A 96,524-nucleotide genomic window follows, 5' to 3' on the forward strand; every position below is an offset into this window, starting at 1 on the left:
GCCCGCACAGCGCGGTGAAGCAGGAAGCCCCCGGAAGGGTCAGACGACCCAGGCCGGAATCCCTGGACTTTAGGCCATGGAGCACGTCAAGTCCGACCGGATGGTCCCGGCTGCGGTCGCGGCGTCCATGAGCGAGGTGAGGGCGTTCATGATCAGCTCGCGACTCTGGGCGTAGGGGTTGACGCCGGAGTCGACGACTGCGCGCAGGGCCTCGGCCATTCCCAGTTTCGCGGTGGCGTAGTCGATGAAGCGCCCCATCCAGGCGCGAAGCGCCTCGTGTGGCGGCATGGCCGCCAGGAGGTCGGGGGCGGCGTCGCACAGCCGGCTCAGTTCGTTGCGGTAGGCGGCCTCGATCAGCGCCTCCCGGGTGGGGAGCGGGGCAGGGCGCTGAGGCGGACTCATCGGCACCCGAGCCGGAACGACTGCGCGGTTTCGAAGTAGCGAGAACACCCTTGATCCATGAGAGGCCGCAGCCCGTTTTCGGTGGCTCGGTCATCCAGTCTGCCCAGATGCCGGGCCTCTTGTGAGCGGAGGGGCTCAGTGCAGCCGTCGCGCACGCAGCACCAGGTCGTCGGTATGGTGCGCGCCGGCGCCGCCGTCGGGTGCCACGCGTGGTCGCTGCTCGTTCACCTCCACCTTCCAGTCATCGGTGAGCAGGGCGGCGACCATCGAGGGCCAGACGTAGTCAGCCGGATCGAAGCCGCTGTCGTGCGCCTGCTGGGTGTCCATCCCCGCGTGGTGTACGAGCAGCAGCACGCCGCCGGGCGCGACGGCCGCGAGCAGCGCTCGCTCGGCTGCGGCGTCGGGGGTGCGCAGCAGGGCTGGATACTGCGCGGAGACCAGGTCGAAGGAGGCTGGCGGGAGCGCCGCTTCCGTCAGCGCGGCGTGTACCCAGCGAACGGCGACGCCTGCGTCCCGCGCGTGCCCGGCCGCCCGCTCCAGCGCCACGCCCGAGACCTCGAGAGCGGTCACGTCCCAGCCGCCGCGCGCGAGCCAGACGGCGTCCGCGCCCTCGCCGCAGCCGACGTCGAGCACCCGCCCGGGCGTGAGCCCGGCGACCTCGGCCACGAGCGCACCGTTGGGCTGGCCGCTCCACAGCTGTTGTCGATCGGCGTATCGGTTGTCCCACTCCGCCCGCACCGCGGGGTCTCCGACGTATCCGTCGCCAGGAAAGGAAGTGTCAGACGCGGGCGATCCCGCTGTGATGTTGTCGGTCACGGGTCCAACGTCACCCATCGTGGCACGGTCACGCCACTCCTGTTGCCGCTCCGGCAAAACGGCGTCCAAGGGGCGAGGAACAGCCGGGCGTAGTCGCACCGGACGTCATCGAAACAGACCGGTCGCGGCATCCTTGACCTGCGCAGTCAATCTTCGATGGCACGAACCGTCGTCAATCAATCTTCGGTGGCAATCGGGCAAGGTTCGCTGTCACAGGTCATCCGCCCCCTGGATTGCTGACCTTCAGCGACAGTTGGCCAGAGGCGGTGGCAAGGCCTCTGGTGGCCGGGCTTCGCTCAAGGTCAGTGCGTCAGGACGAACAGGGCGCGCAGCAGGCCGGTCGCGCGGGCGGGATCGGTGCGGGGCTTGGTGAGGATCCGTCGGTTCGACGAAGCGGCCGCAGCGCCCCGGTCCGCCCCCTTACCGGCCGGCGCGGGGGTTTCGTCGGCGACCCGGCCGAGCTGACCCGGTGAATCCGCGCGGACGTCGCGCGGATGCCGGAGGAACTGGCCGGGCGTCTTCTCCGGGAGCGGGCACGAAGTCCCCCGAGGACGGTCCGTGCAGGTAGCTCAAGGGCAGCACCCCGCTGCCTCTTCCGGGACTTACGGCACCAGGGCGCGAGATCACCGAAGCGAACCGCTTGCGCTCGCCTGTGGTCTCATCGACGCGCTTGTCGTTCACGCGCGGCGCTCGCACCTCGACCGCCCCGGCCGCGGTGGTGACCTTCCTCGGCGTGAGGTAGCCGTTGCGGACGACCAGGCGCCGGCCCGTCTCGTCCCGCTCGTCGGTCAATTGCCTATGTCGGCGCTGACTTCGCCGCCAGCGCGGCGGCGAGCATCCGCCTGGCGCCTTCACGGACGATCTCGTCGATCAGGGAACCTCCGCGTGCTCCCCGAGCTTGCTCCACAGGTCTTGAGCATTGCTCCCCGGGCAGTTGCGGCTCCTCTCGATCACCGGATGAACCCTCGAAAGGTCCAGGTTCCGCCGAGTGACAGAAGAAGTGCGCCCTGGTGGAGCCGCCGCTCGTACCGCCCGGCTGGCCGCGGGGGCCTGCGGCGCACGACTCGCTGTGCCGTTGCGCCGAGGAGCAGGATGCCGGCTCCGTGGACTCCGGGACGTGAGCGAACCGGTGGGGCGGGAGCCGCTCGGTTCCGCCCCACCGGCCACTTGGGAGCCACGGCTGGCTGGGGTTACCGCGTCACTCCCAGGAGTACTGGTTCGTGGACACCAACTGGCCTGGAATCACCTGCCCCTTGGTGCGGAGCTCGGTGTACGCCCAGTACTCGACGTCAGGCGTCAGCGGAGCACCCGGCCGCAGTTTGTACTGCGGTGTCGTGCCGCGCTCCACTGCGGTCGGCAGTTCCAGCGTCGCCGGCGTGTAGTGGCCGTTACGGCTGAGGACGACGTGGCCGAGCCGGTAGTCGGCGACCGGGCTACCGGAGTCCTGTGCGAAGACATACGCCGTGTACGTGCCCGCTTCCGGCATGAAGACCCAGGCCCGCTCGGAGCTGCTCCAGCTGGCGGCGCTCCGGTAGACCAGCTTGTCGCCCTTGTACAGCCAGAGGTCGAGGTTGGTGTCCGGGTCGTCGGTCGCGGTGTCCACGACGATTCCGGCGCTGCCCGCCGGCACCTTGAAGGAGTGCGCCTGTACTCCGAGGGCCTTCCGGTCGAAGACCCCGCCGCTGACCCCGGTCTGCATCGAGTACGACTCCCGCTGCATGGGGGCGTAGCCGGTCGACCGGCCGGAGACCGGGCCGGTGAAGCCCGGCTCGAACATGCCGTAGGTGCCGTCGGCGAGCCGGCCGAACTCTTCCAGGTTGTCGTCGTACTGCCGGGGCGAGATGCCCCACGGGCGCGCGGCGACCGGGATCCGTACCTGGTGGTCGGTGCCGCGCCAGGTGATCGCGCCGGTGACGTAGCGGTCCCACGGTGCGCTGCCGCGCCGCAGCGTGATGGTGACCGTGGCGGTTTCACCCGGTGCCACCGTCACCGTTGCTGGTGCGAGGCTCACCTGCATGCCCTCCAGCCCGCTCGTCGAGGCATGGTACGTCTCGCGCTTGCTGTCGACGTTGGTCAGCTTGCGGGTCAGCACCACCGGCTTGGTGCCGTCGTAATCACGCAGCCCGATCGACGGCAGGTTCAGCTCGCGGCCGTCGGGCTGAGCCGCTTCGCTGAAGGCGGTCAGACTCTTGGCGTCCGGCTCGATGACCAGTCCCGGATCGCCGGCCCGCTTCAGCGACGGCAGCCCGCTGCCCTGGGCCAGCGGGCTGGTGTTGCCCACGGTGCTGGCTGTGGTGTGCAACGCCGAGGCGACCGCGCCGGGCGTCCAGCCGGGATGCTCGGCCCGCAGGATCGCGGCCTCACCGGCTACGTGCGGGGCCGCCATCGAGGTCCCCGAGTACGCGTCGTACTGCCGGCCGAAGTTTCCCGGCGGGGAGACGGCCGCGATGATGTCGCTTCCGGGGGCGACCAGGTCGGGCTTCATCAGCCCGGGGTGCATCTTGTCCGGGCCGGTCGCAGAGTAGTCCGCGATGGTCGGCACACGTGGGGCACCGGAGCCGTGGCTGCTCGAAGTGAGCAGTGCGGTGCCGTCGGCCGGGTGCCTCATCAGGTAGTTGAAGATCTTGCCGGCCTGGTCCCTGGTGTTCAGATAGAGCACCGGGAAGTCGTAGATGCTGTTGACCCGGAAGTTGCCATTGGGGTCGAAGAGGACCATTGCCGCCGCGTGTTTGGCCTTGAGCTCCTCCACCGCGCCGTAGGGGCTGTCCAGGGCGCAGGCGACCACCTTGCCCTTCACCTTCGCCGCGTCCAGACTGCCCGGCTCGCAGTACGCCGACCCCTCCTCCAGTGTGCCGGCCTGCTCGCCGAAGACCAGCGGCAGGGATCGGCCGCCGGGGAGCACGTCCAGCGAGGCGCCGGTGATCGAGGTGCCGTCGCCGAGCCGGACGGTTCCCTCGTTCACGTAGGTCACCGCCGCGCCGACGGTGGTGACCCACGGCTGGGTGTTGCTGACCGCGCTGCTGAAGCCGGAGTTGCCGGCCGCGGCCGTGACGAAGACTCCGGCCAGCGTGGCGTTGAGGAAGGCCTGGCCGATCGGGGTGTTGGGCTCGCTGTCCCCGAACTGCGTCCCGATCGAGTAGTTGAGCACCTGTACGCCGTCGGCGACCGCCGCGTCGATGCCCGCGATGATGTCGGCGTCGTATCCCGAGCCGCCCCAGAGGACCTTGTAGACGGCGATCTGCGCGTCCGGGGCCACACCGGAGATCGAACCGAAGTTCCGCCCCGAGATGGTGACGTTGTCGACGGGCAGGCCGGCCGCGGTGGACGCCGTGTGCGTACCGTGCCCGACCATGTCCCGGGGGGAGAGCACCTCACCCTCGGGCAGCGTGCCACCCGACGCCGCGAGGTAGGTGTCGGCGAAGTACCGGGCGCCGACGATCTTGCCGTTGCAGTGCTGGGCGGCGAAGGTGTAGCCGGTCTGGCAGGTGCCGTGCCAGCCCGCCGGGGCCGTCGATATCCGCTTGGCGAACGACGGGCTCTCCGGCCAGATCCCGGTGTCCAGGACGCCGATCACGGTCCCGGCGCCGGTGCTTCTGCCCGGCTTCCGCGCGGCGGACTTCTGCGCGCCGGCCGCCGGCGAGTCGGTTGCCCGGGCGCCGGTGGTCGACGCCCCAGTCCTCGCTGTTCCGGCGGTGCCCGTCGCGGTGCCGGTCGTCGGCTGCGGCGTGGTGTCACCAAGAGACGCCTGGCTGGTGCCGACCACCTGGGACTTGGTGACCGAGCGGACCCGCTTGTCCGCCTTCAGTTCCTCGACCTGAGCGGCGGTCAGCGTGGCGGAGAATCCGTTGAAGGCCGTGGTGTAGACCTCGTTGACCGTGAGGCCGGCTGCTTTGGCCACGGCCGTCCGCCGGGTGCCGAGGTGCTTCCGGTACGCCTTCGCCGCCCCCGACTGCGATTCCAGCGGCTCGCCCGGCGCCGGGCGGGTCCGGGCCAGCCCTGAGAGCCGGCCCGTGTACGTCGCCACCGGTTCCTCGGCGAGTTGCACAATGTACGGAGTGCGGCCGGAGGGCTTTTGCTTGTGTTTCGCATCGGACTCACCGGTCTGGCGAGGTCTGAACCGGCCGGCGCCCCCGGTCAGGTCGACCCGATCTCCGCCGGGTCGCAGTCCAGAGCTGACACCGTTGCCCACCGAGGTGTCCGGCTCGGCGGCTGCCGCCGTTGCCGTACCCGCGGTGGCGACCGTGCCGCCGCCGGCCAGGACGAAGGCCAGCAGGGGTATGGCCAGCCTCCGTCGCTGGGTTCGTCTGCTCGTAGCCACGAGACTCCTTCCAGTAGCTCCCTCATGGGAGCGATCCCATGAGCGTCGACGCTCTCTCTCGGGATGTGAGAGGGGAGCGCGACCTACCTAACTGGACGTCAGTTAACAAGGTGTTACAGGTTGTTTCAGACGCTCACGTGGCCACAGTGGCTGTACTTCTCCGGGAAGCAGGGGACCCCGTCGAGGACGCTCCGGCCCCTTGCGATCGCACGTACCGGACGCCGCAGGGCCCGACCTTCGGGCGGACAACGCGAATGTGTCCCGTCCTGGTGTTCCATCCCTTCGGCCCCATTTGGTCCCGGGGCCGGAGGCGAGTCGGTGCGGGCGCCGGCGTCTGTCGAACGAATGTGGCCGGCCTGAGGCTGTCCAGCGCAGCCAAGGCGGATCTCCGCCGTCATGGGACGGGGTTCGCCTGCCGTGGTCGAACGATGACGAGGCCGTCGGCGACGAAGTCTTGGAACTCCTAACGAAGTGAAAGCTTCTTCACTCGGCGCCGGCAGATGACGCTGCAGGCCAGGCTGAGGAAGGCCTTGTGGATGTCGTCGTGGATTTCCCAGCGGATGCGTAACCGGCGGAACCAGTGCAGCAGCGCGTAGCTCTGCTCGACCACCCACCGGTGGACGCCCGGACCTGAGCCGTGGTCGGTGCCGCGGCGGGCGATGACGAGGGTGATCCCCAGGGCCCGGACCTGCTTGCGGTACTTGTCGTGGTCGTAGCCGCGGTCGGCGTAGAGCGCGACCGGTCGCTGTCGGGGCCGCCCTCGTCGGCCGCGTACGGGCGGGACGGCCTGGATCAGGGGGACGAGTTGGGTGACGTCGTTGCGGTTTCCGCCGGTCACCGATACCGCCAGCGGGATGCCGTGCCCTTCGGTGATCAGATGGTGCTTGGATCCTGTTCGGGCACGGTCGACCGCACTCGGTCCTGTTTTGGGCCGCCTTTGAGCGCCCTGACGTGCGAGCCGTCGATCACCGCCCTCGACCAGTCCAGCGCGCCTGCGGCGTTCAGTTCAGCCAGGAGCGACTCGTGCAGACGCTGCCACACACCCGCGTCGTTCCAGAGACGCAGGCGCCGCCAGCACGTCATGCCGGAACCGAAGCCCAGCTCCTGCGGCAGGAACTCCCACGGAATGCCGGTGTACAGCACGAACAGGATGCCCGACAGCACCTTCCGGTCGTCCAGGCGCTTACGGCCAGGGTGATCGGCACGGCGCGGCGCCACCGGCAGCAACGGCTGGATCCGCGACCACAACTCGTCCGACACGATCCACGGCGGCTGCTCGCCCCTTCTCATGTGCAGGTCAACAGCCCATCAGGTGGCCACATCCCAAGGACAGAAACGCCATTCTGTTAGGAGTTCTCAGGTGTGAGGCACGCGCCCTGAGTTCGGGCACACGGTCCAGGACGATGCCGAAGTGGTCGCCGTGCGCCGCGAGGACGGTGTCCGCTGGGAACTCTCGTTCCCGTCGGTCCCCGGCGTCCGTGACGATCAGTGGCCGCGGGGCGGATGCCCGAATCGACGATGGACGTTCTTCTCAGCGCCCTGACGGGCCCGGGCAGGGTTTCACGATGCCGTGCAGGAGCAGGTCGATGAGCCGGGTGGCGAGATCGCGCCGTCCCTCGCTCGAGGTCATGAGGCTTATCCCGCCGAGGGCCATGAGCACATCCCGGGCGTCGACTCCGGCGTGGGCCGGGGACTGACCCTCCCCTGCGGCAAGCAGGTGCGCGATGGCATCGGTGAGCAGGGCCCGGGTGTTCATCTTCTCGCCATCGTCGGTCAGCACCACGCGCAGCGCGTCGGCCATGGCTTCCTTGGCGGTCATGAAGTCGATGAAGTGCTCCATCCATGTCCGCAAGGCGTCCACTGGTGGCTGCGTGGCCACCAGGCGCGGGGCCGAATCGCACAGGCGCTGCACTTCGTGCCGGTAGATCGCCTCGATCAGCAGTTCCTTGGAGGGAAACCGGCGGTAGAGCGTGCCGACGCCGACGCCGGCCGCGCGGGCGATGTCCTTGACCGAGGCCCCTGCTCCTTCGCGGGCGAACGCCGCAGCCGCTGCCTCGAGGACCCGGTCCTCGTTGCGCTGCGCGTCGGCGCGCAGGGACCTGGGGCGCCCCACCGCGCTCCCGTTGTTGCCGGTCAAACCACACTCCCATCGTCCCGTACTTGCAAGCGGAACCAGTTCCGCTTAGTGTCGCGAGCGAACCGGAACCGGTTCCGGATGCGAGAGTACGGCGCCACCCTGCCCGCGCGCCACCGGCCGGTGCGCACGCCGCCCCTTCACCGCCTTCCTGGAGCACCTCATGACCGACAACCTGATCACCACCCCCTTCGGGGCCCGGACGACCGCCGCCGAGGTGCTGGCAGGCGTCGACCTCGGGGGCAGGCGAGCCGTCGTCACCGGCGCAGCCTCCGGAATCGGACGCGAAACCGCCCGTGTCCTGGCCGCCGCGGGCGCCGAGGTCACCATAGGCGTCCGCGACCTGGCCGCCGGGGCGCACGTCGCCCAGGAGATCACGCCGGAGAGCGGCCCGGGAAGCGTGCACGCCGCGCTGCTCGACCTCACCGACCTGGCCTCGGTGCGCTCATTCGTGGAGACGTGGCACGGCCCGCTGCACATGCTGGTGCTCAACGCCGGTGTGATGGCCTCACCTCTGGAGCGGACGAAGGAGGGTTGGGAGCTTCAGTTCGCCACCAACCACCTCGGGCACTTCGCCCTCGCCACCGGCCTGCACGACGCCCTGGCAGCCGCCCACGGGGCGCGCGTGGTCGTTGTCAGTTCCGTGGGTCACGTCAATGGCGACGTGCTCTTCGACGACATCAACTTCGAACGGCACCCCTACGACCCTTGGGCGGCCTACAGCCAGTCCAAGACCGCCAACGTCCTGTTCGCCGTCGAGGCCGGCCGCCGCTGGGCGTCCGACCTGATCGCCGTCAACGCCCTCAACCCCGGCCGCATCACCTCCACCCGGCTCGGCCGCCACATCGGGGACGTCTCCAACAGCCCGACCTCCTTCGAGGCCGCCAGCACCGACGTGTCCTGGAAGGACATCCCGCAGGGCGCCGCCACCTCGGTACTGCTCGCCGCCTCCCCCCTGGTCGACGGCGTGACCGGCCGCTACTTCGAGGACTGCAACGAGGCCGGCCCACACCGGCCCGGGATTCGCCGGGGAGTGGCGGCCCACGCCGTGGACCCCGAGCGGGCAGCCCACCTGTGGCAGGTCTCCCTCGAAATGCTCACTGCCGCCGCGTCGACAACCGCCTGACTTCAGAAACGGTCCACGTCCACGACGGCCTGGGCGAAGGCCGTGGGAGCCTCTTGCGGCAGGTTGTGACCGATGCCCGACAGCGTCCGGTGCTCGTACGGGCCGACGAAACGGTCGCGGTAGGAGGCGCCGTTGCCGGGCGCGGTGAACGGGTCGCGTTCGGGATCGAGGGTGATGGTGGGGACGCTGATGGTGGGGCGCGTGGCGAGCTGCTTCTCGTAGCGGTCGTAGCGGCGTTCGCCGTCGGCGAGGCCGAGCCGCCAGCGGTAGTTGTGGATCACGATGGCCGCGTAGTCCGGGTTCTCGAAGGCCCGGGCGGTGCGCTCGAAAGTGGCGTCGTCGAAGTGCCAGGTGGGGGAGACGGTGTCCCAGACCAAGCGGCACAGGTCGTGCCGGTCCGTCTTGTCCTCCATGGCGAGGCGGCCCCGCTCGGTTGCGAAGTAGAACTGGTACCACCAGGTGTGTTCGGCTGCGGGAGCCAGTGGCTTCTTCTGTGCGTCGACGTTGGTGATGAGGTATCCGCTCACCGACACCAGTCCCTTGACGCGTTCGGGCCAGAGGGCGGCGATGATGTCGGCGGTGCGCGAACCCCAGTCGAAGCCGGCGAGAAGGGCGTTCTCGATCTTGAGGGCGTCCATCAGGGCGATGATGTCGAGCGCGATCGCCGACTGCTGGGCGTTGCGGAACGTCCGGGAGGAGAGGAAGCGCGTCGAGCCGTGACCGCGGAGGTAGGGCACGATGACGCGGTAGCCCTGCTCGGCCAGGAGTGGGGCGACGTCGACGTAGCTGTGGATGTCGTAGGGCCAGCCGTGCAGGCAGATCACGGCCGGGCCGTGGGCGGGTCCGGCCTCGGCGTAGCCGACGTCCAGCACGCCGGCCCTGACATGCCTGAGCTTGGCGAAGGAGGTGTGTGTGCCGGGCGTCAGCGCGGGAACGGTCGGCGTCGGTGTGCCGCCGGCCTTGCGTGGGGCGGCGGAGGCGTGCGGGAGGCCCTGGAGGCCGACGAGCGAGAGCGCGGCCGCACCGGTGCCCAGGCCGGCGGTCTTGCTGAACGTACGCCTGCTGATCATGTGAATACTCCGTCGTACGGGTGTGAAGGCAGAGGTGTCTGTCGCAGGAGCCCCCGCCCGGGAACCGTCACCGGTCTGGCTGGTGCGGGGTGTGAGGTGACTGTTCCATGCAAGTCGTCACCAGTCAAGCCGGTGATTCGAACCCGGGCGGTGACAGCCGTGCCGTAGGGCACCTGCGCGGCGTCGCGGGCGAGTTGCGGATGGCCGACGTCCGCTCCCGGGTGGCTCTCTCCCCGGCCGCTCAGGGCTCGGCCGAGGTCGTAGGCGAAGCTCATGCCCATGGGGCCCAGGCCGACGACGCCGACCTGCTGTCCATGGGTTCCCGGCGTGGTGGCACGCATGCCGTGTTTCTGCCTTCATGTCGCATCAGCGATGTCGGGAGCGACAGGAAATCAACGAAATCAATTGACCAGCATGAAGGATCGTCGGGGTGCCTATTGCCTGTACGGGTCGCCTTCCGGAAGCCAGGCGTCAGGGTCGTGAATGCCGAAGTCACCGAGGCCGTCGGTGAGCGCGCCCACGGTGTTCAGCACCGCCGGGCGCGTCTCGCCGCGCCGCCACACCAGGGACCAGGTCCAGTAGACCTTCGGCTCTACCACGGGGCGTGCGACCAGTTCGCGTGGGAGCTGGGTGGTCTGCGCCTTCGGAGAGTTGAGGATCGGCGCGCGCGATCGACGTACGTGGTCGAAGAACGTCGGACCGGTGATGCCGCCGTCGGAAATGTGAGCCGTCCGGGCGCCGGTGTCGCGGGCAAGCTGCTCGGCGTAGGCGTTCCAGGAGGACCAGGCGGTGGCATCGCCGTCCAGCAGGACGACGACGTCACGGGCACGAACCTCGGCCTCGTCATGGCCGACGGAGACCGCGTACAGGCGATCGGCGCCGACAAGCCGGGCGTTGAGACCCAGTTCGTCCAGATCCTCCTGGCGGACCCAGCACACCGCGAGATCCAGGCCGCCATCCGCGACCCGCGCGGCTTGCGTGTGCGAGGGCGCGACCCAGGCATCGACGTGCACGCGCGCCACGGTGGAGGTCCGCGCGGTGAGGTCCGCGGGCAGCCAACTGACGTAGCCGAGGCGGACCGGCTCGGAGCCCGCCATTTTCGCCGCTCGGTTGCGGAGGTCGTCGGCACTGTCCAGCAGGGAGCGGACGTGCGGGAGGAGTGCCGCTCCAGCCGGTGTGAGGGCGACCGAGCGGCGGTCCCGGTCGAACAGACGCACCCCGAGGTCGCGCTCCAGCGCCTTGATCTGTTGGGACAAGGACGGGCCGGCGATCAGGAGCCGGCCGGCGGCCCGCCCGAAGTTCAGCTCCTCGGCGACCGCGAGGAAGTACCGCAACTGGCGCAGTTCCACCTCAGTCATGCTACGCGTGGTGAGAGGCCCGACCTACCAGGTGCGGAGTCCGCGGCTGAGCGGCTGCGACGCTCGCGCCGTGCTCGATCAGCGCACGAGCGAACGCACGCCCCTGAGAACACCGCCGCCCTCGCGGCGGTGACCCAGCGTCCGGAACGACACGATCGACGATCTCCAGACCCCGGGCCACCTCGGCCAGTGCGTCCGCGCGGACCTTGCCCTGCTCGGCGGTGATCAGCGCGGCATGAGTGGACCGGCGTTGTCCGTCTGTCCGGGCGACCGGCTGTCCGGGCGACCGTCTGCGGGCGGCCGGCGAGGCTCGGTCGGCCTGAGGCGCTGTGTCTGACAACGGGGTCATGCCGGGCTCCCGGCGACCGGCCGACTGGTCCGGTTCTTCGAGGGCCTCCCCACTGTGTCAGGCGCTCGATGTGTGCCATGCGGCGCTTACATCAGGACATGATCGACAGTGCTGCCCCGACCCGACCATAGGGTTCGGGGAATGAATGATTCCCCGTGCGCCGGCCCTTCGGCGCCTACGGCAGACAGAACGAGTCGTCCGCTCCTCGGCCCCAGTTGGTTCGCAGCCGTGATGGGCACCGGCATCGTCGCCGATGCTGCGGTCACCCTGCCATGGAGATTCCACGGACTGCTGGCTGCCGCCACGGTGGTCTGGCTGGGGGCTGCGCTCCTGCTGATACTGCTGGCCGTCGGTTACCTCCGACAGCGGGCGCTCCGGTTGCATGCCGGTGATCCGGTGATGGCCCAGTTCTTCGGCGCGGCACCGATGGCGCTGCTCACGGTGGGCGCCGGGGCTCTTCTGCTCGGCCGTCGGCTCATCGGGCCCGAGGCGGCGCTGGACGTGGACTGGGTGCTGTGGTCGCTCGGCACCGTACTCGGTCTTGTCACGGCATGCACGGTGCCTTATCTGATGGTCACACGGCACCGCTTCGGGCCGGACGCCGCGTTCGGAGGCTGGCTGATGCCGGTGGTGCCGCCGATGGTTTCGGCCGCGACGGGTGCACTGCTCGTCCCTCATGCACCGGCGGGGCAGCCACGGCTCGCCCTGCTGCTGGGCTGCTACGCGATGCTCGGGCTCGGCCTGGTCGCCACCCTGCTGGTGCTGGCCATGATCTACGGTCGGCTGGTGCACCACGAGGCACCCGCTGGTACGGCGGTGCCCACGGTGTGGATCGGGGCGGGGGCGTTGGGCCAGTCGGTGACGGCGCTCGGCGCGCTGGCGACTGCGGCGCCGGGCGCCCTGCCCGCGCCCTACGCGCGGGGCACCGCGGTGTTCGCGTTGCTGGGCGGGATTGTGGTGTGGGGCTTCGCCATGCTGTGGGTCGTGCTGGCCACGGGGCTGACGGTACGGACGATCCGGGCCGGGCTGCCTTTCGCGCCCACATGGTGGTCCTTCATCTTCCCGGTGGGTGCCTGCGTGACTGCCACCTGCGCCCTCGCGGCGCGGACCGGTTTGGACATGTTGATCTGGGTCGCCGTGGTGTTCTACGGGCTGCTCGTCATCGCCTGGGTGGTGGTGGCCGGCCACTCCCTGCGCCATGCCGCCAGGCATATGTCGCTCCGGTCCGTGGCCGCGCACGCGCGCCGGCGGGGCGTCGAACCGGAGGGGCCGTTCGACGGGGCGACCGAGCTCCGGGGCACCGTCCGTACCACCGCCGGCGGCCGCCCGATCCCGGAGGCACGTGTCACTCTCATCGATCCGGCGGGCGACGTCGTCGGCGTGACGCTGACCGCCGCGGACGGCTCCTACGCCTTCACCGACCTTGCCGGAGACCGCTACACCGTCGTGGCTGCGGGATATCCGGCTCAGGCCATGCCCCTTTCTCTCGACGGCAGCGGCCAGGGCGTCTTCGATCTGACGCTGGCACACGAGGAGGGCTGAGCAGCAGGCAGCCCCTTTCACGGCGGGCCTGCTCCGCGCGGCGCTCGAGGTGTACGCGCAGCTGAAGGCGGCACTGACCACGTCCCCCGCGGGCGCGCCGGCCCATGAGCGAAGTCGACCGGGCCCGACGGCAGCGCAGTGCCGTCGGGCCCGGTCGACAGATGATCCGGGCAGCTCGTTCGTGCGACGCTAGGGGAGCGCCCGGCCCATGGTGGATGCGTGTCCGCGGCGCCGGCCGGTTCGGTCCCCGCCGACGGCCGGGCGGTCTTGTGGCGATCACATGCGGCCTGTCGTCAGATGCCCGTCCACTCCTTGCGCAACGCTGCCAGGCGGGCCATTTGCTGACCCATGCCGCCTGCTCCGGCCAGCGGCGTCCGGGCGTGCGGCCAGATGGCGCGGACGAGGTCCACGTGTCGTGCCCCGCCGAGCGCCACCACGGGGTCGAGGAACACGATGCCGCGCCGAGTCGCCTGTTCCAGAAGAACCTCGGCGGTTATGGCGTCGGCTGCTCCATGGGGTGTGTCGTACGGCTCGATGACCTCGTCGAGGTCGAGCAGCCCGTGGCGTGCGGAGAGAATGAGCAGCCGCTCGGATTGCAGCGCGTCAGCCGCCTTGCGGCATGCCCGGTGGTAGGAGCCGACGTACATGTCCGCCGCCGGTGCCGGCGCGCTCAGTTTGCGGCTGCCGCACGGGATGACGACGAGTTCTGGTCTGAGACAGTCGAGGTGGTCGTTCGCGGACATGCCTGTCGTCCTGCCTGTTCGTGTGAGACGTGAGCGGTGCTGATGACGTACGCACGCCGTCGGATCGCAACGCGCGGTACCCGGTGTGCGGGCCTCAGCTGGGCAGTGGCAGCATTCCACGCACAATCCGGCCGCTTGATGCGATGTCCTCATGTGCCGCCGTCATGGCACATTCGGTGTCTTTCTCGCCGCCTGCGACGTCATACCGTGGACGGTGCGACGCGGTCGGGCAGTTCCCTTCCTCGGCGGACGCCAGATACCAGCGGCGTCTTGGGCAGGATTCGGCTGATCAGCAGGACCCGCCGCGTCCGTCATTGGTCGTATGCAATGAGGAAAGAAGGCGATCCACATCGTGGAGTCGCAATCCCGCGCCGGACAGCCGGTGCTGAATGGGCTGGAATTCGGCCTCAACGAATGGCTCGTGGACGAACAGTACGAGCGGTACCTGAACGATCCAGGGTCGGTCGACCAGACATGGAGGGACTTCTTCTCCTCCGGGACCCCGGTGTCCGCCCGGCGCGAGCGGAGCGACTCGACGACTGTCGGTGACAGTGCGAACGAGGCGGCGGTCAAGGCGGTCCGCGTTGCTGCGCTCGTCCACGCGTACCGGGTGCGGGGCCATCTTGTGGCCGACACCGACCCGCTCACGACGGAGCCGGTGGTCGCACGCCCGGAGCTCGACATCGCGGCGTTCCAGCTCGGCGACGACGATCTGGACAGGACGTTCGTCGTCGACGGCTTCGCCGGGCAGGCGACCATGAGTCTTCGCGACGTTCTGCAGGTCCTCCGGGAGTCCTACTGCCGGACGGTCGGCACCCAGTACATGCACATACAAAGCTCGGAAGAACGTCACTGGGTCCAGCAGCGGATCGAATCGCCTCACCCCCGGCCGGACCGCGCCGAACAACTGCAGATCCTCTACCGGCTGGGCGCGGCAGAGGCGTTCGAGACGTTCCTGCACACCAAATACGTGGGCCAGAAACGCTATTCGCTTGAAGGCGGCGAGTCCGCGATCGTGCTGCTGGACGCCCTGCTGCGCCGCTCCATCAAGCAGGGGGCGAAGGAAGCCGTCATCGGTATGGCACACCGCGGCCGGCTCAATGTGCTGGCCAACATCGTCGGCAAGTCCTACGCGGAGATCTTCCACGAGTTCGAGGATGCGGCGGACATCCGTTCGGTCCAGGGATCCGGGGATGTGAAGTACCACCTCGGGGCGGAAGGGACCTACCGTGCCGTGGACGGCGGGACCATCGCCGTCTCCGTCGTGGCGAACCCCTCGCATCTGGAGATCGTCGGGCCGGTCGCCCAGGGAGTGGTCCGCGCCAAGCAGGAGCTGGCCACAGGCGGTGGCGAAACCTTCTCCGTCCTGCCCGTCGTCGTCCACGGGGATGCCGCTTTCGCCGGTCAGGGCGTGGTCGGCGAGACGCTGAACATGTCGCAGCTGCCCGGCTACCGCACCGGCGGGACGGTCCACATCGTCGTCAACAACCAACTCGGCTTCACGACCGCACCGGCCCACGGCCGCTCGAGCACATACGCCACCGATGTGGCAAAGACCATCGAGGCCCCGATCTTCCACGTCAACGGAGACGACCCCGAGGCCGTCGTCCGCGTCGCACGGTGGGCCTTCGACTACCGGCAGACGTTCCACAAGGACGTCGTCATCGATCTCATCTGCTACCGGCGCCACGGACACAGCGAGGTCGATGATCCGTCCATCACCCAGCCGGCGCTGTACGACCGCATCCATGCCCGGCCCTCCGTGCGCAAGCTGTACGCCGAGGCGCTGGTCCGCCGAGGAGACATCGACGAACGGCAGGTGGAAGGCGCCCTGCGGGACTACCGGCAGCGCCTCGATCGGGCCTTCGTCGAGACCCAGGCGGTGCCGGTGCCCGACCACTCCACGGAGCGCGCCGTCCCCGTGCACGCCGAGGGTGGCGCGGCCCCTCACCTGAGCACCGCGATCACGGAGGCGACCGCCCGGCAGGTCATCGCGTCCCAGACCGGTTTGCCGCAGGGGTTCACGGTGCACCCGCGCGTTCTGCCGCAGCTGCAGAGACGTACCGCGATGCTGGATGCGGGAACGATCGACTGGGCCACCGCAGAAACTCTCGCCCTCGGCTCCCTGCTGCTGGACGGGATTCCGGTGCGGCTGGCCGGGCAGGACTCCCGCCGCGGCACGTTCGGGCAACGGCACGCCGTGCTCACCGACCGGCGCACCGGCGAGGAATACACGCCGCTGAGCTCCCTCGGCGGGCGAGCCGCGCGGTTCTCACCCTACGACTCGATGCTGTCCGAACTGGCGGCGCTGGCCTTCGAATACGGCTACTCCCTGGCACGGCCCGACGCTCTGGTGCTGTGGGAGGCCCAGTTCGGGGACTTCGCCAACGGTGCCCAGACCGTCGTCGACGAGTACATCGCCTCGTCCGAACAGAAGTGGGGGCAGCGCTCCGGGGTGACGCTGCTGCTGCCGCACGGCCTGGAGGGACAGGGACCGGACCACTCCTCCGGGAGGATCGAGCGGTTCCTCCAGCTGTGTGCGCAGGGGAACATGACCGTCGCGATGCCCTCGCTGCCGGGCAACTACTTCCACCTGCTCAGGCAGCAAGCGCTCGGCGAGCACAGGAGGCCACTGGTGGTGTTCACTCCGAAGTCGATGTTGCGTTCCAAGGCAGCCACCTCCACGCTGACGGAGTTCACCACGGGCGGGTTCCGCGCGGTCGTGCCGGACGAGACGGCCGATGCCGCTCGGGTCGGGCGCGTGCTGGTGTGCTCGGGGAAGATCTTCTACGACCTGGACGCGCACCGGCGAAGCTCCGGTCTGACGGACACCGCGATCCTCCGCGTGGAGCGTCTCCACCCGTTCCCGGAGCAGGAGCTCAGCGCGGAACTCGCCCGTTTCCCGGCCGACGCCGAGGTGCGATGGGTGCAGGAGGAGCCGGAGAACCAAGGAGCCTGGTCCTTTGTGAGGCCGTACGTGCAACGGCCGGCCAACCGTCCTGTCGAATGCGTCAGCCGCCCGCAGGCGTCGGCCCCGGCCGGTGGCTCCGCCCGACGGCATACCGGCGAGCAGAGGAATCTCGTGGCATCCGCTTTCCGCTGACCACGCCGATTGTCACGGAGCGGAAGGCGGGCTCCCGCGGTACAGCACGCGACCCGCTGTTGCGGACCCCCCTCGGCCACATCCGAGGGGGGTCCGCATGTTCGACTTGGTCCGCTCGTTGGGAGCCGGGGCGTCAGTGCCGTGCCACCGCCTGCCCCCGGTGGGTGGAGAGCCGAGGGCTGTCAGACGTCCGGCCGCGGTCGGCACAGCACAGCAGACCATACCGATCCCCACGCGGCCCAGGACGAACAGCGAGAGCCGCGCATGGGCGCACCCGCGTGCCGCGACCACGCTTGGCGGTGCCGCATCGCGGGACGCACTGGCCGCTCAAGGTTCGCCGTGCTCGGCGGTCCATACCGTCGATCAGCGCGACACTGCCTCGGACACCGAATCCGTCCCGCCCACGCCGGTCGTACGGAAACCGGCCCGGAACGCACCCGGCGTGACACCCAAGTGCCGCACAAATGCTCTGCGCAGCGACTCGGGTGAGCCGAACCCTGTACGCCGCGCCACCACGGGCATGGAGTCGTCACCCGTCTCCAGCAGCACCTGGGCAGCCTCCAGCCGGACCTGCTCCACGTACCGGGCCGGAGTTGTGCCCACCTCTTCGTAGAAGAGCCGGGTCACGTGACGGACGCTGACGCCTGCTCTGCGTGCCATGGCCGACAGTGTGTGGTTGCCCCCGGGGTTCTCGGCGACCTCGTCCAGCACCCGGCGAAGCGCCGCCTGGCGGGTGTGCGGGACCTGGGAGCGGACGCTGAACTGCGACTGGCCGCCCGGTCGTTGCATGAAGACGACCATGTCCTTGGCGACCGCTCGGGCAACCTCCGCACCGTAGTGATCTTCGACGAGCGCCAGGGACAGGTCGATGCCCGCACTGACGCCTGCCGAGGTCATCATGCGCCCGTCCCGCACGAAGATCGCGTCCGGTTCGACCCGCACGGAGGGGAAACGCAGGGCCAGTTGCTGTGCGTGCCTCCAGTGTGTTGTGGCACGACGCCCATCCAGTAGTCCGGCCGCGGACAGGAGAAACGCTCCCGTGCACACCGATGCCGTGCAGCGGGCCTTCTCGTGCAGCCGCCGGACGCTGTCCAAGAACGCGTCGTCCTTGACCAGCGTTTCCCATTGCGGACCGCCCGGGATCAGCAGAACATCGCACGGTTCACGTACATCATCGACGGAGAGGTCAGCACTGATGCGGGTCCCAGCGGAGGTGATCACCTCCGCTCCGTCCTCGGACACGGTCCGTACGCGATAGCGCCCGCCGAACTCGTTCGCCGAGGCGAACACCTCGATGGGGCCGGTCACATCGAGCAGCCGTACCCCTGGGAAGACGAACACCGTCACGGTGAGTGTGCCCGTTCCAGGACCGTAGCGGTTCATCACGTGCCTCCGGGTCGCCCGCGTCGCGGACACAGCTTGTTGATCCGGGCCTCGACCCCGTCCGGAGGCCCTGGCCCATGGGCCGACGAGTCCGCGAGAGTTCCGGAGCAGGTGGGAAGGCGATCACAACTGACGCCGGAGCCCGTTCCCCGGACCTTCCGACGCCCATGATGCGCCTGTCGCCGGCACCGGACCACGACCGGAAAACTCCCACCTGGGAGGCAGAACCTCCCAGTCCCTCATCGGCGGCGGCGGAAAGTCGCAGGTCTTCCATGACCTGTTGTCTCCCACTTGGTAGGCAAAATCTCCCACCGCAGGTGCGAGCCCTGCCGCCGGCGCGTGGCTCCGGGAAGCGTTCTGGCATTTTGACGACCGGTCGACTAGTTTCGGCTCCACCGACTCACCATGTCGGTTGTCGTCACTCTCGGTAAAGAAGGTCATCATGAGTATTTCCGGTCAGAAGGTCGCCGTCGTCACCGGTGCGTCGCAGGGCATCGGCGCCGGGCTGGTGGACGCCTACCGCAAGCTCGGCTACTCCGTGGTCGCGACGTCGCGCAGCATCGCCGCCTCACAGGACGCCGACGTCCTCACCGTGCGGGGCGACATAGCCGACCCGGCCACCGCGGAGCGTGTCATCGCCGCGGGACTCGAGCGCTTCGGTCGCATCGACACCCTGGTCAACAACGCGGGCATCTTCGTCGCCAAGCCGTTCACCGAGTACACACAGGAGGACTACGACGCCGTCACCGGCATCAACCTGACCGGGTTCTTCCGCATCACCCAGCTCGCCGTCGAGCAGATGGCCCGTCAGGGAGGCGGGCACGTCGTGCAGATCACCACCAGTCTGGTCGACCACGCCCACTCCGCCGTCCCCTCGGTCCTGGCCTCCCTGACCAAGGGCGGTCTGCAGTCCGCCACCAAGGCGCTGGCCATCGAGTACGCCACCCGCGGCATTCGCAGCAACGCCGTCTCGCTGGGCGTCATCAAGACGCCCATGCACCCGCAGGAGTACCACGAGACCCTTGCGGCGCTGCACCCGGTCGGCCGGATGGGCGAGGTGGGCGACATCGTCGACGCGGTCGTCTACCTCGAGAATGCCCCCTTCGTCACGGGTGAGATCCTGCACGTCGACGGCGGCCAGAGCGCCGGCCACTGAGGCGTCGGCGACCCCGGGCGTCTGCCGGACGCCCGGGGCCGTGGCCGCTCGGGGTGGACGGCGTGCCGTGGGAAGCCGGCTTCTGCACGGTCATCGTCGAAGCCCGTCCTGAACGGGGCAGGCGCTGCTGCCCGCCCCCAATGCCCCCCGCCGGGGGCATCTTCTTCACGACCTGGAGGTTCCATGAGCGGCAAGATCGCTCTGTCGACATGGCCGACACCACTCGAGCCGATGCCCAGGCTGGCGCGGGCACTGGGGCTGGGGGAGGGTGATCTGTGGGTCAAACGGGACGACCTCACGGGCCTGGGAGGCGGGGGCAACAAGGTCCGCAAGCTGGAGTGGACCGTGGGAGGAGCCCTCGCGGAAGGCGCGGACACACTGGTCACCACCGGTGCCGCCCAGAGCAACCACGCCCGTCTTACCGCGGCAGCCGGAGCGCGCCTCGGCTTGGACGTCGTACTCGTCTTTCCCGGAGAGCGCCACGGGCGGATCCGGCAACCTGGTTCTGGACGGCCTGTTCGGAGCGAGGATCTTCTGGGCCGGTGACGGCGAACCCGGCACGCTGGCCCAGGCCGCCGAGGACGTGTGCGAGCAGTTGCGCCGGGAGGGAGCGCGCCCGTATCTGATCCCGTTCGGCGGCTCGAGTTCCCTCGGGGCCCGGGGCTACGTCGACGGCGGCAACGAACTGCTCGTGCAACTCCCTGAGGCGCGGCACGTCGTGGTGGCAGTGGGCTCCGGCGGCACCATGGCGGGACTGATCGGCGCGCTGGGGGAGGAGCGTGTGCTGGGCGTGCACTGCGGGGCGGTGTCCGAGCCCGCCTCTGCTGTGGCCGGCTTCGCGGGTGGTCTCACCGGACGCAGCGTCACCCCGGGAGCGCTCCGCATCCGGACGGATCAGGTGGGCGCAGGATACGGAGTCCTGAACGAGCCTGTCCTCGAGGCCATGCGGACTGCCGCGACCCTGGAGGGCATTGTCCTGGATCCCGTCTACAGCGGACGCGCCATGGCCGGTCTGATCCAGGCGGTACGGGACGGTGACGTCCGACGGGGCGAGCGCACCGTGTTCCTCCACTCCGGCGGACTTCCGGGGCTGTTCGGGCACGCGCAGACCGTGCACCGATGTGTCACCGCCCTGCACGGATTCAAGGCCGTGTGAGTCTCCGTCCCGGCGCGGGGATGGCCCGCCGGGGCACTGCCGACGGCAGTGTGCCGCCCGACATCCCCGGCCGCCGGCGACGCCTCGGCACTTGTGCGGTCGAATCCGTCCTACGGGAAGAGGGCACGACGGGCTGGACGTTCCCGCGACGGCAGTTGCACCGCCACGCCCGGGCGCGGAGTTGGACAGCGTTGTCCTGAAGGCGCCAGCAGCCGGGGCCGGAAAGCCTGCCGCTTGGAGCCTCTCGTCGGCTGCATCACAAGCGATCTGCTTGACGAGTCAACTAAATTTCCATTTACTTGCCTCTGCAAGTAATTTTTTCGGCGGGCAGAGCTGACGTTCGGGCCGCCGCAGACCAGAAAGGGCGTGCCCCATGACCAAGATCGGTATCATCGTCGGCAGCACCAGGCCCGGCCGCAACGCCGAAGCCGTCGCGCGCTGGGTGTACGAGGTCGCAGCCCAGCGCACGGACGCGGAATTCGAGATCGTCGATCTGCTGGACTACAAGCTGCCTGTGCTGGACGAGGCCTACCCGGCGACCATGGGCAACTACAGCCAGCCGCATACCCGGGCCTGGGCGGAGAAGATCGCCTCACTCGACGGCTTCGTCATCGTCACCGGCGAGTACAACCGTTCCGTGCCAGGGGCACTGAAGAACGCCATCGACTTCATCTACGCCGAGTGGAACAACAAGGCTGTGGGCTTCGTCGGCTACGGCTCGGTCGGCGGCGCCCGTGCCGTGGAGCACTTGCGCGGCATCGCGGGCGAGATGCAGATGGCGGACGTCCGCTCCCAGGTGGCCCTCTCCCTGTTCACCGACTTCGAGAACTTCACCACCTTCAAGCCGGCCGACGTCCAGCGTGACACGCTCGTCACCACGCTGGACCAGGTCGTGGCGTGGGCCAAGGCCCTCGCCCCGCTGCGCGCCGCCTGAAAGCCGGCGCCGCTCATGACGTCCCCGGCCCGGTCGCCCGAGTGCGGCCGACGGTAGGGGTCGGTGTCCCTCGGGGCCGGTCCGCGCCTGCGCGCACCGGCCTCGAGGGCCATGTCGCGATGGTGGCGGAGTGCGGCAGCGGGCCGCCGCCGCTCCGCCGATCGACTCTTGTGCACTCGGGTGACGCTCTCACCGGCGTTCAGCCTCTAAGCGCACCTGCCTGTCGGATGTGGCACGGTGTGCGGGAAGCTCCGCCCATGTCGTCAGCGGCGCGGCCTCAGCCTGTCCAGGGACGTGCCCGCCGCCCAGCGCCGCAATCGGCGGCCGTCGACGAGGTGGACGTCCCTGTGCCGGGAGGCCCAGAGCACCTCAGAGCGGCTGAAGCCGCCGAGGCGGACGATGACCCGGCCGGGCCGGTCGACGCCGGGCCGGTCCGTCTCCCCTACGGTCGCGGGCCAGGGCGGCTCTTCGTCGTCGGTCGCGGCGTCGTCGATCGCGACGGGTCTGAAGGTGACGTCGAGTTCGCGGCCGTGGCGGTCCCTGGCATACAGGCGCAGACGCCCCTTCCGCAGGCTCAGATCCGCCACCTGCCAGCCGTCGCGCTCAAGTATGCGCGCGGTGGCTTCGGCCAGCCCGCGGTCATCGAGCCGCGCGAGCTCCTCGGCGGTGTAATGCCCACCGCGTCGGCGGACGAACGCCCGGCGCACGCGCAGGGTCACCACGGTGGCCATGGCCAGCAGGTTGAGGCCGATCACCAGGCCGGTGACCCCGAACGTGCGGCTGAGCCGGTTCAGCAGCAGGACGGTGCCGAGCAGGAGCAGGCCGACGCCGACGAAGGAGGGGAGGACGTCGCGGAGTCCGGGACCGTACCGGCCTTGCGCTCGCAGTTCGGACACGGTCCGCCGACGCCGGGACCGGCGCGATTCCGGCACGGATGGGCGCTGCCTCCGCATCGGCGCCCGCGGTCGCCGCGACCCCGTCATCCGGGCCACCTCCGTCCCCTCCCAGCGGCAATGTGGGGCCTCGTAGGGGCGGCCGGCGGCACGGCTGTGGCACTGGGCTGGGTCATCCGTCGAGCGTGATCGGGCCAGGCCGGACCGCAGTTGGCGGACGGCCGGCGCCACGGCCTCGCGCGCTGTGGCGAACCGGTCGAGGTGTCCGCACCGATGAAGCCCCTGCCCATGCCGCAAGTGCCGTCGCTGTTCGCGGTCTGGCACGGTCCTACGACGGTCAGGTACGGGCGAGTGGTGGCCGAGAAGCGCAGGGCCGGTGCCGTCCGGCGGATCCCACTCATTGAGCGGTTGCCGCAGGTCGTCCTCGGTGGGGCTGTTCCAAGGGCTCATCGCCCCAGACCGACATCGGGGATGGATCGCCATCACCCCCGTGATCCAGATGAAACCGCCTGGTCCAGGGGATGTGCGGCGTGAGCATTTCGTGGATGCAGCGGCGCAGTCCGCTGTTGGAGTCGACCGGTGGGAGCCATGGCACCCGCTGAAGCAGGTCGCTGAGTTGATCGGTACTTGGGTCGGTCAGGAGGGTGCGGAGCTCGTCAGGGACGGGGTCGGCGACCAGGCACAGCCAGGCGAGGCCGGCGCCGATGCGGATCTCGGGTGGGCGGCCGGCATCTGACCACAGGTTCCGGGCCCACGCGTACGCGTGTTCATCCCGGTGCTCGCGGGCGAGTTGAGCGATCGCGAGGATCAGGCTCACCTGGACCACCGGATCGTCTTCCACCGCCAGCCTGCGGTGCAGGGCTGAGGACACGCGTGGAATCTCGCTGGTCACCGCCGCGAGGACGAAGGCGGTCGCGGAACGGACATCGGGGTCGGGGTCGGGGAGAAGAGGGAGCAGGAGGTGCAGGTCGCCTGTGACGGCATCGCGAGCGGCCTGAATCGTCCAGTCCACCGGGCATTCCGTGGCGCCCTCCATCATCGATGGATCCTCGGATACCGCGAGCAGGCCTTCACGTGATCCGTCCCCAAGGTGCTGACATCGTCCGATCTCGGCGACCAGATGCAGGGTTTCCGCGCGGAGCCCGGGGGATCCGATAGCCGTGATCCGGAGCAGGAAGGGCACCGCCAGTGCTCCCACCGCGGTCGTACTGCCCTGATGGTGAAGGTAGTTCCACAGCTGTCGCAGAGCCGCGTCGGCGGCTTCAGCGTCGTCGTAGGTGAGCGTTGCAAGGAGTCCGGGAATCTCCTCGCCAGGGCCATAGAAATGCGGAAACCGCTGCCAAGGGATCTCGTCGTACTTGAACCCGTCCTTGACCTCTCGCGCGATCGCGCTCATGACCGTACGTATGTCGCTGTCGGTGCCTGCCCAGGGCTCCGGCCACCTGGACCAACGGTCATCGTCCATAGCAGGAGTCTAACGACCGGTGATCAACTGTGCGATCCGCTTCTGCCGTACTCCGGCGGCACCCGTCCACGCCGGGAGTTGTCACGCATGCTCTGGGGCACGTCATCCGCTCGCGGCGTCCTCGGCCTCCCAGCGCAGCAGGTCGCCCGGCTGGCACTTGAGTACCTCGCAGAGCGCGGCGAGCGTTGTGAAGCGCACCGCCTTGGCGCGGCCGTTCTTGAGTACCGCCAGGTTGGCGGGCGTGATCCCTACGCGCTCCGCGAGCTCGCCCACGGACATCTTGCGCCGGGCCAGCATCACGTCGATGTCGACGACGATGGGCATCAGATCACCTCGTCCAACTCGGCCTGCATCTGCGCCGCTTCGACGTCGCGTGCGACGGCCTGGGCGAGCAGCATCCGCAGCACGAGCACGATGAGCGCGACCCCCAGGATGGCCACGCCGACCCCGGCCATGATGACGGTGACGCCCGGATCGTCCCGCTGGCCCGGCGCGTTGATGGCTGTGACCGCGAACCACAAGAGGGCGGCCGCCACGATCGCGCCGATCACGCCGTCCACGTATCGGAAGGCGGCGTGGGAGAACACGGTTCCGCGTCGGACCATCGTCACCAGCCGCCATACGCAGACCACGGTGACCTGGGCCGATGCCATGCCCAGGATGGTGATCACGCGCAGCGGGGTCAGCGGGAGCGACCCCTCCTCCTGGTGGGTGGCAAACGCCCACACCATCGATGCCTGTACGAACACGGTGCCGGCCAGCACCACCACGAGCACGGCGCGCAGCGCACGCACTGCCAGCTTTCCCATGAACCCATCCTTCCATCGACTTGCGATGGAAACCTATCGAATTTCGATAGGCGAGGCAACATTGCGCGGCTGAAGGCCACGGTGGGCCGCCGTTGCGGTGGGTGACGCCGGGGGGCGGGGCCGAAGGCTGGATGATCAGGAAAGGCTGAGCCGTCTACTCCGCCCAGGGGGTGAAGCCGGTGTCGAGGACGGCTGCGAGGGATTCACGCAGACGGGCGGCGTCCTCGGCGCCGAAGTTCTCCTCGAACCGAGCCTGTACGTCCCTCCACAGCGGCAGCGCCTCCTTCAAGCGGGCGAGGCCGTCCGGTGTGATCGCGGCGATCCGTGCACGGCGATCGGTCGGCGACGGTTCGACGGTCACCAGTCCCTCCCGCGCCAGCGGCTTGAGGTTCGAGGCCATTGTCGTGCGGTCCATGGCGATCGTGTCGGCGAGGCTGGTGATCGTCATGTCTCCGTGCGCGCTGAGCTGCTGCAGGATGCTGAACTGCGTCGCGCGAAGCCCGACCGAGGCCAGGGTCTTGTCGTAGGTTGCGCCGAGGTACCTGGCCGCTTTGCGCAATGCCAGGTTGTTGCACTGATCGGCGGGGTTCGGCGGCGTGGTGGTCATGGGCTCCTCCGTGGGTGGGCTCCATAATAGGAGTATCTGCTCGTAAGGTCCATGGGGTCCGGCCGTCGCCGACCGGGAGGCGATGTCCTGTTCTTGCCGCCCTGGAATTAGGAGCATACGCTCGTAATGCGGCGCAGGTGTGCGCGTGCTCCCGGCACGGTCCCCGCGCGATTCACTTTCCACCCTCAGAAAGTCTTCTCATGGACACCTCCGTCGGATCCGCCCCCACACATGCAGCGGCCGAGTCCGTCCAAAAACCCCACCTCGCCGTCCACCGCCGGACACCGGTGAAAGCCTGGCTGCAACCGACTCTCATCGCCCTGATCGTCGTGGCGGCCTTCATCACCTGCTACGTCGGCCTGCAGCGCAACCCCCAGCCCCACCACATCCCCATCGCCGTCACCGCTCCCGATCTGCCCGGCGAGATACGCCAGGCCCTCGGCGGCAGTGTCGAGGTTCACGCCGCCGCCGACGTCGACGCCGCGCATCGGGCGTTGGAGCACCGCGACGTCGTGGCCGCGCTCAGCAGTGACGGGCCCGGCCGGCTGAGCCTCGAGCTCGCGGGAGCCAACGGCACATCCACCACATCGGCGGTGAAGACCCTCGTCCGCGCATATGCGCACGGTGCGGGCATGCACGTGGCCACGAAGGACGTCATCCCCCTGGCCCGGTTCGACGCCCGAGGACTGGCCGGCTTCTACATGGCCTTCGGCGTGACCCTGGCCGGTTTCGTGCTCGGCTCGAACGCCCTCGGTCTCAGCGGCCTCCTGCGCCTGCGCCATCGGTTCGTGCTGCTGAGCGGCGCCTCCCTGGCCATCGGCGCGGTCGCCGCGGTGATCGGCGGTCCCGTTCTGGGAGCGGTTCCGGCTCCGGTCGCCCCGCTGATCCTCGCTCTGACCCTGCTGGCGGCCGCGGCCGCCTTCACCACCAAGCTGCTCGGCACCCACTTCGGCCCCGTCGGAATTCCGGTCGCCACCCTCCTGCTGCTCACCGTCGGCAACGCCACCAGCGGTGCCACCATCGGCGCCGACCTGCTGCCGTCCGCGGCCCGAGCCGTCTCGGCACTGCTGCCCCCTGGTGCCGCTGTCCGTGTCATCACCGACTTGAGCTACTTCGACGGCGCGCACGCGGCGCGCCCCGTCGGCACCCTGGCACTGTGGGCCGTCGGTGCCGCACTGCTGCTCGGCCTGCGCGGCCGATCACTGCGGCGGCGCACGACACCCGCCGCCTGACGCGTATCCCAGAACCGCACCCGCTGCCGCTTACCAAGAAGGAGACCGATCGATGGCCGCCAGTCACCCCGTCCTCGTCACCGCCCCGGGCGGCGTGGGCCGCAATGTCCTTGAGAAGCTGCGCTCGCAGAACGTGCCGGTGCGCGTCATGGTCCGTCGCGACGACGACCGTGCGGCACAACTGCGGGCACTCGGTGCGGAGGTCGTCCTCGGTGACCTCACGCGACCCGAAACCGTCGCGGCCGCCCTGCAGGGCAGCCGGAGCATGTACTTCGCCATGCCCGTGTCGCCCGACCACCTCCTCGCGGCGACCGTCGTGGCGAGCGTGGCCCGGGAGTACGGGAAGCTGGACGCCCTCATCGACATGTCGCAGATGACGGTTTCGCAGATGACCGCCACCAGCGTCGGGGAGTCGCACCAGCAGCGGCTGCACTGGCTGGCGGAACAGGTGCTGAACTGGTCCGGCCTGCCGGTCGTCCACATCCGGCCGACGTCATTCCTGGACAATCCGTTGTTCACCACGCTTCCGGCGCAGACGATCCGCAGGAACAACACGATCGTGCTGCCGTTCGGAGCCGGGCGCACCTCGCCGATCGCCGTGGACGACGTCGCCAGAGTGGTCGCGACCGTGCTGCGCGACCCCGCTCCCCACATCGGGCACGTCTACGAGTTGACCGGGCCACGAACGGTCGACATGACGGAGCTGGCCGGCGCCTTCTCCAAGGCACTGGGGCGGCCGATCTCGTACGTGGACGTGCCGCTCGACCAGTGGCGCGAAGATGTGCTGTCCACGATCGGGCTGCCCCCGCACATCGAGCAGCACATCGTCACCATGTGCCGCCTCCACCAGCAGAACCGCTACGACCGGATCTCCGGCGATGTCGAGCGCCTGACCGGTGCCCCCGCCCAGACGATCGAAGAGTTCGTGACGGCACGCAGGGACCTCTACCTGGGCTGACAGGGTCCTCCCCGGTTGTCTAGTGCTGCGTCAGGCAACGTTCGCCCTGTCGACGACCTCCTGTAGGCGTTGGTCGTCGGCGTGGCGGTTTCGCCAGATGATGTAGCGGCGGATCATGCTGCCCTGCTCCTTGTGGGTGATGTGGTCGGTGCCGTCGAGGGTGAAGTAGCGCAGGGCGGTGAACTGGGCTTCGATGCGGTTGAGCCAGGAGCTGTTCGTCGGCGTGTAGGCGATCTCGACGTTGTTCGTGGTGGCCCAGTCGCCGACGCGCTGGCACTTCCTCGTGGTCAGGTGCGGGGAGAAGTTGTCACAGACGATCGCGATGCGGACCTGGGCCGGGTAGAGAGTACGCACGTAGCGGCAGAACTCCAGGAACTGGGTGCGCTTCTTGATCGGCTTGATGTGGCCGTAGAGCTTGTCCCGGGCCAGGTCCAGGGCTGCGAAGAGGTGGCGCACACCGCCGTAGCGGTTGTAGGTGGCCCGCCGCCTGCGGCGCGGTTCCCGGTCGGGGTCCTTGTGCTTGCCCCCGCCGTTGAAAGGAGACGCCTTCCTCGCGGAGCAGGATGCGCAGGCCCTCGTGGCTGATGTCGTCGACCACCCCCTCGGCAACCAGGAAGTCCGCCAGCTTGGTCAGGCTCCAGGTGGAGAACGGCAGGTCGTGCTCGGTCGGCTTCGACTTCGCGATCTTCTTGATCTCGCGCCGCTCGGGCAGCGTGAAGGTCTTCGGCCGGCCGCCCTTGTACTTCGGGTACAGCGAGTCGAAGCCGTCCGTGTTGAATGTTGAAGTTGTGGATCACATCCCTCACCCGGTCTGCGCTGGTGAACGACACCTCGGCGATCTTCGCCACCGGCATGCCCTGCGCGGACAGTAGGACCATCTGGGCCCGCCGTCATGTCACCACTGACCCGGTGCCTCTGCGGATGATCCGCAGCAGGCGTTGTCCCTCGTCATCGTCGATGTGTCGAACCTGAACTCTGTCGGCCACGCCGACCAGTTTCAGTGAACGCGCCGATCGGGATCCGCTTCCCGATCGGCGCGTCGCGGACTGCAGGCGGCGGTATCAGCCGAGGTGCCGGGCGAAGAACCTCAGCGTGCTCTCCAGCTCGAATGCTGGGATCTCCCCGTGCTTGCCGGGGTTGGCGTGCAACGTTTTCTCGGCCGAGGCCAAGGCGTCGAACAGCGTCAAGCTCTGAACCCGCGGCACCCGCTCATCGTCCCACTGCACCAAGAACTCCACTGGGACGGTGATCCGCGCCGCGGCCTCGGCCGACGCCAGCACCCCGCCCAAGCCCAGTACCGCCGCGCGGACCCGCGGTTCGGCAGCGACGAACGGAACACCGAGTCCGCATCCCAGCGAAACCCCCCAGTAACCCACCGGGCCGGCGCCTACGTGCTGGAGTTGCTGAACCGCGTCCAGGACCGCCCGCCATTCCGGCACGGTCTGGCGGGCCACGAGCGCCTGGAACTCGGCGATCAGCGGGGCCAACTCTTCACCGGCTTCCACGCGAGCCTGGTTCTCAGTCGCGATCCGGTCATACTCCGCAACCTTCGGCCGGTCGCCATGGGCGGGAACGTCGACCGCCACGACCGCGAAACCGCATTCGGTCACGAAGCGGCGTGCACGAGCCAGGACGTCAGGGGCCTTCTTGTGCTGACCGCCACCGTGTCCCATCAAGACGAGCGGACGAGTGGCGACGGCACCTTCTGGCGTCCACAACACGCCAGGAATGTCGCCGAGGGTGAAGAGCTGTTCGCGGACGCCGTCGGACGACGTCTCAGATATGAAGCGCATAGCGGTTCATGCCTTTCGGGATGCCTCTGCGGGCGCTCCCTAGGCCATGCGAGGGAGGGAGGCCCGACCTGTCAAAGCGTTGATCGGTCTCACCTCCTCAGTTCGCAGCAGTGCACGGCGGCAGGAACGTATCACGAAGGACTCCACCCTGGCCCGGGCAGGGATGCCGACAGGGCGAACGTTGTCTGATGCGGCACTAGCCGCTCGCGGGACGACCTTTGGGTGAGATCGCCGACGGCGTGGAGCCGGCCGCCTGCGACATCGTTGACCCGGCAGGTGTCGTCCACGGCCGGCCGGCTGCCGGGAGTGAGACCAACGGTCTCCAGACGTCACCGGGGCTCCGAACCGGATGTCGACGCCTGCTTCGCATCTCCTCGACGACCAGCTCGCCGGGGAACGGCTCCGCTCCGGCTTCTCGAGCAGTCCGTTCCCGCGGACCAGGTGGTCACTTGGGAGCCGCGGGCCCGCCAGGCGGTGGCGGTGTGCCGCGCGGTCAATTGGACGGTGTCGCCCGCCGGTGCCCGCACCGCCACCCGTCGGGGTCGTCAAGCGGCCCGTGGCCGCGTAGGAGATCGACCGGGATTGAATGCAGCCGGTCGGCCTGGTCCTCGCCCTTCCAGTACGAGGCCGTCCTGTCGCGGTGCGCGAGGACCGCGTCGATGTCCAGCTGCCAGGCCACCGCGTGGCGCAGCCCGGGCACACGGCGTGCGTCGGCCAGTGCCGGCACCGGCCGCAGCAGTGCCGTGCTCGGGTCGTACGCCTGGAACGAGCAGTGGCCGCCGAACAGTTCGCGTTCGCCGATCGCGGCGTCGAGCCCGGCGGCGCGTGCGCGTTCGGCGACGTTCTCGCCGACCGGTCCGGCTCCGATGACGGTCACGTCGTAGGTGCGGGATCCTCGTTCCCCGCTGCTTCGTTCATGACTGCCCCGGTAACTCAGTGGGGTCGCTGAGGGCACCTTCAGGGCCTGCCGGGCCGTGCGCGCGTCTCGGCCGTGTCTGCCCTGCGACGGGCTTTCCGCGGCAGCGGTCCACACCTGCCGGGCGGACAGGCGGTAGCCAACGTCGCATCTCGGTCGGCGAGTTGGGTCCGTGTGGTTGTGCAACGGGAGCGGACGGCTCCCGCGGGCAGCCAGGGGGCTGATCGTCATGCCGGCGGGCGATGGCGATCAGCCCCCTGGGCGACTGGCGAGGGTCAGCGGCCGGGGGCCCGCTGCGTGACCTCCTGGAGCACCCAGCCGTTGCCGTCCGGGTCGCTGAACGTGGCGTAGGAGCCGTAGGAGGCGCGCTCGGGATGCGGTCCGTCCACCCGATGCTGGCCTTCGACGTGATGGGTGACCTCTCCTGCGTGGTGGCCGTGGTGGAAGAGGCCTCCGGTGTCGTGGAAGACCTCGCTCACCTCGATGCCACGGCCGGTGAGTTCCGCGCGGGCCTCCTCGATGTCGGCGACGACGAGGTACAGGCCCTGGACCGAGCCAGGCGCGGCGGAGGTGAGCCCCGTGCCGAAGATGATCGAGGCCTCGGAGCCGGGCGGGGTGAGGTGTACCGCGCGCCAGTCGTCACTGACGGCCTTGTCGAGGTCCAGACGGAATCCCAGTGCCTCGTAGAAGGCCTTGGCCCGATCGATGTCGGAGACGGGCAGGACGATGAGTTCGAGCTTCAGATGCATGTGGAGGTGGTTCTTTCTGGGTATCGGTGAATCTCGCACCCTGTGCGCCACCGTTCATGGGAGGGGCGCAGTCGGCGGAGCGGGTCCACCCTCGGTCGCGACGGTCCGCGCGCTGCACGCAGCAGGTGCCGCCAGGGATGAAGCGGGGCACGCGGACAGAGGTGCCTGGTGCGCTGAGCGGCTGCCTGGCAACGTTTAGGAGTATATGCTCGTAATTGGCGTGCGGTAAAGCGCTCATCTCGGCCGTGGCCGGAAGTGCTTCGCGTCCGTGACGGTCAGGTTGCCGGCGGCGGCTGCGGAAGCAAGGGGTCGCAGATGAAGGTTGGAGGCACTCCCTGGGCCCCAGTGACATTCGATCGAACGACGGTGATCATCGGGTCGGCGCGGTCTTGTGCCGCCTGTCACAACAACAGGGGACAAGCGGCAGGCTCTGGTACCTTCGAAATTAGGAGCATATGCTCCTAATGTGTTGGCGGCTTCTCGAGTCCGCTTGCGTGTCCTCCCCGCGGCACCTGCGGAGCACCCCGCCGAACCGTCGTGCCCCCGATTGCGCATGACCGCCGCTCGTAACAAGGGCACAGAAGGGGGTGAGGCCGAGGCAACCGCTGTGGGCCGTCCGGCCACAAGAAGAGGAGAAAACCATGACCAAAACAGAGTCTCAGAAGCAACGCGTCAACTTGGGAAAGCAACACCCGGCGAATTACGCAGCACTTCTCGCCTTGTCGTCGGCGGTGGAAGAGGCGACCGCCGCGGCAGGTCTTGACCCGCTCCTGGTCGAGCTCTTGAAGATCCGCACGTCCCAGATAAATGGCTGTGCGTTCTGTCTCAGAATGCACACCCACGACGCGCTCAAGAAGGGTGAGAACCCGGACCGGATCGCAGTGCTGCCCGCATGGCAGGAAACCGGCTACTTCTCAGAGGCCGACCGTGCCGCCCTGCGCCTGACCGAGGCGATCGCACGAGTATCGGAAGGGCATGTGAGCGACGCGGACTACAACGCGGCGGCAGCCGTGCTCTCCGCAGATCAGGTCTCTGCCGTCGCCTGGCTGACAACGCTGATGAGCGCCTTCAACCGCGTTGCGATCACGAGCCGTTACCACGTGGGCCGCTCGTAGGAACATGGCGCTCCGATCTGCGCACCATTGAAGGAACCCCAGGGTTTGCCGGCGGCCCCTAGTTGCAGAAAAGCGGCCTGCTTCCACATCGGCCCCTTTGGCCCGACTGATCGGTCGGCGCGGCAGGACAGACAGCCGCATGTACTCAGTCCCATCAGATGAAGATCAATGAACGGATTAGTCAGATGCTGAAAATCATCAAGACAAGCAAGGCGCGATACCTGAGCGCAGCCGCGGGAGCAGCGGTGGTTCTTGCCGGGACCGCGGCGCTGGCGCCGTCGGCGTCGGCCGACGTGCCCGCGGCGAAGCACGGTGTGCAGACGATCGAGCTGGTCGGCAAGCAGACCTCGGCCGGAGAAGTCGATCTGGGCGAGCCGGGAGTCAGCGTGGGTGACCAACGGGTTGTGCACGAGGATCTCTACCGTGACGGCAAGAAGGTGGGGGATCACAGCACGGTCTGCACCTTCACCCGGGTCAGTCCGGCCGCTCTCCAGTGCCTGGGCACCTTCGCGCTCCCCGAGGGACAGTTCGCCGCGCAATCGCTGCTGCACCTGCCCGCCCCGGCGTCAGTAGACGTCGGGATCACGGGTGGGACGGGTGACTACCGCACCGCTCGGGGTTTCATTCGCACCGTTCCCGCGGGTGAGACCGAGCGGCACTTCACCGTCTACCTTCAGCGCTGACCACCCTCGGGCAGACCGTGCCGGCAGACGCACCTGCCGGCGTGGCGCCGACCGGCGCAACGGCACCACTCGGCGCACGTTCGAGTCCCGCATCAATAGGAGCAAACGCTCCTGTCCGTCGGCTGTGAGTGTTCGCAGCCGAGTCAGACCAACCCACCGTCCGGCCCGCGGCCGGACTGTCGAAGGAGGCACACCATGGCAGACACGGAGCGCGGCGACGCTGATCGCCAGGGCCTGAGCTACTACCCCTGGTGGCTGGACGACCTGGCCGACGACGCCACCCTGGAAGGCGGGGCAATGAACGGCACGGCGCAGGGGGCGGAGGCGGTGCGCGCCATCGTGGTCAAGGCCCGCGAGCTGTATGAGTTCCAGGACTTCAGCTTCACCGGCGACTTCGGTGACAACGGCTTCCTGGAGATCTATGAGTCTTCGGTCCAGGGCGAGCCTGTGAAGGTTGTCGTTACGGTCACCCGCAACGCCGAGGGACAGGCCCAGAGCCTCGCGGTGCTCCACCGACCGCGCAGCTCGCTGCTGCTCTTCTCCCGTCTGATGCACGAGAGGTTCGCCGGCACCCCACTCGCCGAGCACTTCCTCTCCGACGAGTCCTGAGCAACGATCATGAGCGAGGCATGGGTCACCGGCGGCAGAACACCGGGTACCTCCGGCTACGCCGAAAGCTGCGCTGTACACCTCACCTCACCTCACCTCACGCTCCACGCTCGAGCTGCTCAATCCGAAGCCGGCTGAGTGCCGCAGGACGCCGCTGCCCCTGACGATGCGTCTGATCGCCCGCGGATCCGCCCGGTCAGGCGTCCGGCGCGCCAGGGTGCGGGGGTGCTTCGGCGCCGTTGGTGTGGGCGGCGAGGCTGGCCTCGAGGCGTTCGAGGACGGCGAGGGTCTCGTCGCGTTGGGTGTCGGTGAGGTCACCGGCAGCGTAGTCCTCGAGGCGGCCCCAGAGGTCTTCGACCTGTTGGCGCAGGGCGTGGCTGGCGGCGGTGGGTTCGACCAGGACGGAGCGCTTGTCGCTGGTGGAGCGCACGCGGCGTACGAAGCCGGCCTTCTCCAGGCGCTGGATGGTGCGGGTCATGGTGGGGGCGTCGGCGCCGACGTGCCGGGCGAGGTCGGTCTGGCGCATCCGGCCGTGGTCCCACAGCTGCATCATGACCAGTTCCTGGGCCGGGTGCAGACCGACCTCGCGCAGCAGCTGGCCGGCGAGCGTGCGGTGCAGGCGGGCCACCCGGAAGATCGCATGGCTGATCGGTCCGCGGCGTGCGGCCTCGGGGAGTTCCCCGGTCTCGGGGAGTTCCCCGGTTTCGGGGACCTGGCGCATGGCCTCGGAGTCCATGGTGCTTCCTTCTGCTTTCTCCCGTGCGGCCGTCCTTGCGGAGCCTGCGCGCGGCCGCCGGCGGCGGGGCCGACTGCCGCGCGCACGATCTGCGTCCGCGTCCTGAGGGCAAGGGTATGCGCTGCTCAGGTGCGGCATGTGTGGTGCGCTCGGGTCCGCGCCTAACTGTCAGGCGCGGGCTTCCTCCAGCGTGGGGTAGTCCGTGAAGCCCTTCTCGTCGCCGCCGTAAAAGGTGGCGGGGTCGGGTGTGTTGAACGGGCCGCCCTGGGCCAGGCGGGCGGGCAGGTCGGGGTTGGCGAGGAAGAGGGCGCCGTAGGCGAGCAGGTCGGTGGTGCCGTTCTCGACGAGTTCCAGCTCGGCCGGTCCGGTGGGTTCCTGGCCGGTGAAGGGGTTGAGGATGAAGGTCGTGGGCCATGCCTTGCGCAGCCGGAGCGTCAAGTCGCGTACGCCGGGGGCCTCGAGCTGGTGAAGGTAGGCGAGGTTCAGCGGGGCGAGGGCCTCGACCAGGGCGGTGTAGGTGGCCTCGGTGTCGGCGGTGTCGGACTCGTCGATGTCGTTGTAGGGGTTGCCGGGGGAGAGGCGGAAGCCGACCTTGTCCGCGCCGATGGCTGCGGCGACGGCCTTGGTGGTCTCCACGGCGAAGCGGATGCGCTTGTCCGGGCTGCCGCCCCATTCGTCGGTGCGCTGGTTGCTGTTCGGGGCGAGGAACTGGTGGATGAGGTACCCGTTGGCGCCGTGGAGCTCGACGCCGTCGAAGCCGGCCTCGATGGCGCCTCGGGCGGCCTTGGCGTAGTCGGCGATGGTGGCGTGGATCTCCGCGTCGGTCAGTTCGTGCGGGGTGACGAAGTCCTGGAGGCCTTCGTGGGTGTACACCTGTCCGGCGGCCGTGACGGCGGAGGGGCCGACGGGCTGCAGGCCCGTCAGCACGGGGTGTCCGACCCGTCCGGTGTGCATGATCTGCAGGTAGATCACGCCGCCCCGGGCATGCACGGCTTCGGTCACGTGACGCCAGGCGGCGACCTGCCCGGCGGTGTGGATGCCGGGGGTGTCGGGGTAGCCCTGGCCGACCCTGGAGGGCTGGACACCCTCGGTCACGATCAGCCCGGCCGAGGCGCGCTGCGCATAGTAGTCCGCCATCAACGGCATGGGGCTCTGACCGGGCCCGTAGGCGCGGCTACGGGTCATCGGCGCCATCACCAGACGGTTGGCCAGGCGCTTGCCACCCAGCTCGTAGGGCTCGAATGCCTTCGACATCATCATCTCTCTTCGTGCGGAAGGGACCGTGTCCATACGGCCACGCAGTGACTCTGCGAGGTCGTTGCTTGTTCGAACAAGAAACTTGCATGTCGCCTTCCCTGTGGCATGTGTGAGCTGCGTCACGTGCGAAACGATGCTCGAATTCCTCATAGTTGAGGGACTGAGGTAGCGGCTGACGATGGTTTCCAAGGTTGGTCGCCAGAGTTACTTGCCTGAACAGGAGATCGTCGGAGGCTAAGCGATCCCGCACATGACGCTGTCCCGGCTGGGCGGCATCCGATCCAGCCGACACCGCAACGGGTGGTGGCCGCAGCCGCATCTGCGGGCGGTCAGCACCTCGCTCCGCCTGTACGTCACCGTCGGCACTTGTCTTATCGGGCAACGAGGATGACGGAGCGCCGCCGAATGGACCAATACGGTCGATCTGGCCGGAGGAACTGCAACCGCCTCGAGCCGCTTCCACCTCGCCCCGACCGAGCGCAAGAACAGGCGAAGGCCGCCTCAGCGTCCGGCGAACATCCAGGTGAGCGGCCTGGTTCGAGGAGGTTCCCGACTCATCGGATAGCCTGCGTCACCATGATGCGCGCTTGGATCCTTCCGACGCTGCTTGTGCTCTGCGGCTCGGTCGTCGCGGCTGGGCTGATCCTCAAAGGGAACCCCGGCACAGCCGCAGCACTCCTGCTGGCGTTCCTGGCGCTCGCAGGTGTGAACTCGCCCCTGATCTTCCCGAGGTCGATCGGTGCGCGGGAGGCACAACGCCGCAGCGTGGTCGACGGTCGTCCAGTCGTCTTCTGGCGTCCGGGCTGCAAGTACTGTATGCGACTGCGCATCCGGCTGGGCCGCAGCGCCCGCCAGTTGCATTGGGTCAACATCTGGCGTGACCCGGCAGGAGCTGCAGCGGTGAGGGCAGCCAACGACGGCAACGAGACCGTGCCGACCGTCGTCGTGGCGGGCCGGCCACACACCAACCCCGATCCGGAATGGGTGCGCGGACAGCTCGCCACTTCCGCGTGATCGAAAACCGTGCCATCGGGAGAGTCACCAAGTCGGCACGGGACTTGTCACCAACTGCGTATGCGGTCAGCAGGCGTCGTCCTGAGAGGGGCGGGGCGGTCGGATTCGAACCGACGTCCTCCGAGATGATGTCGCGGCGCACTACCTCTGTGCTACGACCCCGCCTTGCTGATGATCATAAGAGATCATCTCAATTGGCGGATCGGCTCATTGGCGTAGGTGAGCCAGGAACCCGTCGTCCAGGAGATAGGGACGTTCACGGGGCAGCAGTTGCCGTGCGGCGTCCAAGTCTCCGTCTCGTACATGGGCGTGGACGGTGTGGGCGAGCGACGTCATGTCGGTGATGGAGACGGTCCACTCATCGGCGTAGAGGCGTGCGGCTTCGGCGGCGAGGCCGAGCTGGAGCGACCGGTGGGCAAGCGGCTGAAGGTGCAGGTCGCGTTCGGGGTCCCATTGCACCCGGGCCGGAGCCCGCTTCAATTGGTGCTTCCACGTGGCACGGTCTGTGTGGAGCCCGTGTTCGTAGTGGGACAGGCAGGCGTGTTTCAGTGCCCACTCGAAGCCCTTACGGGAGATCTCCACGGCGAGGACGGTCTCCTGACCTTCCTTGGTGCCCCACCCGCAGCGGTACATCATCCACAGGAACGACGGCTTGATCCATGTCATCCGGTCCCGTTGCCACACAGCCGGGAATCGGCCCTCCCGGGCTGCCGGCAGGCCGATCTCCGGGGCGTACGCCTGGTAGACGGTGACCGTGGAGTCCGTGTGCAGGGCTCGAATCTGGTACTTGGGTTCTGCCACAGGGACCAGGGTGGGCACACTCGTTCCCGGGCGCCATCGAATTACCTCGGCGTGCACTGTCCGGCGTTGACGGCCCAGCCGCTGTGAGGACTCGGTGCCCTTGCGGGCGATGCGCGGCGTGGTGTTCCGCGAGCGGAGCCATCGGCGCAGGGCCCCGGCCGGAGGGCTTCTGGCAGACCAAGCCATCGGCCGGTCCCGCGTTGGGCTGACCACAAATTCACCTCACCGCCGGGCAGGCCGGTGACGCGCCCGCCTTCCGCGAGGGTGGCGGGCATCTTCCTGTGGTCTGCCCGGTGATCCGGACGAAGCCGCTCAGTAGCTGTCGTAGCTGGGCTTGCCGTTCGGCCGGTAGACGCCGACGATGGTGCCGCCCTTCGTCGTCGAGACGCTGACCGGCTCCAGCGCAGTGGGGATCGCTCCGTCGGCGAACAGCCGCTTGCCGGTGCCGATGATCACCGGATGGATGGTCAGCCGGTACTCGTCGACGAGGCCGTGTCGCATGAGGGTCTGGGCGAGGTCCCCACTGCCCACTACGTTGATGTTGCCGCCGTCGGTCGTCTTCAGCTCCCGTACGGCGTCGACGACGTCGCCCTCCAGCAGCGTGGAGTTCTGCCACTCGACGGATGTCAGGGTCCGCGACGCCACGTACTTGTGCATGCTGTTCATGCGCTCGGTGAACGGGTTGTCGGGATCGGCGGTCGGCCAGTACGACGCGAAGATGTCGTACGTCTTGCGGCCGAGCAGCATCGCGTCGGAGGACTCGTACCAGCCGGCGATGGCCGTGCCGACCTCCTCGTCGTCCACCGGCTTCTGCCAGCCGCCGTGCTCGAAGCCGCTCTCGGCGTCCTCTTCCGGACCACCCGGCGCCTGCATGACACCGTCCAGCGTCAGGAACGTGCAAACAATGATCTTGCGCATGGTGCGCTCCCTTCGTCGACAGGTAGACCGCACCACCGCCGGAAACTCATCGGCGGAACCTCCGCGGCGCAGCACCACGGCCGTCGTCTGGACCAACCCCGCTGTGAAGTGCGGTACCTCTTGGCCGACCCGACAGGAGCCGCTGGTCGCGATCTCCGGCCACATGACGAGGCGTCAGCTGAGTGTGTTCAAAAGCCGGCTTCTCCGTGGCGGCGACTGAGAACTGCAACTGGAGTACTGGGTCAGGGGTACCGCTTCATGCGACATGGCGGCCTGCCGGGGTCCGAGTCGGATCGACCGCGGGAACATCGCGCCGCCGGACACGTCTGGACCGAAGTCCATGTGCATGCCCCAGCAAGCCGCCATGGTCCGCGCCTCTCCGGTCGCGAACCAGGTCTCACCCAGCTTCCGCGTACTCATCAAGGGCGTGTGGGTGAGTTCTGCCGCGCCCCGCAGGCCACGGTGGCGCAGCAGGCTCAGCACCTGTCGGACGGCCGCACTCGAGGGCACGGCACTTCCGTAAAGGCCGAACAGGTACGGTGCGAATTGCTTGTACTGCTGATACAGGGCGGCGAACCCTTCGGCATCTCCGGCGTTGTGTGCCGCCAGCTGCCCGAGGGTGCGTTCGTAGTCGGAATAGACACGCACGCTCAGTCCGTGCGGGAAGGCGTTGGGATAGGGGCGGTCGGTGGTGCGGAAGCGCAGCCCGTGGCGGGACAGGCCGGAAGCGAAGCCGGCGTACGCATCGGATGCGAGGAAGAGGTTCTGGTTGGTGGAGTACAGGTCGTGCACGAAACCAGGGACCGTGACCTCACCGCCGCGATGGCGCCACCCACCACGGGGTTGCGCTCCAGCACGGCCACCGACCACCCCGCCCGAGCCAGGTACAAGGCCGCGACGAGCCCGTTGTGGCCGCCGCCGACGACGACCGCATCGTAGGAGCCTGCTCCGGTCATAGCCTGTGCCGCCCGCTGAGCCTCGTGCCGCAGCAGGAAACGAACCGTTCAGTGACCGTGTCCGTGACGCGGACCCCGTCGGCCGCGGTCCGCACCCCCGTCTCGGCCCAGCCCGTTGCTGCCGACGCCTCGGCGTCCTTCCCAGTGCTCATATGCGTCCACGATCGGATGCGTCGCTGCCGTCGTCTCCGGTAGTCCCTCATGCCATGTTCCCTCCCGTCACGCCGGACCGCGACACCACCGAGGCTCGGTCGATCCGGCTGACCAGTTCGGACAACGCCGAGGATCACCCGTCACGTACTGACGGCCCAGGCCGAGGGGCGGCCCGGCTCACGGGGCGAGCAGGGTGGCGGGCACGGCTCAGCTCCGGCCATCCACGTTGGTTCCGGGTTGCGGTCAGGCTGTGGCGAGCCGGGTGCCGCGGCGCCAGACCGCACGGGTGCGGAGGGTGTCGGCGATGGTGGTGGTGGGGTCACCCTCGACCAGCAGGAGGTCGGCGCGCAAGCCCTCGGCGATGCGGCCACGGTCGGGCAGCTTGAAGCAGCGGGCGGTGGTAGCGGTGGCCGCACGCAGCGCCTGAGAGGGGGTGAGCCCTGCCTGCACCAGGTACTGCAGCTCCTGGTGCAAGCTGGCGCCGTGAGCAAGGCCGCCGAGGAAAGTGACCGGTAGGGCCGAATCGGTACCGCACATCACATCGACGCCGACGTCGTGCAGTGCTTTCACGGTGTTGAGGACGCTCTGGAGATCGCCCTGGGGGTAGCGATTGAAACTGGAACGCAGGGTGCGGTCCCAGTCCTCCTCGAGGCGTGAGGCGACTCGAGGGTCATCGGCCAGGGCGGCACCGGTGACGCCCATCATCGAGGCGTTGACCGTGGTGCACGGTACGACGAAAACGCCGGCGTCCTTGATCCGGGCGATGATCTCGTCGGTGTGCGGTTGGTCCATGAAAATATGGACCAACCCGTCGACGCCTGCTTCGAGCGCCATGCGAACGGTGTCAATCGTCAGGGCGTGAGCGACGGTCAGGGCGCCGTACTTCCTCGCTTCGGCGACGCCCGCGTTCAGCGTGGCCTGGTCCAGCATGGGCAGGCCTCGATGCCCCTCGATGCTCCCGTCGTCGATCATGAATTTGATGTAGTCGGAGCCACGCGCCAGCAACTCTGGGACGAGCGCGGCGGCCTCCTCAGGGGTGGTAGCGAACGGCAGCAGTGGCGCAGGCTCCCCCTCACCTGGGGGCGGTGGCCACTCGAAGTCCTCGGGGAAGAGCTCGCTGGGGTGACCGCCGGGCGGTGTGATGGGCAGCCCGGCTGAGCGCACATCGGCGAGTGTGTCGTTGCACGTGAGGTCAGCCTGCTTGTCACGGGTATTGACGCCCGCCATCTCCAGTTCGGTGGTCACACCGAACCGGAGCGCCAATGCGAGAGATTGCTGATCCGTGTGGACATGGGCATCGATGAGACCCGGCAGCAATGTCGCCCCGCCGCCGTCGACGAGCTCAGCGCCGCTCGGCGCCTCGCGACCCACCGCGGTGATGCGCTCGGCCTCGATCAGCACATTGGACACGCCGAGAGACTTTTCACCGTCGAAGACCCGAGCACCCAAGATTGCGGTCACAGTCATGGCGTGCTACCTCGTACCACTAGAAGACGCTTTGCCCCGCTTCCCTCTTCAGCCTACGTCTGTTGCCGTATGTCGGCCTGTTTCGGTGAGCGGCATTGAAAGCGGCCACGAAACAGAAGAGGTCCGCCACCTGGTCGGCGGGTACAACTGCGGGGCCAGAGGCGGTTTTTTCAGGGGTGGTGAAAACCTGGGATTCGGAGCCTCAGCTGATTGCGGCGCTCCTCGACAGATGATTAAGAACTGCGCCGCAACGTCGGTGTTCCTGCCCGTACTCGTCATGCGATTCCCTTAATTCACTTCTGCAGACGCAACCAGTGACACCGGGCCAAATCATCTATGACTTGTCGATGCTGTCCGGTCCCGCGCGCCCATTGCCGACCGCGTGGCGCGCCTGGCGCGACATGGCCTGCGACGTCCAGGCCGCGACAACCGAGTACGCCGAGGATGAGGGCCGACCGCGGACCGAGGTGGAGGTCGGCGCGAAGGAAAAGGCTCTCGTAGGCGCCCGATCGGGCAGAGGGGATCGAGTCGGGCGCCTCCTCCGGGGCCAGGCCGACCTGCGGGCTACGCCATTCGGGTGCATCCTGGCGATGGCCCAACCAGGTGCCGCAGACCGCCCTCCGGGAGGTGTTGTGATCCTGTTTGCCCTGCTCGTGCCCGCCGTGATGATGGCGCTCCTGTTCGGCACGACCGCACTCGAGGAACTCCTCTTCCCGCATCCCGCCGGCCGCGACAGCACGGATGAGAACGACGGCGACGCGGCAAACCCGTGACCTGGCTGCGGCTCGAAGGGCCCCGGTCGGCGAGCCTGCTGGTCAGAGGCGTGGCCAGAAGTCTCCTGAAGGAAGATCTTGCTTCGGACGCCCGGCTAGGCTGGCGGCAAGGTCTGAATCAGGGGAGGGCGGACTATGGCCGGCGAGTTCGACGCGCACGAGCGGCGGATGTGGACGGGCGCGGCCGAGGCATACGAGGGGAGCTTCGCAGCCCTGTGCGGAGCGACGGCCGAGGCGCTGCTGGATGCGGCCGGGGTCGGTGCCGGGACGCGCGTACTGGACGTCGGGACCGGGCCGGGCACGGTCGCGGCGGCGGCGCTGTCCCGGGGCGCCGAGGTCGTGGCAGTGGACGCCGAGCCGGGCATGTTGGCGCTGGCGGCCGCGAACGCCCCCGGGGCGGAGGTCCGGCATGCGGTGCTTCCCGAGCTCCCCTTCTCGGACGGCTCGTTCGACGCCGTGGTGGCCAACTTCGTGGTCAATCACGTGGAGGATCCGTGGGCGGTGCTGAGCGAGCTGCGCCGGGTGATCCGTCCGGGTGGCCGGCTCGCGGTGACGATCTGGCACGGCACCGGCAACGAGGCGATGTCCCTGTTCAACCTGGCGCTGGACGAGGCCGGCGTGGAGCGCCCGGAGTACCCGACCCCGCCGCTGAACTTCGCCCGAACCGCCGAGGGGCTGCGTGGGCTGCTGGAGCAGGCAGGCTGGGCCGAGGTGGTCAGCAGTGAGCTTGCCTGGACGCATCGGGCGGACCCGGAGGTCTGGTGGTCCGGGCCGGCCGGTGGCGTGGCCAACATCGGTCTGGTTGTCACGGGGCAGCCGCCCAAGACGTTCGCCCGGATCAAGTCCGCCTACGACCGGTTGGTGGCCGAGCGAGTCGCGGAGGACGGCCTGGTCGACCTTCCCGCCTTGGCGCTGCTGGCATCCGGCCGGTGCTAGTGCCCTGGTAGGGAAGGTTCGCCCGGCTGTGGAGTTCTCGGCGTCGGTCAGAGAGCACCGCCCGGGGTGACGAGCGGTCCGCTGCCTCCTGACTGGGATGACATGCGAGGTGCGGGAGTTGGGCCGGCGACAGGGCGGTTGGGTGATCGTCGTGTCGCCACCGGGAGCCGCGCGCCACGCCGAAAGCGGGCCTGCTTCGAGCGGATCTGGTCTGGGCAGACCAGTCCTACCAGGTGCTTCACGCCTGCCCGGCCACGCGACCCCACGCGCAGATCATTTCGCCGACGAAGCCCAGTGGGTACGAGCCACGCTGGGCTCACCCCCACGTCTTGCCGGCCGGTTCCCTGATGGTGCGGTTGATCCGGTTGAAGAAGTTGGTCAGCGCGATCTCCAGGTTGATAGCGCCGATCTGTTCCTCGGTGAAATGGCCGTTGACCTCTTCCCAGATCTCGTCGGTGACACCCGGCGCGCCGTCCTGCAGCCGGGTGGCGGCCTCGGCCAGCGCCAGTGCCGCGCGCTCGGCATCGGTGTAGAACGGCGCCTCACGCCACGCCGCTACGTTGTGCAGGCGCTCGTCGGTGTCACCGGCCTTCTTCCCTCCGGTGACACTGGCGTAGACGCACGCCGAGCAGCCGTTGATCTGGCTGGCGCGCAGGTGGACCAGCGCGAGGAGCTTCGGGTCGACGCCCCCGGCGGCGATCGCCTTCTGCAGGTGCCGGACAGCGGTCCACACGTCGGGGTTGTTCGTGTTCTTGTTCTTGAGCCGGTTCTCCATGTGGGAGTGCTCTCCTTCATCGGGTTACGTTGCCGCGCCTGTGCGCGTCATCCCTATGACGAAGAGGCTTCCAGGGAGGTAACAACATGGCCGGCACCCATCCCACGGACCCGATCGCCGAAGCCTTCGAGTCCCACCGGGAGCGGCTCCGCGCCGTCGCCTACCGCATGCTCGGATCACATGCCGATGCGGAAGACGTGGTCCAAGAGGCGTGGCTGCGTCTCTCCCGCCAGGACACCGACACCATCGACAACCTCGGCGGCTGGCTGACCACGGTGGTCGGACGCATCAGCCTCGATGTCCTACGGTCGCGCCGGACGCGCCCAGAAGTCTCCTTCGGTGACCAGCTACCCGAATTCACCGTGACGCTCGACGAGCCTCCTGCCCCGGAGGACTTTGTAGCACTCGGGGACTCCGTCGGCCTCGCGCTCCTCACGGTCCTCGACTCGCTGCGCCCTGACGAACGGCTGGCATTCGTGCTGCATGACGTGTTCGCCGTGCCCTTCGGCGAGATCGGCACCATTCTCGGCAAATCCGCCGACGCGACCAAAATGCTCGCCAGCCGAGCCCGCAGGAAGGTGCAAGCCGCCCAGCAGCCGACAAGCGCCGGCCGGCAACAACGCGAGGTGGTCCAAGCCTTCCTGGCCGCGGCCCGCGACGGTCAGTTCGAGCAGCTGCTGCAGGTTCTCCACCCCGAGGTGAAGTTCACCGTCCACACCCCGAACGGCACGTTCGTCACGCTCGGAGCCACCGAAGTCGCCACCCGCGCGCGAGTGGCCGGCAGCGCGGCACGAGGACATGCGGCGACCGTCAACGGCCACCCCGGGGTCATCTCCTGGAGCGAGGACGGGACCCCGCTCTCCCTCCTCGCCTTCACCGTCGCCGATGGCCGCATCACCGAGATCACCGCCCTGGTCGACCCGGACGAACTCGCGCTCATGGACCTGCCGGACCCGGTATGACTCCCTACCGGCGAAGTCGGGGCATATACAGGGGAAGGTAGGCCCGCCCCTCACAACATTGTTTACGAGAGTCGGCCGCGTGCCAACACTGTCGACTTCACATTGTCGGAGTGCGGTACACTGATCACAGTGTTCCCGGCGCAGGGTTGGTAACCCTTCTTAGGCGTCAGGAGCACTTCCACACCCGCTGCATGGAGCCGAGCGGGTGCAGTGCCCCGGACGTCAATCGATCCCCCGCGAGTCGGCGTCCGGGGCCACCCACAGTCGCCGGACGGTGCGCGGAGTCCGACGGGCGGGGAGTGAGACCGGTACCCGGCCGACCCGGCCGACCCGGCCGACCCGGCCGCCCATGAAGCCCTGGATCGCCCGTCCTACAGGTCAGCCGACCTCCAGCAACGCCCCGAACCCCGGGACCGGCAGAGGGGCGCCCAGCGTCTTGTCTTCTCGACTGCGAGTGGGGCCGGGGGACTTGCCACCGGCTGTACGGACGTCGTCCGGGGCCAGGAGAGCCTCCAATGACGCGACGTCTCCGGTCCGCGCCGCCGAGACGAAGGCGTCGAGGAGCCGCCGGTGCTCGACCGTATCCACGAACTCCCGCTGCTCGGCCGAGAGGTGCTTGCGCGCCCGGCTCACGATCTTCCTCACATTGACAGGGGTCAGCCCCAGTATCTCGGCGATCTCGGCGTAGCCGTAGTCGAACGCCTCGCGCAGTACGTAGGCGGCCCGCTCGCTCGGGTTCAGCTTCTCCAGGACAATGAGCAGGGCCAGCTCGAGTGCCTCGGCCCGTTGTGCGCCGACCTCCGGGTCGCTGCTCGTGTCGACGGGCTCGGGCAACCAGGGGCCGATGTAGGTCTCGCGGCGCACTCGGGCGGACTGGGCCACGTTGATGGCCAGTCGGGTCGTCGCACTCGACAGGAAGGCCACGGGGTTCACCACCACCGAGCGGTCCGTTCTCTGCCAGCGCAGCCATACGTCCTGGACCACGTCCTCGGCCTCCGTCGCACTGCCCAGAACGCGGTACGCGATACCGAACAGACGTGGGCGGAGCTCCACGAAGACAGAAACGGCCTCGTCCAGGGTGCCCTCCGTGGAGGGCGTCTCACGGTGCATGATCTTTCTGTCTCCGTTCCCCGCAGATCGGTGCTTCGGTGCCGTCGGCGGACGCGCTCGTACAGCCGCCGTGTGACGGTCCGTTTCGTCGGCCGGCTCCTGGACGCGTCACAACAAGTCACAACGACTTCAACCGTGTCTGCTTCTTAGACCACGACCACTGTCGATCTGTTACAGGTCGGAGGTGCCGTGGGTGTGGGGGCGGTTCCAGGTGCGCAGCTTGTCGGGGTTGAGGACGGCCCAGACCTGGATGACGTGGTGGTCGGTGATGTCGAAGCTGATGACGGCGGCGACCTGGCCGTTGTGGCGTACGACGATCGCGGTGCGGCCGTTGGCGGGGCTGAGGTCCACGGTGGTGTGCGGGCGGGGGGTGAGGAGGGTGAGCAGGGTGCGGGCGACTTGCTGGTTGCCGTGCACCGGTCGGGTGAGGGCGCGGACCTTCCCGCCGCCGTCGAAGAACGCGGTCGCGTCGGGTGCCAGCAGGGACGCCAGGTGGGTGGCGTCGGCTGTGGTGCAGGCCAGCCGGACCGCGCGGACGATCCTGTCGTGCTGGTGTGGTGTGGTGGGGTGTGCGCGGCTGGTGCGCAGGCTGCGGCGGGCGCGGTCGGCGAGTTCGGCGCATTCGTGTGGTGTCCGTCCCACGATGCCGGCGACCGCTCGCGGTGGCATGGCGAAGACGTCGTTGAGGACGAACGCCGCCCGTTCAGCGGGGGAGAGGGCGCCCAGGGCGTTGAGCAGGGCCTCGCCGATCTCCTCCTCCAGGGCCCGGTGGAGTCCCGCCGCCGCGTCGCCGTCCTTCCCGCCCGCACCCGTGTGCCGTCGCTCGGGCAGGATGAGGCGTGCCAGGCAGATGGAGCCGGTGGTTTCGGTCAGCCAGGCACATGGGTCGGTGATGTGTGCTCTCTGGAGATCGGACAGGCTGTACCACTGCCGGTAGGTCTCGGTGACGGCGTCTTCGGCCTCGGGGCCTGTGCCCAGCATCCAGTAGGCGACATTGAGCAGATGCCGTCGTTCGTCGAGCAGATCCGCGATCGGCACCGCATCACCGGCCTGGTCCATACGCCATCCTCCCTCTCACACAGCACCGCATCGCCACCACTGAGATGGGCTGGATCGACGTCCGTGACGGTCGGCGGACGGAGCATCCGGTCCCGGGATGCCTTGGCCCACGGGCTCGTCTTCGGTGCCCTCAGCAGTGCAGACCGGACAGGCACGGATCATGTGACATCAGGACGCGCCTGTCACCGCGACCCCCTGGGGGAACTCGCGAAACACAACGGTGTGACAAGATGTTGTTCCGGCGCCGTTGGCGAGGCGTCGATCACTGATGAAAGGGACCTGTCCATGCCTGCCATCCTGATTCACGGCGTCCCCGACACCCACCGGGTATGGGACGGCGTGCGACGGCACCTGACCCGGACCGACGTGGAGGCCTGGGACTTGCCCGGCTTCGGTGCGGCGCGCCCGGCCGGCTTCGGCTCCACGAAGGAGGAGTACGTGGACTGGCTCGTCGAACGGCTGGAGCGGGTCGGTGAGCCGGTGGACCTGGTCGGTCACGACTGGGGGTGCATCCTCACCGCCCGCGTCGCCTATCTGCGCCCCGATCTGGTCCGTACCTGGGCCGGAGGCAACGGGCCGATCAACTCCGATTACAAGTGGCACCCGTTGGCCAAGATCTGGCAGGACCAGGTCGAAGGCGACCGCTTCATGGAGGAACTGCAAGCGGAACCGTTCGCCGAGGATCTGGCGACCGGCTTCGACGTACCCATCGACCTGGCCAGGGAGATGGCGAGCCGCGTGGACGGGCCGATGAAGGATGCCATCCTCAAGCTGTACCGGTCGGCTCTGACCATGGGGGCGGAGTGGGAGCCGGGACTGTCCGCAGTGTCCGCGCCGTGCCTGGTCTTCTGGGGGGCGCTTGACCCCGCCTGCCAGATCGAGTTCGGGCGCAAGCTCGGTGCCTCCCTGCACGCCTCCGCGGTGATCGAGATGGACTGCAATCACTGGCCTCTGCTTCAGCGGCCCGCGGAGGTGGCCGAGATCTTGGAGGCGCACTGGAGCCTGCACACGAGCGCGTGACGAACGCGTCGGCCGGGCCGACGGAACGGCGGGCACCTGGACCAGGCGGACACGTTGCACGAAGGCAGGGTGCCTGTGTGGTGGGTTCGGGCATGCGCAGGGGGTGCCGGGGCCGGCGTGATGGGTGTTCAGGCGTACGGACTGAAGCATGTCGAGGAGACCGTGGCGATCCGCGACCGGCTGCTCACCTCGTTCGACCGCGCGGCGACCCTTCCGCGCGGGCCCGAGCGCAGCAGGCTCGTGCGGATCTCCGGGTCGGCACGGACACCGAGGCGGTGGTCGATGCCTGGGCGGCCGGCGACGACGCCTCGGTTCCCGACCTCGCGGCCGGGCGACCGGATGCCCGCACGGTGCCCGACGCCCGGCACGCCGTCCGTCAGGGCCGGCGTCTGGCGAAGAACATCCTGGCGTCAATGCGTGGCCGGCCGATCAGGGACTACGTGCACTACAGCCAGGGGGTGGTGGCCACGCTGGGGCTGGGACGTGGCATCTTCCAGTACCGGAGCCTGGTCATCAAGGGCTTCCCGGCCTGGCTGATGCACAGGGGTTACCACGTTCTGGCCGTACCCAGCTGGGAAGGTAAGGCCCGTGTTTTCGCGGTGTGGGCCACCGCCGCCTTCTACGGCCGCTTGGCGGCGCGGTACAGACCGCGGCCGACACGGCGAATGCGGGAGGTGCCGACCAGACGGTCGAGGGTGCTCCGGACGGCGTTGATGCTGCCACTGTCGGTGTCACGGCCCAGAGCGGCGGCGACATCGCGGGCACGGACGTCGGTGTCCGCGACTTCGGCGAAGTACGCCAGGATCTGTTCGGTCAGTTTGCCGTACTTCGATGCGCTGTCGGCCTCGGCCTCGGCGTCGGTGCGATCGGGCCTCGCCCGGCTCTCACCGGCGTCCTCGGGCGTGTCCGCGGGTGTCGCTCGCCGCGCGGGCGCCGGCTCCGTCGCCGGTCGGACATCCACAGGAGCGGGTGCCGCGGACGACGAAGCGGCCATGGGCATCAGGGCCTGAAGGGCGCTGAGCGCTCGCTGCACGGAGTCCAGGTGAGCGGTGACGGCGGACAGTTCCCTCTCGAGCGCCTGCTTCTGGACCTCCAGCCGGGCCAGGTCCTCTCGGAGGCTCTCGGCGGTGATCTCGATGTTGCGAGCCGTGGGGGTCACGGAGCCCATGCGTTCCTCTCGTCCTCAACCCTTGTTCCGGCGGGGCCGCCGATGTGCCGGCGGCGTCAGCCCGGCCCAACACCGGGGGGATGCTTCCCGGACATCATATGCAGCGGCCCTGCCGGTCGGGAACGGAGCGGGCGGACACCGGAGAGCACGCGTCGACAGCCGGGACGACTCACCGGATCCGCCCGCGCGATCCGTCAGGTGCGGCGGGTCGCCGAGTGATCGAGCCGGGTGTCGCCTGCCTCGCCCAGGTGCTTATGGCCGTCGGCGGGCCCAGCCCCCGAGTGCTGTAGTTGCCGGAGGGTCTCGGAGACCGCCTCGATGCGGGCGTCCACCGTGTTTATCGCCTCTCGCAGCAGGCGCAGCCGGCCCTCGAGCAGCGCCGCCTCCGCCACCAGCGACGCGGTGGTGGCGGCGGGATCGGCCTGCCGGTCAGTGCTTCGGGGCATCCTCTCGTCCTTCCTCAGCTTGTGCCGGATCTTCGCCGCAGGCCTGAGCGGATGCTGCCGCAAGCCGTCGACACCGCATAGACCAGGCAATGGGGGGAGCTGTGACAGCGCCGTGCGCGCATGCTGCATCGGAGCGGCTCAGTGTCCGCCGAAACGGCCTGCTCGGCTCGGCTCACCGCGTTGCTGTGGAATATGGCACCGACGGTGGGTTGGCATGAAAGTGTGTTTCGGCGACACGATGTCGTCATCCGAGGACGGAGGGCGCGGTACGGGACCTGTCGGTGACGCCCTGCCGATCGCGGAGTTGCTCGATGAGCGGCGGCACTTGTTGGAGGTCGCTCACTGGATGGTGGGCAGCCGCGTCGTGGCCGAGCGTGTCGCCGACGAGGCGTACCGGCAGTGGTACGGGCTCTCCGATCACCAGCGTGCGCGGATCACGGCGCCACGCGCCTGGCTGACCCAGGTCGTCGGGGGCATCTGCCTGGCGCTGCTGGCCCTGCCCGGCCGCCGGGAGGAGGCCCAAGGCCCTGTGCCGAGGAGGGGACAGCGCGGTACCGGCCTGGAGGGCGAGGCCGGCGCAGGGTTGCTGCGGACGTTGGAAACGCTGTCACCGGCCGAGACGGCGGCGTTCGTGCTTGACGACGTCTTCGTACCGGCACCGGGCGCGGTCGCGGGCCTCGTGGGACAGTCCGAGGCGGAATGCGCCGAGCCGACGGACCGGGCCCGTCAGAGCATTCGGGCCCGGTGCGCACAGCCGACGCCGCCACGCCGGCGGGACGAGATGGCCCACGCCGTACGACACGCGTGCGCCGACGAGGACGCCGACCGCCTGGCGTCCCTGCTGACCCCCGACGCCACCGCGTTCTTCGACGGCGGAGGCAAGGTCCGCGCGCTGACGAGGCCCGTCATCGGCAGCGAACGCGTCGCCCGAAGTCTGCTGACCCTGCTCGCCCGACACCCCCGCACCACCTTGCACACTCACCCCGTGAATGGGCGCACCGGTCTGGTCGCCCGCTTCGACGACCGGGTCGCAGCAGTCATCGCCCTCGACATCGCCGGCTCCCGTGTCGTCCAGGTCTGGGTCGTCCTCAACCCCGACAAACTGCGCTCCTGGAACCGCCCTCGCCCCTGACGACTCGCCCAGGAGTTCGGCCGCGGTGGCCGGCCGCAGAGCGGGAGCGTGGCCGCGGCGGTCATGAAGGTGGCGGGGCGGCCGTCCCGGTGCCGGCGCAAGACACGGAAACCACCTCGTTCAGGTAGAGAGGCGGTCGGACGCGGCATCGGCTCGATGTCACACACGCGCCGACCGTTCTGTCTTTTCCAGTGACGAGCGATGACGCAGAGCCCACCCACGTCTTCGCACTCCCTCACGACGAGCCGCCCCCCGAGACCGTATCCGTCCCTCACCGCAGGAGGTGTTCCATGGATTGGCGCGAACGGGCGCTTTGCCAAGGCGAAGATCCTGATCTGTTCTTCCCGATAGGCAACATCAACAGTGGCCCGGTGGCGATACAGACGGACGAGGCGAAGTCCGTCTGCCGTCGTTGCCCCGTGACGGAGCGGTGCCTGGCCTGGGCCATGGACGCGGATCCGGTGGAGGGCATTTGGGGCGGCACGACGGAAGGGGAGCGCCGCGCCATGCGACGGCGCACGGTGCGCACGCCGGAGGCGACGGAAACCGCCGCGTGAGCGCAGGCCGAGTGACCGGACCAGGCTGTAATGGCGGTGGAAGGAGCCGAAGCCGCGGACCACGGTCAGGGGAACGGGCGGGCGGGGTGGTTGCGGAACGGGTACCGCCCCGCCCACGCCGGCGTCCGGTCAGGCCGCCGGGTCCCGGTCGACCCGTATCGCGGAGATGTCCAGGGCCAGAGTCACCTTGTCGCTGACGAGGACACCCCCCGTCGCCAACGGCGTGTTCCAGGCCAGGCCCCAGTCCGAACGCCGCAGGGTGGCCGAGCCCTCGAATCCGACCCGGTGCTGCCCGTAGGCGTCCTCGCCGGCTCCGCCGAAGACGACGTCGATGCCCAGGGGCAGCTCGACGTCCTTGATGCGCAGAGCGCCCGTGAGGCGGAACTCCTCGTCGCCGAGCGGGACGATGCCGGTGGAACTGAAGACCATCAGGGGAAACGTCGCGGAGTCGAAGAAGTCGGGTCCCCCCAGGTGCGCGTCGCGCTCGTGGATTCCCGTGTCCAGGCTGTCGGTCTGGACACTCACGTACGCCTCGGAACGGGACGGGGCGGAGCCGTCGAGTTTGAGAAGGCCCTCGAAACGGTCGAACCTCCCGCGGACATTGGAGATCATGGCGTGCCGGACGGAGAAACCGATCGAGCTGTGGACCGGGTCGATGGTGTAGATACCGGTCACCGCCGGGTAGGAACCGGAACCGGGAGGAACGGCCTGATCGTGTTGCATCAGCATGGTGAGTGGCTTTCTCTGCGGTTGGTGTCTGTCGGTGCCAAGGCGTCTCGGCGTCTCGGCCGCAGCCGCGCCGGACATGAAGAAGGGGCCTGCGTGCCGCGGCGCGGATGACAGGCCCCCTCTCGCGGGGGCGGGCCCGACCCCGGGGCCCGCCCCGGCGGCTCACTGCTGCTGCGCGAGCCAGTCGGCGAAACGGGTCTCCGCGATGTGCGCGTCCGGACCGGGGAGCAGAGTGGTCTCCTGCAACTGCGCACCGAAGTACGGGGCGTGCGCGTCGGTCACGACCGTCCTCGGGTCGTTCTTGGCGGCCAGGCCCTTTCGGATCAGCTCGTCCAATTGGAACGCCTCCGGGCCGGCGACCTCCACCACCCCGTTGACGGGGGTACCGACAGCGGTGCGGCCCACGGCGGCGGCCACGTCGTCGGAGTAGATGGGCTGGATCTTGATCGGGGCCAGACGGACGGTGTCACCGTCGGTCGCCGAGTCGGCGATGCCCTTCATGAACTCGAAGAACTGTGTGGCGTGCACGATGGAGTACGGAATTCCCGAGTCCTTGATCAGCTCCTCCTGCGCCTGCTTGGCACGGAAGTAGCCGCTCTCCTGGAGCCGTTCCGTACCGACCACGGAGAGGGCCACGTGGTGGGTCACCCCGGCGTCCGCCTCCGCCTTGAGGAGGTTGGTGGTCGAGGTACGGAAGAACTCCATGACGGCGTCGTCCGCAAAGGACGGCGAGTTGGAGACGTCCACCACGACCGAGGCACCGGCGAGGACCTTGGCCAGGCCCTCGCCCGTGAGCGTGTTGACGCCGGTGTTGGGGGCCGCCGGCACGGCCTCGTGACCGTGCTCCTTGAGCTTGGCGACGAGCTTCGAGCCGATCAGTCCGGTACCGCCGATCACTACGACCTTCATGGTGGGGATCCTTTCGGAAAGGTGTGATGTGGGTCTGTACCAGGAAAGACCGGGTGCGCACGCTTTCTGTGACAAAAGCCGTGAAGCAGGAATGCCGGATGACGGGACAGCTGTTCGACGAGCTTTCCATCGGTGGAGACGTCTTCCATGAGGGACACGATCTCGTCCGGGACGGCGGGAATGCTCTTGCGCAGACCCTGTTCGTCACGGACGACCCCGGCGTGTTCGGTTGGGGTCACCGACTACGACCAGGCCAGGCGGCGGTCTGTGACACGGGTGCCGCCGCTCCCGATGCCCGGGAAGGGCGGTGGTGACCACAGCGAGATCACACGTGTCACAACGTAACGGCCTCCTCGGTCGTATGCATGAGCCCGACGGCCGCCCGAGTCGGCCCCGTGACGTGGTCGACGACGAGGAGGAGGAGAGGATGACGTACGTCATCGCGCAGCCCTGCGTCGACATCAAGGACCGGGCGTGTGTCACGGAATGCCCCGTGGACTGCATCTACGAGGGTTCACGCACGCTCTACATCAACCCTGCGGAGTGCGTCGACTGCCACGCCTGTGAGCCCGTCTGCCCCGTGGAGGCCATCTTCTACGAGGACGATCTGCCGCGGCACTGGGCGCACTACCGGTCCGTCAACGCGGAGTTCTTCGAAGCCGCACCCCTCGGTCGGGACCGTCCGCGTGACTCGCCCGGGGACCATCCTCTGGTCACGGCCCTGCCCCCGCAGAGCCTCTACAAGAAGGAGATCTCCGCCTTCGCCGTCCGCAAGGAGGAGGCCGCCGACGCGGACCTGTGGTTCCCGTCCTGACCGGCCGTGCCGGCGATGAGCGGCCGCCGCCGGGCGCGACGGCCGACTCATGCCGGAGGCGCCGGTCAGGAGGCGAGCGTGATGGTTGTCGGCGTGCCCTTCCAGGCCATCCGCGCGTACGGACACAGCGTGTCGGCCTTCTCCATCAGGACCGTTGCCGTCTCGGGAGCGACGCCGGGCCACTTCACCACAAGATCGACGCGCAGCAGATAGCCACCGTCCTGCGGATCCCGTCCGAAGGCGACGGTCGCCACGACGGAGATGGCCGCGGGGTCGAGCGCCTCCTGCCGCGCCAGGAGGCTCAGCGCGCCGTGGAAGCACGCCGCGAAGCCGGCCGCGAAAAGCTGCTCGGGGTTGGTTCCCTGACCGTCGCCGCCGAGCTCGGGGGGCATGCGCAGATCGAGGTCCAGCGCGCCGTCGGACGAGCGTGCCCGGCCGGAGGCCCGCCCGTGCGAGGCCACACCGCCGTGGACGGTCACCGTGGTCGTGTAGATGGGCGAGAACTCGTTCCCGTCGTAGTCCTTCTCGGTCGAAAGGGTGGGCAACTGGATCCGCTCAGTCACAGCATGACTCCGATGTCGTCGGGGTACGGCGTCCCGGCAGACGTCCGGGAGCGCGTAACCGGGGGCCCGGAGGGCGGACAAACGACACGTCACGTCGTCCGTCTTCGGGTTCGGGGCGTCCGGGGTCCGGACTACTGGTTGACCGACAAGTAACCGTTCCTGTGACACCTGCCCGCCGACGGCCGGGCATGACGCCCGACAGCGGGTCAGTCGCGCAGGGAGGCCACGTAGGGCTCCAGCTTGGCCGGGTTCATCACCCACATGAGCCGGTCGATGCCCTCCGTCGAGATGTCGGCGGACAGCAGGGCGACAGCCTGCCCACCGGACGAGACCAGCACGGCCGGCAGGCCGTTCGCCTCGACCCACCGGATGTCCGCCTGCGGCCAGAAGCGCGGGGCGAACGCCACGAGGTACCGCGAGACGTGGGGGCGTCCGATCACCGGGATCTTGGACGCGCCGCGGATACCGCCACCGTCCGAGTAGCTGACGACGTCGGCGGTGAGAACGTCCTCCAGTACCGACAGATCGCCCGTCCGCGCCGCGGAGAGGAACACCTCCAGCAGCCGCCGATGAGCTGCCGGCGTGACACGCTCCCTGCGCTCGGCGGCCAGGTGTCTGCGTGCCCTGCTCACCAGCTGACGGGCGTTGGCCTCGCTCGTCTCCAGGATCTCGGAGACCCGCCCGTAGGGATAGTCGAACGCCTCCCGCAGCACGTAGGCGGTGCGCTCCACGGGATTCAGCTTCTCCAGGAGCAGGAGAACCGCCATCTCCAGGGCCTCGGCCCGCTCCGCGCCCAGCTGCGGATCCTGCGCGGTGTCGACGGGTTCGGGGAGCCAGGGGCCGACATAGGACTCCCGGCGCACCCGTGCGGACTGGGCCAGGTTGATCGCCAACCGGGTGGCCACGGTGGTCAGGAAGGCGGCCGGTTCGTGGACCTTCGCGCGGTCCGTGTTCTGCCACCGCAGCCACGTTTCCTGCACGACGTCCTCGGCCTCCGTCGCACTTCCCAGGACGCGGTACGCGATGCCGAAGAGTCGCGGGCGCGCCGAAAGGAAGTCCTTCGTCGCTTGATCGAGGGCGTCGGGGTGGGCGCCAGCCTGCATGGATCATCCCTTCTGGCTTTGCACGCACCATGCTACAAGTGGGCGCGGAGGGCAGCGTCGGGGGTCGTTGGCATGACCATTCGCGACGCCGTTCAGGGTGCACACCGTGGCACTCGATGAGTTCACGGCATGCCGTCTGGGAGCGCGCCATGTCACGAAACAACCGCACGCCCGGTCAGGACTGCGAACAGTCATGGACCAGGGAAGGTGCACACAGTGTCGATCAGGAGGCCAGCGCAGGACCACTTCTCTCACAGACGGAGTGCGGCGAAGCAGGACGCCGCGCCCCTGGCCCTTGCCGAGAGCGCCGCCTGACCCCGCCCCATGGATACTCCCGTCGACGTCGTCCACTCCATGCTGACGGTGCTCTTCTCCCTCGTGGCAGCGCACGCACTGTGGCACGGCGTCCGGTCACCGGGGAGGGGACGCCGTGACCGGGTGGACCACCTCCTGCACTTCGCCATGTCCGTGGCCATGGCGGCGATGCCCTGGAGCCTCGGCCGATCGCTGCCCGGCCGGACCACGACGGTCCTCTTCACGCTCGCCGCACTGTGGTTCCCGCTGACCGCCCTTCGCCGGCGCACGGCGAACAGAGCGGCGGAGATCGCCGGCCGGCTGCCGCCCGCGGCTGGCATGGCCGCGATGGCCTGGATGCCGCGCACACACCACGGCCGGGCGGTGCCGTCCCACGAGACCCTGGCCGGAGGCGTCCCGGCCGCGCACGACACCGCAGCCATCGGCCATGCCACCGGAGCACCGGTGTCGGCTGCCGGGGTCACCGGGCTGCTGACCGTGTATCTCCTGACCTGTGCCATATGGTCGTTGACCCGCCCCATGCCCTTGCTGCGGTCCACCGCCGCCGCGCACCGCGCCGCCGCGACGGACCCGTACGGTCACGTCCGTGACGGAGCGATGGCGTTGGGTACGGCCCTGATGCTGCTCATGCCCCACTGACCAAGGACTTGCGGGCGATCTCGACGGCTGCGGCCCTTGACCTCAAGGTGACTTGAGGTTTCAGAGTGATCGGCATGAACACCGAAACCGCAGACATCAAGGCCATCGAGCAGGTCGTGGCTACCGTCGAACGCGCTCAGCGTGCCAAGGACGCCGAGCAGTTCCTCGCGCTCTTCCACCCCGACGCCGTCTGGACGACTGCCCACGGCAAGGTCCTCATCGGCTTCGATGCGATCGCCGAGTTCACCCGCGCCGTCCTGCCCAACGCGAGCTGGGACGGCGAGGTCACCTACGAGGCAGTGCATACGCAGTTCCTGCGGCCTGACGTGGCGGCCGTCAAGGTCCGGCAGATCTACCACTCTGCAGAGGGCGACACGGAGGGAGCCCCGCTGTACGTCATGACCAAGCAGGCAGACGGGACCTGGATGCTGCACGCCTGCCAGAACACCGAAGTGCGGGTCGATTGAGAACCCGTCCAAACGATCACGTATGGAATCAGTCAAATCACCCGACCCATACGCACATCAAGGACCCGGACGCGGAACAGTCGCATGATCGGCCGGACAAGTCCTGGTCACGGGGCGCCGGCGACGGCCTTGCTGCGCATCAGGAAGTCCGACAGGTAACTGTCGTGGGGCACGCCGGGAGCCATCCAGTAGGTCGGGTGGTCACCGACGTACACATTGGCGATGGTGGGTTCCGCCAGCAGCGCGTCGAGCAGCGCGTCGTCGCGGGTGAGCGCCGAGAGCACGAGGGTGTCCCGCAGCGGAGCGATACCGTCCGCACGGTTCCAGGGCGCCACCCACACGCAGGGGAAGGGGAGTTCGGTCCGGAGCTGCGGGGCGCTGGAGCGGACCACCTGGTGAACGGCGGGACGCAGGGCGGCGCTTCCGTCCCCGAGGTCGTCGACGAGGCCCTCACCACCCAGCCAGGCACGGGTCCCCGTCGCCACCGACCTCAGGTAGGAGCCGAGGGCCCGTGCCCGGTCCAGCGGGCACACCGGGAGCACCGCCCGCGCGTCCTCGGGCGGCAGAGCGGGCAGCCGGGACAGACGGGCCGCGACGGCCTCGGCGAGCGGCGCCGGATCGCCCTCGACGAAGACGGCGGTGGCGTTGACGCAGGCGGTGCCCCCCTCGTCGGCGACAGAGCCGACGATCGTGTCGAGGTGCTCCTGCCAGTCGGTGTCCGCGGTGATGAGGATCTTGGTCCTGCCCGGCCCCTGGGGCAGCACGTGCGGATCGTGGGCGTACCGGGCGACCACCTCGTCGCCGCCGTACACGACCGCGCGGTCGGCACCGCGGATCAGCGTGTCGGCGGTCCGGTGGTCCGTGGGCAGCAGCATCAGCTGGTCCTCCCGGACACCCGCTCGGTGCAGCGCTCCGACCAGCCGGTGCGGGGTGAACGGCTCCCGGCGCGACGGACGCACGGCGACGCGGTAGCCCAGGGCCAGCGCCTCGAGCCACAGCCGGTGGACACCGGGATGGTTGCCGGAGGCGTTGACGGCGAACACGTTCCCCCGGCGGGCCCAGACGGCGTGGCCGGCCTCCAGGACCGGGTCCCGCCGGTCGGAGACCGCCCCGCGTGGCCTGCCTTGCTCGGCGGAGGAACGTGCCAGGCTGACGAACCGTGCCGTGCCCCGTGTGGCGGCGCGCACCACCGTCAGCGGGGTGCCGGAGGTACGGCTGACGAGGTGTTCGTACTCGCGGACGCCCAGTCCGCCGACGGTGCCGGTGGCGAACTCCTCGCCGGCCGCCGCCAGCAGTGCGTCGAGGCCGGCGGCCGGCACCGCCTCGGCCTTGCGCAGCGCGCCCAGCGCCCGGCCGACGTACACCGGTGGCACCAGGCTCAGCCGCGCCACCTCGGCACCCGACACATCCGTCACCGCGCTCGGCACCCGCGTCCGGTACGGACCGCGGGGACCCAGCGCGTCCAGGTACACCGGCCCGGTGACCTCGGCAGTCGTCATCAGTACACGCCCTCGATCACCGTCTCGCCCTGCACCGTGGGCACCGGCGCGACGTCCGCGACGGCGTCGCCCGCCTGTCCGCCGGCCGGCCGCATGCGCAGGGCCGTGTCCCGTTCCGCGTTGTTGGGGATGAGCATGGATTTGCTGACGTGGCTGACGATCACCTGGCCCCGCTCACCGACCTCGGCCCTTTCCCCGGTGTCGGGGTCCACGACGGAGAGGAACACGTACGGCGACACGGGGTCGAACACGCAGGGCTCAGCGGCGCTGAGACCGACCCGTTCGAGCAGTGCGGTGAGCATCATGGTGTTGCCGTACATGCCGATGAGGGGTACGTCGGGAAAGACCTCCGTGCCCAGCAGGTGGCGGGTGTCGGGGTCCATGTGGGTGCCGCCCCAGATGATCGCCTCGACGGAGCCGTTGATCCGCTCCAGAAGGTCGTCCTCACGGGCGAAGCGCTCCAGCAGCGGGGTGGTGGCGGCGAGTACCCCGATCTCCTGGGTCAGCAGGATCCGTCGGCACTGTTCGACGAGATGGTCGGTGTAGGACTCGACCTCGTTGCTCCGGCCCGCGGCGACCAGCTTTTTCACCCAGCGGGGGTCCATGTCGATGCTCAGCCCCGGGCCGCCGAGGGATCCTGCCGCCCGCTGCAGCACGTCACCCACCAGATGCGGGCCTGTCGGTGCCACGGTCAGCCACTGGGCTCCGACGGGCAGGCCGTGCTCCCGGAGGCGCTGGTCGACCTGCTCCGTGCTGTGCCGCATCCAGTCGTCGAGCTGGACGACTCGCTTCGGCGCCCCGGTCGTTCCGCCGCTGTCGAAGACGTTGAGGAGCCGGGCGCCGCCTCCGTAGCCCCGGGGGATCAGGTCCGCCACCGGGACGTCCCGCAGCTCGTCGGTCAGGTCGGGGAAGAGCATCAGGTCGTCCACGCCCTTGACGTCCCGCCGCGGATCGAAGGCGAGCCGATCGGCCCGGTCCAGCCAGTAGCGGGAGCCTGTCGCCGGGTCGAAGTGCCAGCGCATGGCCGCTCGTACGAACTCGTCCGGGTCGACGCCGTCGGACGGTCCGGCGTCCAGAACGGTGGGGGACTCGTACGTCATGGATGATCCTTCCTCGGCACGGTCTCGTGCGCTTGAGCGAGATTCCGCGGGGCGTGTGAGATGGGGAGGCGTTCGGTCACCGGCTGAACCGTTCGGAGGCGACGGTGCGCCGGCCGTCGAACCGCGAGCCGTGTGGTGCGGTCATCCATGAGACCGGTCGACGACACTGGTTGTGACATCTCCAGGATCTGTGATCCGTTGCTCACCAGGGAGCTCGGAGTGTCACCGCCAGGAAGGCCGGATCATCGTGGCCCGGCAACGGGACGAATCCGTGCCGTGCCAGGTCGTCGATCACCTGAGTGCGGGAGGCGGGCCACATCCAGAACCTCTCGGTGTGCTCCCGCAGCACGCCTTCCACACCCCGGACCCAGTAGTCGACGCGTGTGCGGATGCGGTTCCCGGCGGCCGACATCACGATGCGTCCGCCGTACACGTGCTCGCCGACCCGCTGCTCGGGCAGGACGCGCAGCACGTTCCGGGCGGGAAGCCGGGCAGGCGGTAGCTCCAGGAAGAGCGAACCGCCGGGGACGAGGGCCGCGCCGATCGCAGGCCAGAGCGCGAGCCGCGCACTCGGCGGGAGACAGGCGACCGTGTTGTGGCAGACGGCCACGTCCGCGACCGCGTACAGAGCCGCCTCGTCCAGGGCGTGCGGGTGAACGGTCACCCGCTCCCTCTGCCGTGCGGGCAGGGCGGCGAGGCGGGTCATCAAGGACGTGCGCATGGCCCGCGCGGGCTCGACGGCGTGTACGTCGGCCTGAGACTCGGCCAGGCTCATCAACGTGACCCGTCCGGTACCGGCACCGATGTCCAGAACACCGATACGGGCCTTCGCGACTTCGCGACCGTAGAGGTGACGGACGCGCGCCTCGTCCTCGTCGGCCTGGAGGATGTCGTAGAACTCCGCGGTGACGGCGTAGGAATCCGTCTGGGGCCGGTGGGCCGGTGCTCTCGCTGTGACTGGGCGCATGTCCAGCAAGACCGCACATGGGGCGTGCTTGTGACAGCAGTGGTGGCGAGCGGGGTGCCAACCTGTCGCTGCGACCCAGGCCACCGGCCTCATGGCCGGGCACCGGTGCCGAGACCCTGAGGGAGGTCACCGGCGGCGCCCGACGCCTCGTGTCACACCTGGGTCGTCTGGCCGGTCATGACTGGGACAGCAGTTCACGAACCGTGCCCGAACAGCACAGCCGTGGACGAGTCGGCTCCGCAGTGCCACGTGTGCGTCCCTCCGGCCCGTGCCGAGGCTGGGTCGCGGCACGGACAGCTACGGCTGCACGGCGATCGGAAGCCCTCGTGACACGCCGCTGCCGCGGACCCACGGCAGTGCCCGGGACCGCGGCGCCGTCAGACGCAGCGAGCTTGGGGCGATGCAGAAATGAATGGTGAAGAGATGGTCAACGACAGCCGGCCGGCCGAGCCGGGCCAGGGGCGCTCCGGGGAGAGGCTCGCCCAATGGGCGGACGGCCGACTCGGCTACCGCCGTGCGGCCCGCTCCGCCCGGCGCCTGGTCTTCCCCGACCACTGGTCGTTCATGCTCGGCGAGATCGCACTCTACAGTTTCGTCATCCTGCTGCTCACCGGCGTCTACCTGAGCTTCTACTTCCACCCTTCCTCAGATCCCGTGGTCTACCAGGGCAGTTATGCCCCCTTGCGGGGCCGGCTGGTGTCGGAGGCCTTCGACTCGACCCTGCACATATCCTTCGACGTCCGCGGCGGTCTCCTCCTTCGCCAGGCTCACCACTGGGCGGCGCTGGTCTTCGTCGCCGCCGTGTTCGTGCACATGCTGCGGGTCTTCTTCACCGGCGCGTTCCGCAAGCCGCGCGAGCTGAACTGGGTGTTCGGGTTCCTGCTGCTCATCCTGGCCATGTTCGGGGGCCTGACCGGCTACGACCTGCCGGACGACCTGCTGTCCGGAACCGGCCTGCAGGTCGTCAACGGCACGATCCTCTCGATCCCGGTCGTCGGGACCTACCTGTCGTTCTTCCTCTTCGGCGGCGAGTTCCCCGGCGATGACCTGATCGCCCGCTTCAACACCATCCACATCCTGATCATCCCCGGACTGATGGTCGCCCTGATCGTCGGCCACCTGGCCCTGGCCGTACGCCACCGTCACACGCAATACGCCGGGCCCGGCCGTACCAACACCAATGTCGTCGGTATCCCGTTCAGGGTGTACGCCGTCAAGGCCGGCGGCTACTTCTTCCTCGTGTCCGGCGTGATCTTCTTCATGGCCGCCGTCGCGCAGATCAATCCGGTGTGGAACTACGGGCCATTCCGCCCCGACCAGGTCTCCGCCGGCTCCCAGCCCGACTGGTACATGGGCGTCGCCGACGGGTTTCTGCGCATCATGCCCGGCTGGGAGATCGCGATCTGGGGCCACACCTTGGCCCTGGACAACTTCCTGCCCCTGCTGATCGGCGTGCTCCTGTTCCTCGCCATGGGCGCCTACCCCTTCCTCGAGGCATGGGTCACGGACGACGACCGCGAACAGCACCTGCTGGACCGCCCCCGCGACCGCCCGGTGCGGACCGCCCTCGGCGTGGCCTGGCTCAGTGTCTACTCGGTGGCCCTCGTCGGTGCCGCCAACGACCTGATAGCCACTCACCTGCGCGTTTCCGTCGAAGGCGTCACCTGGACCGTGCGCATCGGCCTGTTCGTCGTCCCGGTCCTGGCCTTCTTCGTCACCAAACGTGTGGCACTGGGCCTGCAGCGGCAAGACCGTGACAAGGTGCTCCACGGGCGTGAGAGTGGCATCATCAAGCGTCTTCCGCACGGCGAGTACGTCGAGGTTCACGAGCCGCTCACCCAGGCGCAACTGCACTCCCTGACCGCCCACACGCAGTACCGGCCCCTGGAGGCCGCAACCGTGCGGGACGCGGACGGCGCCACGCCCCGTACCCAGCGCCTGCGCGTCAGGCTCAGCCGCGTCCTGTACGGCTCGGGTACGCAGGTTCCCAAACCCACGGCGGCCGAGTACACGGAGATCAGCGGCGGCCACCGGTCCTGATCGCCGGCGCACACTCCAGGACCTCTCGTCGCTACATGTCACACCTTCGACAGGTATCCGGTCATAGGGGTGAAAGGCGGCACAAGGAACTGCCGAGTCAACCGGCCCGCGGCACAAGGCCGTTCGCCCCGCGATACCTCCGCCTTGCGGCCCGAGCGGTCGTCCTTCCCCGCGCAGCGGCGACCGTGCTGTCAGCCGCAGCCGCAGCCGCAGCCGCAGCCGCAGCCGCAGCCGCAGCCGCAGCCGCAGCCGCAGCGGCTCCGGCTCCGGCGGCTCCGGCGGATGCACACCCGCGCCGCAGCAGCGCGCCGCGCAGGGTCACCAACCCTCAGTTCCGCCCGCTCCGCTTCCGGGAGCCGGCGCACCGATCCCGCCCGAAAGGCACTCGACATGACCCGTACCTCCCGCACCCACCGGGCCCGTACCTCCCTCACCGTTCTGGCCGGCGCCACGATCGCCGCGGGCCTGCTCGTCACCACGGTCGGCCCGGCCTCCGCCGACAAGGGTGCCCCCTCGCGGGGTCCCAAGCCCACCGTCGTCCTGGTCAACGGTGCGTTCGCCGACTCCACGAGCTGGAACGGTGTCATAAAGGAACTGCGGCACGACGGCTATCCGGTGGTCGCCGTCGCCAACCCGCTGCGCTCCCTGAGCGGCGACTCCGCCTACCTCAAGGACGTACTGGCCGGCATCGACGGTCCCATCGTCCTGGCCGGTCACTCCTACGGCGGCTCGGTCATCAGCAACGCCGCCACCGGCAACAAGAACGTCAAGGCACTGGTCTACCTGGCCGCCTTCCTCCCGGAGAAGGGGGAGAGCGCGGTCGACCTGTCGGGAAGGTTCCCGGGCAGCACCCTCGGCGATGCCCTGCGCCCGGTGCCGTTCACGAACGCCGACGGCTCTCAGGGCACCGACCTCTACATCCAGAACGACAAGTTCCGGCACCAGTTCGCGGCGGATGTGCCCCGTAACGAGGCCGACCTGATGGCCGTCACCCAGCGACCGGTCACCAACGCCGCCCTGGCCGAAGGCGCGGCAGAGCCCGCCTGGAAGACCATCCCGTCCTGGGTTCTCGTCGCCACGCAGGACCTCAACATCCCGCCGAAGGCCCAGGAGTTCATGGCCGTGCGGGCCGGTGCCCACACCACGGAGGTCCGAGCGTCCCACGCGGTGAGCGTCTCGCAGCCCGGCAAGGTCGCCGCCGTCATCGAGGACGCCGCGCGCTCGGTGGGCTGACCTTTCCGCGCAACGCCCACGGGACTGACCCGGACCGTTCGGTCCACGCCGGTCCCGTGGGCGTCCCGTGCTTCCATGTGTGCGGACCCCGTTCCCCCGACCGCCGGTCCGCCCGCGTGCATTCCGCACCGGGCCCGGCCGCGCAAGGACAAGACCATGCGCCGCGAACCGCGGATCACGACCATAGGCCCCGGCGACCTCGCTCCCACCGTGGCGATGCATCGTCGCTGCTCGTCGCACACCCTGTGGAGCCGCTACCACCGGGCCATGCCCGACCCGCAGACCTACCTGCCCGCGCTGCTGGCCCGTCCCGGCTCGGTCCACCTGGCCGCACGGGACACCACGGGCCGCATCGTCGCCGTGGGCCATCTGATGCCGGACCACTCCGCCGTCGAGGCCGCGCTTCTCGTCGAGGACTCCTGGCAGGGCCATGGACTGGGCACCCGCCTGCTGCACCACCTGGGCCACCATGCGCTCGGAGGCGGTTGGGTGACGCTCTACGGCCTCGTCCTGTCCGGCGACGAACGGATGGACGCCATCCTGCGCCACGCGTCCGTCCCCGTGCACCGCAGGGAGGAGGGCGGTGCCGTCACCGCCTGGGTTCAGGCGCGTGACCTGGCGGCCGGCCTCCCCGCCCGCCGACGGGGTCGCCTCCTCCGCGCCGGGCACCGGTGACCACCGACCGTTTCCTGGTCGGCCGGAACGAGTACCAGCCAGAAAAAGCCGATGCGGAACATGATGCTCCGCATCGGCTGTGCCACCGCACCCTCACAGGGGCGCCGGCACACGGCCGGCGCCTTCCCGCCGAGCGGGCCCGCGTCCGGCACCGGCATGTCTCACGTCGCGGCGTCGGGGTACAGGTCGTCCTCGAACGCCGCGGACTCCAGGATCTCCCTGACCGTGGTCAGGTAGCGAGCCGCATCCGCCCCGTCCACCAGTCGGTGGTCGTACGACAACGACAGGTGCACCAGGTCCCGGATGCCGATGACCTCCTCTCCGGCGCCGCCCACGACCCCTGGCCTCCTGACCGTCGCGCCCACGCCCAGGATCGCGGCCTGGTGCGGCGGCACGATGACGGTGTCGAACAGGGTGCCGCGCGAACCGGTGTTGGAGATCGTGAAGGTCGCACCCGATACGTCGTCGGGGGTGAGGTGGCCACTGCGGGCCCGGTCGGCCAGCTCTCGGACGGCCCGGGCGATCCCGGCCACGGTCAGGTCGCCGGCGGCCTTGATCACCGGGGTTATCAGCCCGTTCTCGGTGTCGACAGCGATGCCGACGTTCTCCGTGTCGAAGTAGGTGATCGTCCCCTCGGCCTCGTTGAGCCTGGCGTTGACGACCGGATGCGCCTTCAACGCCTGGGCCGCGGCCTTGACGAAGAAGGGCATCGGGGACAGCTTGAGGCCCTCGCGGGCCAGGAAACCGTCCTTCGCCTGGTTTCGCAGCCGCATCAGCCGGGTGACGTCGGCCTCTACCGTGCTGGTCAGTTGCGCCTGCTCCAGCAGGGCCTGCTTCAGGTTGTCCCCGATGGCTTTGCGGATGCGGGTCATGCGGACCGTCCGACCGCGCAGCACGGATGCCTGCGCCGCCGGGGTGGCTGGGACGGTGGGCGGGGGTGACACCGGGGCGACAGACGCCGGCACCGGGGGCGCAGGCGTGGGTTCGGGGGCGGGTGGGGCCTCCTCTGGGGCGACGCGTGCGGCGGGAGACGGAGCGACCGGCACCGGCGCTGGCACCGGCACCGGTGCCGGCGCGGGAGACAGCGCCGGAGACGATTCCGGCGCGGCCTGAGGGGCCTCGGCCGGGGGCGCGGGTGTGGCCGCCGGGACTGCGTCCGCCGTACCGATGACGGCGAGCTCGGCGCCGACCTCGACGGTCTCGTCCTCGGCGACGGCGATGCTCAGCAGAACGCCGGTGGCGGGGGAGGGCATCTCGGTGTCGACCTTGTCGGTGGAGACCTCCAGCAAGGGCTCGTCGGCCGCGACGCGTTCGCCGACCTGTTTCAGCCAGCGGGTCACGGTGCCCTCGGTGACGGACTCGCCGAGGGCCGGCAGGGTCACGGTAACCGTCATGATGTCGTTCAGCTCCTCACGGCCCGGCAGGGCGCGAGGGCCCTGCGAACCTGTCGTCCATGGCGTGCGCCGTGGAGGGGGTCGGTCGCGTTTCCCTGCCGCTCACCGGTCGAGGCCGTAGCGGGCGCGGGCCTGCGCGACGGCTGCCGGGGGGATCTGTCCGGCCCGGGCCAGCCGGTCCAGTGCGGTCACCACGATCGACTCGGCGTCCACGCGGAAGTAGCGGCGCACGTCCTCACGGGTGTCGGACAGACCGAAGCCGTCGGTGCCCAGGGAGTAGTAGTCCTGCTCGACCCACTGGCTGATCTGGTCGGGCACCTGCCGCATCCAGTCGCTGACGGCCAGCACCGGCCCCGGCGCCCCGGACAGTGCCCGGGTGACGAACGGGGTCCGCTCCTCACCGCGCATCCGGGCGTCGTCGGCGCGCATCGCGTCGCGGCGCAGCTCCGTCCACGACGTCACCGACCACACGTCGGCGTGCACGTTCCAGTCGGAGGCGAGGAGTTCCTGCGCTCGCAGAGCCCAGTGAATGGCCGTACCGGAAGACAGCAGCTGGAGCCGGGGTCCGGCCGCGGCGGGGTCGGCGGGCCGGAACCGGTAGATGCCCCGGACGATGCCCTCCTGGACACCCGGCGCCGCCGGCATGGCCGGCTGCTGCTTCGGCTCGTTGTACACGGTCAGGTAGTAGAAGACGTCCTCGGGCCGCTCGCCGTACATCCGGCGCAGACCGTCCCGGACGATCACCGCGATCTCGAAGGCGAAAGCCGGGTCGTAGCTGATCGCCGCCGGATTGGTGGCGGCCAGCAGGTGCGAGTGCCCGTCCCCGTGCTGCAGTCCCTCACCGGTCATGGTCGTGCGCCCCGCGGTGCCGCCGATGACGAAGCCGCGGCCCATTTGGTCGCCGAGCGCCCAGAACTGGTCGCCGGTGCGCTGGAAGCCGAACATGGCGTAGAAGATGTAGAACGGGATCATCGGCTCGCCGTGCGTGGCGTACGAGGTCGCAGCGGCGGCGAACTCGGCCACGGAACCGGCCTCCGTGATGCCCTCGATGAGCAGCTGACCGGTCTTGCTCTCCTTGTAGTAGAGCAACTGGTCGGCGTCGACCGGATCGTAGTTCTGGCCCAGCGGCGAGTAGATGCCGACCGTGGGGAACATCGACTCCATGCCGAAGGTACGGGCCTCGTCGGGGATGATCGGCACCCAGCGCGCCCCGCTTCGCTTGTCGCGCATCAGGTCCTTGACCAGCCGGACCAGAGCCATCGTGGTGGCGACCTCCTGTTGGCCGAATCCCTTCTCCAATGCCTCGAAGGGCTTGGCGGACGGCTCCGGCAGCGGCTTGGCGATCACCCGCCGAAGTGGGGCGGGACCGCCCAGCGCGGCCCGGCGCTCGTGCAGGTACCGCACCTCCGGCGAGTCCTCGCCCGGATGCCAGTACGGAACCTGGTCACCGGCGAGCGCGCTGTCGGGGATGGGAAGCTCCAGCAGGTCGCGCATCTCACGGAACTGCTCCATCGTGAGCTTCTTCATCTGGTGGTTGGCGTTGCGGGACTCGAACGCCGAACCCAGGGTGTGGCCCTTCACCGTCTGGGCGAGGATCACCGTCGGGGCGCCCCGGTGCTCCACCGCGGCCCGGTAGGCGGCGTACACCTTCAGCGGCTCGTGTCCGCCGCGGGAGCTCTCGAACAGTTCGACCACCTGTGTGTCGCTCAGGGAGGCGGAGACGGCGGACAGGGCGTCACCGGTGAAGAAGTTCTTGCGTATGTAGGCGGCGTCCCGCGCGGCCAGCGTCTGCATCTGCGCGTCCGGTACCTCTCCCAGGCGCCGCACCAGGTCGCCGCCGGTGTCCTGTCCCAGCAGCGGGTCCCATGCCTCGCCCCACAGGGTCTTGACCACGTTCCAGCCCGCGCCGCGGAACCGTGCCTCCAGCTCCTGGACGATCTTCGAGTTGGACCGTACCGGTCCGTCCAGGCGCTGAAGGTTGCAGTTGATGACGAACGTCAGGTTGTCCAGGCCCTCGCGGGAGGCCAGAGCAAGGGCGGCCATCGACTCCGGCTCGTCCATCTCCCCGTCGCCCAGGAACGCCCACACCCGCGAGGCGGAGGTGTCCTTGATGCCGCGAGCCTGCAGATAGCGGTTGAAGCGGGCCTGGTAGATGGCACCGAGCGGGCCCAGCCCCATGGAAACCGTCGGGAACTCCCACAGCCACGGCAGCCGACGCGGGTGCGGGTAGGACGGCAGACCGTGACCGCCCGCCTCCCGCCGGAAGGCGTCCAGTTGCTCCCTGCTCAGCCGCCCTTCGAGGAACACCCGGGCGTAGATGCCGGGGGAGGCGTGTCCCTGGAGGAACAGTTGGTCCCCTGAGCCGTCGCCGTCCTTGCCCCGGAAGAAGTGGTTGAACCCGATCTCGTAGAGCCAGGCCGCCGACGCGTAGGTGGAGATGTGGCCGCCCAGTCCCAGATAAGAACCCCGGGTGACCATCGCCGCGGCGTTCCACCGGTTGAGCGCGGTGATCCTGGACTCCATCTCCAGGTCACCGTCGAACTCCGGCTGCGCGGCCGCGGGGACGGTGTTGATGTAGTCCGAGGACAGCAGCCCCGGCAGGGACGTCCCCGACGCCGCGGCGAACTCGTGCACCCGCCGCATCAGGTACACCGCCCGCTCCGGCCCGGCGTTCCGCACGACGGCGTCGAGAGAGGCCTGCCATTCGGCGGTCTCCTCGCGGTCACGGTCCGGTAGCTGGTCGAGCTCACTGATCACAGAGGTCTCAGTGGGCCGGGACGGATCACTCATGGCGGCCTTCCTGTCATGGGGCGGGTGCCGGCGACGCCGGCCGCGGACACGGCGGCGCAGCAGGGCGGTCGGTGGAGATCACGGGCGACGACGCATCGCCGCCCCGCGGACTCAGCGGCTCTTGAGCCACTGGGCGAACGTGTGGTGGCCCAGATGAGCGTCCGGCCCGGGAAGGAGGGCCCGCTCCTCGAGCACCGCGCCGAAGAACGGGGCCTGCGCGTCGGCGATCACCGGGCCGGGCCGGCCCAGGGAGGTCAGCAACTCGGTGGTGAAGTCCTCGAACCGGAGCTCGTCGGCCCCAGCGGCTTCGAGCACCCCGAACAGCGGCGGGCCCACCGCGACATGGGCGACCGCCGCGGCGACATCGTCCGACGACACCGGACGCAGCAGCAGCGAGGGCACGTGCACACCGTCGGGCCGGGTACCGGCCGTCGCAGCGGCCTCCACGGACTCGTAGAACGGCGTGGCGCGCACCACGGAGTACGGAACGGTGGTGTGTCGTACCAGGTCCTCCTGCGCCGCCTTGGCCCGGAAGTAGCCCGAGCCGACCCGGTCGGCGCCCACCACCGACAGCGCCACGTAGTGCTCGACGCCCGCCGCGGCGGCGGCCTTGAGGAGGTTGCCCGTCGCGGTGGTGAAGAACGCCGTGCCGGCCTCCTGCCTCCGTGTGGGCGCGTCGGTGACGTCCACGACCACCTCGGCGGCACGCAGCGCCCGGTCGAGGCCCTGCCCGGTGCTGACATCGACTCCATCTCTGCGGGAGACCGGCACGACGTCCACCCCGTGGTCCCGAAGCCTGGCGACGGTCCTGGAACCGATCAGGCCGGTGGCACCTGCAACGACGACTCTCATCTGGTTCTCTTCCGTCGAGGGGCCACTGACCCCGCTGCGTATCCGTCGAAGGCGGTGGCGGACGTCGGCACGCCACCGTGCTCACTACATCTAGACAGGACAAGTCCGATTGTTGTGACACCGTGCGCTGCCGGGTGCCGGGTGCCGGGTGCCGGGTGCCGGGTGCCGGGTGCCATCGGCCGCCGCGCCCCTGTCACAGATCCGCCGGGCACCCGGTCAGGAGGAGCGAGCGGTCTTCACGACCGGACATGAGCACGTGCACGGCGGACGATGTGCCGCCCGGACACGGTGGAACCACGGAAGGTGCGACTCAGTGTCGGAGAACTCACAGCACGCCCACCACGGCCACGACGGGCACGGTCACGGAACCGGCGGCGAGGACGGCCCGAGCTGGACCCGAGCGGCGAAGATGCTCCAGGACGCCTCGCCGATCACCATTCCCGAGGGTGCCTCGGCGATGACCATCCACGTCCAGTGGGAGCCCGGTGACCCCGGCACCCCGCCGCACCGCCACTCCGGCCCGGCGTTCGGCTACGTCATCAAGGGCGCGGTCCGCTTCGAACTCGAGGGCGAGCCCGAGCGCATCGTCGAGGCCGGCGGCACCTTCTGGGAGCCGGGTGGCGATGCCATCCACTACCAGGACGGCAACGCCCTCACCGACGAGAGGACCGAATTCGTCGTCACCATGATGTGCGCCCCCGGCAAGCCCATGCTGGAGCTGGTCGACGAGGAGGAGCTCAAGGAGCGCGCCCACCTGCGCGCACCGCGACCCACGGCCTGACCCCGGAAGTCGGGATGCCGTCCGCCGCCCCACGGCGGCGGACGGTGTCTCCTACTCCACGAAGTACGAGTCGTGCTTGTCGAAGAACGCGGCCCGCTCCTCTTCCGAGGCGTGCGCCAGTTGCGACACCTGCTCGAAGTACTCCTCGCGCGGGGCGCCCGGGGTGAACAGGAGCAGCATGTCGGCCGGAGCGTCGGAGTCGTTCCGGAAGGCGTGCAGCCCGCCCTGGGGCACGTGCAGGAAGTCTCCCTTGCGCGCGTCGATCCACTGCACACCGTCGAACACGCTCACAGTGCCGTCCAGGATGTAGAACGACTCCGAGATCCTCTTGTGGAAATGCGTCTTGGGACCGCCCGCCCTGGGCCGCATCTCCACCCGGTACAGCCCGAACTCACCCCGCGTGACACCAGTGGTCGCCAGATAGTGGGTGGCGTCCTTCCCGGTACCGCTCTCACCGATGTCCGGCGGTGTGGTGGCCGGTCGGAAGACGGCGCTGACCTCACCGTCCTCTCCCCAGTACTTCTGCTCCGGGTACGGGTACGACATGTCTGGATCCTTTCCTGCGACGGGCGCGTGATGACGCGCCGGCACGAACCGCTGAGCAGCGGTCCTCTCTACAACGAGACCGGTGGGCATCCGCCGTTGTGACAGCCGGGGGCCCGGCCGGGGACTTCGGGACGTGGCGCACTTCGGGACGTGGCTCAGCGCGACGGGCAGGAACAGCAGCGCCGGAAGGATCCTCAGCCGAGAAATTCCGTGCCGTTTTTCCCCGGCGTGTCACACATCGACTCCCGGCCCGGTCTCATAAGCCGAAAGTCTTCCCCAAGCGACCGCCTTTCAGGAGATGCCGTGAGTGACATCATTCTCGAGCCCGCCGCGCAGGAATTCGCCGACGCGGCCGCCAAGCCGCCGCTGCTGTACGAACTCGGTGTCGAGGGCGCCCGTAAGCTGCTCGACGATGTTCAGTCCGGGCCGATCGAAAAGCTCGACGTGGACGAGAAGTGGGTCACTGTCCCCGCCGAGGTCGGCGACGTGAGGGTCCGCATCGTCAAGCCCGTCGGCAGCACCGGTGTCCTGCCCGTGATCCTCTACGTGCACGGCGGCGGCTGGATTCTCGGCAACGCCGGCACGCACGACCGTCTGGTGCGTGAACTGGCCGTAGGCGCCGAGGCGGCCCTGGTCTTCGTCGAGTACGACCGCTCCCCCGAAGCGAAGTACCCCGTCGCCATCGAGCAGGCGTACGCCACCGCCCAGTGGGTCACCACCAAGGGCACCGAAGAAGGACTGGACGGCTCCCGTCTGGTCGTTGCCGGTGACTCCGTCGGCGGCAACATGAGCGCAGCCCTCACTCACATGGCCAAGCAGCGCGGCGACGTGACCTTCCTGCACCAGTCGCTGTACTACCCCGTCACCGACGCGGGACAAAACACCGGGAGCTACCGGACCTTCGCCCATGGACCGCACCTGACCGCGAAGGCCATGGAGTGGTTCTGGAACGCCTACACCACCGACCCGGCCGAGCGGGACCAGATCACGGCCTCCCCGCTGCGCGCGACCCTGGAAGACCTCCGGGGCCTGCCGCCGGCGTTCGTCGTGGTCGACGAGAACGACGTACTGCGCGACGAGGGCGAAGCGTACGCCCGCAAGCTGATCCAGGCCGGCGTGCCGACCACGAGCATCCGTTACAACGCCACCCTGCACGACTTCATGATGCTGAATCCGGTTCGCGGAACCCAGGCCTCGAGCGCGGCGATCGAGCAGGCCATCCAGGTCCTGCGCAAGGCCCTCGGCACCGGCTGATACCTCGCCGCCGGAAATTCAGAACGAAGGGCCTCTTCAATGAGTGCGCAGAAACCGACCATCGTCCTTGTCCACGGCGCGTTCGCGGACTCCTCGAGTTGGAACGGCGTCATCGACAGGCTCCGATCCCACGGCTACTCGGTGGTGGCCGCGAGCAATCCGCTGCGCGGACTGGCCGGGGACAGCGAGTACGTCAGACAACTCGTGGCCTCCATCGACGGCCCCGTGGTCCTCGTCGGCCACTCGTATGGTGGCTCGGTCATCAGTAATGCCGCGAGGGGACTCGACAACGTCAAGGCGCTCGTCTTCGTCGCGGCCTTCCTGCCGGACGAAGGCGAAAACGCGGTCACCCTGTCCGGCAAGTTCCCGGGCAGCACCCTCGGGGAGGCGCTCCACCCGGTGTCGATCACACTGCCCGACGGGGGTCAGGTCGCCGATCTCTACATCGAGAGGAGCAAGTTCCACCAGCAGTTCGCTGCCGACGTCCCGGAAGAGACCGCGGCGATCATGGCTGCAACTCAGCGGCCCGTGGCCGATGTCGCGCTGGCGGAGGGTGCCTCCGCCCCGGCGTGGAAGAACGTCCCGTCCTGGGTTCTCGTGGCCACCGAGGACCGGAACATCCCGGCGCAGGCACAGACCTTCATGGCCGATCGGGCGGGGGCAACGGTGGTGAGCGTTTCCGCCTCCCACGCCGTCAGCGTCTCGCGTCCCGGTGATGTCGCGCGCCTGATCAACGAGGCGGCACAGGCGACGGGCTGAGCGGCCGGCGCTCGGCGCACCGGACCGCCCGGAGAACCATCGAACCGGCGGTCCGCGTTCCGAGCGCCGGGCCACCGATTCTGGGAGCGCATCATGAATACGAACAAGCAGGCGGCTCGTGGGCTGATCGACCTGGAGGCCTATCTGTACCGGGAGGCTCATCTCAGTACTGCTCGCCGGCGCGTGGCCGCCTTCACCGAGAAGGCGGTCGGGCTGACCCGTGAACAGAAGAGGGATATCGAGCTGTGGTATCTCGAGGAACAGAAGTACATGGCCCGCATGGTGACGGAGTACGTCGCCGACAGCGTCGGCGCAGTCGAGGCGGCGAACCACATCCGGTTCGGGCGATGGCTGCGAGGGACGCTGATCGCCACGGCCGTGATCACCGTGGTGACGTTCGTGTGCACGGCGGTCGTCGTGGCATCGGTGGCCTGATCAGACAACGCGTCGCCGCGCTGCCGCGCAGGTCCGTCGCGGCGGCTTCCGGCCATTCGCGCCCCGGCCCGGACGCGGGTGGCAGATGGCGACGAACTGGAAGGGAAGGGGCCGGATCGAGTGATCCCTGACGATGCCGTGGAACGGCGAGCAGCTGGTTTGAGCCAGGTCCCAGACATTGAACGCCGGGGTATCGTGGCAGCCGGGAGGCTGCCATGGCGAGGGGCGGAGCGCGGACGGGGCTCATCGGGCGGAGGAATGAGTGCCAGGCCCTCGATGACCTGCTCGCGCAGGCCAGGGCCGGGCGAAGCGGGGTCCTGGTGGTGCGCGGTGAGGCGGGGATCGGGAAGACCGAGCTGCTGAACTACCTGCTCGACCGGGCCACCGAATGTCGCGTCGTCAGGGCGGCCGGCGTGCAGTCCGAGATGGAGCTCTCCTACGCCGGGCTGCATCAGATCTGTGCTCCGCTGCTGTCCAGTCTGGACGAACTTCCCGAGCCGCAGCGGAACGCCTTGCGCACGGCGTTCGGGATGCAGGTCGGTGACGCGCCTGACCGGTTTCTGGTCGGCCTGGCCACCCTGAGTCTGCTCGCCGGGGCCGTCGGCGACGAGCCGTTGCTCTGCCTGGTCGACGACGCACAGTGGCTGGACCGTGTGTCGGCCCAGACCCTGGAATTCGTCGCTCGTCGGCTGCTTGCCGAATCGGTTCTGCTCGTCCTGGCGGTCCGCGAGTCCGGCTCCCGCGAGATTCTCGCCGATCTGCCGGAGCTCCCTGTGCGTGGACTGAACGAGCGTGAATCCCGCAGACTCCTCGACTCGGTCGTCGCCGGCCCGCTCGACCAGCGTGTGCGGGACCGCATCGTCGCCGAGACGCGCGGCAATCCGCTGGCTCTGCTGGAACTGCCGCGAGGCCTGACCGCCGTCGAAATGGCCGGAGGATTCGGAGGACCCACGGACCGGCCGCTGTCCAGTCAGATCGAGGCAGGCTTCCTCCGCCGGATCCAGTCACTTCCGGCGGAGGCACAACAATTGCTGCTCATCGCCGCTACCGAGCCGGTCGGTGACGTGGCCCTGCTGCGGCAGGCTGCCGAGCGCCTGGGAATCTCCGTGGACACCGCCATGTCCCACGCCGAGGCGTCCGGCCTGATGACGCTCGGCACGTGGGTACGCTTCCGCCACCCGCTGGTTCGCTCCGCGGCCTACCGCGCTGTCGGCATCGAGGAACGTCGGCGCGTGCACAGAGCTTTGGCCGACTCGATCGACGCGAGCCGCTATCCCGAACGCCGCGTGTGGCACCTGGCGAGCGCGACGATGGGACCGGACGAGGCCGTGGCCGCCGAACTGGAGGGATCCGCCGACCGGGCGCACGCGCGCGGAGGGATCGCGGCGGCGGCAGCCTTCCTGCAACGAGCCACCGAACTGACTCCGGATCCCGTACGCCGCGGAGCCAGGGCACTGGCCGCGGCGCAGGCCAAGTACCAGGCGGGTGCCTTCGATGCGGCGCGGGAACTGGTCGATGCGGCGGAACTGAGCCACCTCGACGAGGTCGGAGCCGGACAGGCGACCCTGCTGCGGGGACAGGTCATGTCCGCGGCCAAGAGTGCCAGCGCCGGGCTGCCGCTGCTGCTCGAAGCGGCAAGGCGGCTCCAACCGTTCGACTCCGAACTCGCCGGCCGGACCTACCGGGACGCGATCTACGCGGCCCTGACCGCGGGCCGGCTGGCCACGGGCGGGGTCCGCGACGTCGCCGAGGCGATGCTGAGTGTGCCGGGCCACGTCGACACCGCGAGCCGCGAAGGTCTCCTCCTGACCGGTCTGGCACGGGTGATCACCGAGGGATACTCCGTGGGTGCGCCGCTCCTCCTGGAGGCCGTGGCCGCGTTCCGGACGGAAGAGCTCTCACGGGAGGACGGTCTGGGGTGGCTTCCGCTCGTGTGCCGCATGGCACACAGCACCTGGGACTTCGCTGCCTGGTCCGAGCTCTCGGCGCGGCTGGTCGACCTATCTCGCGGCAGTGGAACGCTCGCCGTGTTGCCCTCGGCCCTCCTTCTGCGCCTGTCGAACCGGGTGTTCGCCGGCGACCTCCGCGGCGCCGACTCCCTTGCCGTGGAAGCGAACGCGATCGGTGAAGCCACGGGCAGCAGCTTCTTCGCGCATTACGGGGCACTCGTCGTGGAGCCCTTCAAGGGACGGGAGTCCACGACTCGGCAGGCGATCGAAGCCGTCACGCAGGATCGCCTCCTGCGGGACGAGGGCAAGGTGACAACGGCCACCCAGTGGGCGGCGGCCGTCCTCTGCAACGGCCTCGGCCGGTACGAAGAGGCCTACGACTCCGCCGAGCGTGGATGCGAGAACCCGCAGGAACTCGGACTGTCCATCCAGTCCCGGGTGGAATTCGTCGAAGCGGCCGTACGACTGGGGCGGACCGCGCGTGCGGCCAGGGCTGTGCGGACGATCGAGGAGATGGCCCAGGTCAGCAGAACCGCCTGGGCCCTCGGCATCTCCGCCGCCACCCGTGCCCTGGTGAGCAAGGGGCAGGCCGCCGATGTCCTGCACCGGGAAGCGATCGAGCAGCTCGACACAGCGGAAACCCGTATGGACAGCGCCCGGGCTCGGCTCCGCTACGGCGAGTGGCTACGCCTGGAAGATCGACAGGCGGATGCTCGTTCGCAACTGAGCGAGGCATACGAGATGCTCGGCGAAGCCGGGGCCGAAGCGTTCGCGGAGCGCGCGCGACTGGGGCTGCAGGCCGCGGGAGTGAAGGTACGCAAACGCGCCTCGGTGACGCCGGTGGTTCTCACTGCGAAAGAGGCTGAGATCGCGCGACTTGCCCAGGGAGGCTTCACGAACCCGGAGATCGCCGCCCGGCTGTTTCTCAGCCCCCACACGGTCGAGTGGCATTTGCGAAAGGTCTTCGTGAAGCTGGGAATCTCCTCCCGCAAAGAGATCGGCTCGGTGCAACTCGAAGGCATGGCAACCACACCCTGACCCGCCCGGGTTCCGGGCGTGTCCAGCCACCGTGGGCGATCCGTACTCCAGTCACAGTTCGCCGAACCCTCAGCAGTCACGGTTCCGCCAGCAGAGCGGGTACGGTGACGATCGTGACCTCCCTGGTCAGCAGGCGGTGAACGGGACAGCGTCCGGCGGCTGCCAGCAGTTGCTCTCGTTGAGCCGGCTCCAGGTCACCGGTCAGCCCGACGTTCTTGACGATGCGTCCCTGGTCCCCGAACCGTACGGCGACGTCGATACGGTCGAGTGGCCAGCCGTGTCGGTCCGCCAGGGCCCGGACGGCCATGGAAGTGCAGGACCCGAGCGCGGCCAGAAGCAGCTCTCCTGGGGTGGGACCCGCATCGCTGCTGATGGGCTCGGGTTCGTCGGCCGTCAGTATGTGCGTGCCGATCGCGACGGAGCGGGTGAGCCGCCTGCCTTCGGCAATGGACACGATGCGCGTGGTCATGGATGTTCCTCTCGGCCGAGGTGCGGGGGCCATGGTGTCTCTCATCCCTCTTCTGCACAGACCGAGCAGCGTACGAGCCTGTGACAGGCCGGCTCGGGGGAGTGCGATGCCATCCGGTCCCCATGGCGGATCTCGGCCACGGTCCCACCACGGCATCACCAGGGCACCACCACGCAGCCGCCCACGGGTTCTCCATGGCGCGGTCGCCGCGCCGGCGCGCGAGGTTGGTCGCAGCGGCATTCGAGGCCGCTGACCCACCCAGGGGAGGAGCCGACCTTGAACACGCACCTGATGGAAGCCAGGCCCTCGCTTGTACCGGACGGCTGCGCGGCGACCTCGACGATCGACGATCTGGAGGACGCGGTGTCCGTGTTCGTGCGGGCTCGGCCTTCATTGATCAACATCGCCTGTGCCATCCTCGGCAACGCCGGCGAAGCCGAAGACGTCCTTCAGGAAGTCTGGTTGCGGCTGCAGGGCACCGACCGCACAGCCGTGCACAGCCCGCCGGCGCTGCTCCGGACGATCACCGTCCGAGTGGCGATCAACGTGCTCCAGTCGGCTCGCAGACGGCGGGAGTACTGCGCCACCCCGTGGCTTCCGGAATCTCCGGACCCCGATGTCACTCCGGATGCGGTGGCCGAGCGGCAGGACGCTGTGGAGCGAGCGGTCGCCCTGCTGCTGGAGACGCTGACACCCCGGCAGCGCGCCGCATTCATCCTGCGGGAGGGCTTCGGGTACCCCTACGACCGGATCGCCGGGCTCCTGCACCTCAGCGTCGTCAACTCAAGGCAGCAGGTCACACGTGCGCAGCAGCGCCTCCGCGCACAGCGCCGGCGGCAGTCCGTGGACTCCGTCACGCATCGCCGGTTCGTACAGGCGTTCCTCGCGGCCGCACAGACAGGGGACATGGCCCGTTTGGAGCAGGTCCTCCTCGGCGACGTCGCACAGCCCACGAGTCGGTGACCGCCCTCCCCCGCGCGGGCTCCCGCGGAAGGCCGTCACGTGCGTTTCGCCGATGAGGTGTCGGTCACAGGGCCGTTCGCAGGAGCCGCCGGGAGGCGATGCCGAGCTTGGCGTACACCTTCCGCAGGTGCCATTCCACGGTGTGCGGACTGAGGAACAACTGGGCACCGATCTCGGGGTTGGTGAGCCCGTCCCGGGCCAGATGCGCGATCTGCGTCTCCTGGGCGGTGAGTGTCGTCGTGGCGGTACCGTCACGACGGGCCACCGTCTCGCCGGCGGCCCGCAACTCGCGGACGGCGCGCTCGGCGAACGCACCAGCGCCGAACCGTGTGAACAGGGCGTGCGCCTCGCGCAACTGCTCCCGGGCGTCAGCACGACGGCCCTCTCGCCGCAACCACTCCCCGTACAGCAGATGCGCCCGGGCCGACTCTGCCGCGACCCGAGTGCGTCCGAGTCGTTCGATCGCCTCGCGGTACAGCTCTTCGGCCGCGTCCCCCTGGCTGAGCAGCGCCCGGGAGCGCGCCTGGACGCCCAACGCCCAGTCCGTGGCGGCGGCGTCCGTGGTGCGGGTCAGCCGGACCAGTGCGGCCTCGGCGGCGTCGACGCGACCGCTGCGTACTCCGGCCTCCACCAGTTCGACCAGTCCCCAGTTGGCCGCGGCCAGGTCCTGTGGATGCGCGCTCGCCAGTCGGGCCGCGTCGAACGCCTCCTCGTATCTCCCCAGACCGTTGTGGAGCACGGCTCCGGCTCGGCGCGCGACGGCCACGCCGATGCCCTCACCGCGGTTCAGGGCATCTTCCATGCTGGCCTCGATCAGCGGGGCGGCTTCGTGTACGCGTCCCCGCCAAGCGGCGAGTGTCATCGTGCCGTACGCCGCGAAGCTGCTGCCGACCGCCTCCTGGAGCCGGTCGATCTCCGCGATGAGCAGCGCCGCCGCGTCCAGTTCACCGGCGTATGTGTGGACGACGACGCGCGAGTTGAGCGCGAGCGGCAACTCGGTCAGCGCTCCGACGGTGCGGGCGGTCCGCACATGGCGTGTCGCCAGTTCCGTCCAGCCCTCGTCGTCCCACATCTCGGCCGCCAGAGCCGAGGCCAGCCAGGACCAGCGCAGAACCTCCTCCGGGTCGGTCTCCCGGCGGAAGGCGCGCACCGCGTCGCGCGAGGCGGCGACCGCGTCGCGGTAGCCGCCGGTGAACCGGGTGGCCAAGGCGTTCAGGAGCAGATCGGCATTGCGCGGCGGTTTCGTCGCGGGTGGTGACGTCTTCTGTGCGGCCGCCGCCACCTCGCGTACGTTCGTGCCGGAGGCGAGGCGCCCGGCGAACATGGCGGCCGACAGGGTCTCCAGGAAGGATTCGCGAGCCAGACCGGCATCGAGCGGCACCAGGCGCCGAGCGGTGGCCAGCAGCAAGGGGAGCGCCTCGTCGATGCGACTGGAGGCGAAGGCGATCTGGGCCTGGAGGAGATCCACGCGGGCGCGACCGAGTTCGTCCAGGTCGCCGCTCCCGGCCAGCGCCAGCAGATCGCGCGCCGCGGCGGGCGCACCGGCGCGGAGCTTCACCTGAGCTGCGGCGAGGGCACGCGTCGCCTTGCGCCGTGGGTGAGGCGTCAGTACGGCCGCGTGTGCGAGGAACGCGGCCGCCGCGGCGGTGCCGCCTCGCGCCAGCGCCCGCTCGGCCGAGGACTCCAACTCGGCGGCGACCGACTCGTCCGGCCGCAGCGTCGCCCGCGCCAGGTGCCACGCGCGGCGGTCGGGGTCGAGGTCGGGGTCGGTCACCTCGGCCAGGACGCGGTGGGTCTCCCGCAGCTCGGCGAGCCCGGCCGACCGGTAGATCGCGGAGCGCAGGAGCGGATGCCTGAAGCGCACCAGAGCCCGGACGTCGAGCAGCCCCGCCGTCACCGCCGGGCCCGCCGCGGCCGGACTGATGCCCAGTCGCTCAGCGGCACGTCTGAGCAGCGTCACGTCACCGATCGGCTCGGCGGCGGCGGTCAGCAGCAGTCGTTGCGTCGCCGCCGGCAGCGAGCGGACCCGCGCGAGGTAGCTGCGCTCGATGCGGTCGGTCACCGGTCCGGGACCGGGCAGGTCGAGCCCATCGGCCGGCTCCGCCCCGATACGGTCGTGCGGGAGTTCCAACAGCGCGAGGGGATTGCCGCGTGCTTCAGCCAGGATGCGATCGCGGATGCGCTCGTCCATCGGCCCGTCTGCCGCCGCATCCAGAAGCGCGCGGGCGTCGGTGTCGTCAAGGCCGTCGAGCGTCAGCTCGGGCAGGCCGGTGAAATCGTCGCGTCCCTGCTGCTCACGGGAGGCGAAGACCAGTGCCAGCGGTTCGGCGAGCATCCGTCGCGCCACGAACGCCAGCGTCTGCGCGGAGACCCGGTCGAGCCACTGCGCGTCGTCCACGAGGCACAACAGCGGCTGTTCGGCAGCCACTTCCGTCAGCAGCCCGAGCACGGCCAGACCGACCAGGAACCGGTCCGGAGGGGGTCCCGTGCTGAGTCCGAACGCCGTGGCCAGCGCTTCTCTCTGTGGGGGCGGAAGGGAGCCGAGACGTCCGAGGAACGGGGCGCACAACTGATGCAGTCCTGCGAACGGGAGCTCCATCTCCGACTCGGCACCTGCCCCACGGGCGATGCGGTGCCCGACGCGTGCCGCCAGGTGATCCAGCAGAGCGGACTTCCCGATTCCGGCGTCACCGCGAAGGACCAGTACGGCGCTGCGCCCTGCCTCCACCTCCGAGACCAGTTCTTCGAGCGCATCGAACTCGCGGCGCCTGCCTCGCAGCCGCTCCGGACCGTCCCCACTCATCCTGACCCCCGCACGCGGGGAGCATAACAACATCACGAGAGGCATCGCCGTAATCCTGAGCAACGTCCTGAGCAGCGCCGACGGGTTGAGTACGACCGTCCGGTCCGGACCGCCCGCGGCACGGCATGCAAGTGACGCGGATCATGGGCATGGGAAGGCATGGATGCCTGGCGACGACCGATGTTCGCTTGGCCACATGAACGAAAACCCTGCGGTTCCCTTCCCCACTCCGTCCCACTGGATCGACGGCCGCCCTCTCCCGGGTTCCGGGCAGTTGATCGACGTGGTGAATCCCGCCGACGAATCGGTGATCGCCGCGGTGCGCGAGGGCACGACCGAGGACGTGGACAAGGCGGTGGACGCCGCGCTCGCCGCATTCCCAGGATGGGCGTCGACGTCTCCGCGGCATCGTGCGGCCGTCATGCACCGCCTGGCCGAGGGCCTTCAGCAGCACTCCGAGGAACTGGCCGCCACCATCACCCTGGAGATGGGCGCCCCGATCGGCTTCTCCCGACGGGCGCAGGTGGGGTTCCCGGTTGCGTCGACCTTGGCCGCGATCACGACGGCCGAGCGGTTCGAGTGGACGGAGGTGGTCGAGAACTCGCTCGTCATCCACGAGCCCATCGGCGTGGTGGGGGCCATCACACCGTGGAACTTCCCGCTGCAGCAACTGGTGACCAAGGTCGTCCCCGCGATGCTGGCGGGCAACACCGTCGTCCTCAAGCCCTCGGAGAACAGCCCCCTCAGCGCCCGGATGTTCGCGGAGATCGCCACCGAGGCGGGTCTCCCGGACGGTGTGTTCAACGTGGTGCAGGGCACCGGCCCGGTCGTAGGCGAGGCACTCTCCGGGCATCCGAAGATCGACATGATTTCCTTCACCGGGTCCACCCGCGCCGGGAGAAGCGTCTCCGTGGCCGCCTCCGGCACGGTCAAACGCGTCGCACTCGAACTGGGCGGCAAGGCGGCCCACATCGTCCTCCCCGAGGCCGACCTGGACTTCGCGGTCCGTCGCGGACTGGCTTATGCCTGGGCCAACGGCGGTCAGGCTTGCGGCGCCTACGCGCGCATGCTCGTGCCCGAGAGCCTTCAGCAGACCGTGGTCGACAAGCTCAGGGACGCGGCCGAGGAGTACGTCGTCGGTGACCCCGCCGACGAGGGCACACGGATCGGCCCGCTCGCCTCGGAGACCCAGCGCCGGCGCGTCGACGGCTACATCCGGCGTGGCATCGCCGACGGCGCCACGCTCGTGGTCGGCGGCCCTGGCCGGCCGGAGGGCTTCGAGACCGGTGCCTATGTCAAGCCCACGATCTTCTCCGACGTCGACCCCGAGTCGGTCATCGCCCAGGAAGAAATCTTCGGCCCTGTCCTCGTCGTCATCCCCTACGTCGACGACGACCACGCCGTGGAGATCACCAACGGCACGATCTACGGACTCAGCGGTGCGGTGACCGGTGACGAGGACCACGCCGTGGCGATCGCCCGGCGCCTGCGCGTCGGCCAGGTCGATGTCAACGGGGGACAGCACAACTTCCAGGCCCCGTTCGGCGGGTACAAGCAGTCCGGCAACGGCCGGGAGATGGGCCGTGCCGGCCTTGAGGAGTTCCTCGAGATTAAGGCGATCACCCGCTGACGCACCGCGGCACCGTCACCCCGGGAGGCGAGCCGGGACCTCGACTCTCCTCCCGGGGCCGAGCGGCCGTGGAGGGACGCCCGCTCGCGCGGCCGCCGACACCGTCAGGGATACCGTCCCTCCGCTCGCGAGGGCGTGCGGGACGGCACACTGTTCCCGGGGAATGAGTGGTCCCGGCCGCGTTGCTCACATGGTCGGTACGTCGTGAAAGCCGCGGTGGAGGCGGCGCGTCCCTCCCGCACGCCGGTTCCGGACGTCCACGGACCGGCGATCCCGTCGGGGACGGCACCGTCCCGTGAGAAAGGACAGCCATGGCAGACCGGGCAGCACTGGCGGCCTTTCTGCGGGCGCGCCGCGAGGCACTCCAGCCGGAGGACGTCGGGCTGCCCCGCGGGCGCCGCAGGCGTACCGGCGGGCTGCGCCGCGAGGAGGTCGCGGCACTCTGCGACATGTCGGTGGACTACTACAGCCGGCTCGAACAGCCACGAGGTCCCCACCCATCGGAACAGATGCTCGCCGCGATGGCCCGCGGACTGCACCTGTCACTGGAGGAGCGCGATCTTCTCTTCCAACTCGCCGGCCACGCCCTGCCTCGCCGGGTGTGGCGCGGGGACCACATCAACCCGGGGATGATGCGGATCCTGGACCGGCTGGAGGACACCCCCGCCCAAGTGATGAACCACCTGGGCGAGACACTGAGACAGACGCGCCTGGCGGTGGCGCTGTTCGGTGACGAGACGGCCTACACCGGGCCGGCACGCAGTGCCCACTACCGCTGGTTCACCGACCCGGTCGCCCGCATGGTCCACCCCGAGGACGACCACGCCGAGCAGAGCCGTCTGATGGTGGCGGACCTTCATGGCGCCTACATCCGCGACGGCGGCGACTCGCGTGTCGCCGAGCTCGTGGACACGCTGAACAGGGAGAGCCCCGAGTTCGCCGGCATCTGGCGCGAGCGCCCCGTACTGGGGCCGTACTGCGCCACCAAACGCTTCCGGCACCCCCAGGTCGGGACGCTGGAACTGCACTGCCAGACGCTGGTCGACCCCGACCAGTCCCAGCGGCTCGTCGTCTACACCGCGACACCGGGCATCGAGAGCCACACCAACCTCCGCCTGCTGGCCCTTCTGCCGAACGCCGAGGGAACGTCCGTACCGGGCAGGCCGTGAGCAGCGTGGCGCTGCAGCTTTCGATGACGCCCTGGCCGAAGACGGTGCCGTCCTCGCCGAAGGGAGCCCACCCGTTGGCTCCCCGGACACCTACTCGGGCAGCCGCACGTCGGCCGGGACCTCGTGCATCAGCTCGGCGATGGCGGTGGGGATGGGCGGTACGGATTCCCGGCGCACCCCGGTCGTCGGGGACCACACCAGATTGACCTGCAGGTCGGGGTCGGCATCGGGGTAGTCGGACCGGTTGTGACAGCCCCGTGTCTCCCGCCGCTCCAACGCGCACAGAAGTGTCGCGCGAGCGGCGAGAACGGCGGACCTGAGGTCAAAGGCGTACGCGAGGTCCTGGTAGCCGCCGATGTCGATGTGCACGCCCACGTACGCCATGCGGGCCTCGATCGCGTCGAGTTCGGCCAGCCCGGCGGCGAGCCCGGCCTCGTCCCGGGCGACACCGGCGCGATCCGTCATCAGGCGGCGCACCGACCGTTGCAGCGCGCGGACGCTCTGGTCGCCGTCGGCGGCCACGAGCCGGTTCACGTCCGCCTCCGCGGTGCGAACCGCCGCCGGCGACCGTTGCTGGGAGGTGAGCCTGGCCGAGTACTCCGCAGCGGCCCGGCCGGCGATCCGGCCGTAGACGAGTAGTTCGATCAGCGTGTTCTCCTCCAGCCGGTTCGCGCCGTGCAGACCACTGGCCGCCTCCCCGACCACAAAGAGCCCGTCGACATCGGTGCTGTGGTCCTCGGGCCGTACCCAGACACCGCCCATGGAGTACTGCGCGGTCGGCGCGACCTCGATCGGGTCATGGGTGATGTCGAGCATCTGCAGGTCCAACAGCGTCTGGTGCACCCGCGGCAGCCGCGTCAGGACCGTCTCACGCGGCAGGTGGGACAGGTCGAGCCACACGCCGCCGGCCCGGGTGCCGCGGCCCTCCCTGATCTCCGTGGAGGACGCCAGCGCGACCCTGTCCCGGCTGCAGAGCTCCATCCGCTCGGCGTCGTAGCGCGTCATGAACCGCTCACCGAGGTTGTTGAGCAGGACCCCGCCCTCTCCGCGTGCCGCCTCGCTGACGGGCAGGCCGGCCGCGTTCTCCGGGCTGATCAGCCCGAAGGGGTGGAACTGCACCAGCTCGGGGTCGCGCAACCGGGCACCGGCCTCGACGGCGAGGCGGAAGGTGTCCCCGGTGTTCTCGCCTCGACGCGACGACGTACGCCGCCAGATGCGCGTGTGTCCTCCGGTCGCGAGGATCACGGAGTCGGCGTGCACGAGGTAGCGCGAGCCGTCGACGAGATCGAATCCATAGGCACCGAAGACCGTCCCGTCGTCGACCAGCAGCCGGGTGACGTACACGTTCGACAGGACGGGAACGGCGAGCTGCTCGGCGCGTTCACGGAGCGCTCGTCGCACCTCGAGACCGGTGTAATCGCCGGTGAAAGGGGCATGGCGGTACGAATCGCCGAACTGGCGCCGGGCGTTCCCGCCGTAGCCCTGGCGGTCGAGACGCATCCCGTAGCGCCCCACGTCGTGGAATCCCTGCCTCGCGTAGCGGGCCACGACCTCGGCGGTGCGTGGGTCGGCCAGCAAGCGCCCTTCCCGCAAGGTATCGGCCATGTGCCGTTCCCATGTGTCCCCGGGCCCGGTGGTGGGCGACGCCTCAGCCAAACATTCGGATGTCGTGACGGTGTGGACATCGTCGGCCGCGCGTTTGGCCACCGCGATGACCGCGATGCCGGCCTCGGCGACTTCGATGGCCGCCCGGAGGCCTGACCCACCGGCTCCCACCACGAGAACGGACGTGGCGAGCTGGTGTCCGAGCGAAGACATGGGACCTCCTGCAACAGCGGACGGGCGAGATCATAGGCAGTGGTCGACAAGACAGCGGCCTCGTGTGTGACAGCGTCTGAACAATTTTCGGAGTGGACTCTGTCACAACATTGCGACACAAGGTGTGTGGGTTGTCCCAGGTATCGTTGTGAGATCGCCCCGACAACCATTGTGGGGGCCTCGCATCCCCGGATTCCCCCAAGGAGCCGCGACGTATGATCGCCAGCCCGCTTCCCGAACTGGTCGGCCGGCATCGCGAGTGCGCGGCGCTCGACGACCTGCTGGCCGGGCTGCGCGAAGGTGGGCCACGAGTACTCGTGGTCCGTGGCGAGGCCGGAATCGGGAAGTCGGTACTTCTGGAGTACGTGGCCGCGCAGGCGTCACGGGTGAAGGTGACCTGGGCGCACGGCATCGAGGCCGACATGGAGCTCCCCTACGCGAGCCTGCACCAACTGTGTGCACCGTTCCTTGACGAGCTCGACGAGCTGCCGGAACCCCAGCGCGACGCCCTCCGCGTGGCGTTCGGGATGGCCGCCGGAGACCCGCCCGACCGCTTCCTGGTCGGCCTCGCCGTACTCACTCTGCTGACCAGGGCCTCGGAGAGCCGACCGGTGCTCGTCCTGGTCGACGACGCTCAGTGGCTGGACCAGGTGTCCTTGCAGACCCTGGAGTTCGTGGCCCGGCGACTGCTCGCCGAGGCCGTCGCGATGGCGTTCGCGGTACGCGACCCCGAGGGACAGGATGCGCTCAAGGGTCTGCCGGCACTGCGGCTCGGCGGTCTCGACTCCGTCGCGGGCGGAGAGCTCCTTGAGGCCGCCGTCGGCGGGCGGCTGGAGAAGCGGGTCCGGGACCGGTTCGTGGCCGAGATGCACGGCAACCCACTCGCGCTGCTCGAATTCTCCCGCGGCCGCAGCGCCGCCGAGCTGGCGTACGGCCTGGACTCGTCGGCTTTCCGGAGCGTCCAGGGGCCTGTTGCGAGCCGTGTCGAACGGGACTTCGTCAGCCGGCTCGGTCAGCTGCCGGCGGCGACCCGGACGCTGCTGCTGATCGCCGCGGCGGAACCGGTCGGTGACGCGTGCCTGCTGGCCAACGCAGCCGCGTCTCTCAAGATCACTCCCAATGCCGCACCGGCCAAGGCGGCCGGCCTGATCGAGTTCGGCGAGTCCGTACGGTTTCGGCATCCGCTGGTGCGTTCGGCGGTTTACCACGGAGCCGAGCCCGAAGAACGCCGAGCGGTGCACCGGGCGTTGGCCGAGGCCACGGACCCGGTCCTGGACCCCGACCGGCGAGCCTGGCACGCCGCCCAGGCCGCCGACGGGCCGGACGAGGAGGTCGCCGCGGGGCTGGAGCAGGCTGCCGACCGTGCGCGGCAGCGCGGCGGTATCGCGGCCGAGGCGGTCCTGCTGCAGCGTGCGGCCGAGGTGACGCCGGATCGATGGTCGCGAGGACGCCGAGCTCTCGCGGCCGCCGAGGCCCACTTCTCGGCAGCCGCCCCCGATCGGGCCACGGAGCTTGCGACGGTGGCCGAACTGTGTCCCCTGAGCGCTCTGGACCGCGCCCGCCTGGCGCGCCTGCGGGCCAGGATCCTGTTCGCCCTCAGCCGCAGCGACGAGGCGGCACCTCTGCTCCTCGAGGCCGCCGCACAGTTCACTGCCGCCGGGTCACCACTGGCGCGGGAGACGTACCTGGAGGCGATCAGCGCGACCATTTTCGCCGGCCGGGTCCACGGTCCGACAGGTGCCCGCGCCGCCGCGATCGCGGCCCGCGGGTCCGGGGCGCCCTCCTCGGGCTCCAAGGCCGCCGACCTGCTTCTGGACGGTGTGGCCGCGCTCCTCGCGGACGGGTGTGAGACCGGTGTCCCGGCGCTGCGCGCCTCACTGGAGTTGCTCACGCACGAGGAACTCGGCACGCGTGAGGCGACCGTGCGCTGGCTTCTGCTGGTCCCGGTCGCGCTGGAGGCGTTCATTCACTACGCCTGGGACCTGCACGCGTGGGACGCGCTGTCGAGTCGCGCGGTGCGCCTGGCCCGCGACATCGGAGCGCTCGGTGCGCTGCCGCCGGCCCTCATCTACGCCGGCGGGGTGCACATCCACTACGGTGATTTCGCCGAGGCAGCCCGGATGATCGACGAAGCCGACGCGCTCGCCGCCGCGACCGGCCACGCCCCGCACAAGTACGCGACGCTCGTCCTGGCCGCATGGCGAGGCGAGGCGGACGTCGCCGCCGGCATCATCGAAGAAGCCCGGCAGAGCGCCGAGCAACGCGGGGAGGTGTCCCTGCTGGGCGCCATGGGCTACATCCAAGGCGTACTGTTCAACGGCCTGGCACGCTACGAGGAGGCACTGGAGGCTGCTCGCACGGGCATCGAGCACGACGGGTTCAACTTCACCGGCCTGTCGCTCGTCGAACATGTCGAGGCCGCCACCCGGTGCGGTGAGCTCGACCAGGCCCGCGCCTCGCTGGCCCGGCTGCTCGAACTCACTCGCGCCGCAGATTCCGGATGGGCCCGTGGCGCCGGCGCCCGCAGCCAGGCTCTCCTCACCGACGGTGACGAGGCCGACCGTCTGTACCGGACCGCGATCGAGGAGTTCGGCCGCGGCAGTGTGGCCGTGGAGGTGGCACGCACCCACCTGCTGTACGGCGAGTGGCTGCGGCGCAGCAACCGCCGTTCGCTGGCACGGGAGCACCTGCGCACCGCTCACGAGATGTTCGACGGGATGCGGGCACACGCGTTCGCGGAGCGAGCCCGCCGCGAGCTGCTCGCCACCGGCGAGCACGTCAGGGCGAGGGAAAACAGGCCGACGAGTGTCCTCACCCCCCAGGAGTCGCAGGTCGCGACGCTCGCCGCCGACGGCATGACGAACGCGAAGATCGGCGCGGAGCTGTTCATCAGCCCGCACACCGTGGAGTGGCACCTGCGGAAGGTGTACACGAAGCTCGGTATCAACTCACGTCGCGCGCTGCCGGGTGCCCTCGCGAGCGCCCCGGCCACGAACACCCTGGACGAGGGCACGGTGCGATCCGGCTGAGGACCGGTGCGGGCCCCCCGGGTGACCCCACGGGGTCCCTACGGACTCGACCATGGGTGACAAGGGCGCGGTGAGCGGTGCCTCGGGCCGAGGGTGGAGACAGCGCCCCGGACGGGCGCCCGCCCACGAAGAGGAGTTCCCGCATGTCCGCGCCCAGCCCGGAGAAGACGACGCCGACCGAACCCCCGGTCGCCCGGCCGGGCGAAGACGACCTGGACTCCGCCCTCGACATCTTCCTCGCCCAGCGGACACGACTGTTCCGCATCGCCTACCAGATCCTCGGTGACGTCTCGGGAGCCGAAGACGTGGTCCAGGAGGTGTGGTTGCGCTGGCAGCTCACCCACCGTGTGGAGATCAAGAATCCGGCCGCGTTCCTGACCACGGCCACGACCCGTCTGGCGATCAACGTCGTCCAGTCCGCGCGGCACCGTCACGAAACGCCGGCCGAGCCGCTGTTGGCCGACCTCGGTGACCGGGCCGCCCAGGATCCGGTGCTGCGTGCGGAGCAGACCGTGGCGGTCGAGGCGGCCCTGGCCCTGCTCATGGCGAGGCTGACACCGGATGGGCTGGCCGTTTACTTGCTGCGGAAGGGCTTCGACTATGCCTATGCCGATCTGGCGGGGTTGCTTCGGATCAGCGCCCAGAACGCACGGGTGGTGGTCCACCGTGCGCAGGCCCGCCTCGGATGTGACCGCGAGCGGCCGGTCCCCGCTGAGTCCCACCGTCGTCTGGTCGCCGCGTTCCGGACCGCGGCCGGCACCGGTGACCTGGAATGCCTCATCCAGCTGCTCGTCCCCGCCGGCCAGGTGCATCGCCTCCTGCAGCCGGCCCCTGAACCACCCGCCCAGGGCCCCGATGGTGCGTTCGTGATCGCGAGCGATGTTCGACATGGGCCGAACGCTCGGTAGCATGGTCGGCATGCCGGACCACTCGTCACCTGCCGACAGCGAGATCGCACTGCCGCGTCTGCTGGGAGCGCTGAGTGATCCGACTCGGCTGGGGATCGTCCGCATCCTGTCCGATGGTGCCGAGCGCGGCTGGGGGCAATTCAGCGCCCCCGTCGCCAAGTCCACTCTCAGTCATCATCTCAAGATGCTGCGCGAGGCGGGTGTCACACAGACCCGCCAGGAGGGCACGCGCTGCTATGTGAAGCTGAGGCGTGACGCCCTCGAGGCCCGTTTCCCCGGCCTCCTGTCGGCACTGCTGTCCGCCGTGGTCACCGACAACATCGGAGAACACGTCACCGAGCGCGACGATCAGGCGTAACGACGCCACTGCTCGGCGCGCCGCACTCGACGACCTGTGAGTCCTCGACACGGGACCTCTCGCCGTAGAGCCTTGTAACGCACGCTGCCACCGGCCTCGTACCCGGGCCCCTGACCGCTTTGCCCGGAGCTGCCCGGAGCCACCGTGTGACGGTCGGTCGCGAGCGCGTGGGGACAGTGTGGGTCGTCGGGGTGTTTCCCCCTCGGTTGTGACTGTCACACCACTGTTCCCATTTGACGACAACGGGGAACCCGCCCATAGTGTTTTATGTACAACGAACATCGAACAAGGAGAGGGCTTGATGCCTGCGAACTCCCTCGACCGGGCCTTCTCCGGCCATGTTGCGATCGTCACCGGTGCCGGATCCGGCATCGGCCGGGCCACGGCCGTCGCTTTCGCCGAGGCAGGTGCACACGTGCTCGGGGTGGGGCGCCGTGAGGAGCCGTTGAAGGAGACGGCCGCGGCGCACGACAACATCGACGTCCTGGCGATCGACATCTGCGCCGACGGAGCACCCGCCAAGGTTGTCAACGCCGCCGTGGAACGGTGGGGACGCCTCGACCATCTGATCAACAATGCCGGTGCCACGGCGGTCATGTCGCTGGCGGAGACCGACAAGCAGACGATCGTCGATCTGCTCGCGCTCAATGTCGTCGCTCCGAGCCTTCTGGCCCACGAGGCCTTGCCCCACCTGCGGAGGACCTCCGGAACGATCATCAACCTCTCCAGCACCTACGGCCACCGCCCCATGGCGGGCGGCGCGCACTACTCGGCCACCAAGGCGGCCATCGAGCAGATGACGCGGAGCTGGGCCCTCGAGCTTGCCGGCGAAGGTGTTCGTGTCAACTCCGTCGCTCCCGGTCCCACCCGGACCGACGTGATGCTGCACGCCGGCCTCACGCCGGAGGCCGCGAACGACATGTACGCCTACGAGCGCGACCGTATCCCCACGCACCACATCGCGAGCGCCGACGAGATGGCCCACTGGGTCCTTCGGATGGCCGACCCGGCCGGGCGTCATGCGACCGGTCAGGTGATCACCGTCGACGGCGGGCTGGAACTCATCTGACTCCGCTGCTCCGGGCCCGCCCCTGACGGCGGGCCGTGGGGGTCCGACCAGGTCGCTGTGGTTCGCTGCTTGTCACGGCAAGGACGTGTTTCGAAAAATCGCGGCTCTGACAGGCAGCGGGAGGCGGCCGCGCAGGGTCAGCCGGGCGCCGCGGTGGCTCCGTCGATGAGGCGCTCGGCTGCCGCGTCGGTACGGGCGACGTCATGGGTCACCAGGCGGTCCTGGCACAACCCGCGCAGGGCGGAAACGAGCAGCGTGGCCGCGGCCCGTGCCTGCTCCGGCGGGTGACCCAGGCGGACGTAGGCGGCGGCGATCGGGCCGACCATGACCTCGACGGTGTCGGCGGCCAACGCCCCGTACTGCTGCGGGTCGGTGGCGGCCAGGCTCAGCAACTGCAACAGCACGCGGATCGGTCCTGCCTGTTCCCCGGCGGTCATCGCCTCCCACAGCGTGCGGGCGGCCCGGCGCAGGCCGGCCGTGTCGTGGACGTTGTCGAACATCGCATGGGCATCGGGTCGGTTGGCGATCAGTGCCTGGGCCAGCAAGTTCTCGCGACTGCCGAAGTAGTACAGAAGCATCCGTTTGGTGGTGCCGATGGATTCTGCGAGCGGGCTCAGCGACATTTGGGCGAGCCCGTGATCTTGAAGGTGCGCCACCACCTGCTGCAGCAGCTCGGCGCGTTTTTCGACATTGACGGGGCGAGGCATGGCTTTGACTGTACCGATCGGTACGCATAGAGTCCCCAGGGGGTTGATGTTCCGATCGGTACATTAACCAGGTGTTCGCGTCAGCGAGGCGAGTGCGAAGGGCGAAGGAATCTCATGGAGCGGGCTGCACTACGGGAAGCGGTTTCGAGTCGTGAAGCCGCGGGACGTGACCCAGTCGTCCACCTGCCGAGACTCGGCCGCGTACCGGTTCGCGGCGTCCGGGGGGCGGTCCTGTGAAGCACCGCAAGGAGCGCACCGAAGACACACCCTGGATCAGGGCTCTGGCCGAAACCCTGATGTTCCCGACGGTACTTTTCCTCGGTCTTCTGTTCTGCTTCACCTCGGCCTTCCACGCTCCCCAGCCGCGTCACCTGAAGATCGTGGTCGCACACCTCGAAACGGAACGAAAGGTCGACACGGCCCTGCAGAGGACGCATCCCGGTGGGTTCGACGTCACCGCCGTGGCGGACGCGGGGCAGGCCCGACGGGCAGTGCTCCATCGGGACGCCGTGGCGGGCTACGCCACCGAGGGCGGACACCCTGTTCTGTACGTGGCTCAGGCCAACGGGACATCGCTGGAACAGGCCCTGACCCAGGGCTTCACCGAGCTGGCGGCGCACAACCACCAGAAGCTCAGCATCACGGACGTGGCACCCACCGTGAGCAAGGACAGGAACGGCACCACCCTGGTCTACCTGGGTGTCGCCTGGAGCGTTCCCGGCTACATACTCGCAACCACCCTGCTGCGGGCGGTGACCTTCAACCGCCGCAAGAAACTGATCACGATCGCGGGCGTCGCCGCGTTCTTCAGCGTGGTGGGCTATCTCGTCGGCACTTGGCTGAACTACTTCCCCCACGAGCCCGCGGCGCTGGCGGTCGGCTTCCTGCTCACCATGGCGGTTGCCACGTTCTCCGCCGGCATCGCGCCGTTCACACGGCAGTTCTTCCCCCTCGTGGGCATGGGTCTGTTCATCGTGCTGAGCGTCCCCACCAGTGGCGTGGCTCCCGTCCCGCTGCTGCCGACGTTCTTCCAGGACCTGCATACCGTGATGCCGCTGGGCAACGCCGTGGACGCCCTCAAGGGGCTGCTGTACTTCGACGAAGCAGGCGTGCTCAGACCAGTCCTTGTGCTTTGTGCGTGGATCACCGCGGGTGTCGCCCTGTTGGGGCTCGACGCGTGGCGGCACCAGCGCGAGGCCGCCGGGGAGAACGCGGAGGAGGCCCAGGAGGACATTCCGGAGCCTCCGGTCGAGGATCCGTCCGTGGAGGCTCCCGCGCCGACCGCGCTCCCGGTTCACCATCACCACCACTTCGGCCAGCCGCTGCCCATGCTGGAGGGCACCGTCCGTGACGACGAGCAGCAACCCATCCGTCATGCCGCCGTGACCGTCATGGACACCCGCGGCCGGCAGCTGGTGCGGACCACGACGAACGCGCAGGGCGAGTACGCCGTGACCGGCCTGCCCGAGGGATACATAGCCATCGTCGTCTCCTACCTCGGCCGCCACCCGGTGGTGCACCAGAAGCTGATGCAGTCCGGCGTGGCCGTCCGGGCGGACTTCACCCTGCACGACCGCAACCGCTGGGCATCGTTCCGGGCGCTGTCGCAGCACTGACACGTGTACAGGTCGCCTCGCGCGTTCGACGGCCATCGGGACTTCGCGCCTGCTGGCGCGTCAGCCGGAGCGGCCGTCGGTGTCCGTGGTGACGTCGATACCGACGGCGTACCACCGGCGGGCATGACATGCGAAAAAAAGCGGGGACCGGACCGGGGGCACTCGAAGCCCCTGGTCGCCCGCCTGGCACTCCAGCTACTTGCCCCGCTGCATCGCGATCACCAGCCGCCGGGCGCGGTGTAACCTCCGCCACTGCCGTGAACCGCACGGAGATCGCAGTCATCGGCGGAACCGGGCAGCGGTCAGGGGCTCGAGCAGGCCGTCGCCCGGGCCGACGTCGTCCACCTGACCAACTCGCCTACACGGATCATCCTGTCCTGCGGCGACCATCGCGCCGTGGTCACCGGCCCACGGCCGGAATGTTCGCCGCCCTCGAGGGTGACGTCCACACCGACACGAACGCTCACTTCGCCCCGCCCGCTGCACCGACTTGTTCTCCTGACCGACGACGCCCGATGAACCGTTCCTGCATGGACCCGCTCACGGCCGAGACACTCGATCGCTCCGCGGTAGCGTCTCGGCCGTTTCGTCTGCCGTGTCCGAGCCGGACGTCCAGGGCGTCCGGCCGGCGCTGGGCTGATGAATGCGGACGGGCGTCAGCGCACGGAGACGACCGTCAGGGACTTGACGGGGCCGGCGCCACGCAGGGTGAGGTCGAACAGCATGTCTCCCTGCCCAGGGCGTAGGACGGCCGTGTGACCAGGGGTGATCTCCCGTTCCGGGCCCTGTCGGCGCTCGCCCTGACGCGGCCCGTGGATCACGGTGACGTACACGGTGGACGGCCCGGTGTTGCGTACCTGCACCTGAGTGGTCGTCGGACAGCGCCGTGGCGCGTCGGGCGTCGGGCACACGTAACGCAGGTCACCGAAGCCGTAAGTACCGCAGGACAACTCCTGGTCCGCGGGGAGGGCGGAACGGCAGGTGCGCCCGGCGCCGACACGGTCGTCACCCGTGTCGTCGGCGTCGTGCGGGAGCGAGGTTCCAACGGCGATCAAGGTCAGGGCGGCACAGCCCGCCCACGCGGCGGCCGATAGGGGATCGGGACGTCTGCGAACGGCCCAGAGCCTGGAGTGACGTACGGCGTTCACTGGAGTCCTCGACACGGTTCGATGGGTTCACACCGTCGGCCAGCGTTGTGTTGACAGCGTTCTCTCACCTTGACCATGCACCCAGTGGATCTGTGACACGGACGCGTCTGCCCCGTCACCACTACGGACGGCGGTTCAGACAGGGAAGGCGAACAGGCGGTACTCGGACAGCGTCGTGAAGCCGAAACGCCGGTACAGCGGTTCCCCCGCCGGGCTCGCCACGAGCGCGGCGGAGCGCATCCCACTTTCCTGCCCCGCCCGGAGCGCGGCGACCGTCAACGCTGCGCCGATGCCCCGTCGGCGATGCGCTTCGGCCACGTGCACGAGGAAGATCCCGGCCACCCCGTGGGCCGTGATCACCACCGTCGACCCGACCACCCGGCCGTCCAGTACCGCGGCCAGCCGGATGATGTCCGCGTTGTCCTCGCGTCGCGACTCGATGCGCACCATCTCCGCCTCCAGGCCGGGCGCGATACCCATCGACGTCCGGTACGTCCGGACCAGCTCCGCCAGCCGTTCCCCGTCCCGCACCGTCTCCATCCGCAGGCCGGCGCTTGTACCGGCTGAACCGGCCGGATCGAGTGTCTCGGCCGGGTCGGCCGGTTGGCCGAGCGACCTCACCATTACCGGAAGGACGGCGAGCTGCCGTCCGCCGTGGCGCTGCAGGGCATCGGCGGTGTCCTCGGCGCTGTCGGGTCCGACCCACCACCACCAGGGAAGACCTGCCAGGTCCCTGCGGACGGCTGCCACTGCCGACTCGAGCTCGGACGCGGACCGCACGCGCACCACACCGTTGAACTGCGGCGTGGCAAGCCCGCTGCGGAACTGATCGACAACGGGTCCCGGACGGCTCTCCGCGTCCCACCCCATGAGGTACTGACGGAAATTTGCGAAAACCGACGCCATCAAGCCGGGGTCCTGGGCATCCTTTAGGGCTTGCGTCCGGTCATCGTGTGGCGTGCCGATCGCCCTTGCTCCATTCACCATGAACACGGCCTTCTTCACTTCGCAGGTCTGACGGGGCGCGGTGAGTGTAGTGCCGTACACCGTGTGGTTCCCGGCGAGAGGTCCAGGACGACGCAGTGCCCACTACGGCCGAGCACTGGGCAATCTGCCGCCCCCGGGTCTCCGGGAGTCCCAGTACTCCGACGATCACCAGGACGTACCCGAGGGCTCCGACGCCCATGGCCCCTCCATGGTCGGAGCGCTCTCATCGGTGCTCGGTCTGAAGGCGGCTGACCGCGAAGAGGACGAACGTCGCCCGGCGGCCGACCCAGTCGTGCAGATACCCGGCGCAGACGTAGCCGAGGAAGCAGCCGGCGATCACCGCCGAGAGATAACCGCCGGTGCCCACGACCGTCAGGCCGCGTTCCGTGTGCAGATAGGACGGTAGCCAGGTGAAGACGGCGAAGTACCCGCCCTGTACTCCGATTCCGACCAGCACGGCCAGCAGTGTGGTGCGTCGCAGGTCGCGGCAGAACAGTACGACAAGGCCGCCCCAGGCCGGACCGGCCGTCTCGGTCGCGGCCCGGCGGCGGTTCTCCGTCGAGGCGTCGGAATCCTTGACATTGCGTCCGACGAAGAGCAGCGCGAAGGCGGGCAGGATGCCGAGGAGGAAAAGGTAGCGGCAGGCGTCGGGTCCGGCGTGACTGAACACGACGGTGTATCCGAGGACGGCCAAGCCCCAGCCGATCGCCCAGGAGCTGTGGACGAATCCCAGGATCCGGCCGCGGTGCTTAGCGGGGGAAACCTCGGCGACCAGGACCGCGCCAGCGGCGAACTCGCCGCCGAAACCGAGTCCTTGGAGTCCCTTGAACAGCAGCATCTGGCCGTAGGTCTGGGCCAGCCCGGACAGGGCGGTGAACACCGCGAAGGTCGCGACGGTGAGCATCAGGACCCGTACCCGCCCCATCCGGTCCGACAGCAGACCCGCCAGAGCCCCACCTACCGCCGAGGCCAGCAGCGTCACCGTCATGATCCAGCCCGCCTGGGCGGAACTCAGCGCGAACGCCGCGGTGAGGGAGCCCAGGGCCAGCGGCAAGGTGTTGAAGTCGAAGGAGTCCAGGCCCCCCCGGCGAACCCCGCCCAGAAGACGGGTCGGTGCTCGCGCGGCAGGGAGCGGTACCACCGAGGGAACCCTCCGGCCCGGGACGCGGTGATCGGGGACGTGGAGGATGGCGGTTCCGCCATGGCGTTCTCCCTGGAGGTCGGGCGGGAGGGTCCGTCTCGAAGGGCCCGGATCCGCGCAGATGCTCTGGTTGGTCGCTCCGTCGTCGCGGGATCGAGTGTGGTCGGCAGGGCGTTAATTCACCCGAAACCGATCGGACGCGCATCAACACCGTGCTCGCCGGCACTCCGGAGGCCGCATTCTGCGGCCTCGACCCCGGCAAGGACAGGAAGGGCACCCGCTCCGACGGCGAGGCTTTCACCGAGGACATCGCCCCGCAGATCGTCCGCCACTGAGGCTTCCACACGCCCGCGAGGTGACCTGGCCAGTATTGGGGCGCCGCTGCGCCGGCCTGCGGAGGCCGGCGCAGCGGACACTCGTTCCGTGTGCATGGGGCGGTTCCTCAGACCGTCGTCACACCACCGGTGTCACGGATCGGGTGCCTGTTCGGTCAAATCCTTCAGTAACATCGGTCCATGAAGGGATGACGGACGATGACAGTTCACGGCGATCTCCCCGCACCACAGCAGGGTCTCCTCCTGACGCATTTCCTGACTGTGAGCAATGTCGCGGTGTCCCGGCGCTTCTACGCCGACGTCTTCGGCGGCGACATCGTGATGGAGGAGAATCCGGCGATCGTCAAGGCCGCCAACACCTGGATCATCATGAACCCCGGCGGCGGTCCCACCCCCGACAAACCAGGAGTCATACTGGAGGCACCACAGAGTGGTGAGCGTGTTTCCAGTTTCCTCAATGTGCGAGTGGCCGACATCGCCGCCTTCTATACGCATGCCGTCGCGCATGGGGCCGACTTCCTCACCGAGCCTGTTGACCGTGGATCCGAGCTGCGCTGCTACTTTCGCGACCCCGACGGCTATCTCATCGAGGTCGGCCAGTCCACGGGCTTGCTCGTAGGGATCCAAGCGGCCCCGCCCGCAGAGTCCGGTTGAGCACCGACCCCACTACTGCCCTGTGCGCCGCCCGGGAGCCGGTGATCACCCCGAGGGTGATCAGCGGCTCCCGGCGCGATCGACACTGGCCCCGACTGGTTCGCCGTCCTGAACCGCCGCTTCGGTGCGACGACTTACGCCTCCTCGTTCACCCAGCTCATGAGCTTGCGCAGCTCCTTGCCGGTGGTCTCCAGCAGGTGCTCGGAGTCC

84 protein-coding genes and 7 pseudogenes are annotated in these 96,524 nt (G+C 69.2%); 42 read left to right on the forward strand and 49 right to left on the reverse strand.

All coding sequences use genetic code 11. The annotated features are described in order from the left end of the window. Positions 1-87: 87 nt before the first annotated feature. The 6 genes and pseudogenes from IE318_RS30810 to IE318_RS30830 form a co-directional block, all read right to left on the reverse strand. Positions 88-372: pseudogene (locus IE318_RS30810) on the reverse strand (SbtR family transcriptional regulator); the annotation flags it as partial. 165 nt (positions 373-537) lie between these two features. Continuing rightward, entirely contained in the window at positions 538-1,218 is a 681-nt protein-coding gene (locus IE318_RS30815) for a class I SAM-dependent methyltransferase (RefSeq protein WP_189905606.1), read from the reverse strand. A 528-nt stretch (positions 1,219-1,746) separates the two neighbouring features. Then, a pseudogene (locus IE318_RS45360) lies at positions 1,747-2,152 on the reverse strand (IS256 family transposase); the annotation flags it as partial. A 264-nt stretch (positions 2,153-2,416) separates the two neighbouring features. Further along, positions 2,417-5,536 (reverse strand): S8 family serine peptidase, encoded by a 3,120-nt coding sequence (locus tag IE318_RS30820; protein ID WP_189905608.1) that lies wholly within the window; start codon positions 5,534-5,536, stop codon positions 2,417-2,419. A 463-nt stretch (positions 5,537-5,999) separates the two neighbouring features. Continuing rightward, a protein-coding gene (locus tag IE318_RS30825) for an IS5 family transposase (RefSeq protein WP_229903840.1) occupies positions 6,000-6,826 on the reverse strand; the annotation gives its coding sequence in 2 pieces (ribosomal slippage) (positions 6,000-6,466 and positions 6,466-6,826; 828 coding nt in all). 241 nt (positions 6,827-7,067) lie between these two features. Beyond that, a complete protein-coding gene (locus IE318_RS30830; RefSeq protein WP_229903841.1) occupies positions 7,068-7,673 on the reverse strand; it encodes a TetR/AcrR family transcriptional regulator in 606 nt (201 codons plus the stop codon). Between the two features lie 160 nt (positions 7,674-7,833). Here IE318_RS30830 and IE318_RS30835 point away from each other — a divergent pair, with 160 nt between their 5' ends. Beyond that, a complete protein-coding gene (locus IE318_RS30835; RefSeq protein ID WP_189905610.1) occupies positions 7,834-8,796 on the forward strand; it encodes an SDR family NAD(P)-dependent oxidoreductase in 963 nt (320 codons plus the stop codon). A 2-nt stretch (positions 8,797-8,798) separates the two neighbouring features. Here the strand turns inward: IE318_RS30835 and IE318_RS30840 are convergent, their stop codons facing one another. Together IE318_RS30840 and IE318_RS30845 are read right to left on the reverse strand one after the other, a co-directional pair. Beyond that, positions 8,799-9,866, reverse strand: a complete 1,068-nt coding sequence (locus IE318_RS30840) for an alpha/beta fold hydrolase (RefSeq protein ID WP_189905612.1) — start codon at positions 9,864-9,866, stop codon at positions 8,799-8,801. A gap of 434 nt (positions 9,867-10,300) precedes the next feature. Beyond that, positions 10,301-11,224, reverse strand: coding sequence for a LysR family transcriptional regulator (locus IE318_RS30845; protein WP_189905614.1), 924 nt, complete (start codon positions 11,222-11,224; stop codon positions 10,301-10,303). 580 nt (positions 11,225-11,804) lie between these two features. Between IE318_RS30845 and IE318_RS30850 the strand changes: the two genes are divergently transcribed. After that, positions 11,805-13,115: an SLAC1 family transporter gene (locus IE318_RS30850; RefSeq protein WP_229903842.1), complete on the forward strand. Its 1,311-nt coding sequence runs from the start codon at positions 11,805-11,807 to the stop codon at positions 13,113-13,115. A 293-nt stretch (positions 13,116-13,408) separates the two neighbouring features. Here the strand turns inward: IE318_RS30850 and IE318_RS30855 are convergent, their stop codons facing one another. Then, complete coding sequence (locus tag IE318_RS30855; protein WP_189905618.1) at positions 13,409-13,858, reverse strand: DUF6884 domain-containing protein; 450 nt, start codon at positions 13,856-13,858, stop codon at positions 13,409-13,411. A gap of 352 nt (positions 13,859-14,210) precedes the next feature. On the opposite strand from IE318_RS30855, the gene IE318_RS30860 reads away from it, so the two are divergent. Further along, positions 14,211-16,961: a multifunctional oxoglutarate decarboxylase/oxoglutarate dehydrogenase thiamine pyrophosphate-binding subunit/dihydrolipoyllysine-residue succinyltransferase subunit gene (locus IE318_RS30860; RefSeq protein WP_373311329.1), complete on the forward strand. Its 2,751-nt coding sequence runs from the start codon at positions 14,211-14,213 to the stop codon at positions 16,959-16,961. 363 nt (positions 16,962-17,324) lie between these two features. Here IE318_RS30860 and IE318_RS30865 read toward each other — a convergent pair whose 3' ends face one another. Then, entirely contained in the window at positions 17,325-18,344 is a 1,020-nt protein-coding gene (locus tag IE318_RS30865) for a GlxA family transcriptional regulator (protein WP_189905620.1), read from the reverse strand. Positions 18,345-18,786: 442 nt separating this feature from the next. Here IE318_RS30865 and IE318_RS30870 point away from each other — a divergent pair, with 442 nt between their 5' ends. The 4 genes from IE318_RS30870 to IE318_RS30880 all read left to right on the forward strand — a co-directional run bounded on the left by IE318_RS30870 (position 18,787) and on the right by IE318_RS30880 (position 21,590). Next, positions 18,787-19,500 carry an SDR family NAD(P)-dependent oxidoreductase gene (locus IE318_RS30870; RefSeq protein ID WP_189905622.1) on the forward strand — a complete coding sequence of 238 codons (714 nt, stop codon included), beginning with the start codon at positions 18,787-18,789 and terminating at the stop codon, positions 19,498-19,500. 231 nt (positions 19,501-19,731) lie between these two features. After that, the gene (locus IE318_RS46365; protein ID WP_308438604.1) at positions 19,732-20,046 is read left to right on the forward strand and encodes a pyridoxal-phosphate dependent enzyme; all 315 of its coding nucleotides are present in this window, start codon (positions 19,732-19,734) and stop codon (positions 20,044-20,046) included. Continuing rightward, positions 20,030-20,656: a pyridoxal-phosphate dependent enzyme gene (locus IE318_RS46370; protein WP_308438605.1), complete on the forward strand. Its 627-nt coding sequence runs from the start codon at positions 20,030-20,032 to the stop codon at positions 20,654-20,656. The genes IE318_RS46365 and IE318_RS46370 overlap by 17 nt, the downstream gene beginning before the upstream one ends. Before the next feature lie 373 nt (positions 20,657-21,029). Continuing rightward, positions 21,030-21,590 (forward strand): NADPH-dependent FMN reductase, encoded by a 561-nt coding sequence (locus tag IE318_RS30880; RefSeq protein ID WP_189905624.1) that lies wholly within the window; start codon positions 21,030-21,032, stop codon positions 21,588-21,590. 263 nt (positions 21,591-21,853) lie between these two features. On the opposite strand, the gene IE318_RS30885 is transcribed toward IE318_RS30880, so the two are convergent. The 5 genes from IE318_RS30885 to IE318_RS30905 all read right to left on the reverse strand — a co-directional run bounded on the left by IE318_RS30885 (position 21,854) and on the right by IE318_RS30905 (position 25,364). Then, complete coding sequence (locus IE318_RS30885; RefSeq protein ID WP_229903843.1) at positions 21,854-22,486, reverse strand: hypothetical protein; 633 nt, start codon at positions 22,484-22,486, stop codon at positions 21,854-21,856. A 394-nt stretch (positions 22,487-22,880) separates the two neighbouring features. After that, on the reverse strand, positions 22,881-23,879 hold the full coding sequence (locus IE318_RS45370) for a hypothetical protein (protein ID WP_229903844.1): 999 nt from the start codon (positions 23,877-23,879) through the stop codon (positions 22,881-22,883). Positions 23,880-24,050: 171 nt separating this feature from the next. Continuing rightward, positions 24,051-24,272 carry a helix-turn-helix domain-containing protein gene (locus IE318_RS30895; RefSeq protein ID WP_030177158.1) on the reverse strand — a complete coding sequence of 74 codons (222 nt, stop codon included), beginning with the start codon at positions 24,270-24,272 and terminating at the stop codon, positions 24,051-24,053. After that, positions 24,272-24,757 (reverse strand): DUF2975 domain-containing protein, encoded by a 486-nt coding sequence (locus IE318_RS30900; protein ID WP_189905628.1) that lies wholly within the window; start codon positions 24,755-24,757, stop codon positions 24,272-24,274. The genes IE318_RS30895 and IE318_RS30900 overlap by 1 nt, the downstream gene beginning before the upstream one ends. Positions 24,758-24,911: 154 nt before the next feature. Continuing rightward, complete coding sequence (locus IE318_RS30905; RefSeq protein ID WP_030177154.1) at positions 24,912-25,364, reverse strand: MarR family winged helix-turn-helix transcriptional regulator; 453 nt, start codon at positions 25,362-25,364, stop codon at positions 24,912-24,914. Positions 25,365-25,564: 200 nt separating this feature from the next. On the opposite strand from IE318_RS30905, the gene IE318_RS30910 reads away from it, so the two are divergent. Then, positions 25,565-26,596 carry a hypothetical protein gene (locus IE318_RS30910; protein ID WP_189905630.1) on the forward strand — a complete coding sequence of 344 codons (1,032 nt, stop codon included), beginning with the start codon at positions 25,565-25,567 and terminating at the stop codon, positions 26,594-26,596. A 52-nt stretch (positions 26,597-26,648) separates the two neighbouring features. After that, entirely contained in the window at positions 26,649-27,554 is a 906-nt protein-coding gene (locus IE318_RS30915) for an NmrA family NAD(P)-binding protein (protein WP_189905632.1), read from the forward strand. A gap of 30 nt (positions 27,555-27,584) precedes the next feature. Here the strand turns inward: IE318_RS30915 and IE318_RS46375 are convergent. The 4 genes and pseudogenes from IE318_RS46375 to IE318_RS30935 all read right to left on the reverse strand — a co-directional run bounded on the left by IE318_RS46375 (position 27,585) and on the right by IE318_RS30935 (position 31,012). Continuing rightward, positions 27,585-28,540 (reverse strand): annotated as a pseudogene (locus IE318_RS46375) (helix-turn-helix domain-containing protein). A 75-nt stretch (positions 28,541-28,615) separates the two neighbouring features. Continuing rightward, positions 28,616-29,347 (reverse strand): dienelactone hydrolase family protein, encoded by a 732-nt coding sequence (locus IE318_RS30925; protein WP_189905634.1) that lies wholly within the window; start codon positions 29,345-29,347, stop codon positions 28,616-28,618. A 493-nt stretch (positions 29,348-29,840) separates the two neighbouring features. Continuing rightward, positions 29,841-30,224: a hypothetical protein gene (locus IE318_RS46640; RefSeq protein WP_189905636.1), complete on the reverse strand. Its 384-nt coding sequence runs from the start codon at positions 30,222-30,224 to the stop codon at positions 29,841-29,843. 314 nt (positions 30,225-30,538) lie between these two features. Then, the gene (locus IE318_RS30935) at positions 30,539-31,012 is read right to left on the reverse strand and encodes a VOC family protein (RefSeq protein ID WP_189905638.1); all 474 of its coding nucleotides are present in this window, start codon (positions 31,010-31,012) and stop codon (positions 30,539-30,541) included. A gap of 641 nt (positions 31,013-31,653) precedes the next feature. Here IE318_RS30935 and IE318_RS30940 point away from each other — a divergent pair. From IE318_RS30940 to IE318_RS30950, 3 genes are all read left to right on the forward strand, one after another. Beyond that, positions 31,654-32,127 (forward strand): carboxymuconolactone decarboxylase family protein, encoded by a 474-nt coding sequence (locus IE318_RS30940; RefSeq protein WP_189905640.1) that lies wholly within the window; start codon positions 31,654-31,656, stop codon positions 32,125-32,127. A 158-nt stretch (positions 32,128-32,285) separates the two neighbouring features. Continuing rightward, positions 32,286-32,810: an allene oxide cyclase barrel-like domain-containing protein gene (locus tag IE318_RS30945; RefSeq protein ID WP_189905641.1), complete on the forward strand. Its 525-nt coding sequence runs from the start codon at positions 32,286-32,288 to the stop codon at positions 32,808-32,810. Positions 32,811-33,005: 195 nt separating this feature from the next. Next, the gene (locus IE318_RS30950; protein WP_189905643.1) at positions 33,006-33,419 is read left to right on the forward strand and encodes a hypothetical protein; all 414 of its coding nucleotides are present in this window, start codon (positions 33,006-33,008) and stop codon (positions 33,417-33,419) included. Between the two features lie 196 nt (positions 33,420-33,615). On the opposite strand, the gene IE318_RS30955 is transcribed toward IE318_RS30950, so the two are convergent. Together IE318_RS30955 and IE318_RS30960 are read right to left on the reverse strand one after the other, a co-directional pair. After that, positions 33,616-34,155 carry a MarR family winged helix-turn-helix transcriptional regulator gene (locus IE318_RS30955; protein WP_189905645.1) on the reverse strand — a complete coding sequence of 180 codons (540 nt, stop codon included), beginning with the start codon at positions 34,153-34,155 and terminating at the stop codon, positions 33,616-33,618. Positions 34,156-34,323: 168 nt separating this feature from the next. Then, complete coding sequence (locus tag IE318_RS30960) at positions 34,324-35,409, reverse strand: alkene reductase (protein ID WP_189905647.1); 1,086 nt, start codon at positions 35,407-35,409, stop codon at positions 34,324-34,326. A 579-nt stretch (positions 35,410-35,988) separates the two neighbouring features. Between IE318_RS30960 and IE318_RS30965 the strand changes: the two genes are divergently transcribed. Next, the gene (locus IE318_RS30965) at positions 35,989-36,426 is read left to right on the forward strand and encodes a glutaredoxin domain-containing protein (RefSeq protein WP_189905649.1); all 438 of its coding nucleotides are present in this window, start codon (positions 35,989-35,991) and stop codon (positions 36,424-36,426) included. Positions 36,427-36,633: 207 nt separating this feature from the next. Here the strand turns inward: IE318_RS30965 and IE318_RS30970 are convergent, their stop codons facing one another. The 5 genes and pseudogenes from IE318_RS30970 to IE318_RS30990 all read right to left on the reverse strand — a co-directional run bounded on the left by IE318_RS30970 (position 36,634) and on the right by IE318_RS30990 (position 40,721). Continuing rightward, the gene (locus IE318_RS30970) at positions 36,634-37,227 is read right to left on the reverse strand and encodes a DUF4291 domain-containing protein (RefSeq protein ID WP_189905651.1); all 594 of its coding nucleotides are present in this window, start codon (positions 37,225-37,227) and stop codon (positions 36,634-36,636) included. A gap of 312 nt (positions 37,228-37,539) precedes the next feature. Continuing rightward, positions 37,540-38,145 (reverse strand): dihydrofolate reductase family protein, encoded by a 606-nt coding sequence (locus IE318_RS30975; protein ID WP_189905653.1) that lies wholly within the window; start codon positions 38,143-38,145, stop codon positions 37,540-37,542. A gap of 174 nt (positions 38,146-38,319) precedes the next feature. Then, on the reverse strand, positions 38,320-38,937 hold the full coding sequence (locus IE318_RS30980; protein WP_189905737.1) for a hypothetical protein: 618 nt from the start codon (positions 38,935-38,937) through the stop codon (positions 38,320-38,322). A 17-nt stretch (positions 38,938-38,954) separates the two neighbouring features. After that, a pseudogene (locus IE318_RS46645) lies at positions 38,955-39,101 on the reverse strand (FAD-dependent oxidoreductase); the annotation flags it as partial. Between the two features lie 396 nt (positions 39,102-39,497). After that, positions 39,498-40,721, reverse strand: a complete 1,224-nt coding sequence (locus tag IE318_RS30990) for an amidohydrolase family protein (protein ID WP_189905655.1) — start codon at positions 40,719-40,721, stop codon at positions 39,498-39,500. Between the two features lie 341 nt (positions 40,722-41,062). Between IE318_RS30990 and IE318_RS30995 the strand changes: the two genes are divergently transcribed. Together IE318_RS30995 and IE318_RS31000 are read left to right on the forward strand one after the other, a co-directional pair. Continuing rightward, positions 41,063-41,494 (forward strand): hypothetical protein, encoded by a 432-nt coding sequence (locus tag IE318_RS30995; protein WP_189905739.1) that lies wholly within the window; start codon positions 41,063-41,065, stop codon positions 41,492-41,494. Between the two features lie 135 nt (positions 41,495-41,629). Beyond that, complete coding sequence (locus IE318_RS31000; RefSeq protein WP_189905657.1) at positions 41,630-42,430, forward strand: class I SAM-dependent methyltransferase; 801 nt, start codon at positions 41,630-41,632, stop codon at positions 42,428-42,430. 316 nt (positions 42,431-42,746) lie between these two features. Here IE318_RS31000 and IE318_RS31005 read toward each other — a convergent pair whose 3' ends face one another. After that, the gene (locus IE318_RS31005) at positions 42,747-43,205 is read right to left on the reverse strand and encodes a carboxymuconolactone decarboxylase family protein (protein WP_189905659.1); all 459 of its coding nucleotides are present in this window, start codon (positions 43,203-43,205) and stop codon (positions 42,747-42,749) included. Between the two features lie 86 nt (positions 43,206-43,291). Here IE318_RS31005 and IE318_RS31010 point away from each other — a divergent pair, with 86 nt between their 5' ends. Beyond that, positions 43,292-44,167, forward strand: coding sequence for a sigma-70 family RNA polymerase sigma factor (locus tag IE318_RS31010; RefSeq protein WP_189905661.1), 876 nt, complete (start codon positions 43,292-43,294; stop codon positions 44,165-44,167). Between the two features lie 471 nt (positions 44,168-44,638). Here the strand turns inward: IE318_RS31010 and IE318_RS31015 are convergent. Continuing rightward, positions 44,639-45,277, reverse strand: a pseudogene (locus tag IE318_RS31015) (sigma-70 family RNA polymerase sigma factor); the annotation flags it as partial. Positions 45,278-45,448: 171 nt separating this feature from the next. Continuing rightward, the gene (locus IE318_RS31020; RefSeq protein ID WP_189905665.1) at positions 45,449-46,336 is read right to left on the reverse strand and encodes a sigma-70 family RNA polymerase sigma factor family protein; all 888 of its coding nucleotides are present in this window, start codon (positions 46,334-46,336) and stop codon (positions 45,449-45,451) included. Between the two features lie 285 nt (positions 46,337-46,621). Here IE318_RS31020 and IE318_RS31025 point away from each other — a divergent pair, with 285 nt between their 5' ends. After that, positions 46,622-47,356: an alpha/beta fold hydrolase gene (locus IE318_RS31025; RefSeq protein ID WP_189905667.1), complete on the forward strand. Its 735-nt coding sequence runs from the start codon at positions 46,622-46,624 to the stop codon at positions 47,354-47,356. A 129-nt stretch (positions 47,357-47,485) separates the two neighbouring features. Next, a pseudogene (locus IE318_RS45390) lies at positions 47,486-48,009 on the forward strand (hypothetical protein); the annotation flags it as partial. Here IE318_RS45390 and IE318_RS31030 read toward each other — a convergent pair. Beyond that, positions 47,976-48,524 (reverse strand): hypothetical protein, encoded by a 549-nt coding sequence (locus IE318_RS31030; RefSeq protein ID WP_189905668.1) that lies wholly within the window; start codon positions 48,522-48,524, stop codon positions 47,976-47,978. The pseudogene IE318_RS45390 and the gene IE318_RS31030 overlap by 34 nt on opposite strands. A 194-nt stretch (positions 48,525-48,718) precedes the next feature. Beyond that, complete coding sequence (locus IE318_RS31035) at positions 48,719-48,970, reverse strand: hypothetical protein (RefSeq protein WP_189905741.1); 252 nt, start codon at positions 48,968-48,970, stop codon at positions 48,719-48,721. Between the two features lie 238 nt (positions 48,971-49,208). On the opposite strand from IE318_RS31035, the gene IE318_RS31040 reads away from it, so the two are divergent. Further along, on the forward strand, positions 49,209-50,102 hold the full coding sequence (locus IE318_RS31040) for a sigma-70 family RNA polymerase sigma factor family protein (RefSeq protein ID WP_189905730.1): 894 nt from the start codon (positions 49,209-49,211) through the stop codon (positions 50,100-50,102). Between the two features lie 290 nt (positions 50,103-50,392). Beyond that, a complete protein-coding gene (locus IE318_RS31045) occupies positions 50,393-50,659 on the forward strand; it encodes a WhiB family transcriptional regulator (protein ID WP_189905670.1) in 267 nt (88 codons plus the stop codon). A gap of 129 nt (positions 50,660-50,788) precedes the next feature. Here the strand turns inward: IE318_RS31045 and IE318_RS31050 are convergent, their stop codons facing one another. Together IE318_RS31050 and IE318_RS31055 are read right to left on the reverse strand one after the other, a co-directional pair. After that, positions 50,789-51,385: a YceI family protein gene (locus IE318_RS31050; RefSeq protein ID WP_189905732.1), complete on the reverse strand. Its 597-nt coding sequence runs from the start codon at positions 51,383-51,385 to the stop codon at positions 50,789-50,791. 165 nt (positions 51,386-51,550) lie between these two features. Further along, positions 51,551-52,297: an SDR family oxidoreductase gene (locus tag IE318_RS31055; protein ID WP_189905671.1), complete on the reverse strand. Its 747-nt coding sequence runs from the start codon at positions 52,295-52,297 to the stop codon at positions 51,551-51,553. 53 nt (positions 52,298-52,350) lie between these two features. On the opposite strand from IE318_RS31055, the gene IE318_RS31060 reads away from it, so the two are divergent. Further along, entirely contained in the window at positions 52,351-52,611 is a 261-nt protein-coding gene (locus IE318_RS31060) for a hypothetical protein (RefSeq protein ID WP_189905672.1), read from the forward strand. 113 nt (positions 52,612-52,724) lie between these two features. Then, positions 52,725-53,033: pseudogene (gene fdxA, locus IE318_RS31065) on the forward strand (ferredoxin); the annotation flags it as partial. 143 nt (positions 53,034-53,176) lie between these two features. Here fdxA and IE318_RS31070 read toward each other — a convergent pair. Together IE318_RS31070 and IE318_RS31075 are read right to left on the reverse strand one after the other, a co-directional pair. Then, entirely contained in the window at positions 53,177-53,674 is a 498-nt protein-coding gene (locus IE318_RS31070; protein WP_189905673.1) for an Ohr family peroxiredoxin, read from the reverse strand. 206 nt (positions 53,675-53,880) lie between these two features. Continuing rightward, a complete protein-coding gene (locus IE318_RS31075; RefSeq protein ID WP_189905674.1) occupies positions 53,881-54,777 on the reverse strand; it encodes an RNA polymerase sigma-70 factor in 897 nt (298 codons plus the stop codon). Positions 54,778-55,101: 324 nt separating this feature from the next. Between IE318_RS31075 and IE318_RS31080 the strand changes: the two genes are divergently transcribed. After that, positions 55,102-55,731, forward strand: a complete 630-nt coding sequence (locus tag IE318_RS31080) for a DUF5134 domain-containing protein (protein WP_189905675.1) — start codon at positions 55,102-55,104, stop codon at positions 55,729-55,731. A 74-nt stretch (positions 55,732-55,805) separates the two neighbouring features. Further along, positions 55,806-56,198: an SgcJ/EcaC family oxidoreductase gene (locus IE318_RS31085; RefSeq protein WP_051844574.1), complete on the forward strand. Its 393-nt coding sequence runs from the start codon at positions 55,806-55,808 to the stop codon at positions 56,196-56,198. 107 nt (positions 56,199-56,305) lie between these two features. Here IE318_RS31085 and IE318_RS31090 read toward each other — a convergent pair whose 3' ends face one another. The 3 genes from IE318_RS31090 to IE318_RS31100 all read right to left on the reverse strand — a co-directional run bounded on the left by IE318_RS31090 (position 56,306) and on the right by IE318_RS31100 (position 59,764). Continuing rightward, the gene (locus IE318_RS31090) at positions 56,306-57,697 is read right to left on the reverse strand and encodes an aldehyde dehydrogenase family protein (protein WP_189905676.1); all 1,392 of its coding nucleotides are present in this window, start codon (positions 57,695-57,697) and stop codon (positions 56,306-56,308) included. After that, positions 57,697-58,797: a phenylacetate--CoA ligase family protein gene (locus IE318_RS31095; protein ID WP_189905677.1), complete on the reverse strand. Its 1,101-nt coding sequence runs from the start codon at positions 58,795-58,797 to the stop codon at positions 57,697-57,699. Before IE318_RS31095 ends, IE318_RS31090 begins: the two co-directional genes overlap by 1 nt. A gap of 202 nt (positions 58,798-58,999) precedes the next feature. Then, positions 59,000-59,764, reverse strand: a complete 765-nt coding sequence (locus tag IE318_RS31100; RefSeq protein WP_189905678.1) for a class I SAM-dependent methyltransferase — start codon at positions 59,762-59,764, stop codon at positions 59,000-59,002. Positions 59,765-60,187: 423 nt separating this feature from the next. On the opposite strand from IE318_RS31100, the gene qcrB reads away from it, so the two are divergent. The 3 genes from qcrB to IE318_RS31115 all read left to right on the forward strand — a co-directional run bounded on the left by qcrB (position 60,188) and on the right by IE318_RS31115 (position 63,712). Next, the gene (gene qcrB, locus IE318_RS31105; RefSeq protein ID WP_189905680.1) at positions 60,188-61,804 is read left to right on the forward strand and encodes a cytochrome bc1 complex cytochrome b subunit; all 1,617 of its coding nucleotides are present in this window, start codon (positions 60,188-60,190) and stop codon (positions 61,802-61,804) included. 390 nt (positions 61,805-62,194) lie between these two features. After that, complete coding sequence (locus IE318_RS31110; protein ID WP_189905682.1) at positions 62,195-63,037, forward strand: alpha/beta fold hydrolase; 843 nt, start codon at positions 62,195-62,197, stop codon at positions 63,035-63,037. Positions 63,038-63,193: 156 nt separating this feature from the next. Beyond that, positions 63,194-63,712, forward strand: a complete 519-nt coding sequence (locus tag IE318_RS31115; protein WP_189905684.1) for a GNAT family N-acetyltransferase — start codon at positions 63,194-63,196, stop codon at positions 63,710-63,712. 161 nt (positions 63,713-63,873) lie between these two features. Here the strand turns inward: IE318_RS31115 and IE318_RS31120 are convergent, their stop codons facing one another. From IE318_RS31120 to IE318_RS31130, 3 genes are all read right to left on the reverse strand, one after another. After that, the gene (locus IE318_RS31120) at positions 63,874-65,106 is read right to left on the reverse strand and encodes a 2-oxo acid dehydrogenase subunit E2 (protein ID WP_189905686.1); all 1,233 of its coding nucleotides are present in this window, start codon (positions 65,104-65,106) and stop codon (positions 63,874-63,876) included. 102 nt (positions 65,107-65,208) lie between these two features. Beyond that, positions 65,209-67,896, reverse strand: coding sequence for a pyruvate dehydrogenase (acetyl-transferring), homodimeric type (gene aceE, locus IE318_RS31125; RefSeq protein WP_189905687.1), 2,688 nt, complete (start codon positions 67,894-67,896; stop codon positions 65,209-65,211). Between the two features lie 111 nt (positions 67,897-68,007). Further along, positions 68,008-68,748, reverse strand: coding sequence for an SDR family oxidoreductase (locus tag IE318_RS31130; protein ID WP_189905689.1), 741 nt, complete (start codon positions 68,746-68,748; stop codon positions 68,008-68,010). Between the two features lie 313 nt (positions 68,749-69,061). Here IE318_RS31130 and IE318_RS31135 point away from each other — a divergent pair, with 313 nt between their 5' ends. Beyond that, complete coding sequence (locus IE318_RS31135) at positions 69,062-69,529, forward strand: cupin domain-containing protein (protein WP_030181595.1); 468 nt, start codon at positions 69,062-69,064, stop codon at positions 69,527-69,529. 51 nt (positions 69,530-69,580) lie between these two features. Here the strand turns inward: IE318_RS31135 and IE318_RS31140 are convergent, their stop codons facing one another. Continuing rightward, the gene (locus IE318_RS31140) at positions 69,581-70,075 is read right to left on the reverse strand and encodes a cupin domain-containing protein (protein WP_189905691.1); all 495 of its coding nucleotides are present in this window, start codon (positions 70,073-70,075) and stop codon (positions 69,581-69,583) included. A 303-nt stretch (positions 70,076-70,378) separates the two neighbouring features. Between IE318_RS31140 and IE318_RS31145 the strand changes: the two genes are divergently transcribed. The 4 genes from IE318_RS31145 (at position 70,379) to IE318_RS31160 (ending at position 75,510) form a co-directional block, all read left to right on the forward strand. After that, positions 70,379-71,329: an alpha/beta hydrolase gene (locus tag IE318_RS31145; RefSeq protein ID WP_189905693.1), complete on the forward strand. Its 951-nt coding sequence runs from the start codon at positions 70,379-70,381 to the stop codon at positions 71,327-71,329. Positions 71,330-71,368: 39 nt separating this feature from the next. Beyond that, positions 71,369-72,088 (forward strand): alpha/beta fold hydrolase, encoded by a 720-nt coding sequence (locus IE318_RS31150; RefSeq protein WP_189905694.1) that lies wholly within the window; start codon positions 71,369-71,371, stop codon positions 72,086-72,088. A gap of 93 nt (positions 72,089-72,181) precedes the next feature. Further along, the gene (locus IE318_RS31155; protein WP_189905696.1) at positions 72,182-72,523 is read left to right on the forward strand and encodes a hypothetical protein; all 342 of its coding nucleotides are present in this window, start codon (positions 72,182-72,184) and stop codon (positions 72,521-72,523) included. A gap of 215 nt (positions 72,524-72,738) precedes the next feature. Next, a complete protein-coding gene (locus IE318_RS31160) occupies positions 72,739-75,510 on the forward strand; it encodes a helix-turn-helix transcriptional regulator (protein WP_189905698.1) in 2,772 nt (923 codons plus the stop codon). A 76-nt stretch (positions 75,511-75,586) separates the two neighbouring features. Here IE318_RS31160 and IE318_RS31165 read toward each other — a convergent pair whose 3' ends face one another. Continuing rightward, the gene (locus IE318_RS31165) at positions 75,587-75,979 is read right to left on the reverse strand and encodes an OsmC family protein (protein WP_189905700.1); all 393 of its coding nucleotides are present in this window, start codon (positions 75,977-75,979) and stop codon (positions 75,587-75,589) included. Positions 75,980-76,255: 276 nt separating this feature from the next. Between IE318_RS31165 and IE318_RS31170 the strand changes: the two genes are divergently transcribed. After that, a complete protein-coding gene (locus IE318_RS31170) occupies positions 76,256-76,942 on the forward strand; it encodes a sigma-70 family RNA polymerase sigma factor (RefSeq protein WP_189905702.1) in 687 nt (228 codons plus the stop codon). Between the two features lie 64 nt (positions 76,943-77,006). Here IE318_RS31170 and IE318_RS31175 read toward each other — a convergent pair whose 3' ends face one another. Then, the gene (locus tag IE318_RS31175) at positions 77,007-79,745 is read right to left on the reverse strand and encodes a helix-turn-helix transcriptional regulator (RefSeq protein WP_189905704.1); all 2,739 of its coding nucleotides are present in this window, start codon (positions 79,743-79,745) and stop codon (positions 77,007-77,009) included. Positions 79,746-79,941: 196 nt separating this feature from the next. Here IE318_RS31175 and IE318_RS31180 point away from each other — a divergent pair, with 196 nt between their 5' ends. Next, positions 79,942-81,375: an aldehyde dehydrogenase family protein gene (locus IE318_RS31180; RefSeq protein WP_229903846.1), complete on the forward strand. Its 1,434-nt coding sequence runs from the start codon at positions 79,942-79,944 to the stop codon at positions 81,373-81,375. Between the two features lie 311 nt (positions 81,376-81,686). Then, positions 81,687-82,544 (forward strand): helix-turn-helix transcriptional regulator, encoded by an 858-nt coding sequence (locus IE318_RS31185; protein WP_189905707.1) that lies wholly within the window; start codon positions 81,687-81,689, stop codon positions 82,542-82,544. 90 nt (positions 82,545-82,634) lie between these two features. Here the strand turns inward: IE318_RS31185 and IE318_RS31190 are convergent, their stop codons facing one another. Next, positions 82,635-84,362: an FAD-binding protein gene (locus IE318_RS31190; protein WP_189905709.1), complete on the reverse strand. Its 1,728-nt coding sequence runs from the start codon at positions 84,360-84,362 to the stop codon at positions 82,635-82,637. A 215-nt stretch (positions 84,363-84,577) separates the two neighbouring features. Here IE318_RS31190 and IE318_RS31195 point away from each other — a divergent pair, with 215 nt between their 5' ends. The 4 genes from IE318_RS31195 to IE318_RS31210 all read left to right on the forward strand — a co-directional run bounded on the left by IE318_RS31195 (position 84,578) and on the right by IE318_RS31210 (position 89,726). After that, positions 84,578-87,391 carry a helix-turn-helix transcriptional regulator gene (locus tag IE318_RS31195; protein ID WP_189905711.1) on the forward strand — a complete coding sequence of 938 codons (2,814 nt, stop codon included), beginning with the start codon at positions 84,578-84,580 and terminating at the stop codon, positions 87,389-87,391. 143 nt (positions 87,392-87,534) lie between these two features. Continuing rightward, positions 87,535-88,299 (forward strand): sigma factor, encoded by a 765-nt coding sequence (locus tag IE318_RS31200; RefSeq protein ID WP_189905712.1) that lies wholly within the window; start codon positions 87,535-87,537, stop codon positions 88,297-88,299. Between the two features lie 10 nt (positions 88,300-88,309). Next, positions 88,310-88,657 (forward strand): ArsR/SmtB family transcription factor, encoded by a 348-nt coding sequence (locus tag IE318_RS31205; protein ID WP_037870175.1) that lies wholly within the window; start codon positions 88,310-88,312, stop codon positions 88,655-88,657. A 301-nt stretch (positions 88,658-88,958) separates the two neighbouring features. Next, entirely contained in the window at positions 88,959-89,726 is a 768-nt protein-coding gene (locus tag IE318_RS31210; RefSeq protein ID WP_189905714.1) for an SDR family NAD(P)-dependent oxidoreductase, read from the forward strand. A gap of 137 nt (positions 89,727-89,863) precedes the next feature. On the opposite strand, the gene IE318_RS31215 is transcribed toward IE318_RS31210, so the two are convergent. Then, positions 89,864-90,433, reverse strand: a complete 570-nt coding sequence (locus IE318_RS31215) for a TetR/AcrR family transcriptional regulator (RefSeq protein ID WP_189905716.1) — start codon at positions 90,431-90,433, stop codon at positions 89,864-89,866. Positions 90,434-90,666: 233 nt separating this feature from the next. On the opposite strand from IE318_RS31215, the gene IE318_RS31220 reads away from it, so the two are divergent. Further along, positions 90,667-92,049 (forward strand): carboxypeptidase regulatory-like domain-containing protein, encoded by a 1,383-nt coding sequence (locus tag IE318_RS31220; RefSeq protein ID WP_189905718.1) that lies wholly within the window; start codon positions 90,667-90,669, stop codon positions 92,047-92,049. Between the two features lie 656 nt (positions 92,050-92,705). Here the strand turns inward: IE318_RS31220 and IE318_RS31225 are convergent. The 3 genes from IE318_RS31225 to IE318_RS31235 all read right to left on the reverse strand — a co-directional run bounded on the left by IE318_RS31225 (position 92,706) and on the right by IE318_RS31235 (position 95,325). Next, a complete protein-coding gene (locus IE318_RS31225) occupies positions 92,706-93,104 on the reverse strand; it encodes a hypothetical protein (protein ID WP_189905720.1) in 399 nt (132 codons plus the stop codon). Between the two features lie 228 nt (positions 93,105-93,332). After that, positions 93,333-94,202, reverse strand: a complete 870-nt coding sequence (locus tag IE318_RS31230) for a GNAT family N-acetyltransferase (RefSeq protein ID WP_229903847.1) — start codon at positions 94,200-94,202, stop codon at positions 93,333-93,335. A 205-nt stretch (positions 94,203-94,407) separates the two neighbouring features. After that, positions 94,408-95,325 (reverse strand): MFS transporter, encoded by a 918-nt coding sequence (locus IE318_RS31235; protein ID WP_229903848.1) that lies wholly within the window; start codon positions 95,323-95,325, stop codon positions 94,408-94,410. Positions 95,326-95,537: 212 nt separating this feature from the next. Here IE318_RS31235 and IE318_RS46185 point away from each other — a divergent pair, with 212 nt between their 5' ends. Continuing rightward, on the forward strand, positions 95,538-95,660 hold the full coding sequence (locus tag IE318_RS46185) for a hypothetical protein (RefSeq protein WP_268256759.1): 123 nt from the start codon (positions 95,538-95,540) through the stop codon (positions 95,658-95,660). 198 nt (positions 95,661-95,858) lie between these two features. Continuing rightward, entirely contained in the window at positions 95,859-96,314 is a 456-nt protein-coding gene (locus IE318_RS31245; RefSeq protein ID WP_189905724.1) for a VOC family protein, read from the forward strand. Positions 96,315-96,524: the final 210 nt, after the last annotated feature.

The sequence above is a fragment of the Streptomyces spiralis genome (genome assembly GCF_014654675.1).
Taxonomy (GTDB): domain Bacteria; phylum Actinomycetota; class Actinomycetes; order Streptomycetales; family Streptomycetaceae; genus Streptomyces; species Streptomyces spiralis.

What these genes read in the sequence shown, in the direction of transcription:
- IE318_RS31205 (WP_037870175.1), top strand. Translation starts at nt 88,310, where the DNA reads ATGCCGGACCACTCGTCACCTGCCGACAGCGAGATCGCACTGCCGCGT.
- IE318_RS30965 (WP_189905649.1), top strand. Translation starts at nt 35,989, where the DNA reads ATGATGCGCGCTTGGATCCTTCCGACGCTGCTTGTGCTCTGCGGCTCG.
- IE318_RS31010 (WP_189905661.1), top strand. Translation starts at nt 43,292, where the DNA reads ATGGCCGGCACCCATCCCACGGACCCGATCGCCGAAGCCTTCGAGTCC.
- IE318_RS30945 (WP_189905641.1), top strand. Translation starts at nt 32,286, where the DNA reads ATGAAGATCAATGAACGGATTAGTCAGATGCTGAAAATCATCAAGACA.
- IE318_RS31080 (WP_189905675.1), top strand. Translation starts at nt 55,102, where the DNA reads ATGGATACTCCCGTCGACGTCGTCCACTCCATGCTGACGGTGCTCTTC.
- IE318_RS45370 (WP_229903844.1), bottom strand. Translation starts at nt 23,879, where the DNA reads ATGAGCGCGATCGCGCGAGAGGTCAAGGACGGGTTCAAGTACGACGAG.
- IE318_RS30900 (WP_189905628.1), bottom strand. Translation starts at nt 24,757, where the DNA reads ATGGGAAAGCTGGCAGTGCGTGCGCTGCGCGCCGTGCTCGTGGTGGTG.
- IE318_RS31100 (WP_189905678.1), bottom strand. Translation starts at nt 59,764, where the DNA reads ATGCGCCCAGTCACAGCGAGAGCACCGGCCCACCGGCCCCAGACGGAT.
- IE318_RS31075 (WP_189905674.1), bottom strand. Translation starts at nt 54,777, where the DNA reads ATGCAGGCTGGCGCCCACCCCGACGCCCTCGATCAAGCGACGAAGGAC.
- IE318_RS30865 (WP_189905620.1), bottom strand. Translation starts at nt 18,344, where the DNA reads ATGAACCGCTACGGTCCTGGAACGGGCACACTCACCGTGACGGTGTTC.
- IE318_RS30855 (WP_189905618.1), bottom strand. Translation starts at nt 13,858, where the DNA reads ATGTCCGCGAACGACCACCTCGACTGTCTCAGACCAGAACTCGTCGTC.
- IE318_RS30840 (WP_189905612.1), bottom strand. Translation starts at nt 9,866, where the DNA reads ATGATCAGCAGGCGTACGTTCAGCAAGACCGCCGGCCTGGGCACCGGT.
- IE318_RS30910 (WP_189905630.1), top strand. Translation starts at nt 25,565, where the DNA reads ATGGACACCTCCGTCGGATCCGCCCCCACACATGCAGCGGCCGAGTCC.
- IE318_RS31215 (WP_189905716.1), bottom strand. Translation starts at nt 90,433, where the DNA reads ATGCCTCGCCCCGTCAATGTCGAAAAACGCGCCGAGCTGCTGCAGCAG.
- IE318_RS31160 (WP_189905698.1), top strand. Translation starts at nt 72,739, where the DNA reads ATGGCGAGGGGCGGAGCGCGGACGGGGCTCATCGGGCGGAGGAATGAG.
- IE318_RS30935 (WP_189905638.1), bottom strand. Translation starts at nt 31,012, where the DNA reads ATGCATCTGAAGCTCGAACTCATCGTCCTGCCCGTCTCCGACATCGAT.
- IE318_RS30950 (WP_189905643.1), top strand. Translation starts at nt 33,006, where the DNA reads ATGGCAGACACGGAGCGCGGCGACGCTGATCGCCAGGGCCTGAGCTAC.
- IE318_RS30895 (WP_030177158.1), bottom strand. Translation starts at nt 24,272, where the DNA reads ATGCCCATCGTCGTCGACATCGACGTGATGCTGGCCCGGCGCAAGATG.
- IE318_RS30925 (WP_189905634.1), bottom strand. Translation starts at nt 29,347, where the DNA reads ATGCGCTTCATATCTGAGACGTCGTCCGACGGCGTCCGCGAACAGCTC.
- IE318_RS31000 (WP_189905657.1), top strand. Translation starts at nt 41,630, where the DNA reads ATGGCCGGCGAGTTCGACGCGCACGAGCGGCGGATGTGGACGGGCGCG.
- IE318_RS31190 (WP_189905709.1), bottom strand. Translation starts at nt 84,362, where the DNA reads ATGTCTTCGCTCGGACACCAGCTCGCCACGTCCGTTCTCGTGGTGGGA.
- IE318_RS31150 (WP_189905694.1), top strand. Translation starts at nt 71,369, where the DNA reads ATGAGTGCGCAGAAACCGACCATCGTCCTTGTCCACGGCGCGTTCGCG.
- IE318_RS31210 (WP_189905714.1), top strand. Translation starts at nt 88,959, where the DNA reads ATGCCTGCGAACTCCCTCGACCGGGCCTTCTCCGGCCATGTTGCGATC.
- IE318_RS31195 (WP_189905711.1), top strand. Translation starts at nt 84,578, where the DNA reads ATGATCGCCAGCCCGCTTCCCGAACTGGTCGGCCGGCATCGCGAGTGC.
- IE318_RS31040 (WP_189905730.1), top strand. Translation starts at nt 49,209, where the DNA reads ATGTCGTCATCCGAGGACGGAGGGCGCGGTACGGGACCTGTCGGTGAC.
- IE318_RS31090 (WP_189905676.1), bottom strand. Translation starts at nt 57,697, where the DNA reads ATGACGACTGCCGAGGTCACCGGGCCGGTGTACCTGGACGCGCTGGGT.
- IE318_RS31035 (WP_189905741.1), bottom strand. Translation starts at nt 48,970, where the DNA reads ATGCCCCGAAGCACTGACCGGCAGGCCGATCCCGCCGCCACCACCGCG.
- IE318_RS31085 (WP_051844574.1), top strand. Translation starts at nt 55,806, where the DNA reads ATGAACACCGAAACCGCAGACATCAAGGCCATCGAGCAGGTCGTGGCT.
- qcrB (WP_189905680.1), top strand. Translation starts at nt 60,188, where the DNA reads ATGGTCAACGACAGCCGGCCGGCCGAGCCGGGCCAGGGGCGCTCCGGG.
- IE318_RS31155 (WP_189905696.1), top strand. Translation starts at nt 72,182, where the DNA reads ATGAATACGAACAAGCAGGCGGCTCGTGGGCTGATCGACCTGGAGGCC.
- IE318_RS30880 (WP_189905624.1), top strand. Translation starts at nt 21,030, where the DNA reads ATGACCAAGATCGGTATCATCGTCGGCAGCACCAGGCCCGGCCGCAAC.
- IE318_RS30940 (WP_189905640.1), top strand. Translation starts at nt 31,654, where the DNA reads ATGACCAAAACAGAGTCTCAGAAGCAACGCGTCAACTTGGGAAAGCAA.
- IE318_RS31165 (WP_189905700.1), bottom strand. Translation starts at nt 75,979, where the DNA reads ATGACCACGCGCATCGTGTCCATTGCCGAAGGCAGGCGGCTCACCCGC.
- IE318_RS30835 (WP_189905610.1), top strand. Translation starts at nt 7,834, where the DNA reads ATGACCGACAACCTGATCACCACCCCCTTCGGGGCCCGGACGACCGCC.
- IE318_RS31200 (WP_189905712.1), top strand. Translation starts at nt 87,535, where the DNA reads ATGTCCGCGCCCAGCCCGGAGAAGACGACGCCGACCGAACCCCCGGTC.
- IE318_RS31045 (WP_189905670.1), top strand. Translation starts at nt 50,393, where the DNA reads ATGGATTGGCGCGAACGGGCGCTTTGCCAAGGCGAAGATCCTGATCTG.
- IE318_RS31115 (WP_189905684.1), top strand. Translation starts at nt 63,194, where the DNA reads ATGCGCCGCGAACCGCGGATCACGACCATAGGCCCCGGCGACCTCGCT.
- IE318_RS30955 (WP_189905645.1), bottom strand. Translation starts at nt 34,155, where the DNA reads ATGGACTCCGAGGCCATGCGCCAGGTCCCCGAAACCGGGGAACTCCCC.
- IE318_RS31005 (WP_189905659.1), bottom strand. Translation starts at nt 43,205, where the DNA reads ATGGAGAACCGGCTCAAGAACAAGAACACGAACAACCCCGACGTGTGG.
- IE318_RS31025 (WP_189905667.1), top strand. Translation starts at nt 46,622, where the DNA reads ATGCCTGCCATCCTGATTCACGGCGTCCCCGACACCCACCGGGTATGG.
- IE318_RS31110 (WP_189905682.1), top strand. Translation starts at nt 62,195, where the DNA reads ATGACCCGTACCTCCCGCACCCACCGGGCCCGTACCTCCCTCACCGTT.
- IE318_RS31185 (WP_189905707.1), top strand. Translation starts at nt 81,687, where the DNA reads ATGGCAGACCGGGCAGCACTGGCGGCCTTTCTGCGGGCGCGCCGCGAG.
- IE318_RS31175 (WP_189905704.1), bottom strand. Translation starts at nt 79,745, where the DNA reads ATGAGTGGGGACGGTCCGGAGCGGCTGCGAGGCAGGCGCCGCGAGTTC.
- IE318_RS31245 (WP_189905724.1), top strand. Translation starts at nt 95,859, where the DNA reads ATGACAGTTCACGGCGATCTCCCCGCACCACAGCAGGGTCTCCTCCTG.
- IE318_RS30845 (WP_189905614.1), bottom strand. Translation starts at nt 11,224, where the DNA reads ATGACTGAGGTGGAACTGCGCCAGTTGCGGTACTTCCTCGCGGTCGCC.
- IE318_RS31095 (WP_189905677.1), bottom strand. Translation starts at nt 58,797, where the DNA reads ATGACGTACGAGTCCCCCACCGTTCTGGACGCCGGACCGTCCGACGGC.
- IE318_RS31030 (WP_189905668.1), bottom strand. Translation starts at nt 48,524, where the DNA reads ATGGGCTCCGTGACCCCCACGGCTCGCAACATCGAGATCACCGCCGAG.
- IE318_RS31055 (WP_189905671.1), bottom strand. Translation starts at nt 52,297, where the DNA reads ATGAAGGTCGTAGTGATCGGCGGTACCGGACTGATCGGCTCGAAGCTC.
- IE318_RS30915 (WP_189905632.1), top strand. Translation starts at nt 26,649, where the DNA reads ATGGCCGCCAGTCACCCCGTCCTCGTCACCGCCCCGGGCGGCGTGGGC.
- IE318_RS30960 (WP_189905647.1), bottom strand. Translation starts at nt 35,409, where the DNA reads ATGTCGAAGGCATTCGAGCCCTACGAGCTGGGTGGCAAGCGCCTGGCC.
- IE318_RS30850 (WP_229903842.1), top strand. Translation starts at nt 11,805, where the DNA reads ATGGGCACCGGCATCGTCGCCGATGCTGCGGTCACCCTGCCATGGAGA.
- IE318_RS31120 (WP_189905686.1), bottom strand. Translation starts at nt 65,106, where the DNA reads ATGACGGTTACCGTGACCCTGCCGGCCCTCGGCGAGTCCGTCACCGAG.
- IE318_RS30975 (WP_189905653.1), bottom strand. Translation starts at nt 38,145, where the DNA reads ATGCGCAAGATCATTGTTTGCACGTTCCTGACGCTGGACGGTGTCATG.
- IE318_RS30905 (WP_030177154.1), bottom strand. Translation starts at nt 25,364, where the DNA reads ATGACCACCACGCCGCCGAACCCCGCCGATCAGTGCAACAACCTGGCA.
- IE318_RS31130 (WP_189905689.1), bottom strand. Translation starts at nt 68,748, where the DNA reads ATGAGAGTCGTCGTTGCAGGTGCCACCGGCCTGATCGGTTCCAGGACC.
- IE318_RS31180 (WP_229903846.1), top strand. Translation starts at nt 79,942, where the DNA reads ATGAACGAAAACCCTGCGGTTCCCTTCCCCACTCCGTCCCACTGGATC.
- aceE (WP_189905687.1), bottom strand. Translation starts at nt 67,896, where the DNA reads ATGAGTGATCCGTCCCGGCCCACTGAGACCTCTGTGATCAGTGAGCTC.
- IE318_RS30990 (WP_189905655.1), bottom strand. Translation starts at nt 40,721, where the DNA reads ATGACTGTGACCGCAATCTTGGGTGCTCGGGTCTTCGACGGTGAAAAG.
- IE318_RS31020 (WP_189905665.1), bottom strand. Translation starts at nt 46,336, where the DNA reads ATGGACCAGGCCGGTGATGCGGTGCCGATCGCGGATCTGCTCGACGAA.
- IE318_RS46365 (WP_308438604.1), top strand. Translation starts at nt 19,732, where the DNA reads ATGCCCAGGCTGGCGCGGGCACTGGGGCTGGGGGAGGGTGATCTGTGG.
- IE318_RS30870 (WP_189905622.1), top strand. Translation starts at nt 18,787, where the DNA reads ATGAGTATTTCCGGTCAGAAGGTCGCCGTCGTCACCGGTGCGTCGCAG.
- IE318_RS31140 (WP_189905691.1), bottom strand. Translation starts at nt 70,075, where the DNA reads ATGTCGTACCCGTACCCGGAGCAGAAGTACTGGGGAGAGGACGGTGAG.